This window comes from Sphingobium psychrophilum (assembly GCF_012927105.1).
GTDB lineage: Bacteria > Pseudomonadota > Alphaproteobacteria > Sphingomonadales > Sphingomonadaceae > Sphingobium > Sphingobium psychrophilum.
Map to the genome: position 1 here is coordinate 168,833 of NZ_JABBFV010000003.1, position 114,381 is coordinate 283,213.

The 114,381-nt window shown below is 64.9% G+C and carries 108 protein-coding genes, 2 tRNA genes and 1 riboswitch (2 of these 111 only partly in view); of the genes, 41 read left to right on the top strand and 69 right to left on the bottom strand.

All coding sequences use genetic code 11. The features are described 5' to 3' along the window. Positions 1-599: the 5' portion of an MBL fold metallo-hydrolase gene (locus HHL08_RS05850; RefSeq protein ID WP_169571549.1), read on the bottom strand. 280 nt of this gene lie to the left of the window's left edge; 599 of the gene's 879 nt are visible here — the first part of the coding sequence; its start codon is at positions 597-599; the stop codon falls past the left edge of the window. 395 nt (positions 600-994) lie between these two features. Between HHL08_RS05850 and HHL08_RS05855 the strand changes: the two genes are divergently transcribed. Further along, positions 995-1,885: a tyrosine recombinase XerC gene (locus HHL08_RS05855; RefSeq protein WP_169571550.1), complete on the top strand. Its 891-nt coding sequence runs from the start codon at positions 995-997 to the stop codon at positions 1,883-1,885. A 67-nt stretch (positions 1,886-1,952) separates the two neighbouring features. Beyond that, positions 1,953-2,243, top strand: coding sequence for a hypothetical protein (locus tag HHL08_RS05860; RefSeq protein WP_235954954.1), 291 nt, complete (start codon positions 1,953-1,955; stop codon positions 2,241-2,243). A gap of 2 nt (positions 2,244-2,245) precedes the next feature. Here the strand turns inward: HHL08_RS05860 and HHL08_RS05865 are convergent, their stop codons facing one another. The 4 genes from HHL08_RS05865 to rsmI all read right to left on the bottom strand — a co-directional run bounded on the left by HHL08_RS05865 (position 2,246) and on the right by rsmI (position 5,332). Continuing rightward, positions 2,246-2,845 (bottom strand): DedA family protein, encoded by a 600-nt coding sequence (locus tag HHL08_RS05865; RefSeq protein WP_169571551.1) that lies wholly within the window; start codon positions 2,843-2,845, stop codon positions 2,246-2,248. A gap of 154 nt (positions 2,846-2,999) precedes the next feature. Then, positions 3,000-3,974 carry a glutathione synthase gene (gene gshB / locus HHL08_RS05870; RefSeq protein WP_169571552.1) on the bottom strand — a complete coding sequence of 325 codons (975 nt, stop codon included), beginning with the start codon at positions 3,972-3,974 and terminating at the stop codon, positions 3,000-3,002. Positions 3,975-4,124: 150 nt separating this feature from the next. After that, the gene (locus HHL08_RS05875; protein WP_328804579.1) at positions 4,125-4,493 is read right to left on the bottom strand and encodes a YraN family protein; all 369 of its coding nucleotides are present in this window, start codon (positions 4,491-4,493) and stop codon (positions 4,125-4,127) included. Beyond that, a complete protein-coding gene (gene rsmI, locus HHL08_RS05880; protein ID WP_169571553.1) occupies positions 4,490-5,332 on the bottom strand; it encodes a 16S rRNA (cytidine(1402)-2'-O)-methyltransferase in 843 nt (280 codons plus the stop codon). Before rsmI ends, HHL08_RS05875 begins: the two co-directional genes overlap by 4 nt. Positions 5,333-5,343: 11 nt before the next feature. On the opposite strand from rsmI, the gene HHL08_RS05885 reads away from it, so the two are divergent. Further along, positions 5,344-6,549: a penicillin-binding protein activator gene (locus HHL08_RS05885; RefSeq protein ID WP_169571554.1), complete on the top strand. Its 1,206-nt coding sequence runs from the start codon at positions 5,344-5,346 to the stop codon at positions 6,547-6,549. A 22-nt stretch (positions 6,550-6,571) separates the two neighbouring features. On the opposite strand, the gene HHL08_RS05890 is transcribed toward HHL08_RS05885, so the two are convergent. Then, entirely contained in the window at positions 6,572-7,348 is a 777-nt protein-coding gene (locus HHL08_RS05890) for an ABC transporter ATP-binding protein (protein WP_169571555.1), read from the bottom strand. Beyond that, complete coding sequence (locus HHL08_RS05895) at positions 7,342-8,340, bottom strand: FecCD family ABC transporter permease (protein ID WP_169571556.1); 999 nt, start codon at positions 8,338-8,340, stop codon at positions 7,342-7,344. The genes HHL08_RS05890 and HHL08_RS05895 overlap by 7 nt, the downstream gene beginning before the upstream one ends. 122 nt (positions 8,341-8,462) lie before the next feature. Here HHL08_RS05895 and HHL08_RS05900 point away from each other — a divergent pair, with 122 nt between their 5' ends. Continuing rightward, entirely contained in the window at positions 8,463-9,269 is an 807-nt protein-coding gene (locus tag HHL08_RS05900) for an ABC transporter substrate-binding protein (protein WP_169571557.1), read from the top strand. Positions 9,270-9,303: 34 nt separating this feature from the next. Here the strand turns inward: HHL08_RS05900 and HHL08_RS05905 are convergent, their stop codons facing one another. From HHL08_RS05905 to HHL08_RS05935, 7 genes are all read right to left on the bottom strand, one after another. Further along, positions 9,304-11,142: a TonB-dependent receptor plug domain-containing protein gene (locus HHL08_RS05905; protein ID WP_169571558.1), complete on the bottom strand. Its 1,839-nt coding sequence runs from the start codon at positions 11,140-11,142 to the stop codon at positions 9,304-9,306. A gap of 166 nt (positions 11,143-11,308) precedes the next feature. Then, positions 11,309-11,523, bottom strand: a riboswitch (cobalamin riboswitch). A gap of 69 nt (positions 11,524-11,592) precedes the next feature. Continuing rightward, positions 11,593-12,390, bottom strand: a complete 798-nt coding sequence (gene fdhD / locus HHL08_RS05910) for a formate dehydrogenase accessory sulfurtransferase FdhD (protein ID WP_169571693.1) — start codon at positions 12,388-12,390, stop codon at positions 11,593-11,595. A gap of 31 nt (positions 12,391-12,421) precedes the next feature. Beyond that, positions 12,422-12,727 (bottom strand): formate dehydrogenase subunit delta, encoded by a 306-nt coding sequence (locus HHL08_RS05915; protein WP_206377737.1) that lies wholly within the window; start codon positions 12,725-12,727, stop codon positions 12,422-12,424. 10 nt (positions 12,728-12,737) lie between these two features. Further along, positions 12,738-15,584: a formate dehydrogenase subunit alpha gene (fdhF, locus tag HHL08_RS05920; protein WP_169571559.1), complete on the bottom strand. Its 2,847-nt coding sequence runs from the start codon at positions 15,582-15,584 to the stop codon at positions 12,738-12,740. Next, on the bottom strand, positions 15,581-17,221 hold the full coding sequence (locus HHL08_RS05925) for an NADH-ubiquinone oxidoreductase-F iron-sulfur binding region domain-containing protein (RefSeq protein WP_169571560.1): 1,641 nt from the start codon (positions 17,219-17,221) through the stop codon (positions 15,581-15,583). The genes fdhF and HHL08_RS05925 overlap by 4 nt, the downstream gene beginning before the upstream one ends. Next, positions 17,218-17,670 carry an NAD(P)H-dependent oxidoreductase subunit E gene (locus HHL08_RS05930; RefSeq protein ID WP_169571561.1) on the bottom strand — a complete coding sequence of 151 codons (453 nt, stop codon included), beginning with the start codon at positions 17,668-17,670 and terminating at the stop codon, positions 17,218-17,220. Before HHL08_RS05930 ends, HHL08_RS05925 begins: the two co-directional genes overlap by 4 nt. A 98-nt stretch (positions 17,671-17,768) precedes the next feature. Further along, positions 17,769-18,671, bottom strand: a complete 903-nt coding sequence (locus tag HHL08_RS05935; protein ID WP_169571562.1) for a LysR family transcriptional regulator — start codon at positions 18,669-18,671, stop codon at positions 17,769-17,771. Between the two features lie 46 nt (positions 18,672-18,717). On the opposite strand from HHL08_RS05935, the gene mobA reads away from it, so the two are divergent. Continuing rightward, positions 18,718-19,239, top strand: a complete 522-nt coding sequence (gene mobA / locus HHL08_RS05940; RefSeq protein ID WP_169571563.1) for a molybdenum cofactor guanylyltransferase — start codon at positions 18,718-18,720, stop codon at positions 19,237-19,239. Between the two features lie 79 nt (positions 19,240-19,318). Here the strand turns inward: mobA and cobA are convergent, their stop codons facing one another. From cobA to HHL08_RS05995, 11 genes are all read right to left on the bottom strand, one after another. Beyond that, positions 19,319-20,101: a uroporphyrinogen-III C-methyltransferase gene (cobA, locus tag HHL08_RS05945; RefSeq protein WP_169571564.1), complete on the bottom strand. Its 783-nt coding sequence runs from the start codon at positions 20,099-20,101 to the stop codon at positions 19,319-19,321. Further along, positions 20,088-22,697, bottom strand: coding sequence for a nitrate reductase (locus HHL08_RS05950; protein ID WP_169571565.1), 2,610 nt, complete (start codon positions 22,695-22,697; stop codon positions 20,088-20,090). Before HHL08_RS05950 ends, cobA begins: the two co-directional genes overlap by 14 nt. Beyond that, on the bottom strand, positions 22,697-23,032 hold the full coding sequence (nirD, locus tag HHL08_RS05955; RefSeq protein ID WP_169571566.1) for a nitrite reductase small subunit NirD: 336 nt from the start codon (positions 23,030-23,032) through the stop codon (positions 22,697-22,699). The genes HHL08_RS05950 and nirD overlap by 1 nt, the downstream gene beginning before the upstream one ends. 5 nt (positions 23,033-23,037) lie before the next feature. Beyond that, on the bottom strand, positions 23,038-25,557 hold the full coding sequence (nirB, locus tag HHL08_RS05960) for a nitrite reductase large subunit NirB (RefSeq protein ID WP_206377738.1): 2,520 nt from the start codon (positions 25,555-25,557) through the stop codon (positions 23,038-23,040). A 205-nt stretch (positions 25,558-25,762) separates the two neighbouring features. Next, entirely contained in the window at positions 25,763-26,983 is a 1,221-nt protein-coding gene (locus tag HHL08_RS05965; protein ID WP_169571567.1) for a hypothetical protein, read from the bottom strand. A 224-nt stretch (positions 26,984-27,207) separates the two neighbouring features. After that, positions 27,208-28,452: a nitrate/nitrite transporter gene (locus HHL08_RS05970; protein WP_169571568.1), complete on the bottom strand. Its 1,245-nt coding sequence runs from the start codon at positions 28,450-28,452 to the stop codon at positions 27,208-27,210. Between the two features lie 257 nt (positions 28,453-28,709). Continuing rightward, positions 28,710-29,924 (bottom strand): CmpA/NrtA family ABC transporter substrate-binding protein, encoded by a 1,215-nt coding sequence (locus HHL08_RS05975; protein ID WP_169571569.1) that lies wholly within the window; start codon positions 29,922-29,924, stop codon positions 28,710-28,712. Then, complete coding sequence (locus HHL08_RS05980) at positions 29,921-30,505, bottom strand: ANTAR domain-containing response regulator (RefSeq protein ID WP_169571570.1); 585 nt, start codon at positions 30,503-30,505, stop codon at positions 29,921-29,923. Before HHL08_RS05980 ends, HHL08_RS05975 begins: the two co-directional genes overlap by 4 nt. Positions 30,506-30,593: 88 nt before the next feature. Beyond that, the gene (locus HHL08_RS05985; RefSeq protein ID WP_169571571.1) at positions 30,594-32,123 is read right to left on the bottom strand and encodes a DHA2 family efflux MFS transporter permease subunit; all 1,530 of its coding nucleotides are present in this window, start codon (positions 32,121-32,123) and stop codon (positions 30,594-30,596) included. A 23-nt stretch (positions 32,124-32,146) separates the two neighbouring features. Next, positions 32,147-33,298 carry an EmrA/EmrK family multidrug efflux transporter periplasmic adaptor subunit gene (locus HHL08_RS05990; protein WP_169571572.1) on the bottom strand — a complete coding sequence of 384 codons (1,152 nt, stop codon included), beginning with the start codon at positions 33,296-33,298 and terminating at the stop codon, positions 32,147-32,149. Continuing rightward, positions 33,291-34,805, bottom strand: a complete 1,515-nt coding sequence (locus tag HHL08_RS05995; protein WP_169571573.1) for an efflux transporter outer membrane subunit — start codon at positions 34,803-34,805, stop codon at positions 33,291-33,293. Before HHL08_RS05995 ends, HHL08_RS05990 begins: the two co-directional genes overlap by 8 nt. Before the next feature lie 89 nt (positions 34,806-34,894). Here HHL08_RS05995 and HHL08_RS06000 point away from each other — a divergent pair, with 89 nt between their 5' ends. Continuing rightward, a complete protein-coding gene (locus HHL08_RS06000; protein ID WP_169571574.1) occupies positions 34,895-35,566 on the top strand; it encodes a TetR/AcrR family transcriptional regulator in 672 nt (223 codons plus the stop codon). A gap of 22 nt (positions 35,567-35,588) precedes the next feature. Here the strand turns inward: HHL08_RS06000 and HHL08_RS06005 are convergent, their stop codons facing one another. The 4 genes from HHL08_RS06005 to HHL08_RS06020 all read right to left on the bottom strand — a co-directional run bounded on the left by HHL08_RS06005 (position 35,589) and on the right by HHL08_RS06020 (position 38,091). Continuing rightward, positions 35,589-36,155 carry a winged helix-turn-helix domain-containing protein gene (locus tag HHL08_RS06005; RefSeq protein ID WP_169571575.1) on the bottom strand — a complete coding sequence of 189 codons (567 nt, stop codon included), beginning with the start codon at positions 36,153-36,155 and terminating at the stop codon, positions 35,589-35,591. A gap of 75 nt (positions 36,156-36,230) precedes the next feature. Then, on the bottom strand, positions 36,231-37,154 hold the full coding sequence (locus tag HHL08_RS06010; RefSeq protein WP_169571576.1) for a transposase: 924 nt from the start codon (positions 37,152-37,154) through the stop codon (positions 36,231-36,233). Then, positions 37,142-37,954 (bottom strand): hypothetical protein, encoded by an 813-nt coding sequence (locus tag HHL08_RS06015; protein WP_328804580.1) that lies wholly within the window; start codon positions 37,952-37,954, stop codon positions 37,142-37,144. The genes HHL08_RS06010 and HHL08_RS06015 overlap by 13 nt, the downstream gene beginning before the upstream one ends. Continuing rightward, complete coding sequence (locus HHL08_RS06020; protein ID WP_169571577.1) at positions 37,951-38,091, bottom strand: hypothetical protein; 141 nt, start codon at positions 38,089-38,091, stop codon at positions 37,951-37,953. The genes HHL08_RS06015 and HHL08_RS06020 overlap by 4 nt, the downstream gene beginning before the upstream one ends. A 157-nt stretch (positions 38,092-38,248) precedes the next feature. Between HHL08_RS06020 and HHL08_RS06025 the strand changes: the two genes are divergently transcribed. Next, on the top strand, positions 38,249-38,872 hold the full coding sequence (locus HHL08_RS06025) for a response regulator transcription factor (RefSeq protein ID WP_169571578.1): 624 nt from the start codon (positions 38,249-38,251) through the stop codon (positions 38,870-38,872). Here HHL08_RS06025 and HHL08_RS06030 read toward each other — a convergent pair. Genes HHL08_RS06030 through argH form a run of 4 tightly spaced genes read right to left on the bottom strand, consistent with a single transcriptional unit; the run spans position 38,863 to position 42,535 of the window. Next, the gene (locus HHL08_RS06030) at positions 38,863-39,627 is read right to left on the bottom strand and encodes a precorrin-2 dehydrogenase/sirohydrochlorin ferrochelatase family protein (RefSeq protein ID WP_169571579.1); all 765 of its coding nucleotides are present in this window, start codon (positions 39,625-39,627) and stop codon (positions 38,863-38,865) included. The two genes, HHL08_RS06025 and HHL08_RS06030, sit on opposite strands and share 10 nt — an antisense overlap. Further along, positions 39,627-40,892: a diaminopimelate decarboxylase gene (gene lysA / locus HHL08_RS06035; RefSeq protein ID WP_169571580.1), complete on the bottom strand. Its 1,266-nt coding sequence runs from the start codon at positions 40,890-40,892 to the stop codon at positions 39,627-39,629. The genes HHL08_RS06030 and lysA overlap by 1 nt, the downstream gene beginning before the upstream one ends. Positions 40,893-40,910: 18 nt before the next feature. After that, positions 40,911-41,168: a hypothetical protein gene (locus HHL08_RS06040; protein ID WP_169571581.1), complete on the bottom strand. Its 258-nt coding sequence runs from the start codon at positions 41,166-41,168 to the stop codon at positions 40,911-40,913. Beyond that, entirely contained in the window at positions 41,165-42,535 is a 1,371-nt protein-coding gene (gene argH / locus HHL08_RS06045) for an argininosuccinate lyase (RefSeq protein ID WP_169571582.1), read from the bottom strand. Before argH ends, HHL08_RS06040 begins: the two co-directional genes overlap by 4 nt. 43 nt (positions 42,536-42,578) lie before the next feature. Between argH and HHL08_RS06050 the strand changes: the two genes are divergently transcribed. From HHL08_RS06050 to HHL08_RS06085, 8 genes are all read left to right on the top strand, one after another. Further along, positions 42,579-43,175 (top strand): TlpA family protein disulfide reductase, encoded by a 597-nt coding sequence (locus tag HHL08_RS06050; RefSeq protein WP_169571583.1) that lies wholly within the window; start codon positions 42,579-42,581, stop codon positions 43,173-43,175. 251 nt (positions 43,176-43,426) lie between these two features. Next, positions 43,427-46,063: a TonB-dependent receptor plug domain-containing protein gene (locus tag HHL08_RS06055; RefSeq protein ID WP_169571584.1), complete on the top strand. Its 2,637-nt coding sequence runs from the start codon at positions 43,427-43,429 to the stop codon at positions 46,061-46,063. Between the two features lie 76 nt (positions 46,064-46,139). Beyond that, complete coding sequence (locus HHL08_RS06060) at positions 46,140-46,622, top strand: RidA family protein (protein ID WP_169571585.1); 483 nt, start codon at positions 46,140-46,142, stop codon at positions 46,620-46,622. Between the two features lie 26 nt (positions 46,623-46,648). Further along, positions 46,649-48,235, top strand: a complete 1,587-nt coding sequence (locus tag HHL08_RS06065; protein WP_169571586.1) for a flavin monoamine oxidase family protein — start codon at positions 46,649-46,651, stop codon at positions 48,233-48,235. Position 48,236: 1 nt separating this feature from the next. After that, positions 48,237-48,641 carry a c-type cytochrome gene (locus HHL08_RS06070; RefSeq protein WP_328804581.1) on the top strand — a complete coding sequence of 135 codons (405 nt, stop codon included), beginning with the start codon at positions 48,237-48,239 and terminating at the stop codon, positions 48,639-48,641. Continuing rightward, a complete protein-coding gene (locus HHL08_RS06075; RefSeq protein ID WP_169571587.1) occupies positions 48,638-49,771 on the top strand; it encodes an aminotransferase class I/II-fold pyridoxal phosphate-dependent enzyme in 1,134 nt (377 codons plus the stop codon). The genes HHL08_RS06070 and HHL08_RS06075 overlap by 4 nt, the downstream gene beginning before the upstream one ends. After that, the gene (locus HHL08_RS06080; protein WP_169571588.1) at positions 49,768-51,060 is read left to right on the top strand and encodes an aminotransferase class V-fold PLP-dependent enzyme; all 1,293 of its coding nucleotides are present in this window, start codon (positions 49,768-49,770) and stop codon (positions 51,058-51,060) included. Before HHL08_RS06075 ends, HHL08_RS06080 begins: the two co-directional genes overlap by 4 nt. A gap of 18 nt (positions 51,061-51,078) precedes the next feature. Further along, positions 51,079-51,510: a RidA family protein gene (locus tag HHL08_RS06085; RefSeq protein WP_169571589.1), complete on the top strand. Its 432-nt coding sequence runs from the start codon at positions 51,079-51,081 to the stop codon at positions 51,508-51,510. A gap of 193 nt (positions 51,511-51,703) precedes the next feature. On the opposite strand, the gene HHL08_RS06090 is transcribed toward HHL08_RS06085, so the two are convergent. The 6 genes from HHL08_RS06090 to HHL08_RS06115 form a co-directional block, all read right to left on the bottom strand. Then, a complete protein-coding gene (locus HHL08_RS06090; RefSeq protein WP_169571590.1) occupies positions 51,704-51,925 on the bottom strand; it encodes a Trm112 family protein in 222 nt (73 codons plus the stop codon). Beyond that, on the bottom strand, positions 51,922-52,536 hold the full coding sequence (locus HHL08_RS06095) for an LON peptidase substrate-binding domain-containing protein (RefSeq protein WP_169571591.1): 615 nt from the start codon (positions 52,534-52,536) through the stop codon (positions 51,922-51,924). Before HHL08_RS06095 ends, HHL08_RS06090 begins: the two co-directional genes overlap by 4 nt. A 19-nt stretch (positions 52,537-52,555) precedes the next feature. Continuing rightward, the gene (locus tag HHL08_RS06100; RefSeq protein ID WP_169571592.1) at positions 52,556-53,467 is read right to left on the bottom strand and encodes a tetratricopeptide repeat protein; all 912 of its coding nucleotides are present in this window, start codon (positions 53,465-53,467) and stop codon (positions 52,556-52,558) included. Positions 53,468-53,609: 142 nt separating this feature from the next. After that, positions 53,610-54,014 (bottom strand): DUF2141 domain-containing protein, encoded by a 405-nt coding sequence (locus HHL08_RS06105; RefSeq protein ID WP_169571698.1) that lies wholly within the window; start codon positions 54,012-54,014, stop codon positions 53,610-53,612. 29 nt (positions 54,015-54,043) lie between these two features. Beyond that, positions 54,044-54,772 carry a sterol desaturase family protein gene (locus tag HHL08_RS06110; protein ID WP_169571699.1) on the bottom strand — a complete coding sequence of 243 codons (729 nt, stop codon included), beginning with the start codon at positions 54,770-54,772 and terminating at the stop codon, positions 54,044-54,046. A 143-nt stretch (positions 54,773-54,915) separates the two neighbouring features. After that, positions 54,916-55,806 (bottom strand): prephenate dehydratase, encoded by an 891-nt coding sequence (locus HHL08_RS06115; protein ID WP_169571700.1) that lies wholly within the window; start codon positions 55,804-55,806, stop codon positions 54,916-54,918. A 185-nt stretch (positions 55,807-55,991) separates the two neighbouring features. Between HHL08_RS06115 and HHL08_RS06120 the strand changes: the two genes are divergently transcribed. Then, positions 55,992-56,621, top strand: coding sequence for a c-type cytochrome (locus tag HHL08_RS06120; RefSeq protein ID WP_169571593.1), 630 nt, complete (start codon positions 55,992-55,994; stop codon positions 56,619-56,621). Positions 56,622-57,062: 441 nt separating this feature from the next. Here HHL08_RS06120 and HHL08_RS06125 read toward each other — a convergent pair whose 3' ends face one another. Together HHL08_RS06125 and HHL08_RS06130 are read right to left on the bottom strand one after the other, a co-directional pair. Then, positions 57,063-58,115, bottom strand: coding sequence for a hypothetical protein (locus HHL08_RS06125; RefSeq protein ID WP_169571594.1), 1,053 nt, complete (start codon positions 58,113-58,115; stop codon positions 57,063-57,065). Positions 58,116-58,298: 183 nt separating this feature from the next. Continuing rightward, positions 58,299-59,615 (bottom strand): hemolysin family protein, encoded by a 1,317-nt coding sequence (locus HHL08_RS06130; protein WP_169571595.1) that lies wholly within the window; start codon positions 59,613-59,615, stop codon positions 58,299-58,301. A 151-nt stretch (positions 59,616-59,766) separates the two neighbouring features. Here HHL08_RS06130 and HHL08_RS06135 point away from each other — a divergent pair, with 151 nt between their 5' ends. Continuing rightward, positions 59,767-60,447 carry an OmpA family protein gene (locus HHL08_RS06135; RefSeq protein WP_169571596.1) on the top strand — a complete coding sequence of 227 codons (681 nt, stop codon included), beginning with the start codon at positions 59,767-59,769 and terminating at the stop codon, positions 60,445-60,447. 124 nt (positions 60,448-60,571) lie between these two features. Here HHL08_RS06135 and HHL08_RS06140 read toward each other — a convergent pair whose 3' ends face one another. The 12 genes from HHL08_RS06140 to HHL08_RS06195 all read right to left on the bottom strand — a co-directional run bounded on the left by HHL08_RS06140 (position 60,572) and on the right by HHL08_RS06195 (position 71,652). Next, positions 60,572-61,189, bottom strand: a complete 618-nt coding sequence (locus HHL08_RS06140) for a MarC family protein (RefSeq protein ID WP_169571597.1) — start codon at positions 61,187-61,189, stop codon at positions 60,572-60,574. Further along, positions 61,186-61,845, bottom strand: a complete 660-nt coding sequence (locus HHL08_RS06145; RefSeq protein ID WP_169571598.1) for a YybH family protein — start codon at positions 61,843-61,845, stop codon at positions 61,186-61,188. Before HHL08_RS06145 ends, HHL08_RS06140 begins: the two co-directional genes overlap by 4 nt. Further along, complete coding sequence (gene folD / locus HHL08_RS06150; protein WP_169571599.1) at positions 61,842-62,735, bottom strand: bifunctional methylenetetrahydrofolate dehydrogenase/methenyltetrahydrofolate cyclohydrolase FolD; 894 nt, start codon at positions 62,733-62,735, stop codon at positions 61,842-61,844. Before folD ends, HHL08_RS06145 begins: the two co-directional genes overlap by 4 nt. Continuing rightward, positions 62,732-63,070, bottom strand: coding sequence for a DUF167 domain-containing protein (locus HHL08_RS06155; protein WP_169571701.1), 339 nt, complete (start codon positions 63,068-63,070; stop codon positions 62,732-62,734). The genes folD and HHL08_RS06155 overlap by 4 nt, the downstream gene beginning before the upstream one ends. After that, positions 63,067-63,381 (bottom strand): YggT family protein, encoded by a 315-nt coding sequence (locus HHL08_RS06160; RefSeq protein ID WP_235954956.1) that lies wholly within the window; start codon positions 63,379-63,381, stop codon positions 63,067-63,069. The genes HHL08_RS06155 and HHL08_RS06160 overlap by 4 nt, the downstream gene beginning before the upstream one ends. 98 nt (positions 63,382-63,479) lie before the next feature. Then, positions 63,480-64,046 carry a DUF1993 domain-containing protein gene (locus HHL08_RS06165; protein WP_169571600.1) on the bottom strand — a complete coding sequence of 189 codons (567 nt, stop codon included), beginning with the start codon at positions 64,044-64,046 and terminating at the stop codon, positions 63,480-63,482. A gap of 11 nt (positions 64,047-64,057) precedes the next feature. Next, the gene (gene argB, locus HHL08_RS06170; RefSeq protein ID WP_169571601.1) at positions 64,058-64,975 is read right to left on the bottom strand and encodes an acetylglutamate kinase; all 918 of its coding nucleotides are present in this window, start codon (positions 64,973-64,975) and stop codon (positions 64,058-64,060) included. A 310-nt stretch (positions 64,976-65,285) separates the two neighbouring features. Further along, positions 65,286-65,960 (bottom strand): queuosine precursor transporter, encoded by a 675-nt coding sequence (locus HHL08_RS06175; RefSeq protein WP_169571602.1) that lies wholly within the window; start codon positions 65,958-65,960, stop codon positions 65,286-65,288. A gap of 135 nt (positions 65,961-66,095) precedes the next feature. Further along, on the bottom strand, positions 66,096-67,610 hold the full coding sequence (locus HHL08_RS06180; protein WP_169571603.1) for a Ppx/GppA family phosphatase: 1,515 nt from the start codon (positions 67,608-67,610) through the stop codon (positions 66,096-66,098). Continuing rightward, positions 67,610-69,748, bottom strand: coding sequence for an RNA degradosome polyphosphate kinase (locus tag HHL08_RS06185; RefSeq protein WP_169571604.1), 2,139 nt, complete (start codon positions 69,746-69,748; stop codon positions 67,610-67,612). Before HHL08_RS06185 ends, HHL08_RS06180 begins: the two co-directional genes overlap by 1 nt. 3 nt (positions 69,749-69,751) lie before the next feature. Then, entirely contained in the window at positions 69,752-70,390 is a 639-nt protein-coding gene (locus HHL08_RS06190; protein WP_169571605.1) for a P-loop NTPase family protein, read from the bottom strand. Further along, the gene (locus HHL08_RS06195) at positions 70,387-71,652 is read right to left on the bottom strand and encodes a heavy-metal-associated domain-containing protein (RefSeq protein WP_169571606.1); all 1,266 of its coding nucleotides are present in this window, start codon (positions 71,650-71,652) and stop codon (positions 70,387-70,389) included. The genes HHL08_RS06190 and HHL08_RS06195 overlap by 4 nt, the downstream gene beginning before the upstream one ends. Positions 71,653-71,882: 230 nt before the next feature. Here HHL08_RS06195 and purM point away from each other — a divergent pair, with 230 nt between their 5' ends. The 4 genes from purM (at position 71,883) to nadB (ending at position 76,813) form a co-directional block, all read left to right on the top strand. Further along, on the top strand, positions 71,883-72,977 hold the full coding sequence (gene purM / locus HHL08_RS06200; protein ID WP_169571607.1) for a phosphoribosylformylglycinamidine cyclo-ligase: 1,095 nt from the start codon (positions 71,883-71,885) through the stop codon (positions 72,975-72,977). An 87-nt stretch (positions 72,978-73,064) separates the two neighbouring features. After that, complete coding sequence (purN, locus tag HHL08_RS06205) at positions 73,065-74,015, top strand: phosphoribosylglycinamide formyltransferase (protein ID WP_169571608.1); 951 nt, start codon at positions 73,065-73,067, stop codon at positions 74,013-74,015. Positions 74,016-74,057: 42 nt separating this feature from the next. Then, positions 74,058-74,984, top strand: a complete 927-nt coding sequence (locus HHL08_RS06210; protein WP_169571609.1) for an ABC transporter ATP-binding protein — start codon at positions 74,058-74,060, stop codon at positions 74,982-74,984. Between the two features lie 218 nt (positions 74,985-75,202). Then, a complete protein-coding gene (gene nadB, locus HHL08_RS06215; RefSeq protein WP_169571610.1) occupies positions 75,203-76,813 on the top strand; it encodes an L-aspartate oxidase in 1,611 nt (536 codons plus the stop codon). 51 nt (positions 76,814-76,864) lie between these two features. Here the strand turns inward: nadB and HHL08_RS06220 are convergent, their stop codons facing one another. After that, entirely contained in the window at positions 76,865-77,707 is an 843-nt protein-coding gene (locus HHL08_RS06220; RefSeq protein ID WP_169571611.1) for an alpha/beta fold hydrolase, read from the bottom strand. Positions 77,708-77,879: 172 nt separating this feature from the next. Here HHL08_RS06220 and HHL08_RS06225 point away from each other — a divergent pair, with 172 nt between their 5' ends. Further along, positions 77,880-79,016, top strand: a complete 1,137-nt coding sequence (locus HHL08_RS06225; protein ID WP_169571612.1) for a serine hydrolase — start codon at positions 77,880-77,882, stop codon at positions 79,014-79,016. 169 nt (positions 79,017-79,185) lie between these two features. Here HHL08_RS06225 and HHL08_RS06230 read toward each other — a convergent pair whose 3' ends face one another. Beyond that, positions 79,186-79,980 (bottom strand): transporter, encoded by a 795-nt coding sequence (locus HHL08_RS06230; protein WP_169571703.1) that lies wholly within the window; start codon positions 79,978-79,980, stop codon positions 79,186-79,188. Between the two features lie 173 nt (positions 79,981-80,153). Here HHL08_RS06230 and polA point away from each other — a divergent pair, with 173 nt between their 5' ends. Further along, positions 80,154-82,934, top strand: a complete 2,781-nt coding sequence (gene polA / locus HHL08_RS06235) for a DNA polymerase I (protein ID WP_169571613.1) — start codon at positions 80,154-80,156, stop codon at positions 82,932-82,934. A gap of 36 nt (positions 82,935-82,970) precedes the next feature. Here polA and HHL08_RS06240 read toward each other — a convergent pair whose 3' ends face one another. Then, positions 82,971-83,264, bottom strand: coding sequence for a TFIIB-type zinc ribbon-containing protein (locus HHL08_RS06240; RefSeq protein ID WP_169571614.1), 294 nt, complete (start codon positions 83,262-83,264; stop codon positions 82,971-82,973). 4 nt (positions 83,265-83,268) lie between these two features. Beyond that, complete coding sequence (locus HHL08_RS06245) at positions 83,269-83,979, bottom strand: Bax inhibitor-1/YccA family protein (RefSeq protein ID WP_169571615.1); 711 nt, start codon at positions 83,977-83,979, stop codon at positions 83,269-83,271. 426 nt (positions 83,980-84,405) lie between these two features. Between HHL08_RS06245 and HHL08_RS06250 the strand changes: the two genes are divergently transcribed. Further along, positions 84,406-86,001 carry a cysteine--tRNA ligase gene (locus HHL08_RS06250; RefSeq protein WP_169571616.1) on the top strand — a complete coding sequence of 532 codons (1,596 nt, stop codon included), beginning with the start codon at positions 84,406-84,408 and terminating at the stop codon, positions 85,999-86,001. Positions 86,002-86,086: 85 nt separating this feature from the next. After that, on the top strand, positions 86,087-89,035 hold the full coding sequence (locus tag HHL08_RS06255) for a CHAT domain-containing tetratricopeptide repeat protein (protein WP_169571617.1): 2,949 nt from the start codon (positions 86,087-86,089) through the stop codon (positions 89,033-89,035). Here the strand turns inward: HHL08_RS06255 and HHL08_RS06260 are convergent. Beyond that, entirely contained in the window at positions 89,032-90,900 is a 1,869-nt protein-coding gene (locus tag HHL08_RS06260; RefSeq protein WP_169571618.1) for an ABC-F family ATP-binding cassette domain-containing protein, read from the bottom strand. The two genes, HHL08_RS06255 and HHL08_RS06260, sit on opposite strands and share 4 nt — an antisense overlap. Positions 90,901-91,292: 392 nt before the next feature. Here HHL08_RS06260 and HHL08_RS06265 point away from each other — a divergent pair, with 392 nt between their 5' ends. Then, positions 91,293-93,008, top strand: a complete 1,716-nt coding sequence (locus HHL08_RS06265; RefSeq protein WP_169571619.1) for a DUF262 domain-containing protein — start codon at positions 91,293-91,295, stop codon at positions 93,006-93,008. Between the two features lie 168 nt (positions 93,009-93,176). Here HHL08_RS06265 and HHL08_RS06270 read toward each other — a convergent pair whose 3' ends face one another. The 3 genes from HHL08_RS06270 to HHL08_RS06280 form a co-directional block, all read right to left on the bottom strand. After that, a complete protein-coding gene (locus tag HHL08_RS06270; protein WP_169571620.1) occupies positions 93,177-95,447 on the bottom strand; it encodes a glycoside hydrolase family 3 N-terminal domain-containing protein in 2,271 nt (756 codons plus the stop codon). A gap of 126 nt (positions 95,448-95,573) precedes the next feature. Beyond that, positions 95,574-95,649, bottom strand: a tRNA-Lys gene (locus HHL08_RS06275). A 52-nt stretch (positions 95,650-95,701) separates the two neighbouring features. After that, positions 95,702-95,788, bottom strand: a tRNA-Tyr gene (locus tag HHL08_RS06280). A 105-nt stretch (positions 95,789-95,893) separates the two neighbouring features. Between HHL08_RS06280 and rlmB the strand changes: the two genes are divergently transcribed. Continuing rightward, positions 95,894-96,634, top strand: a complete 741-nt coding sequence (gene rlmB, locus HHL08_RS06285) for a 23S rRNA (guanosine(2251)-2'-O)-methyltransferase RlmB (protein WP_169571621.1) — start codon at positions 95,894-95,896, stop codon at positions 96,632-96,634. Between the two features lie 22 nt (positions 96,635-96,656). Beyond that, complete coding sequence (locus tag HHL08_RS06290) at positions 96,657-97,430, top strand: hypothetical protein (protein WP_169571622.1); 774 nt, start codon at positions 96,657-96,659, stop codon at positions 97,428-97,430. Positions 97,431-97,579: 149 nt separating this feature from the next. Here HHL08_RS06290 and HHL08_RS06295 read toward each other — a convergent pair whose 3' ends face one another. Next, complete coding sequence (locus tag HHL08_RS06295) at positions 97,580-97,897, bottom strand: 2Fe-2S iron-sulfur cluster-binding protein (RefSeq protein WP_066605787.1); 318 nt, start codon at positions 97,895-97,897, stop codon at positions 97,580-97,582. 76 nt (positions 97,898-97,973) lie between these two features. Between HHL08_RS06295 and HHL08_RS06300 the strand changes: the two genes are divergently transcribed. The 3 genes from HHL08_RS06300 (at position 97,974) to HHL08_RS06310 (ending at position 99,366) form a co-directional block, all read left to right on the top strand. After that, the gene (locus tag HHL08_RS06300; RefSeq protein ID WP_169571623.1) at positions 97,974-98,591 is read left to right on the top strand and encodes a DNA-3-methyladenine glycosylase family protein; all 618 of its coding nucleotides are present in this window, start codon (positions 97,974-97,976) and stop codon (positions 98,589-98,591) included. Position 98,592: 1 nt separating this feature from the next. Beyond that, positions 98,593-98,823 carry a DUF2188 domain-containing protein gene (locus HHL08_RS06305; RefSeq protein ID WP_169571624.1) on the top strand — a complete coding sequence of 77 codons (231 nt, stop codon included), beginning with the start codon at positions 98,593-98,595 and terminating at the stop codon, positions 98,821-98,823. Between the two features lie 108 nt (positions 98,824-98,931). After that, positions 98,932-99,366, top strand: coding sequence for a response regulator (locus HHL08_RS06310; protein ID WP_169571625.1), 435 nt, complete (start codon positions 98,932-98,934; stop codon positions 99,364-99,366). Here HHL08_RS06310 and HHL08_RS06315 read toward each other — a convergent pair. Together HHL08_RS06315 and murA are read right to left on the bottom strand one after the other, a co-directional pair. After that, positions 99,314-100,840 (bottom strand): PAS domain-containing protein, encoded by a 1,527-nt coding sequence (locus tag HHL08_RS06315; RefSeq protein WP_169571626.1) that lies wholly within the window; start codon positions 100,838-100,840, stop codon positions 99,314-99,316. The genes HHL08_RS06310 and HHL08_RS06315 overlap by 53 nt on opposite strands. Continuing rightward, positions 100,833-102,116 (bottom strand): UDP-N-acetylglucosamine 1-carboxyvinyltransferase, encoded by a 1,284-nt coding sequence (gene murA, locus HHL08_RS06320; protein WP_169571627.1) that lies wholly within the window; start codon positions 102,114-102,116, stop codon positions 100,833-100,835. The genes HHL08_RS06315 and murA overlap by 8 nt, the downstream gene beginning before the upstream one ends. Before the next feature lie 209 nt (positions 102,117-102,325). On the opposite strand from murA, the gene HHL08_RS06325 reads away from it, so the two are divergent. Continuing rightward, on the top strand, positions 102,326-103,057 hold the full coding sequence (locus HHL08_RS06325; RefSeq protein ID WP_328804582.1) for a Crp/Fnr family transcriptional regulator: 732 nt from the start codon (positions 102,326-102,328) through the stop codon (positions 103,055-103,057). A 1-nt stretch (position 103,058) separates the two neighbouring features. On the opposite strand, the gene HHL08_RS06330 is transcribed toward HHL08_RS06325, so the two are convergent. Then, the gene (locus HHL08_RS06330; RefSeq protein ID WP_169571628.1) at positions 103,059-103,328 is read right to left on the bottom strand and encodes a hypothetical protein; all 270 of its coding nucleotides are present in this window, start codon (positions 103,326-103,328) and stop codon (positions 103,059-103,061) included. Continuing rightward, positions 103,325-103,891, bottom strand: coding sequence for an HNH endonuclease (locus HHL08_RS06335; RefSeq protein WP_169571629.1), 567 nt, complete (start codon positions 103,889-103,891; stop codon positions 103,325-103,327). Before HHL08_RS06335 ends, HHL08_RS06330 begins: the two co-directional genes overlap by 4 nt. Positions 103,892-103,986: 95 nt before the next feature. Between HHL08_RS06335 and gluQRS the strand changes: the two genes are divergently transcribed. The 6 genes from gluQRS (at position 103,987) to egtD (ending at position 109,177) form a co-directional block, all read left to right on the top strand. Continuing rightward, positions 103,987-104,889 (top strand): tRNA glutamyl-Q(34) synthetase GluQRS, encoded by a 903-nt coding sequence (gene gluQRS / locus HHL08_RS06340; protein ID WP_169571630.1) that lies wholly within the window; start codon positions 103,987-103,989, stop codon positions 104,887-104,889. Positions 104,890-104,898: 9 nt separating this feature from the next. Beyond that, positions 104,899-105,132: a twin transmembrane helix small protein gene (locus HHL08_RS06345; protein ID WP_169571631.1), complete on the top strand. Its 234-nt coding sequence runs from the start codon at positions 104,899-104,901 to the stop codon at positions 105,130-105,132. A gap of 177 nt (positions 105,133-105,309) precedes the next feature. Next, positions 105,310-105,879: a cob(I)yrinic acid a,c-diamide adenosyltransferase gene (locus HHL08_RS06350; protein ID WP_169571632.1), complete on the top strand. Its 570-nt coding sequence runs from the start codon at positions 105,310-105,312 to the stop codon at positions 105,877-105,879. 120 nt (positions 105,880-105,999) lie between these two features. After that, the gene (locus HHL08_RS06355) at positions 106,000-106,851 is read left to right on the top strand and encodes a GGDEF domain-containing protein (protein WP_169571633.1); all 852 of its coding nucleotides are present in this window, start codon (positions 106,000-106,002) and stop codon (positions 106,849-106,851) included. A 92-nt stretch (positions 106,852-106,943) separates the two neighbouring features. Then, positions 106,944-108,212, top strand: a complete 1,269-nt coding sequence (gene egtB, locus HHL08_RS06360) for an ergothioneine biosynthesis protein EgtB (RefSeq protein WP_169571634.1) — start codon at positions 106,944-106,946, stop codon at positions 108,210-108,212. 5 nt (positions 108,213-108,217) lie between these two features. Continuing rightward, entirely contained in the window at positions 108,218-109,177 is a 960-nt protein-coding gene (egtD, locus tag HHL08_RS06365; RefSeq protein ID WP_169571635.1) for an L-histidine N(alpha)-methyltransferase, read from the top strand. On the opposite strand, the gene HHL08_RS06370 is transcribed toward egtD, so the two are convergent. The 3 genes from HHL08_RS06370 to HHL08_RS06380 form a co-directional block, all read right to left on the bottom strand. After that, positions 109,174-109,881 carry an HAD family hydrolase gene (locus tag HHL08_RS06370; RefSeq protein ID WP_169571636.1) on the bottom strand — a complete coding sequence of 236 codons (708 nt, stop codon included), beginning with the start codon at positions 109,879-109,881 and terminating at the stop codon, positions 109,174-109,176. The genes egtD and HHL08_RS06370 overlap by 4 nt on opposite strands. An 87-nt stretch (positions 109,882-109,968) precedes the next feature. Continuing rightward, positions 109,969-111,015, bottom strand: a complete 1,047-nt coding sequence (locus tag HHL08_RS06375) for a DUF1176 domain-containing protein (protein WP_169571637.1) — start codon at positions 111,013-111,015, stop codon at positions 109,969-109,971. A 67-nt stretch (positions 111,016-111,082) separates the two neighbouring features. Then, entirely contained in the window at positions 111,083-112,405 is a 1,323-nt protein-coding gene (locus HHL08_RS06380; protein WP_169571638.1) for a NupC/NupG family nucleoside CNT transporter, read from the bottom strand. A gap of 171 nt (positions 112,406-112,576) precedes the next feature. Between HHL08_RS06380 and HHL08_RS06385 the strand changes: the two genes are divergently transcribed. The 3 genes in view from HHL08_RS06385 to HHL08_RS06395 are tightly spaced (at most 16 nt apart) and all read left to right on the top strand, a layout consistent with a single transcriptional unit that may run on beyond the window. Continuing rightward, positions 112,577-113,470: a peptidase associated/transthyretin-like domain-containing protein gene (locus HHL08_RS06385; protein WP_169571639.1), complete on the top strand. Its 894-nt coding sequence runs from the start codon at positions 112,577-112,579 to the stop codon at positions 113,468-113,470. Between the two features lie 16 nt (positions 113,471-113,486). Then, positions 113,487-114,254, top strand: a complete 768-nt coding sequence (locus HHL08_RS06390; RefSeq protein ID WP_169571640.1) for a response regulator — start codon at positions 113,487-113,489, stop codon at positions 114,252-114,254. Then, positions 114,251-114,381: the start of an ATP-binding protein gene (locus HHL08_RS06395; RefSeq protein WP_328804583.1), read on the top strand. 1,204 nt of this gene lie beyond the right edge of the window; the window shows 131 of its 1,335 coding nt (coding positions 1-131); it begins with the start codon at positions 114,251-114,253; its stop codon lies off the right edge, out of view. Before HHL08_RS06390 ends, HHL08_RS06395 begins: the two co-directional genes overlap by 4 nt.

Below are 114,381 nucleotides of genomic sequence, written 5' to 3' on the forward strand. Positions count from 1 at the left end.
TCCCGCTCCAGCAGGCGCTGCATCGACCGCATATAGGCGCTCATGTCGCCATCGGGCGGTGAGATCACGCTGGTCGACCAGCCCATCACATGATCGCCGGTGAACAGCGCCTTCTCTTCCATCAACGCGAAGCAGAGATGGTTGGACGTATGCCCCGGCGTCGCCACCGCCTCCAGCGTCCACCCCGGCCCGCTCACCTGTTCGCCATCGCCCAGCACTTGGGTTGGCCGATAAGCGGCATCGAAGGCGGCGTCCGACCGCGGCCCGTCATCTTCCAGCGTCAGCGGCGCGCAGCCGATGATCGGCGCGCCGGTCATCTCGCTCAGCGGCCGCGCGGCCGGGCTATGGTCGCGATGGGTGTGGGTACACATAATGGCCATCACCGGCCGCCCCGCGATCGCCGCAGTCAGCGCTCCAAGATGATCGGGGTCCGCTGGACCGGGATCGATCACCGCGACCGCATCGATCCCCACGACATAGGTCTGCGTGCCGGTATAGGTGAAAGGCGAGGGATTGGGCGCCAGCACCCGCGCCACCAGCGGAGAGAGCGCCATCAGGACGCCGGTCGGCAGGTCCGCCGGATCGAAGGGTGTTGCCATGCATCCCATGTGCCCATTTATGCTCGGATTTCAAGGGCAGGTGGTGCGCGGCGGGTGAGGCATGCGGGTGGTTTGGAAGCGATCACTTGGAGATACCCAACATCCGTTCGGGCTGAGCCTGTCGAAGCCCTATTCTCTCTTTACATTGCCTCGTTGTAAGGAAGTGAAGCCCTTCGACAGGCTCAGGGCGAACGGATGTTGGAAATTCGGGATGGCGACCATCCACCCCTCCTCGCCATCCACCTGTCCTACATGGCGCGCGTCTGATAAGCCCTCCCCATGTTCATCGCCTGCGCCTTCCCTGCCCAAGCCCCCTCGCAACAATATGTCCAACTCCTGTTCCAAAATGTCGAAACCAGCGGGAAATGTGCGAAGTTAAGCGCGGCCCCTCCAACATGACTCCCGCCCTCGCCGAACGCTGGCGCCAGCATCTCGCCCTCGACCGGCGGCGCTCGATCCACACTGTCCGCGCCTATGTCGCCACGGCCGAGCGGCTGATCGCCTTCCTTGAACAGCATCGCGGCGAAGCGGTCAGCCCCGCTACGCTCGCGCGGATCGACCAGGCGGACCTGCGCGCCTTCCTCGCCAGCCGGCGGACGGACGGCATCGGCAACCTCTCCGCCGCCCGCGAACTCTCCGCCATGCGCGGCTTCCTCAAATTTATCGGCGGCGACGACGCCCGCATCCCGCAACTCAAAGGCCCCAGGGTCAAGCGCGGCCTTCCCCGCCCGATCTCCCCCGACGAAGCTGTCGCCCTGGCGCAGGACATTGCCGAAACCGCCCGCGAAGGCTGGATCGGCGCGCGCGACTGGGCGGTGCTGCTGCTGCTCTATGGCGCGGGCCTGCGCATCGGGGAGGCAATGGGGCTGCATGGCGACATCTTGCCACTGGGCGACACGCTGCGCGTCACCGGCAAACGGGGCAAGACCCGCATCGTCCCGCTGCTGCCGCAGGTGCGCGCCGCGATCGACGCCTATGTCGAAGCCTGTCCCTATCCGCCCGCCCGCGATCTGCCGCTGTTCCGCGGCGCGCGCGGCGGCCCGCTCTCGCCCGCGCTCATCCGCCGCGCGGTGCAGGGCGCGCGCGGACGACTGGGCCTGTCGGATCGCACCACGCCCCACGCGCTGCGCCACAGTTTCGCGACGCATCTGCTGGGCCGGGGCGCGGACCTGCGATCCTTGCAGGAGCTATTGGGCCATGCCAGCCTGTCCTCGACTCAGGTCTATACCCAGGTCGATGCCGCGCATCTGCTCGACATCTATCGCAACGCCCATCCCAGGGCGTGAAAGCGCCACGATAGCGCCGCATTTCCCGGCCAGCCTGCATCGCATCTCCAAGGAGAGGGAAAATGCGATGATGCTGCATCTGGTCCTGACATTGCAGAGCGTTGGCGCCACCGGCATCCCGCCCGATTTCGACCTCAAGAGCGTCAGGCCCTCCCCAGACGCCAATGCCATCATCGTCACCGCCCGCCGGCAGAGCCAGCGTCTCGAGCGCGAACCGCTCAGCACCGAACCGCCGCTCGGCCGGGCGGAGATGGGCCTATTCGGCGACGTGAAGGCGAACCTCCATGTCGAAAGCCAGAGCTTTGGCAACGGCACCACATCCCAGCGGGTGATGGTAGGCGTCAAAATTCCGTTCTAAGCTTAACCCTTCGGCCGCCAGGTCGCGAGCCGCCAGAGATAGAGGATCACCGCCCCTACGACGCAGGCGGTCGCTACCGGGCCGACATAATGGTCGATCTCCCGAAAATTCTGCCCCAGCACATAGCCGGCATAGGCCAGAATCACGTTCCACACCAACGCGCCGGCGCAGGTCCAGAGCAGGAAGCGGACATGCCCCATGCGGAACAGCCCGGCGGGCAGCGAAATCATCGTGCGCAGCGCAGGCATGAAGCGGAAGACGAAGACGACGATCTGGCCATATTTGCCAAACAGCCGGTCCAGCGCCTCGACATCGCGCCACTCCAGCGTCGCCCAGCGGCCGAAGCGGTCGACCAACGGCTTCAATCGGGAAAAGCCCAATATATGCCCGACCAGATACCAGAAATAATTGCCGATCGTGGTGCCGATGGTCCCGGCCAGCAACAGCCAGCTCATATCCATCCGCCCCTGCCCGACACGGATGCCGCCAATGCCCATAATGAGTTCGGACGGGATTGGCGGAAAGACATTCTCCAATATCATCAGCAGGAAAATGCCCCAATAGCCGCCCGCATCGATCAGGCGCAGAACCCAGTCGGTCATGAAATGTCACTCACTTGGTTCTTAAAGGGCATAGGGACAGGATAACGCGCCACCCTCTATTCCGTTCGCCCTAAACCTGTCGAAGGGTCTTACTTTGCTTCAAACAGTGCAGCGCTTCGCCAGGCTCAGCCCGGACGGATCTGTGATGGCACCTTCAAGCCGCCGCCCGCGCCGCCAGCCGGGCGTCGATCGCATCCCAGATCATGCCGCCGGTGTCGATCCCGTCAAATGCGTCGATCGACACGATGCCGGTGGGCGACGTCACGTTGATTTCGGTCAGCCATTCGCCGCCGATCACGTCGATGCCCACGAACAAAAGCCCGCGGGCCTTCAACTCCGGCCCCATGGCAGCGCAGATTTCCCGCTCCTTGTCGGTCAGCAGCGTCTTGGCCGCCGATCCCCCCACAGCCAGGTTCGACCGGATTTCGCCCGCGCCGGGGATGCGGTTGACCGCGCCAGCGACCTCGCCATCGATCAGCACGATGCGCTTGTCGCCCTGCGCCACGCCGGGGATGAAGGCCTGGACCATGAACGGCTCCACCCAAGACGCCTTGAACAGTTCCACCAGCGACGACAGGTTCGCACCATTCTTGCCGACATGGAAAACCGCCACGCCGCCATTGCCATACAGCGGCTTGACCACGATCTCGCCATGCTGCGCCAGGAACGACTTCACTTCGGTGAGGTCGCGGGTAATCATCGTGGGCGGCATGAAGCGCGCATAATCGAGCACGAACAATTTTTCCGGCGCGTTGCGGACGCTGCCGGGGTCGTTCACCACCAGCGTCTCTTCCTGCACCCGCTCCAGCAAATGGGTCGCGGTGATGTAGCTGAGGTCAAAGGGCGGGTCTTGCCGCATCCACACGACATCGACATCGCGACCCAGGTCCAGCACCTCTTCCGGGCCAAAGGCGAAATGGTCGCCATCCACCTTCTGCACATTGACCGGCCGCGCCTTCGCCAGCACCCGGCCGTCGCGAAATGTCAGGTCCGGCGCCAGATAATGATAGAGCCTGTGCCCCCGCGCCTGCGCCGCCAGCATGATGTGAAAGGTCGAATCGCCGCCGATCTTGATCCCCTCCATCGGGTCCATCTGCATGGCAACGGTCAGGGGGTTGAGTTGGGTCATGCGCGCGGCTTCCTTCCATATCCGTTCGTGCTGAGTAGGGACTGAGCCAAGTCGAAGTCCCGTATCGAAGCATCGCCCGGCACCCATCCTTCGATACGCCGCTTCGACTTCGCTCAGCGGCTACTCAGGACGAACGGGAAGGCGAAACGCCTAACCCTCATGCCAGACATTGGCCAGATGGCGTGGCGCGCGGCCGGGCGCAAGGAGGATGACGTCGATTCGCATGTCGTCCCCCGGTTTCGCCAGTTCATGCCACAGGATTTCCGCCGCCTTCGCGACCCGCGCCAGCCGTCGCTCGTCGATCGCCAGGTCCAGTTCCGCCGCACTCCCCCGCGCCTTGACCTCGACAAAGGCCAACATCGCCCCCCGCCGCGCGATCAGGTCGACCTCTCCGGCAGGCGTCCGCATCCGGCGGCCGACAATCTGCCAGCCCTTCAGCCGCAGCCACCAGGCGGCGATGCGTTCGGCCTGCCGCCCCCGCTTCTCCGCCGCCAATTTTGCAGCAGGCGGGGTCTTCACCCCTTCAATTCCGTTGCCCGATCATACAATGTCCGACGGTCCAGCCCCAATTTCTTGGCGACCTCGCCCGCCGCCTTCGACACCGACAACCGGGTCAGCGCCTCGCGCAGCGCCGCGTCGGCATCGTCCGCGCTGGCGGGCGGCGCTTCGCCCGGCGGCCCCACGGTCACCACGATCTCGCCCTTGGGCGGCGCATCGGCATAGCGCGCGGACAGTTCGGACAATGTGCCGCAGGCGGTTTCCTCAAACGTCTTGCTGATTTCCCGGCTCACCGCTGCGTCGCGATTCCCCAGATGCGCGGCCATGGCCGACAGGCTTTCCGACAATCGCGGGCCACTTTCATAGAAGACCAGGGTCGCGCGCAACGCCGCCACCTCGTCCAGCGTGTCGCCCCGCGCCTTCGCCTTGCTTGGCAGGAACCCCATGAACAGGAAGCGATCGGTCGGCAGCCCCGACAAGGTCAGCGCAGCGATCGCCGCGCTTGGTCCGGGCAGCGTCGTGATCGCGCGCCCCGCCGCCCGCGCGTCGCGCACCAGCTTGTAGCCCGGATCGGAAATCAGCGGCGTTCCCGCGTCCGACAGCAAAGCCACCGATTCGCCCGCCATTCGCTCGACCAGCCGATTGCGGACATGATCGGCGCTATGGTCATGATAGGGTACCATCGGCCTGTCGGACCCGGCATGGCGCAGCAATCGCGCGCTCACCCGTGTATCTTCCACGGCGACCACATCAGCCAGCCGCAGGACTTCGGCCCCGCGCGGCGTAAGGTCACCAAGGTTGCCGATCGGCCCCGCGACGATATAAAGCCCAGGCTCAAGCCCAGAAGTTCGAGTTTCCATAAGGACGCCAGATGACAGAGACGGATGCCCCCCGGCAAGCAAATGTGTTCGCTGCGGTGAAGCGCGGCGCGCGTTGCGCCTTCATGGGGGCGGCGCTGTTCCTGGCCGCCTGTCAGTCGATCGTGCCAAAGGGGCCGGGGCCGGTCGCGCCCACCGGCCCGGCCCGGCCGACCGGACCCGAAGTGGTACAGGGCCTGCCGACCGACGCCGCCCGCCATCGCGTCGCGCTGCTGGTGCCGATGAGCGGCCCCAATGCCGGCGTGGGCCAATCGATCGCCAACGCCACCACCCTGGCGCTGATGGACACAAAGACCGACCGGGTCCGCATCACCACCTATGACACCGCGCTCGGCGCGGCAGCGGCGGTGAACCGGGCGCTGGCCGATGGCAACCGCCTGGTTCTGGGACCATTGCTGGCGGAGGACGCCCGCGTGATCGGGCCGATCGCCGCCCGCGCCAATGTGCCGGTCATCAGCTTTTCCAACGACGCCAGCATCGCGGGCAGCGGAGTCTATGTGCTGGGCTACAACACCGCCCAGTCGATCGACCGCGTCGTCGGCTTCGCCAGGGGCAAGGGCCTGTCCCGCTTCGGCGCGCTGGTGCCGCGCGGCACCTATGGCGAACGGGCGGGCAATGCGCTGCTCCGCGCGGTCGAGCAGGCCGGCGGCACGGTGGTTTCCATGCAGACGTTCGACCGGAACCCTGCCTCCATCACCACGGCGGTCAAGAAATTGCAGGCCTCCTCCAGCTATGACGCGCTGCTGATCGCCGACAGCGGCCGGGTCGCGTTGCAGGTCGCGCCCATCGTGCGCAAAAATGGCGGCGCGACCGCGCGGCTGCTCGGCACGGAATTGTGGAATACGGAAGGCACGCTGGCCGCCAGCCCCGTCCTGCGCGGCGCCTGGTTCGCCAGCGTGTCCGACACGCTCTACCGCCAGCTCGCGACCAAATATCGCGCCCGCTACGGCACATCCCCCTTCCGCCTGTCCTCGCTCGGCTATGATTCGGTGCTGCTGACCGTGCGGATAGCGCAGGACTGGAAACCCGGATCGCCCTTCCCCGCCGCGCGCCTGCGTGACGCGGGCGGCTTCTCCGGCATCGACGGTGCCTTCCGCTTCAACCGCGCCGGCGTCGCCGAACGCGCGCTGGAAGTGAATGAGGTGGGAGTTGGCGCATCAAGCGTAGTGGACGCAGCGCCCAGAGGCTTCGGCGAATAATTCCTCCCCCGCGAGGGGGGGGTCAGGAAACTCGTCCCGTCGGCACAATCAGCGGCACGTCCCCGTCCCGCTCGATCCGCGCCGTCACGCCATAGACCTTTGCCAGCGCATCCGCCGTCAGCACATCCATCGGCGCGCCATCGGCGACCAGCGCGCCGCCGTCCATCAGCAGCAGCCGGTCGCAATAGCGCGCCGCCATGCTGAGGTCATGCAGCACCGTGACCACCAGCGCCCCGCCGCGCGCTTCGCTGCGCAACAGGTCCATAACGTCGATCTGATGCCCCGGATCGAGCGCGGCGAGCGGCTCGTCCGCGATCAGCCCAGGCGCGCCCACCGCCAGCGCCCGCGCCAGCAGCACCCGCGCCCGCTCGCCCCCCGACAATTCGGTCGCGATCCGACCTTTCAGGTGCAGCACATCGGCCCGCGCCATAGCCGCCTCGACCGCCGCATCATCCGCCGCCGACAGCCGCGACAATGGCCCCAGATGGGGCAATCGCCCCAGCGCCACCAACCGCTCGACAGACAGCGGCCAGTGCAGGGTCTGCCCCTGCGGCAGATAGGCGATGGCGCGGGCGATCACCTGCCGGTCCAGCCGGCCCACATTCTGTCCATCGATCGTGATCCGCCCCGACGCTGGCTTCACCAAGCCCAGCAGCGCGCGGATCAGCGTGGACTTGCCCGCGCCATTGGGACCGATCACACCCACCAAAGCCCCCGGCTCCAGCGTCACGTCCACATGCTGCACGGCTGCATGGCGGCCCAGCCGCACCGTCAATCCCTGCGCCGCGATCGTCACCATAGCCGCCGCTCCCGCATCAGATGGACCAGGAACACCGGCACGCCCAGCAAGGCCGTCACCACGCCCAGCTTCAATTCATTGGTGGTGGGCATCAGCCGCACGCCGATATCCGCCAGCGTCAGCAGCGCCGCGCCGCCCAGCATGGCCGGGATCAAGACAGCCGAAGGCGACCGGTCGGTCAGCGGCCGCACCAGATGCGGCACGATCAGCCCGACGAAGCCGATCGCCCCCGACACCGCCACCGCGCCGCCCACACCGATCGCCACGCCCAGCATCATGCGCAATCGCGCGGCCGACAGGTTGACGCCGAGCGCCTGCGCGCCATCCTCGCCCAGGGTCAGCGCGTCGAGCGTCCGCCCGTCCGCGATCAGCAACGCCGCGCCAACGCCCACGCAGGGCAGCGCGATCCAGACATGGGCGTAACTGCGATTTTCCAGGCTGCCCATCAACCAGCTCATAATCTCCATCGCGGCAAAGGGATTGGGCGACAGGTTCAGCGCCAGGCTGATCCCCGCCCCCGCCAGCGTGGCGACGGCGATGCCGGCCAGTATCAGCGTCAACGGGCTTTCCGCCGATCCCGACAGCGCGAACAACGTGCCGATGGCGACCAGCGCGGCGATGATCGCCAGCACGGGCAACGCCAGCGGGTGCAGCTGCGCCAATCCGAAATACAGCGCGCAGACCGCGCCCAGCGCGGCGGCATTGGACGCCCCCAGGACAGATGGCTCCGCCAGCGGATTGCGCAGATAGCCCTGCAACGCCGCCCCCGCCAGCCCCAGCATCGCGCCGACGATCAGCCCCAGCATCATGCGCGGCAGGCGCAGGTCGATGATGATGGCGCGGGCGATGCCATCGCCGCCGCCCGTCAGCACCGCCCAAACCCGCACCGGACTGATCGCCACCGCGCCCAGCAGTACGGAGCCGAAGGCGGCGCCGACGACCAGCAGCAGCAGGCCGGGGATCAACAGGCGATGATGGCGCCGCGCGGTCATGGCTTGCGTCGCAATCCCTGATAGACAAATCCCCGTGTTCCCGCGAAGGCGGGAACCCAGTTGAGACGGCTGGACTGGGTTCCCGCCTGCGCGGGAACATGTTCTGCTATGAGACAAGCCCCATGATCCGCCCTTTTATCTTTGCGACCGCCGCCCTCCTGCTGACCGGCACCGCCGCATCGGCCGCCCCGCGCCGCATCGTGTCGCTCAACGTCTGCGCCGACCAATATCTGCTGGCGCTCGCCGATCCCTCGCAGATCGCCGCGCTCAGCAGCAACGCCCGCGATCCTGAACTGTCCGCCGCAGCGACCAAAGCGGGCGGTTTCCGCACGCTGCGCCGGGCGTCGGAGGAAGTGTTGGCGATCCGCCCCGACCTGATCCTGGGCTTCCCGATCGGCCCCAATCAAGTGGCGGGTGCGCCGCCGGGCGATTGGCGCACGCTGGGCCTCTCCAGCGCCGACAGCTATGCCGCGATCCTCGACCAAATCCGCCAGGTCGCGCGCGCGGTCGGACATGTCGATCGCGGTGAGAAACTGATCGCGGCCATGAACCGCGATCTCGCCGCCCTGCCCCGTCCCAAACGCGGCGGTGTCGCCGCCTATTACCAGCGGCGGGGCTATATGACCGGCACCGGCACGCTGATCGACGATCTGATGCGCCGCATCGGCCTCACCAACCTGGCGGGTAAGCTCGGCAAGCCCCCCCTGGCGCAAGTGCCGCTGGAGGAAATGGTCGCCGCTCGCCCCGACTGGCTGATCGTGGAAAGCGCCACCGATAAGGTGGTCGATCAGGGCACCGAGATGCTGCACCATCCAGCGCTCGCGACCATCCCCCGCATCAGCCTGCCGCAAAGCTGGACCGTGTGCGGCGGCCCCGCCTATGTGCAGGCGGCGCGCACGATCACGCAGCGCCTGAACGCGCCGCGATAAAGGGGCAGGCATCACGCCCGCCCCCTCGTTCAGATCAGAAGCGAACACGCACGCCGCCATAGGCAGCGCGGCCATAGGTGCCATAGCCATAGGCCGTTTGGTACGTCTCATCGAACAGATTGTCGATCCGGCCATAGACTTCCAGATGCTCGCCCAGCGGCATCGACGCCCGCACCCCGGCCAGCGCATAACCATCCAGCCGCCGCGTGTTCGCCGCATTGTCGAAACTATCGTCCACCATCGTCACTGTCGCGCCGGTCGACAGGCCAAACGACCAGACATAGTCGGCCGACAGGCTGACGGCGTTGGCGGCGCGGCGGGCCAGGCGATTGCCATAATTAGCCGACCCCGACGACCGATCCCGCGCATCGACATAGCTGTAGCTGCCCGTGACGGTCAGCGCATCGACCGGCTTCAGCGCGATTGACGCTTCCACGCCCTTGACGCGGGTGCGGTCCAGATTGCCATAGGTGAAGGTGGCGTTGTCATAATTGATCTGGTCGCGCGTATCGCGGCGGAACGCCGTGACCGACAGCATCGCCCGCCCGCCGTCCAGGCTCTGATCGAAACCGACATCATAGCTTTTCGACCGTTCCGGCCGCAGCGCGCTGTTGCCGCTATAGGTGTCGTACAGCTGATAGAGCGAGGGCGCCTTGAACCCCTCGCCATAGCTTAGCCGCACATTGGTCGCGCCGCCGTTGGGCGAATAATTGGCGTTCGCGCCGAAGGTGGTCGCGCCGCCGAACTGGCTATGGTCGTCATGGCGCACGCCGCCCGTGACGGCCAGGCCCACGAAGGGCTTGACGATCGCCAGCGCATAGACGCTATCGATGTTGATCCGCGCGCTCGCCGTGTCGCCAAAGCCGAAGAAATCATAGTCCGGCCGTTCATGCTCATAACCGAACAGCAGCTTGGCCTGCTCGACCGGCGCATAGACGCCCTCATATTCGAACCGCAAATTGGTGCCCGAATAGCCATAGTCCGGGTCGGTGCCGCGCACGAAATAATAGTCGCGGTCGTTGCGTAGATAGGTGACGGCGGCGCGGTTGGTCAGCTTGCCGTCCAGCAGCGCCAGGTTCAGCCCCGCATAGCCGACATATTGGTCGAGCTTTGACACATCGCTGCTGTCGGCGGGCGCGCCGAAGAAGCTGTCATAATCCAGGTCCGCGTGGATATAGTAACCGCGCAGGTCCAGGCTCAGCGCCTCGGTGAAATTCAGCGTCAACCGCGCATTGGTCGCGATATTTTCGGTCCCGTCGCGCTCCGTGCCACCCGCGGCTGATGAAATACCGTCGGTCCGAAAATAGGCTGCGCCGATCCCGCCCGCCGCGATGCCGCTGGTGCCCGATACGTCCGCCTTGGCGCTCAGCGTGTCGCTATAGCCATAATCGACCGATGCGTTCGCGCCAAACCCTTCGGCCGGCACGCCGGTCATCACATTGACGACGCCGCCGATCGCCTGGCTGCCATGCACCACCGAGTTGGAGCCGCGCAGCACTTCGATCCGCTTGATATTGCCGGTCAGCAAAGGCCCAAAATCGTAGCCGTCGCCGATGCCGCTGGGGTCATTGACCTTCACCCCGTCGATCAGCACCAACGTCTGCGTCGTTTCCGCGCCGCGCAGGGACACGCCGGTCTGACCGCCGACACTGCCGTTGCGGCTGAAGCGCACGCCCGGCGTCGTCGCCAGCAGGTCCACCACATCGATCGCCTGCCGCGTCTGTATCGTCTCCGCGTCGATCACGGTGATCGCCTGGCCGACTTCGTCGCGCGACTGCGCTATGCCGGTGGCGGTGACGACGATCTGGTCATCCTGCGCCAGAACCGGTGTCGCTACGATCAGCGCCACCAGAGAAATGCCTGTTTTCAACATATATATACCCCCGGCGCCGGTGCGACTTGGGCCAGGGCATCCGCTAACGCGGTCAGGCGGAGGCAAGGGATGACGCCATATCCCGTCCACAACCCGATGCGGCCCCGGCCGCATGGCGTCGCTCGACGGAAAACCACCGTGCCCCGGCCATCCCCTGGACCAAAGCAAGAGCGACCAAGCGCCGGCAGGTCTCCTGGCTCGCGGGTCAAAGCAACGATGCAAAGCCTTCCCGGACATAACGTCCAGTGGCCGGTCTTTCGACCTTATGCATCGCACTATCCGCTTACAGTTGCAGGGACAGCCACGGAATTGGGCGTTCGCACGCCCGCACCGCATTCCCGATTAAGCCCCTGACGGGGCACCGGCGCGATCATGTCGCAGGGGAAGCCAAGCCTCCCCTGCGCCGCGCGCTGTAGGGGAAAGCGGATGCGATGCCAAGCCGTCGCCGGTTTAGGGCAACAGCCTGTGGCCGCGCAGCAACAGCGCATCGCCCCGCGCCAGCACGACCAGCGGCAACCCGGCCTCTTCCGCGCGGGTCGCGGCCAACCGCGTCGGCGCGGAAATGGTGACGAGCAGCGGGCATTGGCTCAGCACCGCCTTCTCCACCAGTTCATAGGAACAGCGCGACGACAGCAGCGCAAAACCGCCGTCCCAATCCGCGCCCGCATAGGCCATCGCCCCGATGAGCTTGTCGAACGCATTATGCCGCCCGACATCCTCGCGCACCAGCCGGATCGCGCCATCGGCCCCCACCCACGCGGCGGCATGGGCGGCGCCGGTCGCCGCATTCAAAGGCTGGTGATCGTACAACGCATCCAATGCGCGGAAAATGGCGGCGCGGTCCGCCCGCGTCCTAGTGGTCACAGGCGGCAACGGCCGGATCGCCTGCTCCAGATTTTCGATCCCACATATCCCGCAGGAGGATTCGGACACACGATGCCGCACCCGCTCCAGCAAGGCGTCGTTCCGGTCCTGCGGCAATGTCGCGCGCGCGACGATCCCCTGTTCGGTGCGATGCGTATCGACATCGAACGGCGCATCATCCGGCCCGATCAGACGCTCGGCCATTGCAAAGCCCTGCACCAGGTCACCAATATCGGCGGGCGTCGCCATCAGCACCGCATAGCCGATACCGTTAAATTCGATTGCGACCGGCACTTCCTCCGCCAGCGCACGATCGATCGCCGCCGTCCCGCCATCAGGCGTCAGGCGATCGAATGTCAGCGGGCTGGCGGCGGCGTCTTCCATCGTCATGGCGTAGCGATGGACGGCGCGCCGCTCAACCGGCGTCGCAATGGCCCGTCTCGTCCACCGCATTGAACTGCGCCGCATCGACATCCGGTGCCGGCCTGCCCTGCTTCATCCGCGCGACGGCCGCTGCCACCATTGGCGACAGGCGATCGGGCTGGTCCTGCGCAATGGCGACAATCTGTGCCTTCATCCGCGGGTCCCAGAAACGGGTCAGATGCTCGGCCAGTGCTTCCGTCGCCTTCGCCTCCCCCATGGTCGCGATATTGCGCGCGATCTGGTGCGCCATATAGATTAGCCGATCGGTGGTGGACATGACATGCCCGTCGTCGCGCATATCCGCCATATTATTCTGCCGCTTCCAACGGCGCGATCCGGCGGCTCTGACGCGCCTGATCGGCATAGTTCTGCTGCCAGTCGCTCGGCCCATTGGACGCCATCACCTGCACCGCCGTCACCTTATATTCCGGGCAATTGGTGGCCCAGTCGCTATAGTCAGTGGTGATGACATTCGCCTGCGTCTCCGGGTGATGGAAGGTCGTATAGACCACCCCCGGCGCGACCCGCTCGGTAACCAGCGCGCGCAATGTCGTCTCCCCCGCCCGGCTGCGCAACGTCACCCAGTCGCCATCCTTCAGGCCCCGATTGTCCGCATCGCTCGGATGCATCTCCAACCGATCCTCCGGGTGCCAGGCGGTATTGGCGGTCCGCCGCGTCTGCGCCCCGACATTATAATGGCTCAATATCCGTCCGGTCGTCAGCAGCAGCGGGAAGCGCGGTCCGGTCTTCTCATCGGTCGGCACATAGTCGGTCACGACGAACTTGCCCTTCCCCCGCACGAACCCGTCCATATGCATGGTGGGCGTCCCGTCGGGCGCTGCATCATTCGCCGGCCATTGCAGCGACCCTTCCGCCTCCAGCCGGCCATAATGCACGCCCGCAAAGGTCGGGGTCAGCGCCGCAATCTCATCCATGATCTGCGACGGATGATCATAGGTCCAGCCCAAGCCCATGGCATTGGCCACCAGTTGCACGATCTCCCAATCGGCATAGCCGTTGAGCGGCGCCATCACCTTGCGCACCCGCTGGATGCGGCGCTCCGCATTGGTGAAGGTCCCGTCCTTCTCCAGGAACGTCGATCCGGGCAGGAAAACATGCGCATAATTGGCGGTTTCGTTGAGGAACAGATCCTGCACCACCACACACTCCATCGCCGCCAGCCCCGCCGCGACATGCTTGGTATTGGGGTCGGATTGCAGGATATCTTCCCCCTGCACGAACAGCCCCTTGAACGTCCCGTCGGTCGCCGCGTCCAGCATATTGGGAATACGCAACCCCGGCTCGGCGTCCAGCGCGACGCCCCAGGCCGCCTCGAACATCTGCCGCGTCGCCGTGTCGGAAACATGGCGATAGCCGGAAAATTCATGCGGGAAGCTGCCCATGTCGCAAGCGCCCTGCACATTATTCTGACCCCGCAGCGGGTTCACGCCCACACCCTCCCGCCCGACATTGCCCGTCGCCATGGCTAGGTTCGCGATCGCCATGACTGTGGACGATCCTTGGCTATGCTCGGTCACGCCCAGTCCATAATAGATCGCGCCATTGCCGCCGGTGGCATAGAGCCGCGCCGCCGCACGCACCTCCTCCGCCTTAACCCCGGTCAGCGGTTCGATCGCCTCCGGCGACCGCGCCGCTTCCGACACGAAATCCGCCCAATCGGCAAACTCGTCCCAATCGCACCGCTCGCGAATGAACGCCTCGTCATAGAGCGTCTCGGTCACGATCACATGCGCCATCGCCGTCAGCATCGCGACATTGGTGCCGGGACGTAAGGGAAGATGATGCTCCGCCTCGACATGCGGCGATTTAACCAGATCGGTGCGGCGCGGGTCCATCACGATCAGCTTGGCCCCCTGCCGCAGCCGCCGCTTCATGCGGCTGGCGAACACCGGATGCCCGTCGGTCGGATTGGCCCCAATCACCAATATGACGTCGGCCTGCATCACGCTGTCGAAATCCTGCGTGCCCGCCGACGTGCCGAATGTATGGCTCAGCCCATAGCCGGTCGGCGAATGGCATACCCGCGCGCAGGTATCGACATTATTATTGCCAAAACCCTGCCGGATCAGCTTCTGAACCAAAAAGGTTTCTTCGTTGGTGCAGCGGCTCGACGTGATCCCGCCGATGCTGCGCGTCCCATATTGGCTCTGGATGCGGCGGAACTCGCTCGCGGTATAGGCGATCGCCTCGTCCCACGACACCTCCCGCCACGGCTCGCTCACCGACGCGCGGATCATGGGATTGAGGATACGGTCCTGATGCTGGGCATAGCCCCAGGCGAAGCGCCCCTTGACGCAGCTATGCCCGCGATTGGCCTTGCCGTCCTTCCACGGCACCATCCGCACCAGTTCCTCCCCCCGCATTTCCGCGCGAAACGTGCAACCCACGCCGCAGTAGGCGCAGGTGGTGACGACCGCCCGGTCGGGTGTGCCGATCTCCACCACCGCCTTCTCGATCAGCGATGCGGTGGGACAAGCCTGCACGCACGCCCCGCAGGACACACATTCGGACCCCAGAAAATCCTCGCCCTGCGACGCCGACACCTTGGAATCGAACCCCATATTCTCGATCGTCAGCGCAAACGTCCCCTGCACTTCGTCGCAGGCGCGGACGCAGCGCGAACAGACGATGCACTTGCTGGGATCGAAATCGAAATAGGGGTTCGACTGGTCCTTCGCCTGCCCCATATTGGTCGCACCATCATAGCCATAGCGCACATCGCGCAGCCCCACCGCGCCCGCCTGATCCTGCAATTCGCAGTCCCCGTTCGCGCCGCAGGTCAGGCAATCGAGCGGATGGTCGGAGATATAAAGCTCCATCACCCCGCGCCGCAGCTTTTTCAGCCGCTCCGTCTGCGTCCGCACCACCATGCCGTCCGCAACCGGCGTGGTACAGGACGCCGGATAGCCATTGCGCCCCTCCACCTCGACCAGGCACAGGCGGCACGATCCGAAACTCTCCACATTGTCGGTCGCGCACAGCTTGGGGATCGACCCGCCGGTCAGCGACGCGGCGCGCATGATGCTGGTCCCTTCGGGCAGGGTCACGCTCTGCCCGTCGATGGTCAGGGTGACGGACTTGCCGGTGACGATCGCGGGCGGAGTGCCATGATCGGTTTCGCGGGTGAAGCTCATGCCGCAGCCTCCTTCAAAGGTGCAGGCGCACCGAAATCTTCGGGAAAATAATCGAGAGCGCTCAGCACCGGATAAGGCGTGAAGCCCCCCAGCGCGCACAGCGACCCATATTTCATCGTATCGGCCAGATCGCGCAGGAGCGCGGTCTGCGCCTCGATCGACACATCGATCCGGTCCGGCGCGCGCGAATAGAGGGCTCTATCCAAATACCCCTCCCCCGTTCGGGCTGAGCCTGTCGAAGCCCCTCCCTTCTCCTGCGAAGAAAAGAGACGCCCTTCGACAGGCTCAGGGCGAACGGGCTTCAAAGTCCCACGCGCCCCTATGATCCGGTCCATAACCTCCACCCCGCGCGTGGATCCGATCCGACAGGGCGTGCATTTCCCGCAACTCTCCGCGGCACAGAACTCCATCGCGAACCGCGCCATATGCGCCATGTCCACGCTATCATCGAACACGGTAATCCCCGCATGGCCGATCAAGCCACCGGCCGCCGCGAACGCCTCATAATCGAACGGCAGATGAAACATGGATGGCGGGAAATAGGCGCCCAGCGGCCCGCCCACCTGCACCGCGCGCACCGGCCGCCTGCTCGCCGTGCCGCCGCCGATGGCGTTCACCAACTCGCCCAGCGTGATGCCGAAACCGACCTCATACAGCCCGCCATGCCGCACATTGCCCGCCAACTGCACCGGCATGGTCCCGCGCGACCGCCCGAACCCGACCGCGGCGTAAGCCTCAGCGCCGTGCGCCAAAATAAACGGCACCGCTGCCAAACTCAGCACATTGTTGATGACCGTCGGACGCCCGAACAGCCCCTGCAACGCGGGCAGCGGCGGCTTGGCGCGCACCTGCCCGCGCTTGCCCTCGATCGAATCGAGCAGCGCCGTCTCCTCGCCGCAGACATAGGCACCCGCCCCCTCGCGTACCTCCAGCGTGAAGGGCGCGACGATATGCGCCGAGGCCGCGATCGCCGCGCGCATGGTCGCAATCGCGAACGGATATTCCGATCGAATGTAAATATAGCCATGGCCCGCGCCCACGGCATGGGCGGCGATCGCCATCCCCTCGATCAGGCAATAGGGGTCGCCCTCCATCAGCATCCGGTCGGCAAAGGTGCCGCTGTCGCCCTCATCCGCGTTGCAGACGATATATTTGTCTCCGGCGGACGCATCCAGCACCGTCTGCCACTTGATCCCGGTGGGGAAGCCCGCCCCGCCACGCCCGCGCAGGCCCGACGCCTTGACCGTATCGACCACCTGTTGCGCAGCCTGCGCCCGGGCCGCGTCCAGCCCTTGCCAGCCGCCAGTGGCCGCATAATCGTCCAGGCTCAGCGGATCGATGACCCCACAGCGCGCAAAGGTGAACCGCTGCTGCCCTGCAAAGAAGGGCAGCGCTTCAACCTCGCCCAGCCGCGCCGCGTGCGTGCCGTCCAGCACCGCCGCCACATCGCCCGGCCCCACAGGACCAAAGCCGATCCGCCCTGCTTGCGTCTCCACCTCGACCAGCGGCTCGATGCTGAACAACCCGCGCGCCCCGGTCCGCACCACCTCGCACCCGGCCTGCGCAAAGGCCCGTGCGACATCATCCGCACCCAACGCCACCGACGCCATGTCACGGCTGATAAAAACCCGGCTCATGCCGCCACCTCCAGCGCGATCCGCTCCAGCGTGGCCGCGTCGATCCGCGCCACCGGCCGCCCGTCGACCAGCGCATTGGGGCCGATCGCGCACAGGCCCAGGCAATAAACCGGCTCCAGCGCGACTTGCCCGTCGGCCCGCGTCTCGCCCATCGCCACGCCCAACAGCTTGGCCGCCGCCGCCTCGATTCCCGCGCCGCCACGCGCCTGACAGCTTTCCGCGCGGCACAGCTTCACCACATGCCGCCCCGGCGCGACCCGCCGAAAATCATGATAGAAGGTGACGACCCCATGCACATCCGCGCGGCTCAGGTTCAGCGCCTTGGCGATCACCGGCACCCACGCATCGTCGATATAGCCGACCTCTTCCTGCATCGCGTGCAGCAGCGGCAATAGCCGGTCGCGCGTCGCGCCGTGGCGCGCGGTCCATGCGCCGATAAACTCATCCATCTCTACCCTGCCTTTTTGGCCCGATTTTGCGCGCAATCCTGCGCCCACGCGATCTGCGGGTCAAATCGAAGTCGGATATCTTTGATAGAGTTTCCCTATCACCCCGTCCGAAATCCCTGTGGCAGGCGCAACTCGCGCGCGACCCCCAACACCGCCTGCGCCAGCGGTCCCATAGGCGCACTGTCGGACACGATCACGCCGACCCGGCTGCCCTCATCCGCCTGTGGCATGGCGTGGGTCCGCGCCCAACTCAGCCCGTCGAGCAAGGTCGCATGACTGTCGGGAATGATCGAACAGAGCCGCCCCTGTTGCACCAGTCCTAGTAGCGCGACATAGCTGTCCGCCGTCACCAGCGGCCGCAGCGCCAGCCCCCGCTCGGCCAGCCGCGCATCGAGAATCCGCCGGTTCTGCATCCCCTGATGCAGCAGGCACAAAGGCAATATGGCCAACCCCGCCCAGTCCAGCGGATCGGGCACCGCCACGCCGTCTACCGCACTCACCAGCATCGTCCGCTCGACATAGAGCGGCACCGACAGCGCATGGGCGGGCGGTTCGAAATCCAGATAGGTCAGCCCCGCATCCAGCTCGAACGCGGCCAGATCGCGCTCGATCTGCCGCGACGTCAGCGCCCGGATGGACACGTTCAAACCCGGATGCCGCGCCTGCATCGCCGCGACCAGGCACCCGATGGCGGGCATCGCGGCAGGGATCGCGCCCAGCCGCAGTTCCCCCTTCAGCGGCCCGCGCGCCGTCTCCGCCGCCTGCCCCAGCGCCTCGGCCGCCGCCACCAATTGCCGCGCCCAGGGCAATATCGCCTCCCCCTCCGCGGTCAGCCCGGCATATTTGCGGTCGCGCCGGATCAGCCGCTTGCCCAGTTGCGTCTCCAACGTGACGATCCCGGCGGACAAGGTGGGTTGCGACACGTTGCAATGCGCGGCGGCGCGGGCAAAATGGCCTTCGCGCTCCAGCGCCAAGAAATATTCGACAAGGCGGGTCTGCATATCACCACCTTATGCCTTATAGAGCATAGCTATCAAGGGAGCGGCTATGGACGAAACAAGGATATTGGGCGCCGTGCTGGCGGGTGGACGCGCCACGCGCTTTGGCAGCGACAAGGCGCTGGCCCGCATGGCCGACGGCCGCACCCTGATCGACCACGCGATGACCGGCCTCGCCTCCCATGTCGCGGCGGTCGTCATCTGCGGGCGGGAAGGCGGACTATCCGATCGCCCGGCACCCCATATGGGACCACTGGGCGGATTGAACGCCGCGCTCCATCATGCGCTCTACCACGGCTTTGCCGGCGTGCTGACCACCGGCTGCGACATGCCCTTCTACCCCGCCGCCCTGCCCGCCGCCCTGATCGGCGAAGGCGCGGCGATCCTCAAAGGCCAGCAACTACTCGGCTGGTGGCCCGCTACCTTCGCCTTCGAACTGGACGCCCATCTGGCGGAGGAGAATAATCGGTCAATCTATGGCTGGATCGACCGCGTGCACGCGCGCGTGGTGGAGATACCGGGCCTGGTCCTCCCCAACATCAACCGGCCGGGGGATCTGGCGGGTCTATGACCCGTGTTCACGCGCAGGCGGGAACCCAGTTCAGACGGCGGGACTAGGTTCCCGCCTGCGCGGGAACACCACCATTATTTCAGACCGTCAGCGCCTCACCCACCGCCACATTCACGCCCACCGGCGTTCCCGCTACCGCCTCACCGATCAGCAGCAAGGTCGGATCGTCATCGCTGATGGTCTGCACCAGAAACGCCAGCGCCGACAGCTTCCCCCGGATCAGCCGCTCGCTGGGCAGCGACACATTCACCGCCACCATCACCGGCGTTTCCGGGTCGCGCCCCGCCGCGATCAGCGACCGACCAATTTCGCCCGCCGCCGCACGCCCCATATAGATGCCCAGCGTCCCGCCCGGCCGCGCCAGCGCGTCCCAGTCCAGCTTCAATGGCTCGCCCGCCTTCAAATGCGCCGTCACCAAGGTCAGCCCCCGCGCCACGCCGCGCAGCGTGAGCGACGCACTGCCGCTCGCCGCCGCCGCGCTGGCGGTGGTGATGCCGGGGCAGATATGCACCCGCACCCCCGCCGCACCCAGATGCGCCATTTCTTCCGCCGACCGGCCGAACACCGACGGATCGCCGCCCTTCAACCGCACCACCCGCCGGCCCGCCCGCGCCGCCGCCAGCAACAGGTCGTTGATGCTGCCCTGCTGCTTGCTATGCCGCCCGGACCGCTTGCCCACGCTCACCCGCTCCACGCCCTGCGGGATCAGGTCCAGCACCCCCGGCCCCACCAGCGCATCGTAAAATACGACATCGGCCGCCGCAATCAGCTTGTCCGCCTTGCGTGTCAGCAGGTCCGGGTCGCCCGGCCCCGCACCGACCAGCCATACCTCACCGGGCGAAATCATTTCATTCGGCTGCATGAAGCGTCTCCTGACGAGTCTCTTTCAATAGATTGGCGAGCGCGGGCCGGCACGATCCGCAATTGGTCCCCGCGCCGATCGCCTTGCCGATGGCAGGCACGTCCACCAGTTGCTGCTGGCGGATCGCCGCGACGATCTGGTTCAGGCCGATGTCGAAACAGACGCACACCACCGCCCCCCTGTCCGGCTGGCTGCCCGGTCCGCGCGCCGCCAGCACCGAAGCGCCCACACCCTCGACCGACAACTGGGCGATCAGCCAGTCGCGCGACGGCAGCAGGCCAGTGCGGGTGATGAACAACACGCCCGCCAGCTTGCCTTCACGGATGATCGCCACCCGTCGCGTGCCGCGCGTCTGGTCGATCGCCTCGACCCGCTCGCCCTTGGGCAAGCACGCTTCCAGCCGCGCGGCATCGCCATTGCCCGCCACCTCATAGAGCGCGCCGCCCGGCACACTGATCTTGGTCGCCCACAGGCAGGGCAGCTGCACCGGCTCCTGCCCCCGCAGGATCAGGAAGCCTTTCCATTCGGTCGCGACTCGCTCGACGCTGGCCGGGGTCGATTTGAAGCCCGGCTGGCCCGAATGGGGGTCGACCAGCGGCCGGGGCAGCAGGCCGGTACGCCCCCCGCTCGACACCTGATCGGTCCAGTGGATCGGCGTAAAAATCTCGCCGACCCGCTGTCCTTCGCTCAGCATCACGCGGAACAGGCTGCTCCCCTGCGCCGTCTGCACCCGCGCCAGGTCGCCCTCGCCAATGCCCAACGCCACCGCGTCGCGGGGATGAATCTCGACCAGCGGCTCCTCGCGATGCCGCGCCAGCTTGGGCGACAGGCCGGTGCGCGTCATCGTATGCCACTGGTCGCGATAACGGCCGGTGTTGAGCGTCATCGGCCAGTCCTTGAGGGGCGCCTGCACCTCCATCTGTTTCGTCAGCACCAGCCGCGCCTTGCCGTCGGGTGTCGGGAAACGCCCGTCGGCAAAGGGCGTGTCGCCCCAGCGGAACGGCGCCATCGCCTCATAGGCGTCATTGCCGATCGTCGCATGGCGACGCAGGTTCAGCAGCCGCGCGCCGTCATTCTGGTAAGCGGTCAACCGCGCATGTTCACGCCAGATATCGGCGGGCCGATCATAGGCGAAGGCATTGCGCCACCCCATGCGCCGCGCGACTTCGGTGACGATCCACCAGTCCGGCTTCGCCTCGCCCGGCAGCGCCAGGAAAGGCCGCTGGCGGCTGATCGTGCGGTCGCTGTTGGTGACCGTGCCGTCCTTCTCGCCCCATCCGGCGGCGGGCAGGCGGACGTCGGCATGGACGCTGGTGTCGGTGTCGGCGATCACGTCCGACACCACGACGAAGGGGCACGCCTCCAGCGCATCGCGCACCCGCCCCGCATCGGGCAGCGACACGGCGGGATTGGTCGCCATCACCCACAGCGCCTTGATCCGGCCTTCGCCGATGGCGCGGAACAGGTCCACGGCCTTTAGCCCCGGCTTCGTCGCCATTGTCGGCGCGGCCCAGAATCGGCCAACGCGCGCGACGTTTTCGGGCGCGAAATCCATATGCGCCGCCAGCGTTGTCGCCAGCCCGCCGACCTCGCGCCCGCCCATGGCGTTGGGCTGGCCGGTGATCGAAAAGGGCGCCGCGCCCGGCTTGCCGATACGGCCGGTGGCCAGATGTACGTTGATGATCGCATTGACCTGATCGGTCCCGCGGATCGACTGGTTGATGCCCTGGCTGAACAGCGTGACGGTGCGCGGCGTCGCGGCGAACAGCCGGAAGAACTGCTCCAGCAGCGCAGGCGCGATGTCGCAGGTCTTGGCCGTCGTCCACAAGTCATGGCCGGTGCCGATATGCTCCCAAAAGCCGTCGGGCGTGCGCACGCTGTCGCCCAGAAACGCTGGATCGGTCATCCCCTCGGCCGCGCACCACGCCAGCAGGCCGTTCATCAGGGCGACGTCCGTGCCGGGCTTCACCGCCAGATGCAGGTCGGCATCCTCGCAGGTTTCGGTACGCCGCGGGTCGATGACGACCAGCTTGGTTCCCCGCGCTGCGCGCGCCGCCTGGATGCGCTGATAGACGATCGGATGGCACCAGGCGGTGTTGGACCCGACCAGGACGATCAGGTCGGCCTCGTCCAGATCGTCATAGCTGGCCGGCACCACATCCTCGCCAAAAGCGCGCATATGCCCCGCCACCGCGCTAGACATGCACAGGCGGCTGTTGGTGTCGATATTGCCCGAACCAATGAAGCCCTTCATCAGCTTGTTGGCGACATAATAATCCTCGGTCAGCAACTGGCCGGAGACATAGAAGGCCACGCTGTCCGGCCCATGCCGCTCGATCGTCTCGCGAAACTTCTTCGCGACCAGGTCCAGCGCCTTGTCCCAACTCGCCCGCTTGCTGCCCACCATCGGATGCAGCAGGCGCCCGGTCAGCCCCACCGTCTCGCCCAGATGCGTGCCCTTGGAACAGAGCCGCCCCGCATTGGCCGGATGCGCCTCATCCCCCTTGATGACGACCGATCGCGGCCCGGTCGGCGTGGCCGATATGCCGCAGCCGACACCGCAATAGGCGCAGGTGGTGCGGATCGGCTCCGCCATCAGGCCGCCGCCTGCATCGCGGCAGGCCGTGCGATCCAAATCCGTCCGCTTTCATGCCTGACCGCGATCGTCGGCGTGCACCCCTCGTCCGCGCCCTGCGCCTCCCCGGTCCTGAGCGCGATGTTCCAGTTATGCAGCGGGCAGGCGACGCTATGGCCATGGACGATGCCCTGGCTCAGCGGGCCTTTCTTGTGCGGACATTCATTGACCAGCGCAAAGACCCGATCGTCGCCGGTGCGGAACACCGCGATTTCCTTCTCACCGCTGATCCGCACAGTCCGCGCGCCGCGCTGGGGAATGTCGGCCAGGGTGCCGATGTCGATCCAATCCGTCATATGATTCACTCCGCCGCGATGGAGATGGGGTCGAGATGCTGGTGCAGGTCGCTATTGGCGCCCGCGGCGCGCAACGCCCAGGGATCGTCCTGCATGAACTGCTGCGAAAACAGGAACCGCGCCCGCAGCGCCTCGCGCCCGGCATCATCCTCCACGATGCGCTGTTTCACATAATCGACGCCGACCCGCTCGATCCACGGCGCGGTCCGCTCCAGATAGCGCGCTTCCTCACGGTAAAGCTGGGTGAAGGCGGCGCAGTAATCCAGCGCCTCCTGCTCTGTTCCGACCTTGCACAAGAAGTCGGTGACGCGCACATGGATGCCGCCATTGCCGCCCACATGCAGCTCATAACCGCTGTCCACGCACACGATCCCAAAATCCTTGATCGTGGCTTCCGCGCAATTGCGGGGGCAGCCCGATACCGCGATCTTGAACTTGTGCGGCATCCACGACCCCCAGGTCATCCGCTCGGTCTTGACGCCAAGGCCGGTCGAATCCTGCGTGCCAAAGCGGCACCATTCGCTCCCGACGCAGGTCTTCACCGTCCGCAGCGACTTGCCATAGGCATGGCCCGACACCATCCCCGCCGCATTCAGGTCCGCCCAGACGGCGGGCAAATCTTCCTTCTTGATCCCGAAGATGTCGAGCCGCTGGCCGCCGGTGACCTTCACCATCGGCGCGTCATATTTATCGACTACGTCGGCGATCGCGCGCAATTCGCGTGGGTTGGTCAGGCCGCCCCACATGCGCGGCACCACCGAATAGGTGCCATCCTTCTGGATATTGGCGTGCATCCGCTCATTGACGAAGCGGCTCTGCTGGTCGTCGACATAAACACCCGGCAGCGCGCAGAGCAGATAATAGTTGAGCGCGGGGCGGCAGGACGAACAGCCGTCGGGCGTCGACCAATGCAGCTTCTGCATCACTTCGGGGATCGACCGCATATCCTGCGCCACGATCTCGCGTCGCACATCGTCATGGCCGAAACTGGTGCATTTGCACATCGTCTTGGGGCCAGACTGGACGTCATCGCCCAACACCACCGCCAGCAGATTTTCGACCAGCCCGGTGCAGGAACCGCAACTCGCCGACGCCTTGCACCCCGCCCGCACCGCGTCCAGGCTGCACGCGCCCTTTCCGATGCAGGCGACGACCTGGCCCTTGGACACGCCGTTGCAGCCGCAAATCTCGGCATCGTCCGAGAGCGCCGCAACGGCCGACTTAGGGTCCAGCGCGCCCCCTCCCTGGGCGAAAGCCTGGCCGAAGATCAGCAGGTCGCGCATCTCGGCGACATTTTCGCCGCGCTTCAGCAGGTCGAAATACCAGCCGCCATCGGCGGTATCGCCATAAAGGACCGCGCCGATGACGCGATCATCCTTCACCACGACCCGCTTGTATACGCCGCGCGATGCATCGCGCAGGACGATATCCTCGCACCCCTCGCCACCCGAAAAATCACCGGCGGAAAAGACGTCCAGCCCCGCGACCTTCAGCTTGGTGGAGGTCACCGACCCCTTATAGCCTGTATGCTGGTCGGTCAGCCCGTCGGCCAGGCTACGGCACATGTCCCACAGCGGCGCGACCAGGCCATAGACATTGCCGTCATGCTCGACACATTCGCCGACCGCCAGCACGTCCGCATCGCTGGTGACCATATGGTCGTCCACCTGTATCCCGCGATTGACCGCCAGCCCCGCTTCGCGCGCCAGTGCTGTCGAAGGACGGATGCCCACCGCCATGACGACCAGGCTGGCCGGAATGTGGCGACCATCCTTCAACCGGACGCCCTCGACCTTGCCCTCACCGTATATTTCGGCTGTGTTCGCCCCGGTCAGTATCGTCTGGCCCCGCCCTTCCAGCGCGCTCTTGAGCAGCCAGCCGGCCGCTTCATCGAGCTGCCGCTCCATCAGCGTGTCCATCAGGTGGATGACCGTCACCTTCATGCCGCGCAGCGTCAGGCCATGCGCCGCCTCCAGCCCCAGCAGCCCGCCGCCGATCACGACTGCATCGCCACCCTTCCCGGCGGCTTCGACCATCGTGTCGACATCCTTCATGTCGCGGAAGCTGATGACGCCCGGCAGATCCTTGCCCGGCACCGGAATGATGAACGGATCGGAGCCGGTCGCGATCAGCAGCTTGTCATAATGCACCGTCCGGCCGCTCTGCGCGGTCACGCTCTTGGCCGCCCGGTCGATCGCCGTCACCGGATCGCCCGCGATCAGCGCGATGCCATTATCGTCATACCAGGCCCGGTCGTTGATGACGATCTGCTCGAACGTCTTTTCGCCCGCCAGCACCGGCGAGAGCATGATCCGGTTATAATTCACATAAGGCTCTGCGCCGAAGATGGTGACACGGTAGCGCGTCCCGTCCCGCGCCAGCAGTTCCTCGACCGCGCGGCACCCGGCCATGCCGTTGCCCACCACGACCAGATGTTCGCGCACATCGTCCATCGGCACGAGCAACTGGTCCTCGCTGCCCGCCACTGGCCCCGTTCCGGCCTGCGTCTCGATCTGAAATTCCATCCCCGTCGCTCCAGAAACCAAAAAAGCCGCCATCCTGACCCCCGGTAAGAACCGAAAGTCAGGATGGCGGCTTTGCCATCATATGCGCCTTGCCGGTTCTACCCTGAACCGCCGCGGCTATGTGAGAAGGACATCCTTGTCCCTTGCAGTGCAGCATATGGGGAATCGCTCGACCACTCAAGCGATTCCTCTCATGCGATTTCAATCAGATGGCCCAATCGGCCTGCAACCACAGCTTGTCGGTGTCCGTCGCCATCGCCTTGGCGTCATAATGGGCATAGCGCACGGACAAGGCGGTCTTCTTCACCTTGGCAGATGCAATGAGGTTCCACTCATTGCCATAATGCAGGTTCAGCCGGTCGCTGTCGAACCGGTGCCACGTCGCCGCCAGCGCCACGCCCGTCATCGGCCCCAGCTGCTTCCAGCCATAGCCACCACCGACATACAGGTCGCGCACGCCATTGGCCGGCGTGACCAGAAACTTGTCGGCCCAGCCCTGAAACTTGAAGTTGGTGCCCAGCGGCGTCTGGAAACTGGTCAAAGCCGCCCCGCTGCTGGCGCCCAGCACCTCATAGCCCGCGTTCAGCTTCCACCCCCGCACGTCCAGTGTGGCATCCGCCAGCCAGTAATCCGCGCTGTAATTATTGGGATTGCGATGATGGTCGGACTGCCGCGCATAGCTGAACTGGTAGCTGATCTTGGCGACCTTGGAGAGCGGCCGCCCTCCCGCCAGCCGCACGCCATAGGTCTGGCTGGACATGCGAAATCCCTGCATCGCCGCCTCGTCCTGATCCACCATATAGCCAAAGCCGGTCAGCGTGCCGACGGGCGTAACATAGGACAGGTTGGCCAGGATATTATCGCCGCTCACCGCCTGCTGCCGCGCGCCCTTGCCCTGGAAACCCCATATCGTCCGCACGCTCCAGGCGTAGCTTACGTCCAGCTTCAGCCCCTTGGCGGGCGCCCATTCGGCCCGCACCGCGTCGAACGTCTGCGCGTTGTCGCGAAAGGCGACATTGCCCACGAACCGTTCGTCATCCAGCACGATTTTCTGCCGCCCGCCGGTCAGCGTCAGCGCCTTGGTCTTATATTGCAGCTGCGCGATATAGAGCGCGATATTATCCGGATCAGCCACGATCGGCCGGGTCGCCGCGCCATTCACCCCGTCATAATAGCGGTCGATGACGGCCAGCGTCCCCTGGCCCACCACGCTCGCTGACAGCGCGCCGCTGGTGGCCACCAGCCCGGCGCGGGCGCGAACGGTCAGGGCGTCGGCTTGCTTGGCGAGGCCGTCCTGATCGACCTGCTCATAACGCAACCGCGCTTCGGCGACGGGCTTGAGCGTAAATTCCTGGGCACGGACCGGCGCGGACATGGCCGTCCCTGCGACGGCCAGTACGGCCGCCGATATGATAATATTTTTCATGGGAAATCGTCCCCCCTCGGACGAAGATTCGGATACAATCCCGTTCGCCCTTAGCGAAGTCGAAGGGCTCTGCTGAGCGGAGGCGAAGCATCTTCGCTGCGCTCAGTGAGGGGCTTCGACTTCGCTCAGCCCGAACGGTGTTACATTTGGGGCGGCAGCCTTTCATTGTGTCGCATCGCTGGTGCGATGCTTGACGATGGGCCGCCGCCTCCTCTCCTACCCTGTTAGATGCGCGCGCCCGTGGTCCAGGTCGCGCGCCACTTGCCCTTGACCAGCAGCAGGCCAAGCAGGGCGACCACCGCCAGCCCGGCAAAGATCAGGAAGCCCGATGCGAAGCTGCCAGTAAACTGCTTGGCGATCCCCAGCGAACTGGCGAGGTAGAAGCCGCCGATACCGCCAGCCATGCCGACCAGGCCAGTCATCACGCCGATTTCCGCCTGGAACCGCTGCGGCACCAACTGGAAGACCGATCCGTTGCCGGTGCCCAGCGCCAGCATGGCGAGGACGAACAGACCCAATGCACCGACCAAGGTTGTGGCAAAAGCTACCCCGGCCAGCGCCAGCGCCGCGACGATCAACACCATGGTCAGCGTCTTCACGCCGCCGATCCTGTCGGCCAGCGCGCCCCCCATCGGCCGCACCAGCGACCCGGCAAAGACGCAGCCCGCAGTGCAATAACCCGCCACGATCGGGGTCAGGCCGAACTGGTCGGTGAAGTAGATCGGCAGGCTCGCGGCCAGGCCGACGAAACCGCCGAACGTCACCGCATAAAAGCCCATGAGCCACCAGGCGTCAGCCTGTTTGAGAGGTTCGAAATAATCGACCAGCTTCTTGGCCGGGGGCGCATTGGGCGCATCCTTCGCCATGATCATATAGACGACGAACACGATCGTCAGTGGGATGCAGGCCAGGCCCAGCACCGCGTTCCACCCGAAAATCTTGGCCAGCACCGGCGCGAACAGCGACGCCAGGACCGTGCCCGAATTGCCCATTCCAGCCAGGCCCATGGCCTTGCCCTGATGCTCTGGCGGATACCAGCGGCTCGCCAGCGGCAGCGCGATCGCGAAACTCGCGCCCGCAAAGCCCAATATGACGCCCAACGCCAATGTGCCGCCAAAGCTGTTCACGCCCATCATCCAGGCAGTGAACAAGCCAATGATCACAATGACCTGGCTGATCGCACCCGACAGTTTCGGTCCGATCCGATCGACCAGCAAACCGTTGACCACGCGCAGCAGCGCGCCCGCCAGCGTCGGCACCGCGACCATCAGGCCCTTTTCGGCCGGGGTCAGCATCAGCGTCTTGGAAATCATGGGCGCAAGCGGCCCCAGCAGCACCCACACCATGAAGGCGAGGTCGAAATACAGGAATGCGGCGATCAAGGTCGGCGTATGGCCGGCCTTCCAAAAACTTGTCGCGGGTACAGGCGCTGCACCCTCCCCTTCACGATCCCAATAAGCGGTTGCCATGCTACGTCCCCCAATAAACGGAAATGGACACGAAAAAAAGCCGCAGGCCGGACGTTACCTTGGCGGTAAATCCGGTCAGCGGCTTTGCTGCGAATGTCGGTGAGGATGCTGGTCCCCACATTGGGACGGCACATCCGAAACGCGCGCTTCATCGCGCGACACCTATGTTATCTCGCGATTCGCATCATGTTGCAAGGCACAAAATTGCGTGGCTTTTCAGTCCGGCAGCTGTCGATCCGTCATTGTCGGCGAATCCATCACCGCCCAGCGACGAAGCCCGCCAGATAATCCTCGATCCGTTCGGGGTCGAACACCCGCCCGTCGAAGAAGCGGTCCGGCCCCAGCGTCAATTCGCCCCGGCGCGATCCCACCGCCAGCGGCAGGTCGACCGCCCCTTCCAGCTTCATGCTCGCCCCCGGCATGGCGACATCGCTATTCGCAAGCGCCCGGCGATACACGTCCGGCCGGAACACCGCGCCCGCCTTGGCCGCCGTGGCGGCGTCATGCTCGACCATGTTCCACCGCACCAGCTGCGAATAGATCCACAGCGCCTGGCTGCGCCAGGGAAAGGGCGTCGCCTCGCGCGAAAACAACATGAAGTCGGGATTGGCCACCGGCGCTTCGCCCGCCCGCGCCACCATCTGCCCGGAAAGCGCGCGCGTGATCAGGTCGGCCGGCTGATCGACATAGCGCGGCTGCGCCAGCAGTTCCGCCAGCGCCGCATGATTGCCCCCATCGTCGCACCAGGCAGCCGCCCGCGCCAGCGCCCGCAGCAGCCGATCGACGGTATCGGGATTTTCCTCCAGCCATGCCTCGCGGAAGGCCAGTATCTTCTCCACCCCCCGCCGCCAGATGCGCTCGCCGATCGCCACCGTCTCGGCCAGTCCCGCCTCGACTGCGGCGCTGCCCCACGGTTCGCCCGCGATGAAACCGTCAATCTCGCCCGCGCGCATCGCCTCCACCGTCAGCGACGGTGGCAGCACGCGCAACACTACATCCTTGTCGGGGTCGATCCCCGCGCTCGCCAACCAATAGCGCAGCATCATCGCATGACTGGAAAAGCGATGCACCACGCCGATCACCGGCTTACGCCGCCACAGGCCGATCGCGGCGGCGAAATCATGCGCCGTGCCCAGCGGATCAGCAATGCGGCGCGCCACATCGGGTTCCAGCGCGGCGGCAAAATCGCTGGTCATCACCAGCATATTGCCGTTGACGTTCAGCTTGTAGGGTGCGGCCAACGCGGCGGGCTGCTGGCTCAGGCCCAATGTCACCGCGACGGCCAGCGGCGCCAGCATCTGCGCGGCATGGACCTGGCCATAGACCAATCGGTCGCGCAGCGTCGCCCAACTGGTCGATCGCACCAGTTCCAGCGCGATCCCCTCTTCTTCGGCAAAGCCCTGCTCGCGCGCGGCCACCAGCACGGCGGCATCGGTCAACGGCAGGAAGGCGATTTTCAGGTCCGTCGTCATAATCCCCCTCCGCCCAACAGGTCGCTCGCGGTGATCAGCGCCTGGCTCACCTCCACGATCTTCTTGCCCTGGTTCATCGCCGCGGACCGCAGCAGCGCATAGGCGTCCTGCTCGCTCAGCGACCGCTGGTTCATCAGGATCGACTTGGCCCGGTCGATGATCTTGCGGTCGGACAGCGCGGTGCGCGCCTCGTCCAGTTCGCCCTGGATCTTGGCGAAGGCATTGAACCGCCGCACCGCCAGTTCCAGCACCGGCTTCACCCGCTCCTTGCGCAGGCCATCGACGACATAGGCGGACACGCCCGCGTCGATCGCCGCGCCGATCATCGCTTCGTCCGACTGGTCCACGAACATCGCGATCGGCCGGGCGAGCGCGCGGCTGACGGTCAGCATTTCCTCCAGCGTGTCGCGGCTGGGACTGCCCAGGTCCATCAGCACGACATCGGGCGCCATGCGCTCCAGCCGCGCGACGAACGCACCACGCGGGGGGACGATGTGGATATCGTCATAGCCCGCCTCGCGCAGCCCCTCCTCCAGAACCGTCGCGCGCAGCCCGCTGTCATCGATGATGACGATTCGCATCTACCTTGGCCTCTTTTCGCCCCTTCACTGGCCGCGATGCTGCGCCGCGTCAATCGGGCGGCGGATCGCCCTGCGGCCATCCTGACGCTTAGTGCGCGGCGGAGGTGTCGACATCGCTCCGCGGCTTGGGCGCGATCCACACGATCACCGCCGCCGCGAACAGGATCATTGCCGATAGGAAGAAGATATGATCGACCGCCATGACAATCGCCTCCTGCTCGACCAGGTTGGAAATCGTCTGCCGCGCCTGTTCGGGGGAAAAGCCCAGGCTCGACAGCAGCGATTGCGTCTGCTCGGGTTGCAAAACGCCCGCCATGTCGTTGCGCGATACGCGCTGGGCATCGCCCCAACTGGTCAGCACCAGCGACGTCGCGATCGCCGTCGCCATGGTCCGCACGAAATTCTGCAGGCCCGCGGCCGACGCGGTTTCGCTGGGCAGCACCGATCCCAGCGTCAGCGTGGTCAGCGGAATGAAGAAGAAAGGCAAGGCAAAGCCCTGCACGAATTGCGGAATAATCATCGTGTCGAAATCGACGCCGCTGGTCCAATGGGCGCGCACCAGGGACATGATGCCGATCCAGGCGACGGCGCCCGAAATCATCAATCGCACATCGACCCGCGACAGCAGGTAACCCGCGATGGGGGCCGTGAACAATGCCGCCATCGCCGTCAGCGCGGTGACGATGCCCGCCAATGTCGCGGTATAGCCCATCGACATCTGCAACCATTGCGGAATCACCACGATGCTGGCGAAATAGGCGCCAAAGCACAGCGACATGGTGAATAGGCCGGAACTGAAACCGACATGGCGGAACACCCGCAGGTCGACCACCGGATGCTCCTCGGTCAATTCCCATATGACGAAAGCGATGAAGCCGATGACCGCCAGCAGCGCCAGCGCCACGATCAAAGGATCGGCGAACCAGTCATGGTCACGGCCGATATCCAGCATGATCTGCAAACAGCCGATCCAGAAAACCAGCAGGAATAGTCCCATCTTGTCGATTGGCACACGGGCCGTCTCCGTCTCCACCGGCTTCAGCAGCGCCTGCGCCGCCAATATGCACATCACCGCGATCGGCAGGTTGATGAAGAAGATCCAGTGCCAGCTCCAATTGTCGCTGATATAACCACCCACGATCGGTCCCAAAGCCGGCCCCATCAGCGTGGTCATCGCCCACAACCCCATGGCTCGACCCCGCATTTCGGGTGGAAAGATGCGCATCATTAATGTCTGCGACATGGGCATGATCGGCCCACCGCAAATGCCCTGCCCGATGCGGCAGGCGACCAGCATGGTCAGCGTCGAGGACAGGCCGCACAGGACGGAAAACAGGCCAAAGCCGATCATTGCCCAGGTGAACATGCGCACCACGCCGAATCGCTGCGCCAGCCATCCGGTCAACGGCACGCAGATCGCCTCCGCCACCGCATAGGATGTGATGATCCAGGTGCCCTGATCCGGCGAAATGCCCAGGTTGCCAGCGATATGGGGCACCGACACATTGGCGATCGTCAGGTCGAGCACGACCATCAGATTGCTCATCGCCAGCACTAGCCCCGCCAGGGTCCGGGCGCGCGGGGAGAGTCGCGAAAAGATATCGTCGTCGCTGCTCATTGCCCGCAGTTTCCTTTTTGGTCTTACTTCTCGGACAGGTCGATCTCGACATCCATGGACAGGCCGACGCGCAACGGATGCGCCGCCAGTTCCTTGGGGTCGAGCGCGATGCGCAGCGGCAGGCGCTGCACCACCTTGATCCAGTTGCCGGTCGCATTCTGCGCCGGGATCAGCGACATGGACGATCCGGTTCCGCCGGAAAAGCCGACGACCTTGCCATGATAGACGACGTCCCCGCCATACAGGTCGGACGTCACCTTGGCGGGCATGCCGACGGTCACGCCGCGCAACTGCTTTTCCTTGAAATTGGCGTCGACATAGACCTGGGCCAGCGGCACGATGCTCATGATCGGGCTACCCTGCGCCACGCGCTGCCCCACCTGCACCTGCCGCTTGGTGACGACGCCGTCGATCGGCGCGCGAATGATGGCACGGTCGAGATTGAGCTTCGCTGAATCCAGCTTCGCCTTCGCCACCATGACGCCCGGATCGCTGTCGACCGTCGATCCGCGCACCAGCGCATCATTGGCCGCCAATTGCCCGCTCGCCGCGCTGCGCGTCGCCTGCGCGGTCAAAACGCCGGCGCGCGCCAGGTCGAGCGCCGCCCGCGCGGCGGCATAGCCTTTGCGCGCACTGGTCACCTCATCGCCCGACACCGCGCCATCGCCAACCAGCGCCTCGCGCCGTTGCAGGTCGATCCGCGCCTTTTCAAAGTCGGCCTGCGCCGTCGCCAGCTGCGCGCGCGCCTGCACGATGTCGGCGCCGCGCGCATCCACCTGCGCCGCCAGCGACGTGCTGGTCGCGCTCGTCTGGCGGAACTTGCGCTTGGCTTCGGCCAGGTCGGCCTCCGCCTGCGCCACGGCGATCTGCGCGTCGGTGGGGTCCAGCTTCACCAATATGTCGCCGCGCTTGACCTGCTGGGTATCGCTGACCAGCACCTCGATCGCCTGCGCGGACATCAGCGGCGTCACCTGCGCCATTTCGGCGTTCACATAAGCATTGTCGGTGGCGACATGCGTGCGCCCGACCAGCATATACCAGGCACCCCACAGCAGTCCGCCGACAATGACGACCAGGCCAAGCCGGGTCAGCCATGTCTTGCGCGCCGACTGGCGGCCTTCCTGCTGCATGTCGTCGCTATCAGGCGCGGTGGTTTGCGGATTGGCGTCAGCCATGGGGTCGATCCTTGGACTGGAAGTCGCTGGCGGCAAAACCGCCGCCCAGCGCACGGATAAGGGCAATATCAGTGGAGAAGGCGCTCGCCTCCAACCCTGCAAGGGACTGGCGCGCGCCCAGCAACTGGTCCTCGACATTTAGTACGTCGAGGTAGGTGGACAGCCCGCCCTTGTAGCGCTTCTGCGCGATGCCATAGGCATCCTGCGACGCGGCGACCGCCGCGCGGGCATCCACCAGCCGCTGGTCCAGCGTCTTGCGCATGGTCACGGCGTCGGCAACCTCCTGATAGGCGGCCAGCACGGTCTTGTCATAGGACGCGACCGCCTCGTCATAAGTGGCGCGCGCGCCGCGATACTGGCCCTGCAACGCCCCGCCATGGAAGATTGGCAGGCTGAACGCCGGGCCGACCGTGCCGAACAGCGATCCCTTGTCGAACAGGCTGTTGATGAACGGCTTGGGCGTGCCGGTCGCCGACGTGCCGGTGAACACCGTGTCATAGCCCAGCGACTGCACGCCAATCAGCGCGCTCAGCCGCAGCGCCGGGAAGAAGTCGGCATGGGCCACCTTGATCCGCTTGGCCGCCGCCTCGGCGCGGGCCAGCGCGGCGGCGATGTCGGGACGGCGGGCGACCAGATTGGTGGTGACGTCGGCGGGCAGGCCCAGCGGCGCAAGCGCGCCGATCTTTGGCCGACCGATCGATAGACCGCGGTCCGGCCCCGCCCCGATCAGCGCCGCGATCTGATGCTGGCGCAGTTCGATCGCCATCGTCGCGGCGCTCAATTGCGCGCGCGCTGACGATACGGTGGCGTCCGCCTGCCGCACGCTGCCGCGCGTATCCAGCCCATTGCGCTGCCGGTCCGCGGCCAGCTTCTGGCTCGCCATGCGGATGTCCAGCGTCTGCCGGGCGATGTCCGCTTCGTCATGCAGCCGCGCCAGGTCGGCATAGGCGTCGGCTATTCCCGTCGTCAGCGCCAGCCGCGCCTGCTGCGCGTCGATCTGTGCCGCGCGCGTTTCGGACGTGGCGGCCGCCAGCGCCGCCTTGTTCCGGCCCCACAGGTCGAGGTCGAAGCCCATGTCCAGCGCTACGCGGCCGGTGCCCAGCCAGCCCTTCGGCACGAAATTCTGGGGCATGCCCATATTATAGCTTTGCTTGGTCGCAGCGCCGCTCGCTTCCAGATCGACCGACGGCAACAACGCCGCACCCGCCTGCTGCGCCATGCCTGCCGCCTTGCGGAAACGGGCGCTGGCGGCGGCGACGTCGGGCGACGCGCGCAGTCCTTCGGTGATCAGCGCCTCCAGCTGTGGATCGCCATAGGCGCTCCACCAGCCATCGCCCGGCCAGGCCACAGGCGCAGCCGCCAGGCTGCGTTCCGCCGCCACGCTGGCGGGGGTGCGCATCTCGGGCTTGGCGCCCAGATCGGGGACTGTGGCGCAGGCGGCCAGCAGCAGGATGGAAGACGCCATGCCGCCCGTGCGGGCGGCCAGGGCAATGCGACTCACGGACATATCAAACCGTACCACCTAGTATGAAAATTGCACTTGCCGCCCCCGCCTGGCCTTGTCAACTGAAATAGCGTACTCTATGGTACGATTTTATGACCCCCCCTGACACGCCCCTGATTCCCAGCAGAAGGGAAGTTCGTCGCAAGGATCGGCGCGACGCGATCCTGAGCGTGGCACAGGTTTATTTCCTCGAACATGGCTTCGCCGACACCACCATGTCGGGCATTGCGGCGGAACTGGGCGGGTCCAAGGGCACCTTATGGAAATATTTTCCATCGAAGGAAGCCCTGTTCGCCGCCGTGGTCGAGCGGGCGGCCAAAGCCTATCAGGGCCGACTCTCGCAAATCCTCGATCCCCATGGCTCGCTGGAGCCTACTTTGCAAAGCGCGTGCCGCAGCCTGATTGAGAAGGTTACTTCGCCCGACGCCAGCGCCCTGCATCGCCTGATCGTCGCCCAAGGACGCCGCTTTCCTGAACTCAGCAAGATTTTCTTCGACCTGGCACCGCAGAACACCCGGCTGTTGCTGGCCGACTTCCTGCACGGCGCAATGACGCGCGGGCAATTGCGGTCGGCCGACCCGATCGACGCCGCACGCGCACTATTGTCGCTGTCGCTGTCCGGTTGCCACCAACAGATGCTGATCGGCCGCATCGACCGTCCCGCGCCCAATGAAATCGCCGCCGACGCCGCCTTCGCCGTCGATATCTTCTTGCGCGCCTATGCGCCCCAATCCCGGCCCCAGCCGGACGCCGCAATCGTCTGACACCCTGCGCCATCCCCCATGATCAGCCGGGGTCTGGCCAATATCCGTCCGGGCACAGCGCATAGCCCCGCCCCTTGATCGTATGCAGCATCGCCACGGCAAAGCCACGATCCAGCTTGCCGCGCAGGCGCGACATATGCACCTCGACACTATTGGTGCCAGGATCGAAGTCCAGTTGCCAGACTGCGCGCAGCAATTCCGTCCGGCTCACCGCCTGCCCCGGCAGCCGCGCGAGATGGAGCAGCAGCGCATATTCCCGCGCGAGCAGCGGGATCGGCCGGCCGTTCCGCTCGACCCGCCGATCCACCAGCTTGATCGTCAACGCGCCCAGCCGAAGCCGGGGCTGTTCCGCATCGGCCAGGCGGATGATCCGCGCCACCGTCTCGGCCTCATGCATCCAGGGACCGACCACCTCCTGGACCCCCGCCTCCAGCGCGCGGGCGCGGGCGGCCGGATCGTCTATGCCCTGCCATAATATGGTCGCGTCGCCGACCCGCACCAGCGGCCACTTGTCCCGACCCGGCTGGATCGCCAGTTCCACTCCGCGCGCGCTCAGCGCCCTCGCGACCGGCGCGAAATCCGCCCCCATGCCATGGCATTCCACCCTTCTGCCCACAATCGGCCCGCCATGTTTTCGTCCTCTACATCCGACCCGTGGGGAGGGTTAAAAACAAGCCATTTCATGTCCGTTATGGATGTTTCGCAGCGCCGTCTCGCCCCCGTGGCGGATCAGCGGACTGCTGCTGCCCGTGCCCTGTTCGGCATGGCTGAGCCGCGCGGCGTCATCTTCCAGCGCTGCGCCGATGGCGCGCCAGGCGGTCCAGCGAATCGCGTCAACGGGATGCCCAGCGGCAAATTCATGCGCCAGGTCGATCGCATTGCCGCCGCCGCACCCGACCGCCAGTTCCAGCAGCAGTTGCGCGCTCGCCACCGTCATACATTGAGCGATCGCGCCGCGCGCCGTATCGAACCGATATTGCCGCCGCCACCCCTGATCGGGCGCACTGGCCAATATGTTGAGCGACACCGACAGCGACTCCGCCGGCAATTGCGCATGCACGTCGCGATTAGCGCGATAGAGCAGCATCCTGCCTTCCGACAGGCAACTGCGCTCGACGAAGCGCAACGCCACCATCTCTCCATCCGAACCGGCCACGCCGTCGGGATCATACTCATAATAGTCCGACGCATAGCCCGGCCCCAGATAGCCGATAGTCAGAAAGTCGAAACTATGGTCATGCGGCACATGATAAAGGAACGCCGACGCTCCACTCATCCGCACCACATGGTCGCGCTCCGCCGGCCAGAAGGCGGCGCGCAGCACATAGCGGTCGGTCGGAGGATGGAGCAGCAGCACTTGCGCCGAATAGGGATTGACCCGCCTCTGCCCGGCGCAGCGATCCTTCAACTCCGCCACCGCCAGGTCCGACAGGAAATCACGGTTGCGCGACAGCGCGCGCAGCATGGGCGCCGCCGCCGCCAGCCCCTCTTCGCATGTCGGGTCGAACGCCGCGCTCTCGCACCAGTCGATCAGCGCCTCCAGGTCGATGACCGCCTCGTCCTCCCGCGGCTCGATCAGGCGGGGCATGGCATGCCCTCCACCTGCCGCAACGTCCGCGTCGCCAGTCCGCGCACGACCGCATCGATCTCCCGCCCCGCCATCGCCCGCAGCGCCGGCAAGGCGCGCGCCGTGTCGAGCGCCAGATATTCCCGCATCACCGCCCAGCGCTGGCCCGGCAGCGGCGCGTCCAGCGCCTGCGCAAACTGGTCGGCGGCGTCGCGCCGGCCTTGCAGCCGCAGCAGCGACAACAGCATCAGCGCGCGGGCATGGCCTTCATCCGCCTGCGCGCTGGCGATCGTCCGTCCGTCGCTGCGATCATGGATGCGCGCCTGCACCGGCCCGGTCGGCGCTACTTGCGCGCGCAGCAGCATCAGCGGCGCGTCGGTCGGCCGCACCCACAGCGCCTCCCGCCGCTCGTCCAGTTCGATCGTTGCCCCCGCCGCACAGATCCGCGCGCCGGCCATCATCGCCCGCGCGCCCTCCAGCCGCCAGGCGTCGCCCGCCAACGGCCCGTTCAAAGGACGGCACAGGCTTACCCGCCCGGAAAAATGCACCCGTTCAGACGGTGCCTGCCCGCCATCCAGCAGGCTCGCGGTCAGCCATATTCGCTCAGTCCGCGCCAGCACCAGATGGCGCGCTCCCCCCTGCCGACTGGCGCGAAAGCCCGGCAAATGGCGGGGGTCGCCCGCCATCGCCTGTATTTCCTCGGCCAGCAGCGCGTCGAACCAGCCAATGTCCGACAGGAAAGGCCGGATCAGCGCCACCGCCCGGTCGATCGGCGCGGCCTCGGCCGTATCGACCGCCTCGGCCAGCGCCGCCGGGATCACGGCCGCACGATCACAGCGATCACCACGTCCATCACGCTGATTTCCAGCGCGTCGCGATCCTCCAGGCCGAACAGGCTGGCGCCGTCGTGCAGGTCTGCAATATCGTCGATGGCAAGCTGTGTGATCTGTTCAGGCATAATGACCTCCTCTTTCGCTGTCGGATGGAGGCTATGGCCCGCGCCGCGCCTGGACCAATTAAATCAAATTAATCGCTGATCCCCGCGTTAACCATTTCTTCGGGCGCGCTTCCTATCCTTTTCCTGGTCAGGCCAAAATCGGAAAAAGTGGGACGACATGCCGATCTTCAAGCGCAATCGCATCCGCCATGGCGAACAGGACGGCGCAGCCGAAACGTCGCGATCCCCGCGCCGCCTGCGCCTGCTTCTGGTCGATGAAAATCCGACTGCGCGCGCCGTCGTCGCCCGCCGCTTGTCGCATCTCAACTATGACGTGGTGCTGGCCGAAAACGGCTTCATCGCGCTTAATCTGCTCGTCACCCGCCCGGTCGACGTCATCCTGATCGACATGGGCCTGACGATGCTGCCGGCGGTCGCCACCATGCAGAAGATCCGCGCCGCCAATCTGGGCGGCAACGCCTGTTTCGTCATGATTGCCGGACGGCTCGACAGCCAGTCCACGGTAGAGGCGCTCGCCGCCGGGGCCGACGACCATGTCGTCAAACCCTTTGATTTCGACGTGCTCGACGCCCGCCTGCGCCATCTGTGCCAGCGCGCCGAACAGGTCGGCACCCTCACCCGCCACAATGCCGAACTCGACGCCCGCATCGCTCGCCGCGCGGTGGAACTGGGCGAAACCCGCGAAGCGCTGCGCGAAATGCAGCTCGACCGCGCCCGTCTCGTCTCCTCCATCCAGGCGCTGCATGACGAGGTTGAACGCCTCCACGCCGCTCAGGGCTGATCCATCTCCAGCCATAGCGACAAGCCTTCACCCGGCATTTCGGGCGGCCCATCAGCCATGATCCGCACCGCATCCGCCCGCGCCCGGTCCAATATCGCCGCGGCCACAACCGGATGATGATAGACGCAGTCCGCTTCGCCCAGCAGCCGCGCCGCCCGCAATGTCAGGTCGTCGGGATCGCCCGACCGCAACCGGATCACCTCCAGCCGCGACGGCGTCACTACGCCCTCCGCCGCCAGCCAGCCCGGCACGCCATCGACCGCCCCGTCGCGCAGCGGATCGATCGGCCCGCCAGGGGCCAGCCCGGCATCGATCGCCCGCCGCCGCTCAGCCGCATCCGGCCAGCGCGCCCGGATCGCCGCCCGCCCCGCAAACAGCGCCGTCGCCAGGTTGCCCAACCGCGCCGGCAGCATCGCCTCCAGCCGCTGCCGCAACGCCTTGGCCAGCCCCGCAGACGCCCCGCCAGTGCCGATCGCGATCAGCACCGGATCGCGGTCCACGATCGCCGGCAGGGTGAAGTCGCACAGGTCGGGCACATCGGTCGCGTTGACCAGCACGCCCCGCGCCCGCAGCCGCGCCACGGTCGCTGCGTCACCATCCGCCACGATCGCGATCCGCGCCGCCGCATCCTCTTCGCCCACCACGATCGCGCCCGCCCGCTCCAGCAGCCGGCGCTTGGCATCGGCCGCTTCGCCCTCGCCCGTCAATATGACCGGCCGGCCCGTCAGCCGCAAAAAGACGGGCAGGCTCTGCATCAGCGGCCGACCCAGTCGGGGATGATGTCGCCCTCGATCAGCGCCTCGATCGGCGGCCGTGCGCGCACCACCGCCCATTTGTCGCCAGACACCAACACTTCGGGCGTCAGCGGCCGGCTGTTATAGGTGCCCGCCATCGTCGCGCCATAAGCGCCCGCAGTCATGAAAGCGACCAGGTCGCCCGCCTGCACCACATCCATGTCGCGATGCATGGCGAAGGTATCGCCCGTCTCGCACACCGGACCCACCACATTGGCGGTTTCGCGCACACCCGCCGGCTTTACCGCGCGGATATCATGCCAGGCGTCATAGAGGCTCGGCCGCATCAGGTCGTTCATCGCTGCATCGACGATCACGAACGGTGCCTTTGCGCCCTGCTTCACCCGCACCACGCGCGACAGCAAAGCGCCCGCATTGCCCACGATCACCCGGCCCGGCTCGAACATCAACCGCACCGGCCAACCCTGCGTCACCCGGCACACCATCGCGCCATAGGCGGCGGGCGTGGGTGGCAAAGGCTGCGACGGATCATAGGGCACGCCGAGGCCGCCGCCCAGATCGGCGGTGCGAATGTCATGCCCCGCCGCCCGCAGCTTCTCGATCAGCACGCCGACCTTGGTGAAGGCGGCTTCCAGCGGCGCAAGGTCGGTTAGCTGGCTGCCGATATGCACGGCCACGCCCTGCACATCCAGCCCCGGCAGATCACGCGCCGCGGCATAGCTTTCCAGCGCCCGGTCATAGGGAATGCCGAACTTATTCTCGGACTTGCCGGTCGAAATCTTGGCATGCGTGCCCGCATCGACATCGGGATTGATGCGATAGGCTACGGCCGCGCGCTTCCCCATCGACAGCGCGACCGCCGACAGCATCTCGGCTTCCGGCTCGCTCTCCAGATTGAACTGGTAGATGCCCTTTTCCAGCGCCAGCCGCATTTCCTGCGCGGTCTTGCCGACGCCAGAAAAGACGATGCGGTCGGCCGGGATGCCCGCCGCGATCGCGCGCAGCAACTCGCCGCCCGACACCACATCCGCGCCCAGGCCGAGTTTTCCCAGCGTCGCCAGCACGGCGGCATTGGGATTGGCCTTGACCGCAAAGGCGATCAGCGGATTTTCCAGCGCGCTCAGCCCGTCGCGAAACACGCTGACATGGCGCTCCAGCGTCGCGGTGGAATAGACATAGACGGGCGTGCCGACCGCATCGGCAATCACGTCCAACGGCACCTGCTCCACCTGCATGGCGCCGTTCACATAGTCAAAATGGTCCAACTTTGCGTCCTTAAAAGCTTATTGCGGCCGCTTTTCAGGCGGCAGGTCGAACGGATCGTCGGCCCTTTGCCGGGATTGCGTCAGCAATTCGACATTGCGCTGCGGCCGCGCCTGGATGGATGGCGTCATCAACTCCGTCGATGTCGGCGCCGTCGCCGCCCCGGTCGGCACCGCGGCCACATTCTGCCCGGTAACGGGTTTCAACGGCTGACGCCCGCCGCATCCGGCCAGCGCCAGCGCGATCATGGACAGGCCAGCCAGCGTCCGTGTCTTCATGATCCCAGCTCCTCTTTCGCCTGCGCTATCCGCGCCCTTACCTGCGACGGGGCCGTGCCGCCATGGCTCTGGCGACTGGCGACCGACGCATCGACCGTCAGCACCGCATAGACCCGCTCGTCGATCCGCGCGTCGATCTCTTTCAGCGTCGCGATCGGCAACTGGTCCATCGGCACCGCCGCCGCCTCCGCCGCCGCCACCGCGCGCCCGGTGATATGATGCGCCTCGCGGAAGGGGATGCCCCCTTCCCGCACCAGCCAATCAGCCAGGTCGGTCGCGGTCGCAAAGCCGCTTTCGGCCAGGCCCCGCATCCGGTCGGTGCGGAACGTCACCGTCTCGACCATCCCGGTCATCGCCGCGATCGATAGCGCCAGCAGGTCGTGCGCCTCGAACACCGGCGGCTTGTCGTCCTGCATATCCTTGGAATAGGCGAGCGGCAGCCCCTTCATCGTCACGCACAACGCCGTCATGCACCCCATGATGCGCCCGGCATGGCCACGCACCAGCTCGGCCGCATCGGGATTGCGCTTCTGCGGCATGATCGAGCTGCCGGTCGAATAGGCGTCGGGCAGTTTCACGAAGCCGAAGGGCTGGCTCGCCCAGATGATGAACTCCTCGGCCAGCCGCGACAGATGCAGCGACGCCTGCGTCGCCGCCATCAGATAATCGAGCGCGAAGTCGCGATCGCTCACGCTGTCCAGGCTGTTGTCGGTCGGCTTGGCGAAACCCAGAGCCGCCGCCGTCGCATGGCGATCGGTCGGGAATCCGGTCCCCGCCAGCGCCGCCGCGCCCAGCGGACATTCGTTCAGCCGCACGCGCGCATCGGCAAAGCGGCTGCGGTCGCGCCGCACCATTTCATAATAGGCCATCAGATGATGCCCCAGCGTCACCGGCTGCGCCGACTGCAAATGGGTAAAGCCCGGCATCACCGCATCGGCATTCTCTTCCGCCCGCGTCACCAGCGCGCGTTGCAGACTCAGCAAGCCCGCCTCGACCTCGTCGATCGCATCGCGCACCCACAGGCGGAAATCGGTCGCCACCTGGTCGTTGCGGCTGCGCGCCGTGTGCAGCCGCCCCGCCACTGGCCCGATCAGCTCGGCGAGCCGCGACTCGGTGACCATATGAATGTCTTCCAGGTCCAGATTCACCGGTACGCCGTTCGCTTCATATTCGGCCGCGATCCGGTTCAAACCCTCGGTGATCGCCTGCGCATCCTCGCCCTCGACGATGCCTTGCTGGGCCAGCATCGCGACATGCGCCTTGGACCCGGCGATATCCTGTTTCCACAATCGCTTGTCGAAGGGGATGGAGGCATTTATCTCACGCATGATCGATGCCGGGCCGGCGGCGAACCGGCCGCCCCACATGCTGTTGGAGCCTGCTTCCGTGATATCGTCATTCCGCGCGCTAATGATACTGCTCCTGCCTGCCGCTCTGGCGGCTTGCGATAGGCAATCGCCGCCTAAGGAGCAAGCCAATGCCGCCCTCCCCGGCGAGGTTCCGGCGACGACGGGCGAAGCCACCGGCGGTGCCACGAAGAAGGATGGCGCCTTCGACTATCGGCTCGACCGCAGCAAGGCGGGCACGCCAGCCCCCGACTTCGCCTTCCAAGACCCGCAAGGCGGCGAAAAGACGTTGCAGGATTTCGCGGGCAAGCCGCTGCTGGTCAATCTCTGGGCGACCTGGTGCGCGCCCTGCATCGCGGAAATGCCCACGCTGGACCGGATCGCGGCGACCTACGGTCCCAAGGGGCTGGCCGTCCTCACCATCTCGCAGGACAATCAGGGACTGAAAGCCGCCATGCCCTTCTTCGCCAAACATGACCTGCCCCATCTCAAGGGCTGGGCCGACCCGGAAAACCAGTTCGGCTTCCACTATGCCACCGGCCTGCTGCCCACCACCGTCATCTATGACCGCCAAGGCAAGGAAATGGTGCGGGTGATCGGCGCGATGGACTGGAAAGGGCCGGAGGCGAAGGCGTTGATCGACGCGGCGATGGCGTCTTGATCAATAAGAGGGACCGATAACGAACCAGAGTCAAAAACCCGCCATGCCAGTTGATTGCAAACTGGCGTGGCGGTGATGCACAGTTGTCACTTGTCCACCGTCCGATCCCGATAATATTCTCAAACGCTTTTGTCATGGAAACAATTGAGAAATATTGCGTTTTAGCGCATTTTTTTGCACTGCAATAGAGGATTGCTACAGCCCGTCCGTCATCCCCCTTGTCATCATAAATGCAAAAACAGGGGGCATGAATGACGCGACTGTCCGCGCTCAAACTTTCACTTATTCTCGCTTCGTCCTGGTCCGCCTGCGCCATCGCGCAGGACGCACCCCAGGAACCACAGACCGATGAAGGTGCCGCCATCATCGTCACCGGCACCCGCGCCGTCGGCATTTCAGCCGCCGAATCTGCCGCGCCGGTTCAGGTATTGAGCGAAGAAGCCATCAGCCATGTCGGCCAGCCGAACCTCAACCAGGTTCTGACCCAGATGGTGCCGGGCTTCACCGCCCAGACCCAGGGCACCGATCTGTCCAGCTTCTCGCTGTCGGCCCGCCTGCGCGGCCTCAGCCCCAACCACACGCTGATCCTGGTCAATGGCAAGCGCCGCCACGGCAACGCCATTCTTCAGGTCATCTCCGGCGCGTTCCAGGGTTCGGCCGCGCCCAGCATCGACGTCATCCCGCCTGACGCCATTTCGCGCGTCGAAGTGTTGCAGGAAGGCGCAGCGGCCGTTTACGGCACCGACGCGATCGCGGGCGTCTTGAACTTCATCCTCAAGGACCAGACCGACGGCGGCACGTTCAAGGTCACCGGCGGCCAATATTATGACAGCGAGGGCGAACTTTTCTCCGCCTCCGGTAATGTCGGCTTCAAACTGGGCGAGGACGGCTTCTTCAACCTGACCCTGTTCCATCGCCGCCAGGATTACACCACCGTCGGCAAGGGCCAGGTTCTGGTGACCAAGCAGGACGGTACGTTACAATCCAATGCGCCTGCCCAATGGTCGAACCTGACCGGCGACGCGCTGTCGGGCATCAACGGCGGCCAGCCCAAGACCAACCTCAACGTCGCCTTCTACAATATGGGTTATGATTTCGGCGGCGTCGAACTTTACAGCTTCGGCGACTATAGCCGCCGTGAAGGCTGGGCCAAGCAGGGTTACCGCCATCCCAAGCGGATCTGCTACGAAGCCGGCAACACGGGCGGCAACGTCACCTCGGCCGCCTATGATCCCAGCATCTGCTATGGCGACACCGGCGTCGTCGGCATGGTCCCGCTCCAGCATGTGATCGAAAACGAATATAGCTTCACCGTTGGTGTCAAAGGCGAATTTGGCGGCGGCTGGAACTATGACGTGTCCGGCACCTATGGGTCGCAAAAGGACGATATCTGGACCGAAGCGTCGGCCCATCGCGAAATCTGGCAGGAAAGTTACCAGAATCAGCTGCGCGGCATCGGCGTCGCCAACACGCCGGACAGCGCCTATGATGGCGGTTTCAAGCTCGCCCAGACGACGTTGACCACCGACATCCGCAAGGAATTTGACGTCGGCATGGCGACGCCGATCACGATGGCGTTCGGTGGCGAATATCGCAAGGATGAGTATGAAATCATCGCTGGTGATTCCATCTCGACCTACAAGACCGGCGTTCAGTCCTTCCCCGGTTACAAGGCGAGCGACGCTGGCGAATTTCAGCGTAGCTCCAAGGCCGGCTACCTCAACTTCATCGTCAAGCCGACCGATGCCTGGAGCGTCGATCTTGCGGGCCGTTACGAAGACTATACCGATTTCGGCGACACGCTGATCGGCAAGGTCACGACCCGCTACGACTTCTCCGACGCCTTCGCCATCCGCGGCACCGCCAGCACGGGCTTCCGTGCGCCGACGCTGCAGGAACAGAAATATTCGACCATCAACGTCGGCCCGACCAGCGCCATCGCACAGCTTCCCGCCGGGTCGCCTGCCGCAGCATTGCTGGGCTTCGATTCGCTGAAGCCTGAAAAGTCGAAGAACTTCTCGGCCGGCTTCGTGGTTCGTCCAACCAACAAGCTGACCGTCACGGTCGATGGTTATCTGATCAAGATCAAGGATCGGATCACCGGCACCGCGGCCCGCAACGCCGTCCTCAACGGCGTGGCGCAGCCCGGCGGCGCGGACATTCTGACCGCCCTCAACGCCGCGGGCATCGTCCTCGACAGTGCTTTGTTCACTAACGGCACGATCGGCGTGCAGAGCTTCACCAACGCCGTCGATACCCGCACCTGGGGCATCGACTTCTCGGCCAGCTATCCGGTCGCGCTGGACTTTGGTCAGCTCAACCTGTCGCTGACCGCCAACTATAACAAGACGAAGATCACCAACAACAAGCTGGGCTATCCGCTGTTCAACGCCGCATCGGAAAGCAATATCGAACGCGCCAGCCCGGACTATAAGGTCGTTGCCAACGCTCTGTTCAAAAGCGGCCGTTTCGCCGTCAACCTGCGCGAAACCTTCTACGGCAAGACCAGCGTCCTGGTGCGTCCGGCCTTCACCACGTCGGCCAACGGATCGATCGTGATCCCCGAAGGCGGTTTCCTGATCGCCGACGGCTCTCTGGTGAACGGGGTAAACGCCAACCAGCTCTACTTCAACGGCGTGGCCAAGGCAGCGGCCATCACCGACCTGGAGGTGAACTACGACTTTACCGACAATGTCACCTTCTCGCTGGGCGCCAACAATCTGTTTAACAAGAAGCCGGAAATCCCCAAGCTTCTGAAGGGCGTGGTCGTGCCGACCGGCGTGTCGCCCTATGAAAACGGCTCTGGCTCCTACAGCGCCTCCTACGGCCACAGCGCCTACAGCACGTCGGGCGGCTATTATTACGCCCGCATCGACTTCAAATTCTGATCGAAGTCACGAGGGAAGGGCCGGTCCGGCAAGGACCGGCCCTTTTTCTTACCATTGTTCCTATGGGGAATTGTCCATGACCGCGCGTTTCGCCTTCCTGCTGGCCGCCATGGCCGTACCTTCCGCCCAGGCCGCCACCGTCGAACATAAGCAGGCGCCCGGTGCCATGATCGCCAGCGCGGCCATCATCCCGCCCGGCAGCACCCTCTATTATCTCTCCGGCGCGACCGGCGCGCCGATCGACCCCAAGGACGTCGAAAGCCCCGACGCTTTCGGCGATACCGAAGCGCAGACCCTGTCCATCTTCACCAAGATGAAGGCGCAACTCGCCGAACTGGGCCTCACCATGAGCGACGTCGTCAAGCTCACCGTATTCCTGGTCGGCGATCCCAAGCTGGGGGGCAAGATGGACCGCGACGGCATGACCAAATCCTACAAGAAATTCTTCGGCACCGCCGACCAGCCCAACCTGCCGACCCGTTCCGCCTTCCAGATCGCCGGCCTCGCCCGGCCGCAGCAACTGGTCGAGATCGAAGCGATCGCCGCCAAGGCGCCCTGAACGACATTCACAAAAGGGGGGACATCATGACCGACAGCACCGCACCCAGCCGCCGCGACCTTCTGACCATGATCGGCAAGGTCGGCGGTGCCGCCGCCATGTATCAGGCGATGACCGCGCTCGGCCACGCCGCCGAAACCCAGTTCACCGGCCCGCCCGTCCTGACCGGCGCAAAGCCCGGTGCCTCGGTCGTCATCCTGGGCGCTGGCCTGGCCGGCATGGCCGCCGCCTATGAGCTGCAAAAGGCCGGCTATAGCGTCAAGATACTGGAATTTCAGGATCGCCCCGGCGGCCGCAATTACTCGTTGCGCGGCGGCGACAGCTTCACCGAAAGCGACGGCACGGTGCAGAAGGTGCAGTTTGCGCCGGGCAATTATCTCAACCCGGGCCCCTGGCGCATCCCCCATCATCACAAGGCGCTGCTCCATTATTGCCGCCAGTTCGGCGTCGCGCTGGAACCCTTCATCCAGCTGAACCATAATGGCTTCATCCATTCGTCCGAAGCCTTCGGTGGCAAGCCGATGCGCTACAAGGAAGTCGCGACCGACTTCAAGGGCCATACGTCCGAACTGCTGGCCAAGGCGATCAGCGCCAAGGCGCTGGACGACAAACTGTCGGCCGAGGACCAGGAAAAACTGATGGAGGCGCTGCGCGGCTGGGGCGTGCTCGACAAGAATATGGCCTACACCAGCAGCCTCAAAGTCTCCGCCCAGCGCGGCTACGACCAAGCGCCCGGCGGCGGCCGCAACGGTGCCCCCACCCCCTCGCAGATCGCCAAATTGCAGGACGTGCTCGACCCGCAGGTCTGGACCGCCATGTCCTTCTATTTCAGCTATGTGATGCAGACGACGATGTTCCAACCTGTCGGCGGCATGGACATGATCGGCAAGGCCTTCGCCAAGAAGATCGGCAAGATCGTGACCTACAACGCCAAGGCGGTTAAGGTCGCCCAGTCGGATAAGGGCGTCACCGTCAGCTACAAGGATGTCGCAAGCGGCCAGATGCACGATGTCAGCGCCGACTATTGTGTCTGCACCATCCCGCTCTCGATCATCAGCCAGGTCGACATGCAGGTGTCCCCGGCGCTCAAAGCCGCGATGAAAGCGGTTCCCTATGGCGGCCACGTCAAGATCGGCCTGGAATTTAAGCGTCGCTTCTGGGAGGAAGACGATAATATCTATGGCGGCCACAGCTTCACCGACCAGTCGATCACCCAGCTATCCTATCCCAATGACAAGATGTTCGGGCGTGGCCCCGCCGTCCTGCTGGGCGCCTTCGCCCGTGATCTGGCCGGTTTCCAGCTGGCGGGCATGACGCCGCAACAACGCATCGAAACGGCCCTGGCGCAGGGCGAGGTATTCCACCCGCAATATCGCAAGGAATATATGAACGGCGTATCCGTGCCGTGGAGCCGCGTGCCCTGGATCCTGGGCTGCACCTCCGCCTGGAGCGAGGATAACCGCAAGGCGCATTACAAAAACCTCGTCACGCTCGACAACCGCGTGGTCCTGGCGGGCGAACATGCCAGCTACTATGGCGGCTGGATGGAAGGATCGATCCTGTCGGGCATCGACGCGATCACCCAGATCCACGAACGCACGCAGGCGGCCTGAGGTGCGCCGCACCCTGATCCGCCTCGCCCTGCTGACCGCGCTGGCCGCCGCCCCTGCGCTCGCCGATTCGCCCGGCGGCCGCCCGGTCAAGCTGGCGCTGCCCGATGGCGAGCAGGTCTATAAACAGGTCTGCGCCGCCTGCCACCTGGCCCAGGCACAAGGGTCGCCCGACGGCGCCGTCCCGGCGCTGGCCCATAATGCGAAACTGGCAACGGCCGATTATCCCATCAGCGTGGTGATGAAGGGGCAAGGCGGCATGCCCTGGTTCTCCGAAATGCTCACCCCCGGCCAGGTCGCCGCCGTGGTCGGCTATGTCCGCACCCATTTCGACAACAGCTATGCCGATCCGGTCGCCGAAGCGGATGTGAAGCGCATCGCCGCCGCTATCAAGGGCAGCGAAGAATGACCGACACCGCCCTCTCCCGCCGAATGTTGATGCACGGCGCAATCGGCGTCGCCGCCGTCGCGGGCACCACCGCCCCCGTCCTCGCCCAGCGCGGGCGCAAGGTCGACTTGCCCGACGATCCCGCCGCCATGGCCGCCACGCTGACCGACGCCGTCTATATCAACAGCAACGAACATCCGGTCGGCCCCTGCCCCGCCGCGCTCGCCGCGCTGGCGAAGCTCCCCCCGCTCTCCGGCCGCTACGGCATGGCCTTTGCGGGCAAGCTTGAAAGCCTGTTCGCGCGCCAGAACGGCCTGTCCCCCGACCAGGTGCAGGTCCACCCCGGTTCCTTCATGCCGCTCCGCTCCGTGGCGCTCAGCTATTCCAGCGCCGACCGTCCGATCGCCTATTTCGAACCAACCTTCGACCAGGGGTTTCTCGGCCTCGACAATGCCAGCATCACCCGATCGGTCGCCGTCCCACTGTCGGGCGATTTCGCCGCCGACCCGCGCAAGCTGCTGGCCGCCGCGCCCGACGCCGGCGTCTATTACCTCTGCAATCCCAACAACCCGACCGGCCTCACCACCGCACGCGCCGACATCGACTGGCTGCTGGCGAACAAGCCCAAGGGTAGCATCCTGCTGGTGGACGAAGCCTATATCCATTTCAGCGACGCGCAGAGCTGCCTCGATCTGGTCGCCCAAGGCGCCGACCTGCTGGTCACCCGCACCTTCTCGAAAATCTACGGCCTGGCCGGCCTGCGCTGCGGCCTGATCGCCGGGCGCAAGGATTTGCTCGACGGCATGGCCCGCTATGGCACCAACATCACGCCGATGCCGGCCGTGCTGGCGGCGGAGGCCAGCCTGCTCGACCCGACCCTGCTCCCGACCCGCAAGGCGGAAAATAAGGCGGTGCGCGACGATCTGTTTGCTTGGCTCGATGCAAGGGGGCTGCGCTACCTGCCCAGCCAGGCCAGCTTCGCCATGATCCATGTCGGCCGCCCCGGCGCCGCCGTCACCGCTGCGCTGGCGCAGGCAGGCGTCTTCATCGGCGGCCCGCGCAAGCATATGGACGACTGGGTCCGCGTCTCCTTCGGCAGCCCGGCCGAAATGCAGGCATTCAAGGCCGCTTTCCTCAAGGTCATGGCGTGACCCTCAGCCGCCGTCAGGCATTGGGCGCGGCGATCGCCGTCCCGCTGGCGGCGCAGGCGGCCCGCGCCAGCGCCACTACGCCCAGCCTTCCCGAAAAAATTGGCCTACCCGACAGATCCAGCTTCGCCCCCACCCCCATCGCCTATCTCGACAGCGCCTCGACCCACCCGATCAGCCTGGGCGCGCGCGCCGCGATGGACGCCTATGTCGCCGCCCGCACGCTCGATCCCGCCGCCGCCGCCCGCAAGCCGGTGGACCGCGCCGCCACCATCGCCAAATTCGCGCGGCTGGTGAACGCGGACCCGGACGAACTCTGCTGGGTCCAATCCACCACCATGGGCGAACAGGCGGTGCTGCGCGCGCTGGGCTTTCCGCACGATAAAGGCCGCATCGTCACCGACACGCTGCATTTCTACGCTGGCTTCCCCATGTATCAGGAACTGGCCAAGCAGGGGGTCGATGTCGCCTGGGTCCAGGCGCGCGACGGCCGCATCGACATGGACGACATGGCCAAAGCCATCACCCCCGGCACGAAACTGGTCAGCCTGTCGCTCGTCTCCACCTATAATGGCTTCCACCACGACCTAAAGGCGGTGTGCGACCTTGCCCATGCCACGGGCGCGCTGGTCTATGCCGACATCATCCATGCCGCGGGCGCGGTTCCCGTCGATCTCCACGCCAGCAGCGTCGATTTCGCCGCCTGCGCCACCTATAAATGGCTGATGGGCGATTTTGGCCTGGGCTTCCTCTATGCCCGGCGCGGCGTGCTGGAGGCGCTGCCACTCGCCGATTTCGGCTATTATGGCTTCGCTGCGCCCGGCGCTCCGCCCGGCATCGGCCTGTCGCCGCCGCAAACCCATGTCTATCCGATGGACCCACCCAATCCCCTCTCATCAGGCAATGAACCCACCAGCTACGCCATCCGCCCCGGCGCGCTCGGCCATTTCGGCACCGGCACCTATGCGCAGGCGGTGGTCGCGGCGATCGACCATGGCCTCGACCATATCACCGCGCTCACCGTGCCCGCGATCCAGGCCCATGCCCAAAGCCTGATCGCCCCGCTGCGCGAGGGCCTGACCGCCAAGGGCTACCGCCTCATCACCCCGCCCGGCACAACTACGCCGCTGCTAACCGCCCTGCTGCCCGACGCGAAGACCCGCCTCGCCGACCCGCTCGCGAGGGCGCAGGTCCGCCTTTCGCTGCACGACCATCATTTCCGCATCGCACCGTCGATCTTTAACGATATGCATGATGTAGACCGCCTGCTCGCCGCGCTGCCCCGCGCCTGATTTTTTAGGGAGAGATTTATGAAGCGCCTGCTCGCCACCGCCCTGCTGCTAACCGCCACCCCCGCTTTCGCCCAGCCCGCCGCCGCGCCGCAGGCCCTGCCCGCCAAGCTGCCCTTCTCGCCGTCGATCCGGGTCGGCGACATCCTCTTCATGTCCGGTCAGATCGGCCAGGCGCCCGAAGGTATGGATAAGCATAAGGAAGGCTTCGACGCCGCGGTAAAGAGCGCGATGGACTCCATCGGCAAGATATTGGCGACCAATGGCCTCGACTTCGGCCACGTCGTCAAATGCACCGTGATGCTCGACGACATGGCCGACTGGCCCCGCTTCAACGCCGCCTACCTTCCCTATTTCGAAGGCAAACGCCTCCCCACCCGCAGCGCCTTCGGCGCGGACGGCCTGGCGCTGGGCGCGCCGCTGGAAGTGGAATGCATCGCCGCGTTCAAGTGAGGGCGGGAATATCACCCACCTCCGTTCGTCCCGAGCCTGTAGAAGGACGCGCCCACCTAGATTGAGATAGCCTCAGCTTAGTTCGATCCGTTCGTGCTGAGTAGGGTCTGAGCGAAGTCGAAGACCCATATCGAAGCATCAAGCGCTACGCGCGATCCTTCGATATGCCATTTCGACTTCGCTCAATGGCTACTCAGGACGAACGGATGTCAGGAAAATCGACGGCCACAGCTTCCCGCACCACCAGCACCGGCACGCCATCCCGCACCGGAAAGGCCAGCCCCGCCGCCTCCGAGACCAGCGCACCACGCGCCGCGTCCCAGCTTAGCGGCGTCCGCGTCACCGGGCAGACCAGCTTCTCCAGCAACCATGGATCGATGGGCGCAACCTCGCCACTCGTTGCCCCGCCATTCACTGCATCGTCGCCCCGCCGTCGCGCTCGATCCGGCCAACGATCTGCATCAACTGGATGATCCGCTCACATCGTTCGGACAGCGTATCGGCCTCCAGCAAAGTCTGCTTGGCCGCCGGGTCGAACGGCACGATCTGGGCGATGCCATTCACCAGCGCGGTATCGTCCAGCTGCGACACGGCCGTCCAGTCCACCACATAACCCAAGGAATCCGCAAAGCGCCGCGATTCCTGCTCCAGGGCCGCGCGTTCGACCATGTGCAGCACCTCATCCTCCTGCGGCGCCTGCTCGACATCGGCCTCGATCTGGCGAAATTGCGTCGGCACCTGCAATTCGCGCACCAGCCGGAACCGCGCCAGGCCGGTCAGCACGATATTGAACCGCCCGTCGTCCAGCGCCTCGATCTGGCTGACATGGCCCAGGCAGCCCATATCGAACAGCGGCGGCACCGCCCCCGCCCCGCGCGGCTGGATCATGCCGATCCGCCGGTCGCGCGCCATCGCATCATGGATCAGCGCGCGGTATCGCGGCTCGAAAATATGCAGCGGCAGGTCCATCCCGGGCAACAGCAGCGCGCCGGGCAAGGGAAAGATGGAGACGCGCGCGCGGTTCATAGCTTGGGGGCCATGACGGTCACGAAAACAGGATCTGGGACAGCTTGCGCCGCTGCCCCGATACCCATGGATCTTCCAGGCCCACAGCCTCGAATATGGTGAGCAGTTGCGCCCGCGCCGCGCCGTCCTTCCACGTCCGGTCGCGCCGCACGATCTCCAGCAGCGAATCGGCCGCGCCATCGCGATCGCCATTGGCCATCAGCCCGCCGGCCAGTTCGAACCGCGCTTCATGATCGTCGGGATCGGCGTCCACCTTCGCCTGCACGCTCGACAGGTCGGCTACCGGCTTCACGTCCCGCGCCAGCGCGATCGCCGCGCGCGCCTGGTCGATCGCGACATTCTTGGCGACATCGGCGGGCAGGGCATCCAACACCGCTTCCGCCTCCTCCAGCCGCCCCAGCGCCACAAGCGCCCGCGCCAGGCCTGACACCACCTCGACATTATCGGGCACCATCTCGGCGATCTGGCCGAACACCGACAGCGCGCGTTCGGCGTCGCCCGCCGCCAGCACCTCTTCGCCCATGGCGATCAGCGGCGCGATTTCCTGCAACTGCGCCTTTTCGTCCGATTCGATCGGCAATTGCGCCAGCAACTGATCGAGATATTGCTTGAGCTGCCCCTCGGTCCGCGCCTGGGTCAGGTCGGCGACCGGCTGGCCCTGGAACACGGCATAGACGGTCGGGATCGACTGCACCCGGAACTGGCTGGCGATGAAGCCATTCTCATCGACATTGACCTTGACCAGCTTGACGCCCTTGGCCGCATAGTCGGCGCACACCTTCTCGATCACCGGGGCCAGTTGCTTGCACGGGCCGCACCATTCGGCCCAGAAATCGACGATCACCAACTGCGTGCGCGAAGGCTCCACCACGTCCTGGCGAAACGCCTCCACGGCCGCCTTGTCGGCCTCGCTCAATCCCAGGGTCGCCACGCTTCATTCTCCTGTCCATGCGGTCATCCGCCGCCGTCATACCGCGCCTTATGTGGGGCGTCACCCCTCACGGACAAGACGGCCGGACTTTAAGCGACCTGGTTGGCTGTCCGGGCTACGAAAAGGATAAGCGATGAATCCCTCAAAGAAAATATTTGAGCCTGATTGCCTGCTCCACCGGGGCGCCCGCAACCGAAAAGCTTGCTGACCCGAAACTCGGCGCACCGAAGCGCAACACCGGATTGCGCGAAAAGCCTACCCCTTCGCGCGGGATGCCCATGAACGTATCCAGCTTGCCATTGCCATTTTCGTCATGGACGATCGCGATCGCGTAATCGCCCGGCGCGACCGTGCCCAGCGGGATCGGCCCGTTCTTGACCGGCACCGCGAAATGCCGCTTGTCAGGGTCTTTGGTGCAATCGGGAAAATGGTCGGCCGATCGGGTGACGCACACCAATATCTGCCCCTTGTGGGACCGCAGCCCCTCCAGAACGACCGTCAGCATCTGTGGCTGGCCAACAGGAGCCGCCGCCGTCAATCCCGCCATGGCCAATAACAGCACCCGTCGTCCAAGGCTCACGCACCCACCTTCTTGAAATCGCCCAATCCCTTATCGGTGCCGCACAAACGGTCCCAGACACGGAAATACAGCCCGTAATTACAGTTATACTGGTCATGATGCCGCTGATGATGGGTCGCGGTGATCAACCACCCGCCCATCGGCCCGCGCACCATCCAGCGGGGAAACATCTCCCACCCCATATGGTTGCTCACGCCCATGACCGTCATGATCGTCAGCACGCATCCCAGCGCGCCGACATGGATGGGGATCAGGAACACCAAAGCCGGGATCACCACCGCCCCGGTCAGCGCCTCCCACGGATGAAAACTCATCGCCGCCCAGGCGGTCGGCGGCCGGCTGGCATGATGCACCGCATGGGCGATCCGGAACAGCCGCGGCCGATGCATCCAGCGATGCGTCCAGTAAAACCATGTGTCGTGCGCGGCGAGATACAGCAGCACCGACACCGGCAGCCACCACAGCGGAAAGACATGCACGTCGCTATAGATGCGCGTCCAGCCCCGTTCCTGCCAGCCCCATGCGACCACGCCTGCTGGCACGCCATAAATCAGCGCGGAAGCCAGCGACCAGCCGATCTCCCGCCCCATCTGCTTTTCCAGGCCGTGATACAGGCCCGGCTGGCGAATCCGCGTCGCCAGCGCAAACCCGCCGCTCGCCAGCAAATAGCGGACGCCAACAATGACGCTCATCGCCAGAGCGGACAGGAGGATGGCTGCGACCATGGTGAGGCCATAGTCGCTGATGCGTCGCTGTGGAAGCACAACAGACTAATCAATCAACGAAGCGTTCCCCGGCGAAGGCCGGGGTCCAGTTCCACGGTCAGAACTGGACCCCGGCCTTCGCCGGGGAACGCTGCCCCAACAGCCTATGTTCTGGGCCGCGCCTGGCGATAACTCCCCAGCTGCCGCACCCATTTGGTGTGGAACTCCAGTTCCGCGAGCGCCCGATCGACCGCCGGGTCGCCCGGCATCCCTTCGATATCGCAGAAAAACTCGGTCGCGGCGAAACTCGCGCCCCGCTGATAGCTTTCCAGCTTGGTCATATTGACCCCGTTGGTCGCAAAGCCGCCCATCGCCTTATAGAGCGCGGCGGGCACATTCTTCACCTCGAACAGGAATGTCGTCATCACCGGCCCGACATTGGCGACCGGCATCTTGCCCTCCTGCGCCAGCACCAGGAAGCGGGTCATATTATCGTCGCTATCCTCGATATTCTCGGCGATCAGGCGCAGGCCATAGAGTTCCGCCGCCAGATAGGGCGCGATCGCGCCTTCGCCGGGCAGCCGCGTTTCCGCCACCAGCGCCGCCGCGCCCGCCGTATCGGCATAGGCGACCGGCTGGATGCCCCGCTCGCGCAGATAATGGCGGCACTGGCCCAGCGCCTGCGGATGGCTGATCGCGCTCTTCACCGGGCTGTCGTCGGGTGCCATCAGGCAATGGCGAATGCGCAGGAAATATTCGTCCACAATCGCCAGCCCCGATTCGGGCAGCAGGAAATGCATGTCCGCCACCCGGCCGTGCAGGCTGTTTTCAATGGGAATGATCGCCCGCGCCGCCAGGCCATTACGCACCGCATCGATCGCATCCTCGAACGCAAAGCAGGGCAGCGGCACGCAATCGGGGGCATAGCCCAATGCGGCCAGATGCGAATTGGCGCCGGGCGCGCCCTGATAGGCGACGGCGCGCGCCGGGTCGGCGGCGGCCTTTTGCGCGAGTTGCGCGACGATCGCGCGGGCGGGGGCGGGATAATTTTCCATGGCTGGCTGCGCGCTTAGGGTTTCACCCGCCCCCACGCAAGCATCGCCGCGGCGTCCGCGCACGCAAAGGGCGATTTACCGTGCCAACCCGGCTTGCATGGTGGCGTGTCCGCCATTATGGCAGCGCACAAGAGGGGGCGCGGAAGACAGCCGCCAGAACAGAAGCGCAAGGGAAATCGAGCGAAATGGGCGATCGTTTCAACACCGTGGCGGGCTGGGCTTTGTTTGCGGGGATCATCGCGCTTGGCGGTGCAATCGTCAGCTCCAAATATTTCCATGACGAACGGCCCGAAAAGATGGGCTATGCGATCGAAGGCGTCGAAGCCGAGGGCGAAGGCGGCGGTGACACCGGTCCCGGCCTCAACACCCTGCTCGCCAGCGCAGACGTCGCGGCCGGTGAAAAGGTGTTCGCCAAATGCGCTGCCTGCCACACCGTCAACCAGGGCGGCGCCAACGGCATCGGTCCCAACCTTTACGGCACCGTGGGTGAGGCTATCGCTGTCGGCAAGGCCGGCTTCGCCTTCTCGGACGCGCTCAAGAGCAAGGGCGGCAACTGGTCGTTCGATAATCTCGACCACTGGCTGAAAAGCCCGCGTGAATTTGCCCCCGGCACCAAGATGACCTTCGCGGGCCTCGGCAACCCCGCCGACCGCGCGAACCTCATCGCCTGGCTGAATACGCAGGGCTCCAACCTCCCCCTCCCCGCCGCCGACGCCGCGCCGGCCGCAGCGGAAGGCGCAAATGCTGCCGAAGCCGGCAACGCCGCCAATGCGGCCGAAGCCCCCGCAGCGAACGCGACCAACGCCAGCGAATAAGCGGCGTCAAAGACCAAACGACAAAGGGCGCGGCACTGGTTGCCGCGCCCTTTGTCGTTTAGGTTGATTGCGTCCGCAGCGAAGCGACCTTGGTGTGTAACGTGATGACGGATTTGGGGTAGGTTACAGACCCCCCACTCCTATGCCGTCATCTCCGCATAGGCGGGTCGGTGAAGAGGCACGCGACTATTCGCGCGACAATGACGAAAAGGGGCGGGAAGCGGGACTTGCGGGTTACGGCTAGGTGTAGCCCGATGGCGGCCGTTTCACGGCAACGGAAAACACCGCCCGTGGGGTTGTCGGGCACTTTCACAATCCGACGGTGTTTTTCGAACATCAAATCAGGCGTGCAGCGCCGTTCATTCAAACTGCCGAACTACGCCTGACAATCGTGTGTTTGGCGTCAGGAGATCACCTTACAATATCAAAAAGCTGCGCCTGTCATTTGAGACTTTCGAAAACTTGTCGTGCTCGCTGATCGAATGCGACAGACTTTTCGGCGAAGGCGTCTGCTGGCGTTGCGAACTCATAGATGATCCCGATCCGGGGTGTTAGCCGATAGCCAGCGACGCACGCCAGATCGGTCTTCACGGGTCCAGTTGAATAGCAGCGCGCCAAATAGCCGGGCACATCGCGGCGGGTGAAATATGAGTAGTGTCCATCGCCATAGCGCCGCACGCCCCGGCCCAGTTCCTTGGCCGTTAGGCTGTCCACCTTCAATCTTTCCAGTTCGTCCGCCGAAAACGCGTGCATCTTGCGCGCGTTGTATTCGCCCAGCACATAAAATGAAACTTCGCGCGGATATTCGGAGGGCGGATTGTCGCCATGTTCGCGGCGGCAGAGATCATGCCACCATCCATAGGGTTTCGCGCTGGCGCAGAAGGTCGACCTGCGAACAGCGAGATGCCGCGAGTAGTCGGGCGTCAGCCGCGCGGTCAAATTCGTGATTTTGATAGGTCCGGCTGACGTTTCAGCACAGAACTTGCGGGCCTTTTCGTTCAAGTCGAGCGGATAGTTGGGATCATATTCGCGGCCCTGTCCGACCGAAAGTGCCGGGGCGAGCGGCAGCGCCAATGGCGTGCCGCCCAGGACAACGGGATGCAGACGCGCAAGGCATGAAGCCGAGGGCGGCGCTCTACGGGCCTTTAAGCTCGTCTGCTGCCAGAAGAGTAGCCCGAACACCACTACCGGCACCGTAAAGAACGTGGCTGGCAGGATGACTACCGGCGACGCCCAACGACGCGCCAATTTTCGCGTTAATAGGACAATTAGCGCCGCGAGGAGCCCGGCAAGGACGCCAAGGAACGCGAGGCCGACCATAGGCGCTGCAACAATGACGCCGGGCGAATCCTCATTGAAAACACCCCTTATGACCCACCATAGCAGCAACAAGAGACCTACGCCGATTGGCAGGAGATACCATCGCCACAAGAAAGCGACCAAGAGGAAGCCTATGGCGTAGCAGACGAAGAAGAGGGAATAGATCGGGTCCATCTTGATCGTGATCGCCGATTTCGATTGCAGAACAATTAAGTGGATGAATGCCTATCTGGAATCTGTCCAGAAATCAGGTGCTTTGCGTCGGCGTCCGCTTCTGAGCATCGATGAAGGTCAAATTAACGATCTGCTACGGTCAGTGCAGCCACGCTTCGTCGCTTTGCCGAAAAGGGCAGCCCCCTACCGCTCCGCCACCAGCAGCTTGTCGATCTTGCGCCCGTCCATGTCCACGATCTCGAATCGCCATCCCTGGTCGTCGATATAGTCGCCCACTTCCGGCAACCGCTTGAGCAGCCACAGCGCATGGCCCGCCACCGTCGCATAGTCGCGGTCTTCGGACAGGTCGATGCCGATCCGCTCGGCCAACTGGTCGATCGGCATCTGCCCCGACACCAGCAGGCTGCCATCGTCCCGCTCGACCATGTCCGGCTCGTCATAAGCGTCACGGTCGGACGCGAAATGGCCCGCAATCGCCGACAGCAGGTCCGCCGGGGTCACGATCCCTTCGAAATGGCCATATTCGTCATGCACCATCACCATCGGCACGTCCGACCGGCGCAGCACTTCCAGCGCGTCCATCGCGTCGACCTGGTCCGGCACCACCTCCGCCCGGCGCATCAACGCGCCGACATTCAAGGATTCGCCCCGGAACAGCGCGGTCATGATATCGCGCGCCTGGACGATGCCGATAATATCCTCCACCGACCCGCGCCCCACCGGCAGGCGGGTATGCGGCGTATCGAGCAACTTGGCGCGGATGGTCGCGTCGTCAGCGGCGATGTCGATCCAGTCGACGTCCATCCGCTGGGTCATCACCTCGCGCACCGGCCGGTCGGCCAGCCGCACGACGCCCGATATGATCGCCCGCTCGCTTTCCTCGATGATGCCCGACTTGCTCGCCTCCGCGACGATCAGGTGCAACTCCTCGGCAGTCACATGATGTTCCGATTCGCGGTCCAGCCGCAGCAGCTTGAAGATCAGGCTGCTCGACCCGTCCAGCACCCACACGATCGGCGCGGTGATCTTCGACAGCCACAGCATCGGCGTCGCCATCACCACCGCGATCGGTTCCGGCGCGCGCAACGCGAACTGCTTGGGCACCAACTCGCCCACGATCAGCGACGCATAGGTGGTCAGGCCGATGACCAGCGCGAACCCGGCATTTTCCGCCAGATTGGGTGCCAGGCCCAGCATCTGCATCCGTTCGCCCACCGGCCCGCCCAGGCTGGCACCCGAATAGGCACCGGTGCCGATGCCGATCAGGGTGATGCCGATCTGCACGGTGGAGAGGAATTTGCCCGGATCGCTCGCCAGCTTCAGTGCCGTGGTCGCGCCCTTGCGCCCGGCCTTCTCCAGCCCTTGCAGGCGCGGTTTGCGCGCCGACACGATGGCCAGCTCGGACATGGCGAAGACACCATTCAAGGCGACGAGCGCCAGGATGATGACAAGATCGGCCCATGGAAAGGGCGTCGGATTATGGAGGGGGATCGTGGCCATGGTGGTCAACTACCTCCTATAACCGCTAATCTTTCAATTTCACAACATCCCCCTCATTATCCGTTCAGTTCGCATGTGGAACAAACGTCATACTCGCCCATTATGGGATCAGTCGCTCCTCAGGAGCGCGAGAAGACAAGGGAATAGGACAATGAGGATTTCTCACCGCATCATCGGCGCCGCAGGGCTGGCCGCCATGCTCGCCACCACAGCCTGCACCACTGACCCGACCACGGGCCAGCGCAGCATTTCGAAGGCGGCGATCGGCGGCATTGGCGGCGCGCTGGGCGGCTATCTGCTGGGCGATCTGGTCGGCGGCCGCAACGACCGCACCGAAAAGATTCTGGGCGCGGGCATTGGTGCTGTCGCGGGTGCCGGCATCGGCGCCTATATGGACGCCCAGGAACGCAAGCTGCGCGAGGAAACCGCCGGCAGCGGCGTGGACGTGATTCGCGACGGTGACAATCTGCTGCTGCGCATGCCCTCGGGCATCACCTTTGCCTATAATCAAGCGGATGTTCAGCCGCAGTTCCAGCCGACGCTGAACGACGTCGCCTCGGTCCTGGCGCAATATCCCAAGACCTATATCGACGTTTATGGCCACACCGACAGCGACGGCGCCGACGCCTATAACCAGACCCTGTCCGAACGCCGAGCTCAGGCCGTCGCCAGTTACCTGGCAAGCAAGGGCGTCCAGTCGGCCCGCATCGGCACCCGCGGCTTCGGCGAAACCCAACCGATCGCGTCCAACGCGACCGAAGAAGGCAAGGCGTCCAACCGCCGTGTCGAAATCAAGATCGCCCCGGTGACGGAAGCCGACGTGAAGGGCTAAACCACAATATCCGTTCGTTTCGAGCGAAGTCGAGAAACAAGGCAAAGCCGAGTTCAGCGAAGCTAAACGCCAGGCGCATTGCTAACCGCTTCTCGACACGCTCGAAGCCAACGGAATTGTTCCGTCAAAAACTCGCCTTCAACCCATCAATCACGAACTGCGCCGCCAACGCGGCCAGCAGCACGCCCAGCAAGCGCGTAATCACAGCCTCGATCTTGTGCCCCAGCATCGCCATCAACGGCCCTGCCGCCAGCAACGATCCCAGCATCAGAAGCAACGTCAACAGCACCGCGCCCAGCACCACCAGCCGCTCCGACAAACCGTCGGCCCGCGACATCAGCAACATGACCGTGGCGATCGACCCCGGCCCCGCGATCATCGGCATCGCCATCGGAAAGACGGAGACATCCTCCACCTCCGGCGTCTCCGCGATTTTCTGTGCCCGGTCCTCGCGCCGCTCGGTGCGCTTCTCGAACACCATGTCCATCGCGATCAGGAACAGCATGATCCCGCCCGCGATGCGAAAACTGTCGAGCGCGATGCCCAGCGTGCCGAGCAACTGCTTACCCCACAAGGCGAACACGAACAGGATCGCCGCGGCGATGCCGACCGCGCGGATCGCCATCGCCCGCCGCTGCGCCGGGCTGGCACCATTGGTCAGGCTGGCATAGATCGGCGCGCAGCCGGGCGGATCGATGACGACGAACAACGTCACGAACGCGGAAATGAACAGCTCGATCATGATCCCGCCCTCACTGTGTCGTCGATCACCGTTTCATAGGCAGCGCCAGTCCACATCCGCACCGTCACCTGCCGGCTGCCGTCCGTCGCGACGTCGGCGCTCCACAGCAGGCTCTCGTCGGGCGGCGGCGGCGCGTCGCCCTTCTTGCTCGGCGCAGGCGGCGGCGGCGGCGCGTCCCCTTGCGGCCCGCGCTTGCACGTCGCGACCTTCCCGCTCAGAAACTCCGGTGCCGCGCGCGCGCTGGTCAGCGTGTCGCCATGATCCATGATCCACAGCCAGCGCCCCTTCTTGCCGCGTCGCCAGATGGTGGAATAATAGCCGACCGACCCGTCCGGCCGGGTCCAGTTACCAGTGCTCGCGGCCAGATTGCCGTCGCACGACACATAGACGACCGACGTCGACCAGCGGACCGACGCCGCTGGATTGGCCTGCTTCTTCAGCCATTCCTTCGCCAAAACCTTCTGCGGCACGAACATCACCGCGTCGTCGGCGGCCGTTTCTGCAAAGGCGGTCGATTGCCCTTTTTCCTGCGCCAGCCGGTTGAACGCGATCTCCGCCGCAATGACGGAACTGGGATCAGGCTGAAAACGCAAAGGCGGTTTCGCAGCAACCAAAGCCGCCGCCGCCAAAGCCAGCAGCGCCAGCCGCGCCCTCACAATCCCTCCGGCTTGCCAAGCCCCGCCCGCGCATGGGCCGCGACCAGGGTGTTGCGCAGCAGCACCGCGATCGTCATCGGCCCGACGCCACCGGGCACCGGCGTAATCGCACGGACATGGGCCAGCGCCTCGGCGGTGGCGACATCGCCCACGATCCGGGCCTTGCCATCCTCGGTATCGGTCACGCGGTTGATGCCGACGTCGATCACCGTCGCGCCCGGCTTGATCCACTCGCCCTTCACCATCTCGGCACGGCCCACGGCGGCGACGACGATGTCGGCGCGATGGACGACGCTCGCCAGGTCGCGGGTGCGGCTATGCGCGATCGTCACGGTGCAGCTTTCGGCCAGCAACAGCGCCGCCATCGGCTTGCCCACGATATTGGACCGGCCCACGACCACGGCCTCCAGACCACTGAGGTCGCCCAGTTCGTCCTTCAACAACATGATGCAGCCCAGCGGCGTGCAGGGCACCAATGCCTCCTGCCCCGTCGCCAGCTTGCCCGAATTGACGACATGGAAACCGTCGACATCCTTGGCCGGATCGATCGCGCCGATCACGGCGGCCTCGTCGATATGCCCCGGCAGCGGCAACTGCACCAATATGCCATCGACCCGGTCGTCATGGTTCAGCTCTTCGATCAGGTCGAGCAGATCCTCTTCGCCGATGCTGTCGGGCCGCTTGAACTCGAAACTCTCCATGCCGGCCGCGACCGTCATCTTGCCCTTGGACCGCACATAGACGCTGCTCGCCGGGTCTTCGCCCACCAGCACCACCGCCAGCCCCGGCTTGCGCCCGGTCGCCTCGACAAAGCCCGCAACGCCCTCGCCCACCTTGTCGCGCAGGGTGGCGGCGAACGCCTTGCCGTCGATGAGCTTGCCGATGGTCATGTCAATTCTACCCATGTGTCGAGGAGAGCGGTCAGGCGCGCAAACGCCGCGCCTCCGCCGATGATCCGCAACCGCTTTAGCCGGTTGGTGTCGCCCGATTCCAGCAAAATCGCGCTGCGCGGCCAATCCAGCCGTTTCGACAGCAGCGCGATCAGCGCAATATTGGCCCTGCCCTTTTCCGGCACGGCGCGGACCCGCGCGGACAGCCAATGCGCATCGCGCTCGTCAACCCAACATCCGCCGATCGCATCCTTCGCCGCACCCGGCGTCAGCCGGACGGCGATCAACAGGTCGTCCCCCGCCGCCGTCCAGACGCTTGTCGGGGCTGGCGTCAGGCCGCGGCCCGCATCAGCGCCGCGAACAGATTCTCACGCACCGGGCCCTGCAAGATGATGACCGCCAGCAACACCACCATCGGCGACAGGTCCAGCGCGCCCAGATCGGGCAGCACCTTGCGCACCGGGCGATAGAGCGGCTCGGTCATCCGATCGAGCGCATAGAGGCCGTTGCGGACATATTCGTTCGACGTATTGATCACGTTGAACGCAATCAGCCAGCTCAACACCGCCTGCACGATGATGATCCACCAGATCGCCTCCAGCACGATATAGACGATCCCGTTCAGGGCGTTGAGAAATTCCAACAAGCTACCGGCCTTCCATGCTGCGCTGCCGCGAATGTAATGTCGTATCTAGCTATCTGACCATCCCGCCACAAGCGCCCGACGCGGATAAAGACACACGCTCAGCCCGCCGGCATCGTCCCCGGCCGGATATGGCCGAACATATGCGCGACATAGTCCGCCTTGCCCAGCGCCACCCCCTGCGCCCGCAGGATCGCATAGGCGGTCATCAGGTGAAAATAAAATTGCGACAGTGTCCAGTCCCGCGCATATTGCTCCGCTGTCAGGTCAAGGATGATGCCATTGGGCAGCGCATGTTCGACCGCCGCGCCATCAGCCATATCCAGCGCATCGGCGGGCAGGCTCTCCAGCAACGCAACCGCCTCGCCGATCCGCGCCTTTGCGTCCGCGATCGAACCGGGCCGCTCCCCCGCATCGCGCCCCTCGTTCAGCAACTCGTCCAGTAATGCGGGAAATGCCGCGCCCTGCAACCGATAGACCGCCTCATGCGCCTGGACGCAGGCAAAGCGGATCTGCGTCGCCAGCGGAAACATGTCCGGCGCCAGTCGCGCCGACAGCAGAGCCTCGGCGTCGGCCGCGGGCAATTGCGCCTGCACCTTGTCCAGCCAGCCCGACAGCGTCGTCAGCATCTGCACATAGGTCGGGACGATCAGGCTGGTCAGCGTCATATCTAAGCCCCTTATTTCCGCACCAGCGTGCCGGCGCCCTGATCGGTGAAGATTTCCAGCAGCATCGCGTGCGGCACCCGCCCGTCCAATATGACCGCAGCATCCACCCCGCCCTCGACCGCGCGGACGCAGGTTTCCAGCTTGGGGATCATGCCGCCGCTGATCGTGCCGTCCTGCTGCAACACGGCGATCGCCGCGGGGTCCAGATCGCTCAACAACTGCCCTTGCTTGTCCAGCACGCCCGCGACATCGGTCAGCAGAAAAAACCGTGACGCCTTGAGTTCCGCCGCGATCGCCCCCGCCATCGTGTCGGCGTTCACATTATAGGTATGGCCGTCCACGCCCATGCCCACCGGCGCGACCACCGGAATGATGCCAGCCTGCGCCAGCGTGTCCAATATGCGCCGGTCGACGGACACCGGATCGCCGACGAAGCCCAGGTCGACATTGCGCTCGATCCCCGAATTGGGGTCCGCCTCGCGCCGCCCGCCAACCTTCTCGCACAGGACCAGGCCCCCATCCTTGCCCGAAATACCGACCGCGCGGCCGCCAGCCCCGGCGATCCAGCCGACGATTTCCTTGTTGATCGATCCCGCCAGCACCATTTCGGCGATCTTGGCGGTTTCCGCGTCGGTGACCCGCAATCCGCCAACAAATTGCGATTCGACGCCCAGTTTCTTCAGCATCGCGCCGATCTGCGGCCCGCCGCCATGGACGACGACGACATTGATGCCGACCGCCTTCATCAGCACGACATCCTCGGCGAAATCGCGCGCGGCTTCGGGATCGCCCATCGCATGGCCGCCATATTTGACGACGAAGGTCTTGCCGGCATAGCGCTGCATATAGGGCAGCGCCTCGACCAGGGTTTCGGCCTTCGCCAGGAGCGCGGGATCGGGAGCGTGCTTGCTGTTCATGCGCGGGCGCATAAGGCCATATGTGGCCCGCCGCAAGGTTTGCGCACACCCCGCCAGCGCTCTTTGGAGCGGGAACCTATACCCTAACCCACCCCGTTCGTGCTGAGTAGGGTCTGAGTGAAGTCGAAGTGGCGTATCGAAGGATCGCGCTCAGCGTCTGATGCTTCGATACGGGTCTTCGACTTCGCTCAATGGCTACTCAGGACAAACGGATTTAGCGCATGACATCGCGAGCGAAGCGAAGCAAATCATCCTACTCAAAATAGTTAGTTCGCTAACTAACGAGAATCGCAAACCGCCCACAACTGTCGCACTCGCCGTCTCAGTTGCGATCCAGCCGCCGCCCCAGCGCCACGAGAAGATAGATCACCGGCGGCACTAACAGCGCCGACAGCAGCACCTTGGCCAGCATCTGCCCCAGCAGCAATTCGCCGATCGGGAACACCCCGTAAAAGGCGATGGTCACGAACAGCAAGGTATCGACGATCTGCGACAAGATGCTGGCGACCGCCGCCCGCAGCCACAACAGGCGCGCACCCTCCCGCCCCTTGAGCATCGCGAACAGGGTGACGTTCAGCGTCTGGGAAATGCCATAGGCGATGATCCCGCCCAGCCAGATGCGCGGCGTCCCGCCCATCATCATGGCAAAGGCTTCGGCCCTTTTGGGGTCCATGTCGCCCGCCGCCGGCGCGGCCAGCACCACGATCGACAGCAGGATCGACGCGATCAGCGGCAGAAAACCGATCTGCACCAGCCGGTTGGCGACCGCGCGGCCATGCAGTTCCGCCACCGCGCTGGAAATGGTGACCAGCAGCAGGAAGGCGAAAATCCCCGCCTCCACCGCCAATGGCCCCAGCCCGACCATAGGCCCGATCCCCGCCAACGGCCCCAACGCCACCTGCTTGTTGCCCAGCACGCCGGCGATGCACACCATGCCGCCATAGAAGATACAGAAAGCGAAGAGCGAACGGCTGATGGGCGCGGGGGAAGCAGTCATCGGCCGCCCTTACCGGCATTTGCCGCGCGGGGGAAGATGGAGTTGGTCCTTCCCCTTCTCCCCTTGGGGGAGAAGGATACGCAGCCTTGCCGCGCAGCGGCTAGGCGAAGTTGGATGAGGGGCAAACGCCCCCCCTCACCGCAACAACCGATATTTGACCCCCATCGCCTGCGCCAAGTTGCGCAATCGCCGCTCGACCGTCTCGCCATAGAGATCGGCGTCCCCGTCGCGCAGCAGTAATTCAATCTGCCCCTCCGTCCGGCTTAGCTGCGACACGGCCAGCGGCCCCTCGACCCCGCCCGACAGGCGCTGGGCCAGCCGGATCGCCAGCCCCCACAGGGCCGCCCGGCGCAATTCTTCGGGCTTCGCCAGCAACTCGACGCCCGGCGGACAGCTCATCCCCCCGCCAAAATGGCTATACAGCGCCTGCGCCAGCATCGCCCGTTCCGGCGCGGTGATCCCTACCCAATTGCTATGCAGCGCAATCTCGACACCCCTTTCGGCGCGAAAATCGGGGTTGGCGCGCCATCCCACATCGGCCAGCAAACAGGCGGCCCTGCGGATACGCCGCGCGGCACCATCGTCATCGGCGAACAGCGGCGCGATCCATTTGTCGATCCGGTCGCCATGCCCGCGAAAGCGCGCCTGCGCCTCCCCTTCCGCCTCGGCCGAAACCAGCAACGGGTCATCCGCCCTGATATCCTCCGGCAAAGCCTCGTAGAGCAGCCCTTCGCGCAGGCCATAGGCCGACACGACCAGCCGGCTCGCCTTCAACTGCCGCACCACGACCGACAGCAATGCCGCGGCGTCGGGCAGCGTCGGCACGCGCGATCCGGTCATCGCGGGAATCTGCTTCAACCGGGTGCGATCGACATGGCTGACGATCCGGGTCAGTTGCTCGGCCCGCGCCGCGGTCATCTCATATTGGTGGACGACCGGCAGCGGAAAGCTGGTCAACTGCATGTCGAACCGCGCCAGCGCGCGCCAAGACCCGCCGACCAGGTAGAATGGCAAGTCGGGTTCCGGCGTCCATCCCGCCTTCTCCAGCATCTTGACCACGATCCGCTCCAGCATCCGCGGCCCCTTGGCCCGGATCTGCGGCAGGCGCAGCACGCCCAGTGGCAGCGAAATCGTCTGCTCCACCGCCCCGCCCCGGATGCGCGCCAGCTCCAGGCTCCCGCCGCCCAGATCGCCGACGATCCCGTCTGCGTTCGGGATGCCCGACAACACCCCCATCGCCGCGCCGATCGCCTCCTGCGCGCCGGTCAGCAATTCGACCGTCAGGCCCATATCCTTGGCGCGGGCGATGAACACGCCCCCGTTGGTCGCATCCCGCACCGCGGCGGTGGCGACGCAGCGTATTTCCGTCACCTTCATCGCCCGGCACAGATGCGCGAAACGCCCCACGGCGCGCAGCCCCCGGTCCATCGCCTCCGGCTCGATCGCGCCCGTCTTGGCGAGCGACGCGCCCAGCCCCGCCATCACCTTCTCGTTGAACAGGGTGAAGGGGATGCGGCGCGGCCCGTCATAAACGACCAGGCGCACGCTGTTCGATCCGATGTCGATGATGGCGGTACGCGCATGCGCCGGCTGCGGCGACGTCGCCATGCTTTCGGCGGCGGCGCGAACCCGGCTCAGCATCGAATTCATCAGGCGCGCCCACGCAGGCGCAACGTCGGCACCGCTTCATTATCCAGCGCCGCGCCGCGCCCGGACAGCGACGGGTTGGTCATGAAATAGCGATGCAGGTTGAACGGCTTCTCCCCCGCATCCAGCCGCGTATAATGACCATCGCTGTCCAGCGACCAGCTCTGTTCGCTATCGATCAGGTTGGCGACCATCACCTGGTCCAAAATCTGGTCATGCACGGTCGGGTTTTCTATCGGCGCCATGAACTCGACCCGCCGGTCGAAATTACGCTGCATCCAGTCGGCCGAACTGATGAAGACCTTCGCGCCATTATTGGGCAGCGCCTTGCCATTGCCGAACACCGCGATGCGGCTATGCTCCAGAAAGCGCCCGACGATCGACTTCACCCGGATATTCTCCGACATGCCCGGCACCCCAGGCCGCAGGCAGCATATGCCGCGCACGATCAGGTCGATCTGCACTCCCGCATTGCTCGCCGCATAGAGTTTCTCGATGATCGCCGGATCGACCACGCTGTTCATCTTGGCCCAGATATTGCCCGGCCGTCCGGCGCGGGCATGGTCGATCTCCGCGTCGATCAGGCGGCACAGCGTATCGCGCAAATCGCGCGGCGACATGACAAGCTTTTCCAGCCGCTCCGGCTCGACATAGCCGGTGATATAATTGAACAGCGCAGCGGCATCGCGGCTATAGGCCGGATCGGCGGTGAAGAAGCTAAGGTCGGTATAAATCCGCGCCGTAATCGGATGATAATTGCCGGTGCCGAAATGGCAGTAGCTGCGGAACTGCTCGCCCTCACGCCGGATCACCATCGAAATCTTGGCATGGGTCTTCCAGTCGATGAAGCCATAGACAACCTGCACCCCCGCCCGCTCCAGCGCGTCGGCCCACATGAGGTTCTGTTCCTCGTCGAACCGCGCCTTCAGCTCGACCACCGCGGTCACGGACTTGCCTGCCTCTGCCGCGTCGATCAGCGCGCGGATGATCGCCGACTGCTTGCCTGCGCGATATAGCGTCTGCTTGATCGCCACCACATCCGGGTCGATCGCCGCCTGTTTCAGGAAGGATACGACGACGTCGAACGCCTCATAGGGATGGTGGACGACGATGTCCTTGGCCCGGATCGCGGCGAAACAGTCGCCGCCATATTCGCGGATACGTTCGGGAAAACGCGGAACATAAGGCTCGAACTTCAAATCCGGTCGGTCGGCGTCGACGATGCCGGACAGGTCGCTGATGCCCACAAACCCCTCGACCTCGACCACCACCGCCTCATGGCCCTGGAGCATGTCCTGCAACATCTCCTCGACCGGCGCGGGGATGCGCTCTTCAATCTCCATGCGAATCACCCGGCCGCGCCGGCGGCGCTTGATCGCGCTGCGGAAATGGCGGACCAGATCTTCGGCCTCTTCCTCGATCTCGATGTCGCTGTCGCGGATGATGCGGAACACGCCGCTGTTGCGCACGCGGTATCCGGGGAACAGGTCCGCCGAAAAACGCCGGATCACCGCCTCCAGCGCCATGTAGCGCGCCGGATCGCCGGGCACGCGCACGAACCGCGTCAGCGTCGGGGGGATCATCACCAATTCGCGAATCGGCTGCTTGTCCGACAGGCGCTCCAGGTCGAAGATGATCGACAGCCCCTGATTGGGGATGAAGGGAAAGGGATGCGCAGGGTCCAGAGCCTGCGGCGTCAGGATCGGGAAGATCTGCGTCAGGAAATGCTCGCGCAGCCATTGGCCACAGGTCGCGTCCATCTCGCTCGCTGGCCCGATGACTTCGATGCCCACCTGCGCCAGCTCGTCATGGACCGCGCCCCACACCTTCTGCTGCGCCAGCATCAGCCGGGTGCTTTCCTCGCTGATCGCGCCCAGTTGCTGCGCCGGGGTGAGGCCGTCGGCGGAACGCAGGTCGACATCCTGCAACTGCTGCCCCTTCAGCCCCGCGACCCGGACGGAGAAGAACTCGTCCATGTTCGCGCCGGAAATGGACAGGAAGCGCAGCCGCTCCAGCAGCGGATGAGCGCGGTTCATCGCCTCCTCCAGCACCCGCTGGTTGAACGCCAGCCAGGACAGCTCACGGTTGAAATAACGCTCGCTGGGCAGCGCCAGGCTGGCGGAGGGATCGGCTTCGGCCACGGATTACTCGCGTTGCTGAGGAGGGGGATCGGGCGGGACTATAGGCAGAAAGCCTGCGACTTGCAGAGCCTCTTTCGCCAGTGCGACAGAAATCTTGCGTCCAGATGACAATGCGGCGCGATCCAGTAAATGCGTGACCGCCGCGATGCCGCCATAGCTGCGTTCGACCCGGCGCACCAGCCATTCGGGCAGGTCGGCGGCATAGCCCGCCCCGACCGTATCGAACGCCCGTTCGATCAGCGCGCGGGCCAGCACCTCGTCCGGCTCATCTATCGCGACATGGGGCGCGGCCGCCAGCCGCGATCGCAGGTCGGGCAGCGCCACGGTCCAGGTCGCTGGCGGCGCATTCCCCACCATCAGCAACGGCCGCCGTTCGGTCTGCGCCGCGTTCCAGGCATGGAACAGCCGATGCTCGTCCTGCCCTTGCGCATCGTCGATGATCTCGCCGCCGCTCATCCGCGCAAAATGACGCGCCAGCGTGGATCGGCCGGACCGCGGCGGCCCGGTCAGCACGCTCACCGACAACGGCCAGTCGCGCCAGCGTTCCAGATGCGCGACGGCCTGGGCATTGGCGTCGCTGACCAGAAAGTCACCATTGCCTGCGCCACCATGCCATTCGAAGGGCAGGCTGATCTGGCTCATTGCGACGGCGGGGACGCCTGTCGCCGCGTGATCCGCAACGTAGTGCCGGACGCTGCGACGCTATAGCCCCGCGCCTGCAATCCCGCGCGCAGCATGTCGGCCGTCCCGTCGAAGCTGACCTGCATCACCGACGTGCCCCCCAGCGCCAGGCTGCTGGTATTGGCGGTCCGCACGCCGGGGATCGACCGCACCGTCGCTTCGCCCGCGCCGATCGATCCGACATCGGGCGTGTCGAACTGGATGGAGAAGCTTGTGCCGGTCGTGACCACGCTCGGCAGTTCCACCGCATCGATCGGCGCATCGACCGCATTCTCGATCTCCAGCGCGGCCGGATCGACCGGCTCCTCGATGATGAGCGAGGGGTCGGGCCGCAGACGGCCGTCGTTCAGCGCCCGGATATATAGCTCGTCGATCCGGCGCGCACCTTCGTCCAGCATCTTAGGCAAGCCGCTGTCGTTCGACGCGCGCAGCGTCACGCTGCCAATCAGGCTGTTGTCGGGACCGTAGCGCGCGGTGAAGACGCCCGTGACCGGCCCGCCGGGATAGGCGCGGTCCAGCCGCGCGATCGGGATCACCACGTCGGCCGCGCCATATTGGTCGAGCAGCACCCGCCACCACAGCCGCCCGCGCCGCCCGGTCTGCCCGGCGTTCAGCAGGATGGGATCGGCGATCGATCCCGCCACGCGGACATAATCGATCGCGCTGTCGCCGGTGCGGTATCGCGCCCAGGCCTTCTGCCATTCATTGGTGCGCTCATAGGATACGGCCGATCCGCCGTCCCACAGAACCGGAATCACCAGCAAGGGCGGCGATCGCATCACATTGCCCGACACGCCCAGCAGCGCGCCGGTGCGCGCGCGATCGAACAAAATGCCCAGCGTCGCGACATAGCGCGTCGGCCCGGCCTGCTCATAATCAATCTCTATCCCCGAAACCATCGCCTCGATCTGCGAATCGGACAGCGCCGGCGCGCCGCCGCCGCCATGGGTGCGGTTCCACAGCATCCGCCACGCCTGCCGCTGCGCCATGCGCCAGCCGGTGTAGCGGGCCGTATCGGCATCCTTGGCGAACACGTCCACCTTGACCCCCCGCACCTCGAAATCGCCGCCGCTGGCGATCGGCGGCACGCCGCGCTCCCCCTCCATCTGCGCGAACAGCGCCGCGGCGGCGAGGCCGAGCGCGATGGCGAACAGGATCTGGACGGGCCGCGAGAGCAGGCGCACAAAGGCTGCGGGGCGGGTTAGGGACTGGCTCAGGCTCACGCGCGCCCTTTTGGCGACAATTGCCCGCCATGCCAAGCGCGAACCTGCACCATCCCTCAGTCCTCCTCCCGTTCGGGCTGAGCGAAGTCGAAGCCCTCTGCTGAACGCAGGCAAGCACCTCGCTGCGCTCGGTCGGCCCCTTCGACTTCGCTCAGGGCGAACGGATGTGAGATGCAACCGCCAACATCCAAACTTCCGTTTTCGCGCCGCTTGCTCTAGGGCGCTGCCTCATGAGCGAGAACGAATCCTACAGCTACGCCAAGGCCGGCGTCGACATCGCCGCGGGCAACGCCCTTGTCCGCGCCATCGCCCCCCTGGCCAAGGCCACCCGCCGGCCCGGTGCCGACGCCGAACTGGGCGGCTTTGGCGGCTTTTTCGACCTCAAGGCCGCGGGCTATGACGACCCGTTGCTGGTCGCGGCCAATGACGGCGTGGGCACCAAGCTGAAACTCGCGATCGACCATGACCGCCATGACGGCGTGGGCATCGACCTGGTCGCCATGTGCGCGAACGACCTGATCGTACAGGGGGCCGAACCCCTCTTCTTCCTCGACTATTACGCCACCGGCAAGCTGGAGAGCGGCGTCGCCGAGCGCGTCATCGCCGGTATCGCCGAAGGGTGCCGCATGGCCGGTTGCGCGCTGATCGGCGGCGAAACCGCCGAAATGCCCGGCATGTATGCCGATGGTGACTATGACCTGGCCGGCTTCTGCGTCGGCGCGGTCGAACGGTCGAAGGTGCTGACCGGTAACAAGGTAAAGGCCGGCGACGTCCTCATCGGACTCGCCTCTTCGGGCGTCCACAGCAACGGCTTCTCGCTGGTCCGCCGCCTCGCCGCCGACAAGGGCTGGCGGCTCGATCGCCCGGCGATCTTCGATCAGGACGTGCTGCTAATCGATGCGCTTATGGCGCCGACGAAGATTTACGTGAAGAGCCTGCTGCCGCTGGTCCGCGCCGGCATGATCCACGCCCTCGCCCACATCACCGGCGGTGGCCTCCTCGAAAATATCCCCCGCGTTCTGCCCGACGGTTGCCACGCCACCGTCGATGCCGATAGCTGGGAACAGCCGCGGCTGATGGCCTTCCTCCAGGCGCAGGGCCATATCGAGCCGGCAGAAATGGCGCGCACCTTCAACTGCGGCGTCGGCATGGTGCTGGCCGTGGACGAAGCCCATGTCGCTGCCGTCACCAAGGCGCTGGAGGATGCGGGCGAAACCGCCTTCCGCATCGGCGCGGTCAGCGAAGGCGACAAGGGCTGCACCGTCAAGGGCAGCACTGAAACCTGGAGCGCCAAGGCCGACTGGTCGGCCACGCATCTGGGCTAACATCACCACCCTCCGTTCGTTTCGAGCGAAGTCGAGAAACGGTCGCGCCAGGGTTCTCGACTTCGCCCGAACCGAACGGAAGTTGTTATGCACAAAGCAAAAGTCGGCGTCCTGATTTCCGGCCGCGGCTCCAACATGGCGGCCCTGCTTTACGCGGCGAAGGCGGACGACTGCCCCTATGAGATCGTGCTGGTCGCCGCCAACGATCCAGACGCCCCCGGCCTGACCCTCGCCGCCGCAGAGGGCATCGCGACCTTCGGCCAGAGCCACAAGGGCCTCAAGCGCGCCGAATTTGATCAGATCATCGACGCGCAACTCCGCGCGTCCGGCGCGCACTATGTCGCCCTCGCCGGCTATATGCGCCTGCTCTCGCCCGCATTCGTCGCCGGCTGGGAAGGTCGTATGCTCAACATCCACCCCAGCCTGCTGCCCAAATATAAGGGGCTGGACACCCACCAGCGAGCGATCGACGCGGGCGACAGCCATGCCGGTTGCTCGGTCCATATCGTCACCGCCGAACTGGACGACGGCCCGGTGCTGGGCCAGACCCCGGTGGCGATCCTGCCCGGCGACACCGAAGACAGCCTAGCCGCCCGCATCCTGATCGCCGAGCATCAGCTCTATTCCCGCACCCTCGCCGACTTCGTTACCCGCGACCGCCATCCCGACTGGCTGCTCAACAAGGTGCGCGCAACAGCCCTCGCCCTGCCGCAAGCGGACGAGATCGTCTCCCACGGCATGCCCTGCTTCGGCATCGTCAAGGGCAAGAAATTCGCCTACTTCACCCGCGACCATCATGGCGACGGCATCATCGCCGTCCTCGTCAAGACCAACGCGCCGGAAGAACAGGCGACGCTGATGGAAGCCGACCCGGACCGCTATTACCGCCCCGCCTATTTCGGCACCGACTGGGTCGGCATCCGCCTCGACCTGGGCGACACCGACTGGGACCATATCGCGGACCGCCTCCGCTCCAGCTGGCGCCAGATCGCACCGAAGAAGCTGCTGGGCCTGATGGATATCGCGGAAGACTTTTGATCCTCTTCCTTTTGCCGCCCACGATCCCCATAGAGATCAGCCATGACCGACAGCCCCGCGCCCGCCATCCAGATCAGCAACCTCACCAAAGTCTATAAGGGCGGCAAGCGCGCGCTCGACGGCATCAACCTTTCCATCCCGCGCGGCCAGATCTACGGCCTGCTCGGTCCCAATGGCGCGGGCAAGTCGACCACGATCAACATCCTGGCCGGCATGGTGAACAAGACTGACGGCGACGTCAGCATCTGGGGCTTCGACATCGACGCGCATCCGCGCAATGCCCGCAACAGCATCGGCATCGTGCCGCAGGAAATCGTCTTCGACCCCTTCTTCACCCCGTTCGAGACGCTGGAAAATACCGCCGGCTTTTACGGCGTGCCCAAGGACCGCCGCCGCACGATGGAATTGCTGCGTGCGGTGCATCTGGACGACAAGGCCCATGCCTATGCTCGCACGCTCTCCGGGGGCATGAAGCGCCGCCTGCTGGTGGCCAAGGCGATGGTGCACAGCCCCCCGATCCTGGTGCTGGACGAGCCGACCGCGGGCGTGGACGTGCAATTGCGCCAGCAACTCTGGGCCTATGTCCGCGAACTCAATGCGCTCGGCGTGACGATCGTGCTCACCACTCATTATCTGGAGGAAGCCGAGCAACTCTGCGACCGCATCGCCATCATCAATCATGGCAAGGTCATCACCGACAAGCCGACCCGCGAATTGCTGGCGATGGCGCAGGAAAAGGTCGTACAGGTGACGGTGGACCGCGATGTGACCGTCGCGCCCGACGCGCCCTGCTTCGAAAAGGTGGAGCTGTCAGGCGACCGCACCCTGACCATCACCTATCTGAAGGACCGCGCCAATGCAGGCCAGGTGCTCAGCGCAGTACAAGCGAGCGGGCTGGCAATCGTGGACGTGGTGACCCGCGACCCGGATTTGGAGGATGTGTTCCTCAACTTGACGGCGGCGGCATGAGCTATCGGACTATGATTTTCCGTTCGTCCTGAGTAGCCACTGAGCTTGTCGAAGTGGCGTATCGAAGGATCACGCGCTGCGCTCGATGCTTCGATACTTGAACAGGTGAACCATCCCCCGGATGGTTCAGGATCGTCCGGGGGACGATCCGACCTGTTCAACTTCGACTTCGCTCAGCCCTACTCAGTACAAACGGCCGGTTGGAAAGAGAAGAGTTAATGACCACCACCCACGACGTCATCATCATCGGCTCCGGCGCGGCCGGCCTCACGGCCGCCATCAACCTTGCGCAGGACCGCAAGGTGCTGGTATTGGCCAAGGGCGCGCTCGACGGCGGGTCCACCAACTGGGCGCAGGGCGGCATTGCCGCAGTACTCGACGCCGGTGACAGTTTCGAGGCGCATGTCGAAGATACGATGGTCGCGGGCGCTGGCCTCAACGATCGCGCCACGGTCGAGTTCGTCGTCTCCGAAGCCCCCGCCGCGATCGATCGGCTGGCGCAACTGGGCGTCCCCTTCAACGCCAGCGAGGATGGCGAACAGTTCGGCGAACGCTGGCACCTGACGCGCGAGGGCGGGCACAGCCACCGCCGCATCGTCCATGTCGACGACGCCACCGGCCATGCGGTGCAGGTCGCCCTGCTCAAGGCCGCACGCGCCAACCCCAATATCACCCTGGTCGAGGATCTGATCGCGATCGATCTCATCACCTCGCGCCATGGCGAGCGCTATTCGGGCGATGGCCATGTCTGGGGCGTCTACGCCTTCAATAAAAAGACCAAGCATGTCGACGCGCTGCTGGGCCGCGCGACGATCCTGTGCACCGGCGGCGCAGGCCGCACCTATCTCTTCTCGACAGCGCCCAGAGGCGCGACCGGCGACGGCATCGCCATGGCCTGGCGCGCGGGGTGCCGCGTGTCGAACATGGAAATGAACCAGTTCCACCCGACCTGCCTCTATAATCTGGAGGTCAAGAATTTCCTGATCACCGAAGCCGTGCGCGGCGAGGGCGGTCACCTCAAACTTCCCCCCGGCGTGCCGGGCGGCGGCGAGCGTTTCATGCCCCGCTTCGATCCGCGTGAGGAACTGGCCCCGCGCGACATCGTCGCCCGCGCTATCGACCATGAGATCAAGCGGCTGGGCCTCGACTATGTCCATCTCGACATCAGTCACAAAGACCCGGAATTTGTAAAACATCACTTCCCCACCATCTATGCCCGGCTGCTCGACCTCGACATCGACATCACCAAGGAGCCGATCCCGGTCGTCCCCGCGCAGCATTATACCTGCGGCGGCGTGGTGATCGACCTCGACGGCCGCACCGACCTGCCCGGCCTTTATGCCGCGGGCGAAGTGAGCGAAAGCGGCCTGCACGGCGCCAATCGCCTCGCCTCCAACTCGCTGCTGGAATGTTTCGTCTTCGGTGAAGCGGCGGCCAAACATATCCGCGCCCATTGGGACGACCTGCCCGCCCCGCCGCCGATCCGGCCGTGGGACGAAAGCCGCGTCACCAACAGCGACGAGGAAGTCATCGTTCAGCACAACTGGAAGGAAATCCGCCGCTTCATGTGGGACTATGTCGGCATCGTCCGCACCACCAAGCGGCTGGAGCGCGCCCAGCACCGCGTCGCCCTGCTAGCGCAGGAAGTGGACGATTATTATGGCAATTTCCGCGTCACCCCGGACTTGATCGAACTGCGCAACCTGCTGGAAGTCGCCCGGTTGATCGTCCGCTCCGCGCTCCATCGCAAGGAAAGCCGCGGGTTGCACTATACGCTCGACTATCTCGACACCCTGGCCGAAGCGGTGGATACGGTGTTGGCACCTTAAAACGGACGGCTCTTTCCTACATGCGTCTTCCACGACATGATCCGACGCATGTCAGACCGCCAGAAATTCCTTCAGCGCCGCATTGAAGCGCGTCGGCTGGTCGCCCATGACCATATGGCCGCTCGGCCCGATCGCTTTCAACAGCGTGGCCTTGCGCGGCGCATAAGCGGTACGGAAGCGGCTGGTGATGGCGGCGGCCTGCTCGGCGTCGCTGCCCACGGCATAGACCACCTCCAGCGGCGCGGCGAGCCGCGGCAATTGCGGCGTCAGGTCGATATTGGCCAGGTCGCGCAGCGCATTGGCGATGACATCGGCATCGCTGCCCTTGGCGCCGGGCGTCTGCGCGACCATCTGCCCCAGATAGCGCCGACCCGCAAGCGTGCCGGTCAGATAACCCCTCAGCTGGTCAGCGAGAAAGCCCATGCCGCTCGCCGTTCCGCCCACCATCGCCGCGCCCGCAGGCAGCATGTCGACCACCATCACGCGCCGCGCCAGTCCTTTGAGGCCCAGCAGCATCGCCAGCGTGCCGCCCATGCTATGCCCCACGATTGCCGGCCGCTTCAGCCCTGCCGCGACGATATAGCGGGCGATCTCGTCGGCGACCGGCTGGATCAGCGCGCCGCTGGCATTGGCTTCCGGGGCCAGGCCGGCAAAGCCGCGTATATGGACCAGATGATAACGATAGCCCGGCACCCCGCCCAGCACCCCGTTCCAGATGCCCGGACCACTGGCGAGGCCAGGGATCAGGATCACGTCGGCGCCCGCCCCGCGTATATTCATCGCAATTCGGCGCGACACGAACGGCGCTGCCTGCGCCACCCCGCTCCACAAAGCGCCACCCGTCGCGAGCGCGCCGAGCATCAGCATGCGCCTGTTCATCCTTGCATCGATCATGCCGCCTTCTTGCCCACCCTGCCCTGAACCGCAACTGAGCGGCTTGGCCACCGATCAAAGAGTTGCATCGTTCATGCTCCTTACATCGCATTTGTGGAATCATTCGTCGCATCGGTCTTGCCGGACAAGCGGCAGGCCGCCCCTATGACGCCAAGAGAGTGCGGGGACGCTAATGACATTGCATAAAAACCGGGGCGGTTCTGCGCGCCTGGTCCTGTTGATCGCGGCGCTGTCGGCCTGTGTGAGCGCGCCAGAGCCGCCAGCGGCGCAGGCGGCCGCTGCCGTGCCGCAAAAGCCGCAACCCACCACCAACACATGGCCGATCCGTCAGGTCGCCAATCCACCCCTGCCCTATCGCGATATCGACCAGAATGAAACGCCGCCGCCCGCGCTGGTCAGCGTCGTGCGTAATCTGGGCCAAAGCTTCCGGGGCAAGGTCGGCATCGCCGTCCGCCGCATCGGCGCGGACTGGACCGTGGCGTGGAACGGCAATGCCCTGTTCCCGCAGCAGAGCGTGTCAAAGCTGTGGGTGGCGATGACCTTCCTCGACGCAGTGGATCGCGGCAAACTGCGCATCACCGACACGACCACCATCACCCGCAACGACCTGACCCTCTTCCACCAGCCGACCGCGGCGTTGGTGGCCAAGGAGGGCGGCTGGACCACCAGCTACTCCGACCTGATGCGCCGCGCGATGACGCAGAGCGACAATACCGCCAACGACACGCTGCTGCGCGCTGTTGGCGGGCCGGACGCGGTACGCGGCTTCCTGGCGCGGCGGATGATCAAGGATATCCGCTTTGGCCCCGGCGAACGGCTGCTGCAATCGGCGACGGCCGGCATGGACTGGCGGCAGGATTATTCGATCGGCCGCAATTTCTACGCCGCCCGCAACAAGCTGCCCATGTCGGTGCGGGTAAAGGCGCTCGACAATTATCTCGCCAGCCCTCCCGACGGCGCGGCCCCTTCCTCGATCGTCCAGGCGCTGGCGAAGCTGAAGGAGAACCAGATGCTCTCCCCCGCCTCCTCCCGCCTGCTGCTGTCGATCATGGCGGAAGCCAAGACCGGACCGCAGCGGATCAAAGGCGGTGTGCCGCCGGGCTGGCATTATCTGCACAAGACCGGCACGGGTCAGGATCTTCCCCCGCGATCGACCGGCTTCAACGATATCGGCATCATGACCGCCCCCGACGGCACCAACTATGCCGTGGCGGTGATGATCGGATCGACCACCGTGTCGATCCCCGAACGCTGGGCGCTGATGCAGGCGGTGGCGAAGGCGGTCGCGGCGAACCACGAACCGCGGTAAGGCGCTTGTAACATTGGCTATATCCGTTCGTCCTGAGTAGCCATTGAGCGAAGTCGAAATGGCGTATCGAAGGATCACACGTAGCGCCTGATGCTTCGATACGGGTCTTCGACTTCGCTCAGCCCCTACTCAGCACGAACGGGCTGGGTTAGACTAATGTCATAGCGCTCTAAAACCGCCGTACCACGCCCAGATAGGCCTGGCTGTCCGGGCTGTCCGCATTCAGGCCGATATTGGTGCCGATATCGAACTGCATGTCGTCCGACGGTTGCCAGGCGAAGGACAGGCCGGCGAGCGCCTCGGTTGCATGACCGGCGGGATCTTCGTCGCGCGTCACCTGCGCTTCGATCGTCCCGGACACGCTGTCGCTCAGCGAAAAGCCCAGCCCTGCGACGCTGCCATAGGCGACATGGCGGCCATCGCGATCCCCATCGACCGCCGCGTCGATCTGCGGCGTCAGGCCCAGGGACAAGCCGCCGCCGAGGTCGAAACTCACCGGCACGATCAGCCCTGCGCCCCAATCGCCAGCGCCAATCGCCGATCCGCCGGCCGGCAGCGAAACATAGGGCATGATCGCAATCGAAAAGCCCGACCCGTCGGGACTGGATAGGTTCCGGCGCAACGCGACCTGCACATCACCCACGCCGCTATCCTTCTCGACCAGCCCGCTGAGACGGTCGCGCGTGCGGACATGACCATAAGCGGTCCAGCCGACCTGCGCCTCCAGATGGTCACCCAGCCCCAGCCGCACCAGCGCATCGCCAGCTTGGATCGTGTCGGTGCGGGTCGATATATCCTGCTGGCGGGTCCAATCGCCCAGCCCCAGTTCCACCACCATGCGCCCCGGCTCCACGGTGCAGGCCGGTGTGCCCAGACCCGGCCGGTCGGCGCACAGGTCGCGCGGCTCCTGCGCCATCGCCATGCCCGGCGCTAAGGCCAAAGCCGCCGCCGCCATCATCCGCATCATTCGCCGCCCCAATCGCATTGCCGTTTCCCCCGTGACCGCCACGCTATATGCACTTTCCTGTTGGAAATGATGCAGAAATAATGGGGCGTCACAGCACGCCAACCGCCGCTGACCGGCCCATCGCCGCTGCCCACTGGAGGGGCGGCGCGTAACCCGCTATCCCCCTCCCCATGACCCAGAATCACCTCTATCTCGTCGATGGCAGCGGCTATATCTTCCGCGCCTATCACCAGCTTCCTCCGCTCACCAACCAGCATGGCCAGCCGGTCGGCGCCGTCTATGGCTATACGACCATGCTGTGGAAGCTAGCCGAGGAACTGGGCAAGGCGGAAGGCCCAACCCATATGGCGGTGATCCTTGATAAAGGATCGCACACCTTCCGCAACGATATGTACGACCAGTATAAGGCGCACCGCCCGTCCGCGCCGGAGGATCTGGTCCCCCAATTCCCGATGATCCGCGACGCCACCCGCGCCTTCTCCCTCCCCTGTATCGAGGAAGCCGGCTTCGAAGCCGACGACATCATCGCCACCTATACCAAGGCGGCGGTCGCAGCGGGCTGGCACGTCACCATCGTCAGTTCCGACAAGGATCTGATGCAGCTGATCCAGCCCGGCGTCGACATGTACGACACGATGAAGAATGAACGACGCGGCGCGGATTATGTGGTCGGCAAATTCGGCGTGCAGCCCGAACAATTGGGCGACGTGCTGGCGCTGATGGGCGACAGCGTCGACAATGTCCCCGGCGTGCCCGGCATCGGCCCCAAGACCGCCGCAAAGCTTATCACCGAATATGGCGATCTGGAATCGGTGCTGGCCGCGGCGCCGGCGATGAAAAAGTCGAAGATGCAGGAAAACCTGATCGCCAACGCCGACATGGCCCGCCTTTCGCGACGGCTGGTGGCGCTGCATGACAGCATGGACCTGCCCGAACCGCTCGAAGACCTGACGCTCAAGGGCATCCCCAAGGAGCCGCTCCAGCAATTCCTGTCCCACCACGGTTTCAAGACCCTGCTCAATCGCCTCGGCGCGCCAGCCGCCGCCGTCGCGGTCGCCAGCATCGCCGCCACGACCTCAGCCCCCGTAGCGCCAGCCGCGATCGAACACCCCGCGATCGACTGCGCCCTCTACGAAACCGTCACCACGGTCGCGCAGCTGGAAGCCTGGATCGCGGAGGCGCAGGCGCTGGGCGTCGTTGCGGTCGACACCGAAACCGACAGCCTCGACAGCATGGAATCGGGCCTGGTCGGCATCAGCCTGTCCACCGGGCCGGGTCGCGCCTGCTATATCCCGCTCGCCCACCGCTCCGCCGACGACATGTTCGGCGAAGTCCCGCCGCAAATCCCGCTCGACACCGCGATCCGCCTGCTGCGCCCGCTGCTTGCCGACGATGCGGTGCTCAAGGTCGGTCATAATATCAAATATGACCTCAACGTCCTCGCCCGCGTCGGGCTGGAGGTGACGCCGATCGACGATTCGATGGTGATGAGTTTCGACCTCGACGCGGGCAAATCGCTCGGTGGCCATGGCATGGACGAAGCGGCGAGCGTCCATTTGGCGCATACATGCATCAGCTTCAAGGAAGTGACCGGCACCGGCAAGAAGGCGATCAGCTTCGCCCATGTGCCCCTCGACCGGGCGACCGCCTATGCAGCGGAAGATGCCGAAGTGACCTGGCGGCTGTGGCACAGATTGTCGCAGCGGCTGGCGGCCGAGCGCGTCACCCGCGTCTATCAACTGGTCGACCGGCCGTTGATCCCCGTCGTTGCGACCATGGAGCGCCACGGCATCAAGGTCGATCGCGAGCAGCTCTCCCGCCTGTCCGGCACCTTCTCGCAATCGATGGCGGGGCTGGAGGCAGAGATTTTCGACCTCGCCGGCCACCCCTTCACCATCGGATCGCCCCAGCAACTGGGCGTCGTCCTGTTCGACGAAATGGGGCTGAAGGGCGGCAAGAAGGGCAAGAGCGGCACCTATTCCACCGACGTCACCGTGCTGGAAAAGCTCAAGGCCGAAGGGTCCGCAATCAGCGGGCTGGTGCTGGAATGGCGCCAACTGTCCAAGCTCAAATCCACCTATACCGACGCCCTGCAACAGCAGATCAACGCCGACACCGGCCGGGTCCATACCAGTTACTCGCTGACCGGGGCGCAGACCGGCCGCCTGTCCTCGACCGATCCCAACCTTCAGAATATCCCGATCCGCACCGAAATCGGCCGGCAGATCCGCCACGCCTTCGTTGCGGAACCCGGCAATGTCATCCTGGCGGCGGACTATAGCCAGATCGAGCTGCGCCTGGCCGCCCATATGGCCGACGTGCCCGCGCTGAAGGAGGCGTTCGCGCAGGGCGAGGACATTCACAACCGCACCGCGCAGGAATTGTTCGGGGAGGTCAATCGCGAAACCCGCGGCCGCGCCAAGACGATCAACTTCGCCATCCTCTACGGCATTTCGCGCTGGGGCCTGGCAGGTCGGCTGGAAATCAGCGCGGACGAGGCGCAGGACATGATCTCCAAATATTATGAGCGCTTCCCCGGCATCAGCGTCTATATCAATGAGACGCTGGAAAAGGCGCGCGCCAACGGTTTCACAGAGACGTTGTTCGGCCGCAAGACCTGGTTCCCGCGCATCACCGCACCGATCCAGCACGAACGCCAGGGCGCCGAACGCGCCGCGATCAATGCCCCGATCCAGGGCACCAGCGCCGATATCATTAAGCGCGCGATGGCGCGTATGGGACCGGCGCTGGAGCAGGCGGGGCTGCACCGCGTTCGGATGCTGCTCCAGGTCCATGACGAACTGGTGTTCGAATTGCCCGAAGGCGACATCGAAGCCGCGAGCGCGGTGATCCGCCGGGTGATGGAAAACGCCGCCGAACCGATCGTGACGCTCAGCGTGCCGCTGGGCGTGGAGATCGGCACCGGGCCAAGCTGGGGCGCGGCGCACTGATAAGCAAAAGGCTGGCCCTGTTGGGCCAGCCTTTTTTCAATCGAACAGCTCTTCCAGAAAGCTCTTCTTGCGCTTCTTCGGATATCCCCGCCCGTCGTCTCGATAATCGCGATCCGGGCGGTAGCTTGCCTGTCCGAAGGGCGCGGGCTGGGGAGGTGGCTCGTTCCCCTGCCCTGACCGTTCGATGATCTTGTCCAGTTCGCCCCGGTCCAGCCAGACGCCCCGGCATTGCGGGCAATAATCGATCTCCACCCCCTGCCGGTCCGTCATTGCCAATCCGACATGACAGACCGGGCAGAGCATGGCCGATACGGCAGCCTGATCCCGCATCCGCTTACTCCCGCTCGCCGGTCAGGCTGAGCAGCATCTGGAACAGGTTGACGAAGTTCAGGTACAGCGACAGCGCGCCCATCACCTGCATCTTCTGCGCGACCTCATGCCCGGCATAGACGAAATAGTCCGACTTGATGCGCTGCACGTCCCAGGCGGTCAGGCCAGTGAAGACCACCACGCCGATGATCGAGATGACCATCTGCATCGCCGAAGACCCCAGGAAGACATTGATCAGGCTGGCGACGATGATGCCGATCAGGCCCATCATCAGGAAACTGCCCATCTTCGTCAGGTCGCGCTGGGTGGTATAGCCCCACAGCGACATGGCGAGGAACATCACCGCGGCCGAGAAGAAGGCCTGGGCGATGCTGCCGCCGGTGAACACCAGGAACACGCTGCCCAGCGACACGCCCATCACGGCGGCGAACGCCCAGAAGGTCAGGCGTGCCGTTGCGGTGGACATTGTCTCGATGCGGAAGCTGAAGAAAAAGACGAAGGCCAGCGGCGCGAAGATCGCCACCCACTTCAAGGGCGTGCCGTAAATGGCGGCTGCCAGCGCCGGCGTGTTGCCGACCAGCGCCGCGACCAGGCCAGTGATGACCAGGCCAAGGCCCATATTGCGGAACACGCCCAGCATGTGCGCGCGCAGGCCGGCGTCGGTCTGCGCCGTCTGGCTGGCACCATAGCCCGGCATGCGAACGGGATTATTCATGGGAAACACTCACTCCATCATCCAATGTGGTTCGAGTGGCCCGGTGCGGTTTCTTGCGGCAAAGAAAGGGGGCAAATTACCGCAAAACCAGCACCGGGCACACCCGATGCGGTCCGACATCGCGACATGGATCAGGGGGGAAATCCATATCGCCAGAGGGGCCCGGCCCGCATCAAGAATATTGGGTGGGAAACGCCGGGGCGCAAGGGATCGCCCCGCCTGCAACATTTTATTACAATCAGCCCATGTCGCGCAGGTCATGGACAGAAGGTCATGGACAGGGGCAGCCATGCGCGAAAGAGACAGCAAGTTGGACATTTGTATCGCGTCATCCAATTTTGTTACTTAGCTAACTAACTTATTAACCCCCTGGAGATGGTAGGGAAGGATTGACCCTTACGACGCTTCGCGACATGGCGTATCCCCATGTCCGAAGACCAGCATATCCCAGCGCCGCTGCGCCTGTTCAACAGCCTGACCCGCATGATCGAGCCATTCGCGCCGATCGAGGATCATCATGCGCGCGTCTATAGCTGCGGTCCCACCGTCTATAATTACGCCCATATCGGCAATCTGCGCGCCTATGTCTTCACCGATACGCTGCGCCGGACGCTGTTGTGGAAGGGGCTGGCCGTCACCCACATCATCAACATCACAGATGTCGGTCACCTGACCAGCGACGCCGATGCGGGCGACGACAAGATGGAGGCGGCCGCACGCGCGTCGGCCAAGAGCATCTGGGATATCGCCGCCCATTATACGCAGGCCTTCAAGCAGAATATCGCCGACCTCAACATCCTGTCGCCCAGCGAATGGACGGTCGCGACCGACTATGTGCCGCAGATGATCGAATTTGCCGAAAAGATCGCGCCGACACATTGCTACGAAATCGCTACGGGACTTTATTTTGATGTCTCCAGTGTCCCTTTTTATATGAAGGAGGCAGATAGTGGAGAATTTATAGCAGCCTTTAATGCAAGGGTCAGTGGTGGTGATTGGACTAAAGTAAATGAGGCCGCCGAACATGCCCATGAGCGTGCACAATTAGCGAGTCGAATTGGAGCTGTTGAAGGCAAGCGGCGTCCTCAAGACTTCGCCATCTGGCGCAAGTCACCGCCGGGCGAGCAGCGCCAGATGGAATGGGACAGCCCCTGGGGCAAGGGCGCGCCGGGCTGGCATCTGGAATGTTCCGTGATGAGCCAGGCCCGCCTCGGCCAGCCGTTCGACATCCACACCGGCGGCATCGACCATCGCGAAATCCACCACCCCAACGAGATTGCGCAAAACCAGGCGTTTCACAATTGCTGTGGTGATCCCGACGCGGCGGCGGCCGACTTCACTGGCGCGCGATGGTGGATGCACAATAATTTCCTGGTGGACCGTCAGGGCAAGATGTCGAAGTCGAAGGGCGGTTTCACCACCCTATTCAGCCTCATCGACGCGGGCGTGCATCCGATCGCCTATCGCCTGCTGTGCCTGGGCGCGCATTACCGGTCCGAACTGGAATTCAGCGCCGACAATCTGGCCGCGGCGCTGACCCGGCTCAAGCGACTGGTCATGGGTGTCGAGGGGTTGAAGGCCCGCGCCGAGGGCGTGACCTGGCAATCCCCGCGGCTCGACTATCTGCGCGCCAACCTGCATCCCAAGCTGGTGCCATTACTTGAACAGTTCGACGCGGCGATCGCCGACGACCTGATGACGCCGCGCGCTCTGCCCATGCTGGAAGAAGCCATCGGCATCAAGAAGGTGCCGGTGGACGAAAAGCTCTGCCTGATCGCCGCCTTCGACCAGGCGCTGGGCCTCAACCTGCTGACGCTGTCCCGCGCCGACCTGCGGGTGCAGCCGAAGGATGCCCAGATCACGCCGGAGGAGATCGAGGCCGAATTGGAACGCCGCACCGTCGCCCGCGCCGAAAAGGATTTCGCCTTGTCGGACGAGATTCGCGACGCCCTGATCGCTCGCGGGGTCGAGGTGATGGACGGCGATCCGCTGCGATGGGACTGGCGGCTGACACTGGGTTGACGGTCGCGCGCGCGCATCGGCCTTGACGCCCGCCTTCCGCCGACACAAGAGGCAAGCGGGTCGATTGAAGAGCGGGGGTGGTGTCATGCAGCTTTCCACGCGGTATGCGGCTATGCTTCTGGCGCTGTCCGTGCCGACCCATGCGGCGTCGGCGGCTGCCCCGGCAAGCGCTGTGGCTTTCTCGCCCACCGACCCACGCCACGTCCGGCTTTACTCACTCGAACGCCAGGCCTTCGCCCTGTTCGACAATGACGATTATGCCCTGTCCATGTCGCAAAAGACCCGCGACGCCTGGACCCGCCTGCACGCCGCCGCATTGAAGGCGAAGGTGGCGGGCAAGCCCCATCCGCTGGCCGGCGTCGCGTTGATCAACCTGTCCTCCATGGACCAGATCGACGGCAAGAATCCCGATGCGCTGGCCCATGTGACGGAAGGGCTGGCGCTGGTCGCGCCGTTCGCCGACGCCTATCCAGTGGCCTGGATGCAGGGCCTGTCGATCAAGGGCTATGTCCAGGCCGCATTGGGCGACGTCACCGGCGGCGCGGACATATTGGCGCAGGCCAGCCGGTACATGGACGGCTATATCGCCCGCACCCCGCCGGACAAGCTGGACGAATCGACCCATATGTTGCGGTCCAACATCGCCTTCTCTCACGCGCAAGCGCTGACCCGCCTTGGCCGCAATGACGAGGCGGTGGACGCGCAAAGGGCCAGCATGGAGGCCCGGATAGCGGCGGTCGGACCAAACAGCCCCGATACGATCGGCTCCTATTATAATTATGCGCAGATGCTCCAGCGCGCCGACCGCGATGTCGAGGCGGAAAAATATGCGCGCATGGCGGTCGATATCGCCACCGATCATGTCGACCGCAAACATCCCAGCTACGCCCGCGCGCTGGAGGCGCTGGGCCTGCTGCTGTCGCGGACGGGGCGACGCAACGAAAGCCTGGATTATCTCCAGCGGGCCATCGCCATCAAACGCGACACGGTGGGGACCAGCAGCCTCTATTTCCAGTTCGGCCTGCAAAATCTCGGCACGGTGTTGCTGCCGCTGGAACGCTATGCCGACGCTGAAACGCTCTTCATGGAGGCCGAACGGGGCTTTCGCGGAATCGAGGGCGACAATAGCCCGCAATCGGCCCGCGCCCTCGCCTTCGCCGCATCGGCTGCCCTGGCGGAAGGACGGCGCGATCAGGCCATCGAACGGTTTAACGCTGCCCTGGCGCGGGTGCGCGCAGGATCGGACAAGGACCGCGATATCGGCCAGCGCGTCTATCCCTATCTGATCCCGGCTTTGATCGCTGCCGGACAGGGCGAAGCATCCCGCGCCGCCGCCGCCGCCTTCGCCGCGGAAACCCGCCAACTCGATAATGCGCCTGCGATTCCCTTGGCGCAGGCGGCCATGCTGTCGGCCTGGACCGGATCTGACCCGGCAAAGCTGCATGAATCGGCGGAACGGCTCGCCGGGGTTTTGCGTGACGGCACCGTCATGAACGACAATGGCGAACTGACGGAAGAACAACGCGCCGCGCTCGACGCTGTGCTGGCCGTCGCCGCACAGACCCAGGATGCCGCGTTGGCGCTGGACACGATGGCGGTGCTGGCGGGGTCGCGCATTGCCCAGGCAAACCGGTTGGTGTCCCAGCGCATGGTGACCGACCCCGGATTGGGCGGTCGGGTGCGCAGCCTGCAGGATAAGGTGAAGACGCTGGAAGCCGCCGACCGCCGCCTGTTGAAGGCGTTGGCGACGGACAATGGCGTCGCCGCGGCCCGCGCGGAACGGGCGACGATCGCGGCGGTCGTGGAGGCCGAGCGCGCGGCCATCGCCCGCGACTATCCGCGCTGGGTGGATGCGCATGGGGGTGCGCAGCCCGATCTGGCCGCCGTGCGTGCCAGCCTTGGCCAGGGCGAAGCGTTGCTGGCGGTGATGCCGGCCTTTGACGGCGTCTATCTGCTGGCCGTTGGGACTGATGGAACACATATTGAGCGAGCGGGGATGGATCGCGCTGCACTGGTGGCGCTGGTCGGTCGGCTGCGATCGTCGCTGACCCCGGCCGGTTTCGACCAAAGCAGCGCGCACGACCTCTACCGTCAGATTTTCACGCCCGGCATCCTCACCGCGCTGGGCCAGGCCCGCACGCTGCGCATCGTGCCGACCGGCGCCTTCGCGTCATTGCCATTCGGGATGTTGCTACAGCACCCCGTCGCTGCGGTGACGCGCCATACGCCCTGGCTGATCCGCCGCTTCGCGATAGAGGTGCAACCCGGTTTCGCGACAGGCGGCGACAGGCGGCGGCAGATGGCCATGCGCGGCCAGCGCTTTCTGGGCATCGGCGCGCCGCTGGCCTTTGCCGACGCCAAACCGGCCGACGTGACGCGGGGAACAGGGGCGCTTCTGGCCGCCAGTTCCTATTTCCGCAATGGCGGCACCGATACGCGCGCATTGTCCCAATTGCCGCCGCTGCCGGGATCAGTCACCGAATTGCGGGCGATCGCCCACCGTTTCGGTTCGGATCACGCCACCTTGCTGATCGGCGCGGACGCCAGTGAAGCCCGGCTGCGGGACCGCGACCTGTCCAGCTATGGCGTCATCCTGTTCGCCACCCATGGCCTGGTGAGCGGCGAGATGGAAGGCGTGGCCGAGCCGGCGCTGGTCCTGTCTCCGCCCGACGCCGCCACGGCGGGCGAGGATGGGCTGCTGACCGCGTCGGAAGTGGCATCCATGCGGATCGGCGCGGATTGGGTGATCCTGTCGGCGTGCAACACCGCAGCGGGGAATGATGCGCAGGCCCCGGCCTATTCGGGGCTGGCGCAGGCGTTCCGCTATGCCGGGGCGGGATCGCTGCTGGTATCGCACTGGCCGGTGCGGGACGACGCCAGCGCCTTCGTCACGCTGGAGACGGTGAAGGGCGCCGCGCGTGGCCTGCCCCGCGCCGTGGCGTTGCAGCGGGCGATGCTCAAACTGATCGGGTCGAAGCGGCCCGACGCCGCCCAGCCCTATATCTGGGCGCCGTTCATCCTGATGGGGCGTTAACCCGCTTCGAGCGCCGCGCCGGCCTCCATCCAGATTTCCTCCGCCGTCTCCAGCTTCTTTTCCACCTCGGCGCGCTTCACCATCAGCTGGCTGGTGGTCATCTTCGCCTCTGCCCCGGTCGCGGCCTTGGGATCGGACAGCACCGCGTCGATGCGCTTGCGCTCGGCGATCAGGGTCGTCATTTCGCGCTCCGCCTTGTTGACCGCGTTTTTCAAGACCTTCTGCTTCTCGCGCCATTCGGCGGCGGCCTTCTTGTCGGCCTTGCGGTCCACCTTGGGCGCGTCACCGCCGCCGCTGTTGCCGTCGGCCTTGCGCAGGATGATGTCGGTATAGTCGTCCAGTGATCCGTCGAACGGCTGGGCGGTGCCGTTGTCGACCAGCACCAGACGGTCGGCGACCAGTTCGATCATGTGGCGGTCGTGGCTGACGATCACCACCGCGCCGCTATAGTCGTTCAGGGCCTGGACCAGCGCCTCGCGGCTGTCGACGTCCAGATGGTTGGTCGGCTCGTCCAGGATCAGCATGTGCGGCGCGTCGCGGGTGATGAGGGCGAGGGCGAGGCGGGCGCGCTCGCCGCCGGACATGGAGCCGACCTTCTGCACCGCGCGCTCGCCGGAGAAGCCGAAACGGCCGAGCTGGGCGCGCACCGCGCCGGGCGTCGCGCCCTTCATGACGCGGGTCATATGTTCCAGCGGGGTGTCGGTGACGTCCAGTTCCTCCACCTGATATTGGGTGAAGTAACCGACATTCATCTTGGGCGAGCTTTGCATCGTCCCTTCCATCGGGGCGAGTTGCGCGGCGATCAGGCGGGCCAGCGTCGTCTTGCCATTGCCGTTGCGGCCGAGCAGCGCCAGCCGGTCGTCGGGGTCGATGCGCAGGTTGATGCGCTTGAGGATCGGCGTTTCGGTATAGCCGACCGAGGCCATGTCCATGGTGATGAGCGGCGGGCGCAGTTCGGCGGGGCTGGGAAAGCCGAAATGCAGCGTCGGGTCTTCGCTGGCGGCGGCGATGGGTTGCATGCGGGCCAGCGCCTTGGCGCGGGACTGGGCCTGTTTCGCGGTGGAGGCGCGGGCGGAATTGCGGGCGACATATTCCTGCAATTTCTCGCGCTCGGCCTGCTGCTTGGTGCGGGCGGATTCGAGCTGGGCGAGCCGTTCGGCGCGTTGCCGCTCGAACGCATCATAGCCGCCGGGATAGAGGGTAACCTTCCCCCCTTCCAGATGCAGGATATAGTCGACCACATTGTTCAGCAGGTCGCGTTCGTGGCTGATGACGACCACGGTGCCGCGATAGGCTTTGAGGAAATTCTCCAGCCAGAGCGTGGCTTCGAGGTCGAGATGGTTCGACGGTTCGTCGAGCAGCAGCAGGTCCGGGTTGGAGAAAAGCAAGGAGGCGAGCGCCACGCGCATCTTCCAGCCGCCCGAATAGCTGTCGAGCGGGCGGCCCTGCATTTCCTCGTCAAAGCCAAGGCCGACGAGGATGCGGGCGGCGCGGGCGGGCGCGGTATAGGCGTCGATCGCGGTCAGCCGCTCGTAAATATGGCCGAGGCGATCGGGGTCTTCGGTATGCTCCGCCTCCGCCATCAAGGCGGCGCGTTCCTTGTCGGCTTCGAGCACGGTGTCGAAGGGGGTCGCGGTGCCGGACGGGGCTTCCTGCGCGATATAGCCCAACCGCGTGTCGCGGGGCATGTCGCACGACCCCTCGTCCGGGTCGAGTTGGCCGATCATCACCTTCATCAGCGTGGACTTGCCCGCGCCGTTGCGGCCGATGAGGCCGACGCGGCTGCGCGGCGGCAAGGCGGCAGCGGCGCGATCGAGAATGACGCGGCCGCCAAGGCGCACGGTGATAGAGTTGAGATTCAGCATGGGCGCGCCTGTAGCAGAGGTGCAGCGGGTCGGAAAGGCGTGGACGCGGCGTTTTGCAAGGTGGCGTGGCGTTGCGAAGTTCACACTGTCGTGGCCGACGCAAAAGCGTGGGGACGGACGGGTGGAGTGGATTTCGCAATAGGAGAATTTTTGCGAAATGGGGGTGGGCCGCGCTGGGGTGCTGCGCGGTGGTCGGAAGGCTGACGGTGGGAAAGAGCGGGGTGGATTATGGCATGAGTGATGGGGTGTAGGACAGGGGGAAGTGGCCGATTGCGGATCGGCAACTCTCGCGTTTCTAGCAGCGGATAGCTGACCTTACCTTGGGTCCACGCTGCCTTAGCTTTTTGACCTTAGCTAACGAATATATTAGATGCGCTACAAATTCCGCTCACATGAAGCAAAATGAGGCACCTAAATCTATGAAGGTAACTCCGGTTTCCAAGACGTTATCCGAGGTGCTTCGCGGTAACTTTCTGAAAGTTCCAAGATTTCAACGTCCATATGATTGGGACAGAGACAATCTTACTGAATTTTGGAACGACATTAGGGACAGAGGAGACCCAGAGTATTTCATGGGATCGATCGTCGTTTTTGGAGACCAAAAGGAAAAAAATTTAATCTCCCTTGTAGACGGCCAACAGCGCATCACAACGATAACGATATTGCTCGCCGTCCTGAGAGATGCGCTAGAAGAACGAGGCGAATCTGGCCCTTCTGCAGCTTTGCATGAGTTGATCGAAACCCGCGATCTCGACAATAAAAGTCGCTATACACTGGAGCACGATCCAGCGGATAAATATTTTCAGTATGCTATACAGTCAAGATTGCCTGACAAAAAAGTGAGTCCTGTTGGCGTGCAGCAGCAGAATTTGCAGATGGCTTTTCGATTTCTTGAATCATCCGTCAAAGATCACGTTAAGAAAAATTTTTTGGATAACCCAAGCAAGGCGGTAGCCTATCTAAAGCACTTACGCGATTGCCTCCTGCAGATGCATTTCATTTCTATTGAATTAGATAATGAAGACGACGCGTATCTCATTTTTGAAACGCTTAATACGCGTGGAAAAGATCTTAGAGCCTCGGATCTTTTGAAAAATCATTTCATGAGATTGCTTCCTGCCAAAACTAAAGGCCATGACGTAGTAAAAGACGCATGGTCCGAAATTGTTGAGAAACTAAATAGTTCTACATACACAGTTGATACTGACTCATTTCTATTACATTATTGGCTTTCTCGCGAATCTTCTGTGTCAAAGGCCAGTCTATTTGTTCACTATAAAAATGAAATCAAGAAAACGAATGCGAAATCTTGGCTAGAAGATCTCAGGATGGCATCCAAGACGTACATCAGGTGCATCTCGCCCTCTGACGGAACATGGGCCAAAGAAGAGCGCGATTTGCGCGAATCGCTGCAAGCACTTCGCATCTTTGGCGTGGCACAAGCGGCGCCTCTTATGTTAGCAGTCATGACCCAGTACGAGCGAAAAACAATTTCGTTGAAATCAACCAAAGCCTCGATTGGAATGATCGAAAATTTCGCATTCCAGTTTAACGCACTCACTCAATCTCGGGGTGGCGGAGGCGTGGCCAATATGTACGCCCGTCTTGCCCAAAATACGATGGAATGTACAAACGCGCAGGAATTTGTTGCTGTCTTCAAGGACATGCGGGCCAAGTTTAGTGAGCGAGTTCCTGATGAGACTGAATTCACTCTTCCATTTTCGCGCATCATATTTCGAAATACCTACACGCGCGATCGTGCGCTTGTCCGGTATATTTTGACGAAGTTAGCAAAGCATTATGGGCTTCCGGAAGAGGTTGATATCGGAGCACTGACGATAGAGCATATCCTTCCTCAAGAACAAGGGACCGAGACAGATGATGAGTCTGACGTTGGTGCAATCGGAAACCTGATTTTTGTTAACGAAGCTATCAATGGCGAACTTGGTAATAAGTCGTTCGTAGAAAAAAAGAAAATATTTTCGTCCAAACACAATGTGTACATGGATGAATTTCTTAAAGATGCTACCGAGTGGACGGATGATCAAATTTCAGATCGTGGCATTGAATTAGCTAAGGTAGGATATAATAAAATCTGGCACATTTAGACAATAAAGCATGCCGTTTTACATAAATGTCATAGCAGACGTAGCGAATAATGTCAGCTCATGGGGTCGTCGGCTGCCAAGTGGAACGGCAACGAATGGCGCAAACCCGACAGCCCCCACCCCAACCCCTCCCCTGAAGGGGAGGGGCTTTAGGGAACGCCCCCTGCCCTACCCCTTCGCCGGTCCCTCGGCATACAGCGTAAACGCCCCCTTCAATCCCCCCACGCTCGATTGTCCGACCCACAGGTCGAACGCGCCCGGTTCGGCGATGCGCTGGCTGCGGGCGCCGACGAACTCCAGATCGACGCGCGAGAGAGAAAAGCGGACGGTCTTGCTTTCGCCTGGATTCAGCGTCACGCGGGCCATGCGTTTCAATTCGCGGATCGGGCGGGTGCGGCTGGCGACGCGGTCGCGGGTGTAGAGTTGGACCACTTCGCTGCCCTTGCGGTCGCCCTTGTTGGTGATGCGGGCGGTGACCTCGATCGCGGCGTCCCACCGGAGCGCGGTGTCGGATAGTTTCAGCTGGTCCAACACGAAATCGGTGTAGGTCAGGCCGTGGCCGAAGGGGAAGCGGGCGCTGTTGTCGGTGGTGGCGTAGCGGGCTTTATATTCGGTGCGGTTGTCGATCACCGGGCGGCCGGTGGATTTGCGGTCATAATAGAAAGGCTCCTGCCCGCTTTCCCAGGGGAAGCTGACGGGGAGTTTGCCGGACGGATCGACCCGGCCCAGCAGGATGTCGGCGATGGCGTGGCCGGCCTCGCTCCCCAGGAACCAGGTGGCGAGGATCGCCTGCGCATTGGCGACGCCGTCGTGCAGCGCAAGCGCGCGGCCGTGGCGCAGCAGGATCACGACCGGGGTGCCGGTGGCGACCACGGCGTCGGCCAGCGCCTGCTGCGCGGGCGGGATTTCGATGACGGTACGGGACTGGGCTTCGCCCGACATGGCCTGCGATTCGCCGATGGCGAGCAGGACGATGTCCGCCGCCTTGGCCGCCGCGACCGCCTGGGCGATGCCGCCGTCGATCGGCCCGCTGATCTCGCTGCCGCGGGTGACGGTCAGCTTTGCCGGGTCGGGGAGCGCGGCGCGCAGGCCGGTGGCGATGTCGACGCCCTTGTCCGGGTCGCCGTAAAAGGCCCAGGGGCCGTAGAGATTGGCGGTGTCGTTGGCGAAGGGACCGATCAGGGAGATCTTCTGCCCCTTGGCCGGGTCGATCGGCAGGACGCCTTCATTCTTGAGCAGCACGACGGAGCGAGTGGCGGCTTCGCGGGACAGGGCGCGGTGGGCGGGGGTGAAGATGCGGGTCTTTTCTGCTTCCTCGTCGAGCGATCGATAGGGGTTGTCGAACAGGCCGATGGCGGCCTTTACATAGAGGATGCGGCGCACGGCGACGTCGATCGTGCCCATCGGCACCGCGCCGCTTTTCACCAGTTCGGGCAGATAGCGGATATAGAGGCCGCTCTGCATCGACATATCGACGCCGGCGAGGACGGCGAGCCGGGCGGCGTCGCGGTCATCCTCCGCAAAGCCATGGGCGACCAGTTCCTCGTCGGCGGTGTAATCGGAAAAGACGAAGCCGCGAAACTGCATCTCGCCGCGCAATATGTCGGTGAGCAGTTCACTGTCGGCGGTGGCGGGGACGCCGTTGATTTCGTTGAAGGCGGCCATGGTGGTGAGCGCGCCGGCCGCGAACGCCTTGCCGAAAGGAGGCAGATGGGTTTCGCGCAGTGTTTCCTCGCTGATGTCGACATTGCCATATTCCAGGCCCGCGGCGACCGCGCCATAGGCAGCGAAATGTTTGGGGCAGGCGAGCAAGCTGTCGTCGCGGCGCAGGTCGCGGCCCTGAAAGCCACGGATGCGGGCAGCGGACAGTAGGCCGGTGAGGGTGACGTCCTCCCCTGCCCCCTCGACCACGCGGCCCCAGCGCTGGTCGCGGGCGACATCGACCATGGGGGCGAAGGTGAGGTGGAGGCCGGCGGCGGTGGCTTCGATCGCCTGGGCGCGGGCGGTGCGCTCGCACAAAGCGGGGTCGAAGCTGGAGGCTTCGGCGAGCGGCACGGGGAAGATGGTCTTGAGGCCGTGGATGACGTCGCCTGCGAAGAGCAAGGGGATGCCGAGGCGGCTGTCCTTGACCGCGATCTCCTGCGCGCGCCGGCCGCCTGCGACGCCGATGCCGTTGAAGAGGCAGCCGACCCGGCCCTTGCGGATTTCCCCTGACAGGCGCTTTTCGTCCTGGATGCCGACCTGCGGGTTGGGCGGGTTGAAGGGGCGGAAACTGTCGGCCAGGCAGGTCATCTGCCCGGCCTTTTCCTCCAGCGTCATCCTGGCGATGAGGGCGTCGACGCGCTCCACATCGGTTTGCGCGAGGGCGTGGCGGGGGAGGCCGAGGGCGAGAACGCCGCCCAGCGTGCGGATCAGGAGGTCGCGGCGATCGAAGGTCATGTGGGGAGGGCGTAACCGGACAAGGATGAATGAAACTTGTCCAGCCAACGCGACGGCACGATTTTTGTTGCACTGCGGCAATGAACCTGCGGCACGGCAGCGATGAGGGGCATGTCTGAAAGGCTATGGTGGACGCACTTGGGCTCGAACCAAGGACCCGCTGATTAAGAGTCAGCTGCTCTACCAACTGAGCTATGCGTCCACACCGGCCTGTTTCCGGTCCATATAGAACCGACTGCATCGGCCCGATGCAGTGGTGGACAGGGCTGGATTCGAACCAGCGTACGGGAAACCCGGGCAGATTTACAGTCTGCTGCCTTTAACCACTCGGCCACCTGTCCAGTGCCCTGCGCGACAAAGAAATTTGCGTTTCCGCCCCGCTGGAGGCGGCTCAATGGCGAAAGGAGACTTGCCTGTCAATGGGGTGATGTGAAAAGAGCGCATTCATGAAAAAGCCCAATCGCTCCACTAAGTCCAAGGGCGCCTTCCCGCGCTTCTATGGTCGTCACGCCGTTATAGCGGCGCTCGCCAACCCCAACCGCATCGTGCGCAAGATATGGGGCACGCGCGAAGCGCTCGGCGCCCTCGATCTGCCGCCAGTGCTGCCGATCGTCTATGCCGACGTCGCCGACATGGGCCGGATGGTCCCATCCGACGCGCCGCATCAGGGCATCGTTGCCGAAGTCGAGGCGCTGGACGATGTCTGGCTGGGCGAGATATTGCTGGAAGGGCAGGACGACAAACGGCCGATCCTGGTGCTGGACCAGGTGACGGACCCGCATAATGTCGGCGCGATCCTGCGCTCCGCCGCCGCGTTCGACGCGCTGTGCATCGTCACGCAGGACCGGCATGCCCCGCCAGAATCCGGCGTGCTGGCGCGCGCGGCGTCTGGCGCGCTGGAAAATGTGCCCTGGGTGCGGGTGGTGAACCTGGCCCGTGCGCTCGAAGAGATTGCCGAAGCGGGTTACTGGCGCATCGGGCTGGATGGCGACGCCGACACCACATTGGGCGAGGCGATCGGCGAATCGCGCGTCGCGCTGGTGCTGGGGGCGGAGGGCGAAGGGCTGCGCCACAATACGATCGCCCATTGCGACATCATCGCCAAGCTGCCGATCAGTCCGCGGATGGAGAGCCTGAACGTATCGAACGCTGCGGCGATCGCGCTGTACGCCGCGACGGTTCGCTGATCCGCCCGGGAAGGAGAGCGCCATGGACCGCCGGTTTCCTGCCAAGCTGTATCGCACCCTGGGGGCGTTGGCGGGGCTGCTGGCGCTCTCCGCCTGCCTGGTGACGCCGGGGACGTTCGAATCGAGCCTGGACATCCGCGCCGACCGCAGCTTCGCTTTCACCTACAAGGGGGAGATATTGGCGTCGGAGATGGGCAAGACCGGCATGACCGGCGGCGCGCCGTCGACAGACGATGACAGCGAAGGCGAGACAGAAGCCGCGCCGACGCTGATGCAGATCGCCGCGCGGGACGAGGATTTCAGCGATGCGCTCGCCGATGGTGCAGACAAGGGCGACGAGGCGCAGATGCAGGCGATCGCCGCCGCGCTGACCAAGGAAAAGGGATTTCGGTCGGCCCGCTATATGGGCAACCGCAAGTTCGAGATCGATTATGCGATCACGGGCAAGCTGACCCACGCCTTCCTCTTCCCCTTCAACATCGATGCACAGATCATACTGCCCTTCGTCGCGGTGGAGTTGCGCGGGGACGACCGTGTGCGGGTCAAGGCGCCGGGCTTCGCCAACGGGTTCGACAAGAGCCAGGGACCGGCCGGGATGGGCGGCATGGGGAGCGGAGCAGGGGACGAGGCGGCGAAGGCGCTGAACGGCCGCTTCACCATGACCACCGATGCGGAGATCATGAGCCAGAATCAGGAAGAGGGCGCGCAAACCACGCCCCAAGGCAAGCGGATCGTGTGGGCGATATCACCGCTGACCAGCGACGCGCCCGCGGCCACGCTGCGGGTCCAGCCATAATGGCATAATGGCGTGTTCCCGCGCAGGCGGGAACCCAGTTCGGACGTTTCGACTGGGTTCCCGCCTGCGCGGGAACACATTATGCTTGCATCACAGGGCAGGCCTTTGGTGCGACAAGAACTATCGCACCCGCCATGTTCAAAGACGCATCAGTCTTCCGGCGCGATGGTGACGCGCAGGCCGTCGAGCGAATCGCTCAGCATCACCTGGCAGGACAGGCGGCTGGTTTCGTTGCGATGGTCGGAACTGTCGAGCAGGTCGTTTTCGTCCTCGCTCATGGCCGGCAGCGCGTCAGCAAAGGCCGGATCGACATAGACATGGCAGGTCGCGCAGGAGCAGCAACCGCCGCACAGCGCCAGCAATTCGTCAAAACCGTTGTCGCGGATGATTTCCATCACCGACAGGCCATTATCACCATCGACAGCCTGTTCTTCACCTGCACGGTTGACCACGATCAATTTCGGCATCTATCCAATCCCCTCGAATTTTCTCCGCCGCTCTGACCCAGAGACGCCGGGAAATCAAGGGCTGGACAGCAGAGTTATGGTTACGAGTGCGGAACAGTTACGCGCCAGCCTGGACGCCATCGCCCTGTTGGAGCCTGGCTTTGGCACGGCGATCGGCCGGGTGGGCTATCCCGCCCCGCGGGTGCGGGCACCCGGATACGAAACGCTGCTGCGGACCATCGTGGGCCAACAGGTCAGCGTGGCGGCCGCGGCGGCGGTGTGGCGCAAGCTGGAGGCGGAGCTGGGCGAAGGCTGCGCGCCCGACGCCCTGTTGGCGCGCGACTTCGACGCCTTGCGCGCCTGCGGCCTGTCCCGCCAGAAACAGGGCTATGCCCGCAGTCTGGCCGAACTGATCCTGTCGGGCACGCTGGACCTGCACGCCCTGCCCGCCGATGACGAGGAAGCGATCGCGCAACTCGTCCGTATTAAAGGCGTCGGGCGCTGGTCGGCGGAAATCTACCTGTTGTTTGCCGAAGGGCGACCCGACATCTGGCCCGCCGGCGACCTGGCGGTGCAGATCGAGATTGGCCGCATCCTGGGCCTGCCCGAACGGCCGAGCGAAAAACTGACCCGTGAGGTCGCCCAAGCCTGGCGCCCGCATCGCGGCGCCGCCGCGATCATGGCCTGGCACCATTATAACACCGAGGTATTTTGACATGACTCTCCCCCCCAATCTCCCTCATGCCCGCTACATCGTCCTTCAGCATGAAGGCGTGTGGAAGATCAATCTGGACAACAAATATTACGGCCCCTTCCCGACCCAGGCGCTGGCCGTGGACAGTGCCACCGGCACGGCCCGGCAGGCGAGCGAGGCGGGCTATCCCGCGTCGGTGCTGCTGATGCAGGGGACGCAGTTCGAAACTTTGTGGACCAGCGTTACGGATTGAGTTTTTGGCTGACCTGTTCTTTGGGTCAGATAGCCGCGTCTTTTGCACCGCAACGGAACCAAGCGGCGGTCAGGGACTTTATTGGCTCCAAGTCTAACGGGTCAGGTCATGAGCAAGAAGGTTCTGATAGTCGAGGACGAGATTTTCGTCGCACTGGAGATCGAGCAGATCGTGGAGGACGCCGGATTCCAGGTCGGGGCGATTGCCGCCGACCGGGAAGGTGCCCTAGCCTGCGCGCAAGACTGCGATATCGCTTTGGTCGATCTTAACTTGCGCGACGGCCCGACCGGGCCGCAGATCGGCATGGAACTGGCGACGCGCCATGGCATCCGCGTGATCTATGTCACCGCAAACCCGTCCCAAATCGGCGCGGCGTCAGTGGCGGCGCTGGGCGTCATCACCAAGCCGTTCCGCGCGCAAAGCATCAGCGCCACGCTACAGCTGGCGGCCGCCGAGCAACCCGACCTGACTGCTGCTGAAATTGTCGGCTTTACGCCGTTTCCGCCGCCCGGCTCATGGAACGGGATGGAATCCAGAGGCTGAGACGCAGGCCGTCCGGCCGCCAGTCCCGCTCGATCCGCCCACCCAATTGCCGTTCGACGCTGAGCGTCATCAATCGGCTGCCGAAACCATCGACGCGGCCAGGCGCGACCGGCGGACCGCCTTCTTCCCGCCAGTCGATGCGCACGTCGCCCCCTTCAACCGACACATGCAGATGCACCATGCCGTCGGCCACCGACAGCGCGCCATATTTGGCCGTGTTGGTCGCCAGTTCGTGGAATAGCAGCGCCAGCGGCGTCGCCGAGCGATCATCGATTGCCGGATCATTGCCCGACAATGCAATGCGCGATCCCGCCGCGCCGCGATAGGGCGCGAAAATCTGGTCGAGTATGCCCCACAGGCTGCCCTGCCCCCCGCCCGCCTGCGGCGCGGATTCGGCACTGTGCGGCCGCACGAAGTCATGGGCACGGCCAAGCGCCAGGATGCGGTCACGCAGATCGTCGGCCACATCGGCAATTTCAGGATGCTGCCGCGCCGACAGGCCGATCAGGCCCGCAATCACCGAAAATATATTCTTGATGCGGTGCGACAGTTCATGCGCGATCATCTCGCGCTCTTCCATCATCAGCTTTTGTTCGTGGATTTCGGTACAGGTGCCGATCCAGCGTATGATCGTGCCGGCACCATCGCGGATCGGCAGCGCCCGGCCCAGCGTCCAGCGATAGTCGCCGCTATGATGCCGCAGCCGATATTCGATCTCATAAGGTTCGCCCGTCGCCAGGCTGTGGCGCCAGCGCGACCGGGCACGGTCCTGGTCATCGGGATGAAACATGCCGTTCCAGCCTTCACCATCGGTCGATCCGGCCGGTACGCCGGTATAGTCATACCAGCGGGCGTTATAATAATCATGATAGCCGTCGGGCAGCGTCGACCAGACCATCTGCGGCATCGCATCCGACAGGGTCCGAAACATGCGGTCGCTTTCGGCGACGGCGGCGGCATCCATCCGCTGCCGCAGGATCATGTCGCGGTCGCGGCGGCGTCCTTCCAACTCCACCATCACCTGTCGGGCGAGCAGGGTGAGGCCCTGCCGCTGCAACGGCGTCAGGTCGGCGCGCGAGACGGTGTCGATCACGCAGAGCGCGCCCAGGGGTTCGCCATTCGCCCCTATCAGGGGCGCGCCGGCGTAGAAGCGGATATGCGGCGGGCCGGTGACCAGCCCATTGTCGGCGAAGCGGGGATCGCGGGTGGCGTCAGGGACGAGGAAGATGTCCCCGCCCAGCATCGCCAGCGCGCAGAACGAAACATCGCGCGGCGTTTCCTCCGCATCGATGCCGACGCGGGACAGGAAGAATTGCCGCACATCTTCAACGATACTGACCAGCGCGATCGGCGCGCCGCATAGTTGCGCTGCGAAACCTGTGATTTCGTCCAGGTTACGAAAGCCGCCGGCGTCCAGATCGTAGAGCGACAGCAAAGCCGCTCGATCCGTCGCCAGTCCGTGCGCCTCAGCCATCGCTGACCCGCTCGATATCGGCACCAACGGCCGACAGCTTTTCCTCCAGCCGCTCATAGCCGCGATCGAGATGATAGACGCGCTGCACCTGGGTTTCCCCTTCGGCGGCAAGACCCGCGAGGATGAGGCTCATCGAGGCGCGCAGGTCGGTCGCCATTACCGGCGCGCCGACCAGCTTGTCGACGCCGCGGACGACGGCGGTACGGCCGTTGACGGCGATGTCCGCCCCCATGCGCGCCAGTTCGGGGACGTGCATGTAGCGATTTTCGAAGATGGTTTCGGTCAGGACCGACGCGCCGTCCGCCTTGGTCAGCATCGCCATGAACTGCGCCTGCATGTCCGTCGGGAAGGCCGGGAAGGGCGCGGTCGACAAGGTCAGGGGCTTGAGCTTGCCATCCGACGATATGCGGATGCCGTCCTTGTGCGGATCGACCTGAACGCCCGCGTCGCGCAGCGCGGCCAGGATGGCGTGCATGTCGTCGGCATTGGCGCCGATCAGGTCGACCGACCCGCCGGTGATGGCGGCGGCGCAGGCATAGCTGCCCGCTTCGATCCGGTCGGGCATGACGCTGTAGGTTGCGCCGTGCAGCCGTTCGCGCCCGTGGATGATAAGCTTGTCGGTGCCGATGCCCTCAATATCCGCGCCCATGGCGACCAGCAGATTGCAGAGATCGACGATTTCCGGCTCGCGCGCGGCGTTTTCGAGGATGCAGGTGCCCTTGGCGAGCGACGCCGCCATCACCGCATTTTCGGTGGCGCCGACCGACACAACGGGGAAGGTGAAGATGCCGCCGGGCAGGCCGCCATCCGGCACGCTGGCGCGCACATAACCAGCCGTCGTTTCGAGCGTCGCGCCAAAGGCTTCGAGCGCCTTGAGATGCAGGTCGATCGGGCGGTTGCCGATGGCGCAGCCGCCGGGCAGCGACACGCGGGCTTCACCGGCGCGGGCCAGCAACGGGCCGAGCACCAGGATCGACGCACGCATCTTGCGCACGATGTCATAGGGCGCTTCGGTCGAGGTGACGCGGCCCGCGCGCATGGTCAGGACGCGGCCGAAATCCTCCGGCCGGGCGCCTTCGATCATGGTCGACACGCCCAGTTGGTTCAGCAGATGGCCGAAACTGTCGACGTCGGCCAGCCGCGGCAGGTTGCGGAGCGTCACCGGCTCGTCGGTCAGCAGCGCGCAGGGCAGCAGCGTCAGGGCGGCGTTCTTTGCGCCGGAGATGGGGAGGCGGCCGTTGAGCATATTGCCGCCGCGGATGTGAATACGGTCCATTGGACAGGGTTCATAGCGCCTCCAGCGCGCCGTGCAAGGCAGCTGACCGCCATTCGTGATGGTTAATCCGGCCGGACGGCAAACATCGGCAACATAATTGCAAAGCGGGCGGCAGGCTTGATCGAGTTTAGTGCGCATCCTGAAAATGCAGCCAAAAGGCGCATGGGGCGTTCTGCCATCGTAACGACAATTGGAAAAAGGTGTATTGGGTGGCTACAAGCTGTTTCGCGGAAAGGCTGGCAAAACAGGTGCCCCTGTCCGACGCGGAAAAGAAGGCATTGATCCGGCTTGAGGAAAATCCTCGCAAGATCAAGCGCGGCGGGATGATCCAGCGGGTCAATGACACGGTGACGGAATTGTTCGTGCTACGCGAAGGCCGGGTGATGAGCTTCGTCATCCTGCCCGACGGCAGTCGTCAGATCCTGCGCGTCTATTTCCCCGGCGATTTCATCGGATCGGCCAGCACCATCTATAGCAAGGCGCCCGAATCGCTGGTCGCCCTGTCGGACGTGGTCGTGTGCCCGTTCGACAAACAGGCGCTGCGCCGGCTGCTGGAGGAATCGCCGCGGGTCGCGGCGTTGCTGTTCCTGTTGTCCAACGCCGAACGGGTGGCGATGACCGACCGGCTGGCCGCCCTGGGCCGCACATCGGCCAAGGCGCGCGTCGCCGCTTTCCTGCTCGACATGTTCGACCGGCTGCGTGTCACCGACGACAGCATCGTCGACAGTTTCGACCTGAAGCTGACGCAGGAGGAGATTGGCGATTCCATCGGCCTGACGTCCGTCCATGTGAACCGGATGATCCGGCAGATGGAGCAGGAAGGCCTGATCAGCCGTTCCAACGGGCGCATCATCCTGAACGATGTGGCGCGGCTGGAGGAGGTTGGCCATTATACCAATCGCATGAAGGACATGGATCTGGACTGGTTGCCGGTCAGCTGAGCTATTTGCCGCCCTTGCGATCGGGCGCGAAGCAGCGATCGCAGCGACGCCAACAGGTGACGCCGGGCATTGCCATCGCCGGACGCAGGTCGCGTTCGGGATACAGGCCGGCCAGGATCGCGGGCGATACGCCTTCGGGCGCAGCGCGATTATGGCACATCAGGCAGTTGCGGACATATTTGGCGCGGGTGAGCGCCGAATGATCCTCCTGCGCGAAGGCCGCGCCTGGCAGCAGGAGCAGGAGCGCCGCCAGCGCCGCGCGCGCCCTCACGCCATTAGCTCGACATCCCAATAGAGCCAGTCATGCCAGCTTTCGTGGAGATAGCCCGGCGGGAAGGCACGGCCATGTTCCTGCAAATGCCAGCTGGTCGGGCGGATCGGTTCGACATGCAGGCGCATCCCCGCCTGCTTGGGCGTGCGCCCGCCCTTTTTGAGGTTGCAGGGCGAACAGGCGGTGGCGACATTTTCCCAGGTAGTGCGCCCGCCTGCGCGGCGCGGGACGACATGGTCGAAAGTCAGGTCGTTCGTCGTCCCGCAATATTGGCAGGAGAATTTGTCGCGCAGGAACAGGTTGAACCGGGTGAAGGCGGGATGTTCGGACGGGCGCACATATTGTTTGAGCGCGATCACCGACGGGATCTTCATATCCAGGCTGGGGCTGTGGACCTGCCGTTCATAGCTGGCGATGATGTCCACCCGGTCCAGAAACACCGCCTTGATCGCGGTCTGCCAAGGCCAGAGGCTCAAGGGATAATAGCTAAGCGGCGTGTAATCGGCATTGAGAACAAGCGCCGGGCAGTTTTCCGGATGCCGTATAAGGTCGGGATGGTACATAGAAACGCTTCTACCCCCTTGCCGACGCCGCTGATCCACCAACAACGTGACATGAGCATGACAGCATTAACGAATATCTCTCGTCAAGAGCCTGTATGACTCTATCCGCCGCACTACCGCATATGGTGACCCGCTTCGCCCCCAGCCCCACTGGGTTGCTGCATGTCGGCCATGGCTGGTCGGCATTGATGGGACATGACATGGCCCGCGCGGCCGGTGGCGCCTTTCGCCTGCGGATCGAGGATATAGACGCCACCCGGAGTCGGCCCGATCATATCGCGGGCATCATAGCCGACCTGACCTGGCTGGGCGTAGCATGGGACGGCGATCTCGTCTTCCAGTCGCAGCGGCTGGACGCTTATGAGGCAGCGCTGGAAAAGTTGCGCGCGCAAGGACTGCTCTATCCCTGTTTCTGCACGCGGGCCGACATCCAGGCCAGCCTGACCGCGCCGCACGGACCGGAGGGACCGGTCTATCCGGGGACGTGCCGGGGCTTGAGCGAGGTGGACCGTGCGCGGCGGATCGGTGCGGGGGAGGCTCATGCCTGGCGAATCGACATGAGCGAAGCGGTGGCGCGGGTTGGGGCGTTGACTTGGACAGACCTCCCCTTCCCGCCCGACCTGGATATCCACCGCGACGTAGCGGCCCATCCCCTCGCCCATGGCGACGTCGTGCTGGCGCGCAAGGATGCACCGGCCAGCTATCATCTGTCCTGCACGCTGGACGATGCGGCGATGGGCGTGACCCATGTGCTGCGCGGCGACGACCTGCGCGGCGCGACCGACATCCACCGACTGCTCCAGGCGTTGCTCGACCTGCCAAGCCCCGCCTATGTCCATCATCCGCTGCTGGTCGGCCCGGACGGCAAGCGCCTGGCCAAGCGCAGCGGGTCGATCGCGCTGGCCGACCTACGCGCGCAGGGGATGGCGGCGGACGTGCTGGCGCTACACCTTCGGACAGGGCGCTTTCCCATTGGCATCAGTCTCGCAAAGGCCTAGCATCGGGCCATGAACACCATCCTCGTCATCGCCCTGATCCTCGCCATGGCCGCGACCCTGTACGCGCTGATCCGGGGCATCGTCGCCTTTCTTCAGACCACGAAGGAAGAGCTGAACCTGCCTGAAGGCGTGGTGCGGCCGTCCAGCCTGAAACAGAATAAGATGATGATGAATCGCATCCTGTTCCAGGCCGCGGCGATCATCATCGTGGCGATCCTGCTGATGGCCAAGGGGCATGGCTGAGGCATCAAGACTGCCACAGCACAATAGAACCGTTCGGGCTGAGCCTGTCGAAGCCCCAGCCTTTCTTGAGCAACCCGCCTTTGTTGAACGAGAATAGCCCTTCGACAGGCTCAGGGCGAACGGGGTTCTAGAGGTATCTCGTCCAACATATGTCGCACCGGGGAGTGACAAGACCCTATGGTCAAGCTGAACAAAATCTACACCCGGACCGGGGACGACGGGACGACCGGCCTGGTCGATGGATCGCGCCTGCCCAAATATGCGCCGCGGATGCAGGCCGTGGGCGACGTCGATGAGGCGAACAGCGCGATCGGGCTGGCCATCGTCGCGATGGGCGACCGGCACGAAGCCGCCTGGTTGACCGTCATCCAGAACGACCTGTTCGACCTGGGCGCCGATCTTGCGACGCCCATTCCGGACGGCGCCGACGAACCATGGGCGCTGCGCATCATCGCCAGTCAGGTGACCCGGCTGGAGCAGCAGATCGATGCGATGAACGACGATCTGACCCCGCTCGACAGCTTCATCCTGCCGGGCGGTTCGCCCGCCGCCGCCGCCATCCACCTGGCCCGTGCGATCACGCGCCGGGCCGAACGCAGCGCGACCGCCGCCGCGGTGGAGGTGGCGCTCAATAGGCAGGCGCTGGCCTATCTCAACCGTTTGTCGGATTTGCTGTTCGTGCTGGCGCGCCGGGTGAACGACAATGGCGCAGGCGACGTCAAATGGGTGCCGGGCGCGTCGCGCTGACTCCACTCGACTCGGCCCCTGCACGGGCCAGCCGGTAATATCGGCTTAACCCTGTTTCTTCAGGCCGCATTTAGACGCTTTTCCGACGGTGCAGGCCAATCGCGCCATTCGGGGACCGCCATGCATTTCTACCTCGCCACGTCGTTCATCTTTCCGCGCTCGCTGCGCCTGCGCCTCTTCACCCTCTGCTTCATCGCTACCCATCTGCCGCTGCTGGCCTATCTGGGCTGGGGTTTCGCCAGCGGCCGGATCGCGCTCGCCGAATTCGTCCTGCTGACATTGGCCACGGTGGTCGGCACCGGCATCGCCCTGCTGGGCATCGGCGCGTTGCTCAATCCCATTCACGCGCTGGCGCAAACGCTGCACCGCGATGGCGAAGCGCCCGCCCTGCCAGAAGTCGGCGACGTCATCCACACCCTCTATGCCGGGGTGCAGCGCGCTGCCAGCGTGACGCGCGAGCGGATGGACGACCTGCATCAGGCCGCGCACGAAGACCCGTTGACCGGCATCGCCAACCGGCGCGGCTTCCTGGCCCATATCGACGCGCTGCCGGACGATCGTCGCCGGGGCTGTATCGCCATCATCGACATCGATTATTTCAAGCGGGTCAACGACCTGCTGGGCCATGAGGAGGGCGATCGCGTGCTGGCGTCCTTCGCAACCCGCCTGTCTGCGCTGGTCCGCCGCGTCGACATGGTCGCGCGCTGGGGCGGCGAGGAATTCGCCATCTTCTTTCAGGATTGCATCGAGGATGAGGCGAGCTGGTCGCTGGCGCGGATCGCCAGCCGGATGCGCAGCGAGCCGATCGGCCGCGTGCAGGACCGGCCAATCAGCTTTTCCGCCGGCGTATGCCGTTGGACCGGCGGCGACCTGGACGTTGCGCTGCGCCGCGCCGACGATGCGCTCTACGAAGCCAAGCAATCGGGCCGCGACCGCGTCTGCCGCGCCGCGCCGATCCTTCAGGAACTGTGATCCTGCCCTAAAGATCACTGTCCGGAACCGCATGCGGGCTTATGCGCTTGTCCCTGCAAGAGAGCGGCGCAACCGTATCGGAAAGGGCAGGCATGGCGAAAAGCTGGACGGAGGCGCATCAGGACGACCTGGAAGAGCGCTATCGCGCCGTCCGCGCCCTTACCGAGGCTCTGACTGCGCCACTGTCGGACGCTGACGCCACGGTCCAGTCGATGCCCGACGCATCGCCCGCCAAATGGCATCTGGCGCATGTGACCTGGTTCTTGGAAACTTTCGTGCTGCGCGACCATGTGGCGGGATATCGGCCGTTCGATCCGCGCTACGCCTTTTTGTTCAACAGCTATTATGAGGCGGAGGGCGCGCGCCACGCCCGCCAGATGCGCGGCATGCTCACTCGCCCATCGCTGACCGAAATCCGCGCCTATCGCGCCCATGTGGATGCGGCGCTGACTGGTGCGCTGGGGATGCTGCAGCAACCTGCGCGGGCGCTGGTGACTTTGGGGTTGCAGCATGAGCAGCAGCATCAGGAATTGCTGCTGACCGACCTGCTGCACCTGTTGTCGCTCAATCCGCTGGAGCCGGCGCTGTTTGGCGCGCCCAGCGCCGCGCCGGTCGATCTGCCCGGCCCGCTCCATTGGATCGAGGGGCGCGAAGGGCTGGTCGAAATCGGCGAGGACGGGCGGGGTAGCTTCGCGTTCGATTGCGAAGGGCCGCGACACAAGGCGGTGTTGCGTCCGCACGCACTGGCGCACCGGCCGGTCACCAATGGCGAATGGATCGCCTTCATCGAGGATGGCGGCTATCGCACGGCGGCGCACTGGCTGTCGGACGGATGGGGTTGGGTACAGGGCGAAGGCATCGAAGCGCCGCTTTACTGGAAGCAGAGCGAGCAGGGCTGGACCCGCTTCGGCCTGGACGGGCGCCAGCCGGTGAACCCGGCCGCGCCGGTCACCCATATCAGCCTGTATGAAGCGGACGCCTATGCCAGCTGGGCCGAGGCGCGATTGCCGACCGAGGCCGAATGGGAAAGCGCGGCGCAGAATGTCGCGGCGGTCAGCGGCAACCAGCTGGACGGCCCCGCCTGCCCCCGGCCCAAGCCAGCAGAGGACGGGTCTGCGCTGACGCAGATGTTCGGTGACGTGTGGGAATGGACCGGCAGCGCCTATCGCCCCCATCCCGGCTTTCGCGCCGCGCCGGGCGCGGTCGGCGAATATAATGGCAAGTTCATGTCCGGCCAGTTCGTGCTGAAGGGCGGCAGTTGCGCCACCCCGCGCGGCCATGCGCGGGGCAGCTATCGCAATTTCTTTTACCCCCACCAGCGCTGGCAGTTCACCGGACTACGGCTGGCCAAGGATCTCTGACCGCCATGCTGCTGACCCAAGACGCCGCCAACATCGCTGGTTCGATCGATCCGGCTTTCCGCCATGATATCGTCACCGGCCTGTCGCGCAGTCCCAAGGCGACACCGCCGATATGGTTCTATGACCGGCGCGGCTCGGAATTGTTCGAAGCGATCACTGACCTGCCCGAATATTATCCCACCCGCACCGAAACCGCGCTGCTGGCGCGCCATGGGGCGGATTTTGCCGCAGCGGTGGGCGAAGGGCGGGCCGTGGTGGAATTTGGCGCGGGGAGTTCGCGCAAGACCCCGCATCTGCTGCGCGCGATCGCGCCCGCAGCCTATGTGCCGATCGATATCAGCGGCGACTTTCTGCACACGAGCAGCGCGGCGTTGGCGGAGGCTTTTCCCGGCCTGCCGGTGCTGCCGGTCGTGGGCGATTTCAACCGGCCGCTGGCCCTGCCAACCGCGATCGGGGGGATGCCGCGACTGGGTTTCTTCCCCGGATCGACGATCGGCAATATGGAACCGGACGCCGCCGTCGACCTGCTGCGCGCGATGCGCCGGTTGCTGGGTGATGGGGCCAAGCTGCTGATCGGGATGGACCGGATCAAGGATCGCGATCGGCTGATCGCGGCCTATGACGATGCACAGGGCGTGACTGCGGCCTTCAACATGAACCTCATCGAGCGGGTCAACCGCGAGCTGGAGGGCGACCTGCCGATCGACGGCTTTGCCCATCGCGCGATCTGGAACGATGAAAAGGCGCGGATCGAAATGCATCTGGAGGCGCAGCGTGCGCTCCATTTCCAGGTCGCGGGCCGATCCTTCCACATGGACGCGGGCGAGACCATCCATACCGAAAGCAGCCATAAATATGGCGCGCGCGACGGGCGGCTGCTGCTGCGCGCTGGCGGATGGGCGCCGGCCGCGGAATGGACCGACGATGACGGGCTGTTCGCGCTGGTGCTGGCGGAGGCGGGTTAGGCGGTCGCCAGCAACAGGTCGCGCAAGTCGGTGAGGCTGGGCAATATCTGCGCGCAGGCCAGCGTCAGTTCTTCGGTTGGCGGCAACAGGTCGGGGACCATCACCGTCGCGATGCCTGCTGCCGTAGCGGAGCGAACGCCGACATGGCTGTCCTCCACCGCGACGCAATGCGCCAGATCGACGCCCAGCAGGCGCGCCGCCAGCAGATAGGGCTCGGCGTGCGGCTTGGGCCGGTCGACATCGGTGCGCGTCACCACCACGTCGAAATAATGGAGCAGGCCGCTCTTCTCCAGCCGTTGCTGTGCATAGGGCGCGGCGGTGGAGGTGGCGAGCGCCATGGGGATGCCCGCCTGCGCCAGATGATCGAGGATCAGCCGCGCACCGGGGCGCAGGGGGATGCCGGCGTCCACCGCGGCCTCGAACAGCGCGTCGCTGTCGGCGTAGAAGCGGGCGAGCGGAAAGTCCGGTCCCAGATGCGCGGCCAACATCCGCTCATTTTCGTCGCGGTGGATGCCGACCATCGACAGCAGCAGATCGTCCGCCATCGGCCAGCCGATCGCTTCGCCGGTTTGCGCAAAGGCGCGGCGATGCGCCGCCTCGGTATCGAGCAGCGTGCCGTCCATGTCGAAGATGACGGCGCGGATCGGGTCTGGCAGGCTGGATGCGGAAGTCTTGGAGGTGGATTGGCGTAACGGCTGGCTCATGGCGTCAATATGGCCGCGTCCTGTTCCAATTCCATTGCAAAGCGCGGCGCGGCGGTTGCGCGATATATTACCCTGCCGATGATAGGTCTATTCCGCCACCTGCGCCGACCATGTCCTGATCCAGTGCCACGCGCCGCGACATTCGCCCATGCTGGTGGCTTCGGTCAGGCGGAAGCGGGTGCCGTCCCAGACATAGGTTTCGCTGCCGCCGCAATCGCCCAGCCCACGCCCCTTGGCGAAACTGTCGAGCCGCAACTTGTCGGCGGTCCAGCCCACATTGACCAGCATCGGCCGGGCCTCCTCCTCGCTCCAGCCGGGCTTAAGGTCGAAGCTGGCGAGACGGAAGGCGCGGCGGCCAGCTTCTCCGGTCGCGATTACCGGGACCGACGTGAAATTATAGGCACCGCTGCCGCAGGGGACCAGAATCAGCGTTTCGGTGCGCGACAGCCGGTAAAGCTGAGGCGGCTCCGCGCCCTTCATCTCTTCCGTGCAACGGGTAAATTTGCCGAGCGCGGTCAGTTCCTCCCGCCACAAGGCCGCAGGCGCGGTCGCAGTTGGCAGGGGCGCACGGCGGATGATCGGCGGTGGCGGCGCGGCGCGCACAGCGAGCGGGCCGAGCGGCCCGGTGGCGACCAGCGCGGTGCTTGTTCCAGCCCGCCCCTGCCGCGCATCCATATAGCGCAATGCCGCCCCTGACCCGGCCAGCGACGGCTTGCCGAGCGACCGATTGCCCAGCCGCAGTTCCAGCGCATTGCCGCGCGCCATGGCGATCGCCAGCGCGGCGGCCTGAGGCCCTCTGATGGTGGCGTCGCCGTCCCGGCTCATCGCGCTGGCGATCCGACGGCCATCGACATGGAAGCTGATCTCGCCCCCGCCTTTGGCGTCGCGGCTGACCCACACGTCCGTCGCAGCATCCGGCCCGGCGTCGCGCACGATACCGACCATCAACGGACTGTCCGGCCACTCGCCGCCTTCGGGCAACAGCGACACGGTTTCACAGCGGTTGCGATTGTCGCAGCCGATGGTCCAGTCCTTATAGGTTTCCAATGCGCCAGGCTTGGGCGCTTGCGCAGCCCCCATCCCCGACCAGCCCAGGGCCGCCAGAGCGACCATGAAATAATGTTTTGCCCCCATGGGTTAACCATAACCGATTTGCATCGGCAGCGGTAGCGTTTCCGTTACGATGCCGACTTGATCGACATCACAGGCTGAGCATCAGTCCTGCCAGCGCCGCGCTCATCAGATTGGCGAGGCTGCCGGCGACCAGCGCCTTCAGCCCCAGCTTCGCGATCATCGGCCGCTGATTGGGGGCAAGGTTACCGGTCACCGCCATCTGGATCGCGATCGAGCTGAAATTTGCGAAACCACATAGGGCAAAAGTGATGATGGCGATGGTCGCGGGCGACAGCGCGCCCTGCACCTGGCCAAGGTTGATATAGGCGACGAATTCGTTGAGCACGACCTTCGTCCCGAACAGGCCGCCCGCCACCTGCGCTTCGGCCCAGGGGATGTTGAGCAGATACATGACCGGCTGGAACACATAGCCGAGCAGCATCTGGAAGCTGAGCGTGGGATAACCGAACCATGCGCCGATGCCACCCAATATGCCGTTGGCGAGCGCCACCAGCGCGACGAAGGCCAGCACCATGGCGCCGACTGCGACGGCGAGTTTGACACCTGTCTGCGCACCCTGCGCCGCGGCCATGATGAGGTTGGCGGGCTTTTCCTCGTCATGGCTGGCCTGCGGCATGGGTTCGCCCGGCGTGCCTTCGGGCAGCAGCGCGGCGGGGCCTGCGCCGCTGATCCGCGTTTCGGGCAGGAGTAGGTCGGGATGGTCGCCCAGCGGCAATTCGCCCTGCACCGGCACGCGCGGGTCGGGCATCATGATCTTGGCCATCAACAGCCCACCGGGGGCCGCCATGAAGCTGGCCGCGAGCAGATAGTCGATCTTGATCCCCATCGACGCATAGGCGGCCAGGATGGTACCCGCCACGCCCGCCATGCCGCTGGTCATCACCGCGAATAGTTGCGGCGGGGTGAGGCCGGCGAGATAGGGACGGATGACGAGCGGGCTTTCGCTTTGGCCCACGAAGATGTTGGCGGCCGCGCACAGGCTTTCCACCTTCGACACGCCCGTCACCCATTCGATCGCGCCGCCGACCCAGCGGACGATGAACTGCATGATCCCCAGATAATAGAGGATCGACACCAGGCTGGCGAAGAAGATGATGACCGGCAGCGCCGCGATGGCGAAGCTGGCCCCGCCGATGTCAGGCCTGGCGAGCGGGCCGAAGATGAAGTCGGTCCCCGCCTGCGCATAGCCCAGCAGGTTGGCGACCCCGCGCGACATGCCAGCGATGATGCCGCGCCCAGCGGGCACATAGAGCACCAGCAGGGCGATCCCCGCCTGCAACAGGAAGGCCGCGCCCACCACCCGCGGCTTGATGGCGCGACGATCCGACGAAAGAGCGAAAGCGATGGCGAGGATCAGGAGAATGCCGGCAAGGCCGATGAGAAGATGCATGAAGCGCTTTCGCGTGGAGGACAAACCCTGCGACTATATGGGCCATGTCGCGGGGAGGCCAGAGCGTTTGACGGCTACAAAGCCGCTACATTGGGCAATTGGCCGGAGACATGCCGCGATTAGGGACGATCCCGAGGGTCTTTGAGCAACAAGACAAGAGGGACAGGGTAGATGGCCGGACATGATGACGCGCACGACCATGGGTTGATGCACGACCTGGAACAGATGCGCACGCTGGCGCGGGAGAGCATCGGACGGCGGCGCACCTTGCGGCTGCTGTTTTCGGCGAGCGGCGCGGCGCTCATCGGGGCATGTGGCGGCGGATCGGGATCGTCGAGCGGATCGACCGCGACGCCAACGCCGACTCCTACCCCTGCGCCCACACCAACTCCTACGCCGACACCCACCGGCACCTGCGTCGCCGATCCGACCGAAACCAACGGCCCCTATCCGGCCGACGGGTCCAACAGCAGCAACGGCAGCGTGGTCAATGTGCTGGACGACACCGGCATCGTTCGGACCGACATCCGGTCCAGCTTCGGATCGTCCAGCGGCACCGCGGCGGGCATCACGATGGAACTGACCATCACCGTCGTCAACGTCAACAGCAGTTGCGCGACGCTGGAGGGCTATGCCGTGTATCTCTGGCACTGCACCCGTGACGGGCTTTATTCGCTCTACACCGTGCCGGGCGAAAATTACCTCCGCGGCGTGGGCGTGACCGACGCCAATGGGCAGGTGACCTTCACCAGCATCTTCCCCGGCTGTTATGACGGGCGCTATCCGCATATCCATTTCGAAGTCTATCCGAGCCTGGCCCGCGCCACCAGCTACGCCAATCGCGTGCTGACGTCGCAATTCGCCATGCCGGCCGATGCCTGCACCACGGTTTACGCCACCAGCGGCTATGCCAGCAGCAAGAGCAATTTCGCCAGCATATCGACCGGCAGCGACAATGTGTTCGGCGACAATACGACAGCGCAGGTGACAGCGATGACGCCGACAATGACCGGCGACGTCACCAACGGCTATACCGGCGCGGTAACGGTCGGCCTGGCGATTTGATCGGAGCAGCGTGTAGATGACTTTGCAGGAGGCGCATTCCGCCGATATGCTGGCGCCCATGGATGGTTCGCGCATATTGGTGGTCGACGATGATGCGGACATCCGCACGCTGCTGTCGGATTTTCTGGAGCAGCACGGCTTTGCCGTAACCGCGGTGGCCGATGGCGCGGCCATGGACGATGTCCTGGCGGCGCAGGATTTCGATATCGCGGTGCTCGACGTGATGATGCCGGGCGAGGACGGGCTGTCGATCCTGCGGCGGCTGTCGGCGCGCGGCGGCCTGCCGGTCATCATGTTGTCGGCGATCGGCAGCGACATCGACCGGATCGTCGGGCTGGAAATGGGGGCGGAGGATTATCTGCCCAAGCCGTGCAATCCGCGCGAACTGCTCGCCCGCGTCCGCACCGTCCTGCGCCGTCACCGGCGACAGGTGGCGGAGACGGCCGAGCCGAGCGGCAGGAAGCTGCGCTTCGCCGGCTGGCATGTCGACATGACCGGGCGGTTGCTGACCGATCCCGACAATGTGGTCGTCACCCTGACCGATGGCGAGTTCCGGCTTCTGCGCGCCTTCATCGACCATCCCCGCCGGGTGCTGAGCCGCGACCAGTTGCTCGACTATTCGGCGGGCAATGAGAGCGAAAGCTATGACCGGGCGATCGACGTGCAGGTCAGCCGATTGCGGCGCAAGCTGGAGCGCGGCGCGCGGGCCGACGGCGGGGACGAACTGGTCCGCACCATCCGTAACGAAGGCTATATGTTCACCGCCGAGGTCCGCCCGGCGTGAACCCGCGCCTGGACCGCCTGAACCCGTCGATCCTCACCCGGATCGTCGCGCTGGTCGCGGCCACCCTGCTGCTGGCGCTGGGCGCTATGATGCTGGTCGCCTTTCGCGGGCCGCCGCCGCACAGCCG

Coding starts and splice junctions, on each gene's coding strand:
- HHL08_RS06005 (WP_169571575.1), bottom strand. CDS start 36,155: ATGGGGGCGGATTTCGCGCCGGTCGCGAGGGCGCTGAGCGCGCGCGGA.
- nirD (WP_169571566.1), bottom strand. CDS start 23,032: ATGACGGATTGGATCGACATCGGCACCCTGGCCGACATTCCCCAGCGC.
- HHL08_RS06245 (WP_169571615.1), bottom strand. CDS start 83,979: ATGAATAATCCCGTTCGCATGCCGGGCTATGGTGCCAGCCAGACGGCG.
- HHL08_RS06030 (WP_169571579.1), bottom strand. CDS start 39,627: ATGCAGAGCCTGCCCGTCTTTTTGCGGCTGACGGGCCGGCCGGTCATA.
- HHL08_RS05860 (WP_235954954.1), top strand. CDS start 1,953: ATGATGCTGCATCTGGTCCTGACATTGCAGAGCGTTGGCGCCACCGGC.
- HHL08_RS05985 (WP_169571571.1), bottom strand. CDS start 32,123: ATGAGCAGCGACGACGATATCTTTTCGCGACTCTCCCCGCGCGCCCGG.
- HHL08_RS06300 (WP_169571623.1), top strand. CDS start 97,974: ATGGTTACGAGTGCGGAACAGTTACGCGCCAGCCTGGACGCCATCGCC.
- HHL08_RS06105 (WP_169571698.1), bottom strand. CDS start 54,014: ATGGCGGGATTGACGGCGGCGGCTCCTGTTGGCCAGCCACAGATGCTG.
- fdhD (WP_169571693.1), bottom strand. CDS start 12,390: ATGGAAGACGCCGCCGCCAGCCCGCTGACATTCGATCGCCTGACGCCT.
- HHL08_RS06310 (WP_169571625.1), top strand. CDS start 98,932: ATGAGCAAGAAGGTTCTGATAGTCGAGGACGAGATTTTCGTCGCACTG.
- gshB (WP_169571552.1), bottom strand. CDS start 3,974: ATGACCCAACTCAACCCCCTGACCGTTGCCATGCAGATGGACCCGATG.
- HHL08_RS06255 (WP_169571617.1), top strand. CDS start 86,087: ATGCAGCTTTCCACGCGGTATGCGGCTATGCTTCTGGCGCTGTCCGTG.
- HHL08_RS05935 (WP_169571562.1), bottom strand. CDS start 18,671: ATGCAGACCCGCCTTGTCGAATATTTCTTGGCGCTGGAGCGCGAAGGC.
- HHL08_RS06335 (WP_169571629.1), bottom strand. CDS start 103,891: ATGTACCATCCCGACCTTATACGGCATCCGGAAAACTGCCCGGCGCTT.
- HHL08_RS05980 (WP_169571570.1), bottom strand. CDS start 30,505: ATGCGAATCGTCATCATCGATGACAGCGGGCTGCGCGCGACGGTTCTG.
- HHL08_RS05965 (WP_169571567.1), bottom strand. CDS start 26,983: ATGAAAAATATTATCATATCGGCGGCCGTACTGGCCGTCGCAGGGACG.
- folD (WP_169571599.1), bottom strand. CDS start 62,735: ATGACCATCGGCAAGCTCATCGACGGCAAGGCGTTCGCCGCCACCCTG.
- HHL08_RS06075 (WP_169571587.1), top strand. CDS start 48,638: ATGACCGACACCGCCCTCTCCCGCCGAATGTTGATGCACGGCGCAATC.
- HHL08_RS05900 (WP_169571557.1), top strand. CDS start 8,463: ATGATCCGCCCTTTTATCTTTGCGACCGCCGCCCTCCTGCTGACCGGC.
- HHL08_RS06050 (WP_169571583.1), top strand. CDS start 42,579: ATGATACTGCTCCTGCCTGCCGCTCTGGCGGCTTGCGATAGGCAATCG.
- argH (WP_169571582.1), bottom strand. CDS start 42,535: ATGTGGGGCGGCCGGTTCGCCGCCGGCCCGGCATCGATCATGCGTGAG.
- HHL08_RS06110 (WP_169571699.1), bottom strand. CDS start 54,772: ATGGTCGCAGCCATCCTCCTGTCCGCTCTGGCGATGAGCGTCATTGTT.
- HHL08_RS06345 (WP_169571631.1), top strand. CDS start 104,899: ATGAACACCATCCTCGTCATCGCCCTGATCCTCGCCATGGCCGCGACC.
- HHL08_RS06225 (WP_169571612.1), top strand. CDS start 77,880: ATGACATTGCATAAAAACCGGGGCGGTTCTGCGCGCCTGGTCCTGTTG.
- rsmI (WP_169571553.1), bottom strand. CDS start 5,332: ATGGAAACTCGAACTTCTGGGCTTGAGCCTGGGCTTTATATCGTCGCG.
- HHL08_RS06000 (WP_169571574.1), top strand. CDS start 34,895: ATGACCCCCCCTGACACGCCCCTGATTCCCAGCAGAAGGGAAGTTCGT.
- HHL08_RS06135 (WP_169571596.1), top strand. CDS start 59,767: ATGAGGATTTCTCACCGCATCATCGGCGCCGCAGGGCTGGCCGCCATG.
- HHL08_RS06190 (WP_169571605.1), bottom strand. CDS start 70,390: ATGAGCCAGATCAGCCTGCCCTTCGAATGGCATGGTGGCGCAGGCAAT.
- HHL08_RS06140 (WP_169571597.1), bottom strand. CDS start 61,189: ATGATCGAGCTGTTCATTTCCGCGTTCGTGACGTTGTTCGTCGTCATC.
- HHL08_RS06115 (WP_169571700.1), bottom strand. CDS start 55,806: ATGGAAAATTATCCCGCCCCCGCCCGCGCGATCGTCGCGCAACTCGCG.
- HHL08_RS06020 (WP_169571577.1), bottom strand. CDS start 38,091: ATGCCTGAACAGATCACACAGCTTGCCATCGACGATATTGCAGACCTG.
- HHL08_RS06165 (WP_169571600.1), bottom strand. CDS start 64,046: ATGACGCTGACCAGCCTGATCGTCCCGACCTATGTGCAGATGCTGACG.
- HHL08_RS06095 (WP_169571591.1), bottom strand. CDS start 52,536: ATGAACCGCGCGCGCGTCTCCATCTTTCCCTTGCCCGGCGCGCTGCTG.
- HHL08_RS05895 (WP_169571556.1), bottom strand. CDS start 8,340: ATGACCGCGCGGCGCCATCATCGCCTGTTGATCCCCGGCCTGCTGCTG.
- HHL08_RS06025 (WP_169571578.1), top strand. CDS start 38,249: ATGCCGATCTTCAAGCGCAATCGCATCCGCCATGGCGAACAGGACGGC.
- HHL08_RS06055 (WP_169571584.1), top strand. CDS start 43,427: ATGACGCGACTGTCCGCGCTCAAACTTTCACTTATTCTCGCTTCGTCC.
- HHL08_RS05995 (WP_169571573.1), bottom strand. CDS start 34,805: ATGTCCGTGAGTCGCATTGCCCTGGCCGCCCGCACGGGCGGCATGGCG.
- HHL08_RS05890 (WP_169571555.1), bottom strand. CDS start 7,348: ATGGTGACGATCGCGGCGCAGGGATTGACGGTGCGGCTGGGCCGCCAT.
- HHL08_RS06350 (WP_169571632.1), top strand. CDS start 105,310: ATGGTCAAGCTGAACAAAATCTACACCCGGACCGGGGACGACGGGACG.
- HHL08_RS06250 (WP_169571616.1), top strand. CDS start 84,406: ATGTCCGAAGACCAGCATATCCCAGCGCCGCTGCGCCTGTTCAACAGC.
- HHL08_RS05950 (WP_169571565.1), bottom strand. CDS start 22,697: ATGGCGGAGCCGATCCGCACCACCTGCGCCTATTGCGGTGTCGGCTGC.
- HHL08_RS05885 (WP_169571554.1), top strand. CDS start 5,344: ATGACAGAGACGGATGCCCCCCGGCAAGCAAATGTGTTCGCTGCGGTG.
- HHL08_RS06385 (WP_169571639.1), top strand. CDS start 112,577: ATGGCCGGACATGATGACGCGCACGACCATGGGTTGATGCACGACCTG.
- fdhF (WP_169571559.1), bottom strand. CDS start 15,584: ATGAGCTTCACCCGCGAAACCGATCATGGCACTCCGCCCGCGATCGTC.
- HHL08_RS06125 (WP_169571594.1), bottom strand. CDS start 58,115: ATGGACCCGATCTATTCCCTCTTCTTCGTCTGCTACGCCATAGGCTTC.
- egtB (WP_169571634.1), top strand. CDS start 106,944: ATGGCGAAAAGCTGGACGGAGGCGCATCAGGACGACCTGGAAGAGCGC.
- HHL08_RS05905 (WP_169571558.1), bottom strand. CDS start 11,142: ATGTTGAAAACAGGCATTTCTCTGGTGGCGCTGATCGTAGCGACACCG.
- HHL08_RS06380 (WP_169571638.1), bottom strand. CDS start 112,405: ATGCATCTTCTCATCGGCCTTGCCGGCATTCTCCTGATCCTCGCCATC.
- HHL08_RS05990 (WP_169571572.1), bottom strand. CDS start 33,298: ATGGCTGACGCCAATCCGCAAACCACCGCGCCTGATAGCGACGACATG.
- HHL08_RS06010 (WP_169571576.1), bottom strand. CDS start 37,154: ATGCCCCGCCTGATCGAGCCGCGGGAGGACGAGGCGGTCATCGACCTG.
- HHL08_RS06370 (WP_169571636.1), bottom strand. CDS start 109,881: ATGAGCCAGCCGTTACGCCAATCCACCTCCAAGACTTCCGCATCCAGC.
- HHL08_RS05855 (WP_169571550.1), top strand. CDS start 995: ATGACTCCCGCCCTCGCCGAACGCTGGCGCCAGCATCTCGCCCTCGAC.
- HHL08_RS06390 (WP_169571640.1), top strand. CDS start 113,487: ATGACTTTGCAGGAGGCGCATTCCGCCGATATGCTGGCGCCCATGGAT.
- HHL08_RS05865 (WP_169571551.1), bottom strand. CDS start 2,845: ATGACCGACTGGGTTCTGCGCCTGATCGATGCGGGCGGCTATTGGGGC.
- HHL08_RS06085 (WP_169571589.1), top strand. CDS start 51,079: ATGAAGCGCCTGCTCGCCACCGCCCTGCTGCTAACCGCCACCCCCGCT.
- HHL08_RS06355 (WP_169571633.1), top strand. CDS start 106,000: ATGCATTTCTACCTCGCCACGTCGTTCATCTTTCCGCGCTCGCTGCGC.
- HHL08_RS05925 (WP_169571560.1), bottom strand. CDS start 17,221: ATGAGCCGGGTTTTTATCAGCCGTGACATGGCGTCGGTGGCGTTGGGT.
- mobA (WP_169571563.1), top strand. CDS start 18,718: ATGGACGAAACAAGGATATTGGGCGCCGTGCTGGCGGGTGGACGCGCC.
- rlmB (WP_169571621.1), top strand. CDS start 95,894: ATGAAAAAGCCCAATCGCTCCACTAAGTCCAAGGGCGCCTTCCCGCGC.
- HHL08_RS06220 (WP_169571611.1), bottom strand. CDS start 77,707: ATGATCGATGCAAGGATGAACAGGCGCATGCTGATGCTCGGCGCGCTC.
- purN (WP_169571608.1), top strand. CDS start 73,065: ATGCACAAAGCAAAAGTCGGCGTCCTGATTTCCGGCCGCGGCTCCAAC.
- HHL08_RS05930 (WP_169571561.1), bottom strand. CDS start 17,670: ATGGATGAGTTTATCGGCGCATGGACCGCGCGCCACGGCGCGACGCGC.
- HHL08_RS06270 (WP_169571620.1), bottom strand. CDS start 95,447: ATGACCTTCGATCGCCGCGACCTCCTGATCCGCACGCTGGGCGGCGTT.
- HHL08_RS06175 (WP_169571602.1), bottom strand. CDS start 65,960: ATGACTGCTTCCCCCGCGCCCATCAGCCGTTCGCTCTTCGCTTTCTGT.
- HHL08_RS05915 (WP_206377737.1), bottom strand. CDS start 12,727: ATGCGCGACGACGGGCATGTCATGTCCACCACCGATCGGCTAATCTAT.
- argB (WP_169571601.1), bottom strand. CDS start 64,975: ATGCGCCCGCGCATGAACAGCAAGCACGCTCCCGATCCCGCGCTCCTG.
- cobA (WP_169571564.1), bottom strand. CDS start 20,101: ATGCAGCCGAATGAAATGATTTCGCCCGGTGAGGTATGGCTGGTCGGT.
- HHL08_RS06315 (WP_169571626.1), bottom strand. CDS start 100,840: ATGGCTGAGGCGCACGGACTGGCGACGGATCGAGCGGCTTTGCTGTCG.
- HHL08_RS06305 (WP_169571624.1), top strand. CDS start 98,593: ATGACTCTCCCCCCCAATCTCCCTCATGCCCGCTACATCGTCCTTCAG.
- egtD (WP_169571635.1), top strand. CDS start 108,218: ATGCTGCTGACCCAAGACGCCGCCAACATCGCTGGTTCGATCGATCCG.
- HHL08_RS06230 (WP_169571703.1), bottom strand. CDS start 79,980: ATGCGGATGATGGCGGCGGCGGCTTTGGCCTTAGCGCCGGGCATGGCG.
- HHL08_RS06260 (WP_169571618.1), bottom strand. CDS start 90,900: ATGCTGAATCTCAACTCTATCACCGTGCGCCTTGGCGGCCGCGTCATT.
- nadB (WP_169571610.1), top strand. CDS start 75,203: ATGACCACCACCCACGACGTCATCATCATCGGCTCCGGCGCGGCCGGC.
- HHL08_RS06265 (WP_169571619.1), top strand. CDS start 91,293: ATGAAGCAAAATGAGGCACCTAAATCTATGAAGGTAACTCCGGTTTCC.
- HHL08_RS06290 (WP_169571622.1), top strand. CDS start 96,657: ATGGACCGCCGGTTTCCTGCCAAGCTGTATCGCACCCTGGGGGCGTTG.
- nirB (WP_206377738.1), bottom strand. CDS start 25,557: ATGGAATTTCAGATCGAGACGCAGGCCGGAACGGGGCCAGTGGCGGGC.
- HHL08_RS06040 (WP_169571581.1), bottom strand. CDS start 41,168: ATGAAGACACGGACGCTGGCTGGCCTGTCCATGATCGCGCTGGCGCTG.
- HHL08_RS06180 (WP_169571603.1), bottom strand. CDS start 67,610: ATGAATTCGATGCTGAGCCGGGTTCGCGCCGCCGCCGAAAGCATGGCG.
- HHL08_RS06130 (WP_169571595.1), bottom strand. CDS start 59,615: ATGGCCACGATCCCCCTCCATAATCCGACGCCCTTTCCATGGGCCGAT.
- HHL08_RS05970 (WP_169571568.1), bottom strand. CDS start 28,452: ATGGCAACCGCTTATTGGGATCGTGAAGGGGAGGGTGCAGCGCCTGTA.
- HHL08_RS06210 (WP_169571609.1), top strand. CDS start 74,058: ATGACCGACAGCCCCGCGCCCGCCATCCAGATCAGCAACCTCACCAAA.
- HHL08_RS06295 (WP_066605787.1), bottom strand. CDS start 97,897: ATGCCGAAATTGATCGTGGTCAACCGTGCAGGTGAAGAACAGGCTGTC.
- HHL08_RS06240 (WP_169571614.1), bottom strand. CDS start 83,264: ATGCGGGATCAGGCTGCCGTATCGGCCATGCTCTGCCCGGTCTGTCAT.
- HHL08_RS06065 (WP_169571586.1), top strand. CDS start 46,649: ATGACCGACAGCACCGCACCCAGCCGCCGCGACCTTCTGACCATGATC.
- polA (WP_169571613.1), top strand. CDS start 80,154: ATGACCCAGAATCACCTCTATCTCGTCGATGGCAGCGGCTATATCTTC.
- HHL08_RS06060 (WP_169571585.1), top strand. CDS start 46,140: ATGACCGCGCGTTTCGCCTTCCTGCTGGCCGCCATGGCCGTACCTTCC.
- HHL08_RS06375 (WP_169571637.1), bottom strand. CDS start 111,015: ATGGGGGCAAAACATTATTTCATGGTCGCTCTGGCGGCCCTGGGCTGG.
- purM (WP_169571607.1), top strand. CDS start 71,883: ATGAGCGAGAACGAATCCTACAGCTACGCCAAGGCCGGCGTCGACATC.
- murA (WP_169571627.1), bottom strand. CDS start 102,116: ATGGACCGTATTCACATCCGCGGCGGCAATATGCTCAACGGCCGCCTC.
- gluQRS (WP_169571630.1), top strand. CDS start 103,987: ATGACTCTATCCGCCGCACTACCGCATATGGTGACCCGCTTCGCCCCC.
- HHL08_RS06120 (WP_169571593.1), top strand. CDS start 55,992: ATGGGCGATCGTTTCAACACCGTGGCGGGCTGGGCTTTGTTTGCGGGG.
- HHL08_RS05975 (WP_169571569.1), bottom strand. CDS start 29,924: ATGACGACGGACCTGAAAATCGCCTTCCTGCCGTTGACCGATGCCGCC.